The organism is Streptomyces monomycini (assembly GCF_022271435.1).
GTDB classification, from domain to species: domain Bacteria; phylum Actinomycetota; class Actinomycetes; order Streptomycetales; family Streptomycetaceae; genus Streptomyces; species Streptomyces monomycini.
The window spans coordinates 1-111,924 of record NZ_JAFIQY010000009.1; the positions used below are offsets into that span (position 1 = coordinate 1).

Genomic DNA, 111,924 nt, shown 5'->3' on the forward strand with positions numbered 1-111,924 from the left:
CAGGACCTCGCCAACCCGACCGAGAGGCCGGCCCTTCACGCATCCTTCGACGCCTACTCGGCCCACCAGGCCGACCGGTGGGTAGCGGTCGCCCTCCGCACCATCACACCGGCCCTCTCACCGGACGCCTCACGCGAAGCCTGGACATGGCTCTGCGAAGGACGCATGAAGGCCAGGTCAGCCCTGCTCCGCCGACAGCCCTACACAGTGACCGTCACCCAGGCCACCACCCGCATCACCTGGACGATCCGCCCCGTGATCTACCTGCCCCTCGCCCACCGCCAGGGCACCGTACTCCCCGCCTGCACAGAGGACTTCAAGCCCCTCCCGCCAGCCTGAGTTACAACTTTCTCTACTGGTTCAAGGCGGCTCGCTCCGCTCCCCGCGCGCGGCCCGGCCCCCGGCCGGCCGGGCCTGCGCTCCTGTCTCCGCCCCGCTCCAGCCCGGCCGGCGCCCGTGCCACGCCACAGCAATCAGTGCCTGATGCCAGACAAGGACTGGTGCTGCGACGACTCATCCATCCACATCCCGGAACGCCCGGAGGCTGGGCTTCGCAGATACGGCGAAGCTTCTGCACCGCGGCGTGCGCCGATGCTACCTTCGGCAGAATAGTGCCTTTGATGGCGGGAGTCCTCCAATGCCGAAAATGCCCAGCAACGCGCAGACCTTGATCCTGCGGATCTTTGACGCATGGAAAGAGGAGAACCTACCTACCGTTGACGGAGGGACCGCTTTTGAAATCTTTTCTTCAGAGTTGGCATTGCGGTCGTTTGGGCTAGGGATTGAGGAAATCGAGGCAGGTGTCGTAGGAGGGGGGGCAGGATGGTGCGATCGACTCAGTCTATGTCTTTTTCGATGACGCACTGCTAGATGAGGACTCAGACGTAGTATCAGAAACGAGCCGTCCGTCCGATTTTGGGCAAGACAGAAACTTGGAGCTCTGGGTAGTCCAAGCGAAAAGAACACCCAGCTTTGCCGAGGACGTGGCAGAGAAGCTTGAGAGCACAATGCGTAGAATGTTGGACCTCTCGCTGTCGATCGAGTCCTTGTCCGTCCTGTATAACCCAACCCTTCTCACGCGCTTCGGCGTCTTTCGTGACGCTTGGGAGAAACTAATCACCCGCCGTCCCCGGATTAGCGTGAACGTCATCTACGCAACTCCGGGAGACTCCAGTAATATCACGCCGCAATTTGAAGCAAAGTTGAACGCCCTGAGGCAAGTGATCATTTCTTCGGTTCCGGACGCGCGCACAGCATCTGTGGAGCTTCTCGGCGACAAGGAATTGCTGGCAAGATACAACGAACGACCGCCATACACTCTGGCAATGAACTATCAGGAAAGCGCTACGAGTGGGGAGTCGCACGTAGCTATCGTAAAGCTGAGGGACTATTATGATCTTATTGTCGATGAAAACGGTCGCCTTCGTCGTCACCTCTTCGAGTGGAACGTAAGGGATTACCAAGGTAACGTCTCGGTAAATCAAGAAATTCGCCAGTCTCTTACGTCACCCGATAGCCCCGAGTTCTGGTGGCTAAATAACGGCGTTACCATCATTTGCAGCGAGGCGACCAGTACGGCCAAGACATACTCACTCTCGAACATTCAGATTGTAAACGGCTTGCAGACGAGCCATGAAATCTTTGAGTCGATCAGGAGTGGCGATTCAGCAAAGGCCGGAAATCGTATGCTGTTGGTGCGGATTATTGTCACTGACGATGCCGCAACAAGGGACCTGGTAATCAGGGCCACGAACCGGCAGACTGCAATTACTGACGCCTCTCTGCGTGCAACCGACGAAGTTCAACGCAATATTGAAAATTACTTCTTGACTCAAGGTTGGTACTACGACAGGAGGAAGGGTTATTATAAGAACGATGGAAAAGATCCCGCGAAGATTGTAAGTATTCAGTTCCTCGGGGCATCTGTCACCGCCATGGGGCTGGCGCGACCCGACAAATCGCGTGGCAAGCCGTCCTCGTTGCTGAAGAATGACGAGGACTATCGGCTCGTGTTCGATGCATCAATCGACCTTCAAGTGTACCTCTGGGCTGCCAGGCTTCAGCGTCAAGTGGACGGTTTTATCTTGTCTGAAGCCGCCGAAGCGAACGTTTCGCAGAAGAGCAACCTCAAGTTCCATCTATCGATGCTTATCGTGGAGCTACTGAATGGTGAACCCATTCGGCGGCCGCAGCAACTTCGTGCACTATCCTCAGTGAACGCCGCGGTGGACGACGCCGTACTTAAGGATCTTTTCGAGAAGCTCAAAGAGTGGTCTGCCGTTTACCTTCGGCGAGAAGGTGTCATTCTGGAGAGGGCAACGAAAGCTCAGCGGTTCAGTGAATACCTGCTGGACCGAGCACGGAATCTCCGGGAAAGCACCGCCTAGCCTTTGGTCGCATGGCCGTGCGCTGGCCTAGCAACATCAGGAGTCAAGGCTTTACCACCACGCTTCCGCCGACGAGGCTTGCTCCGGTAGACGGCACTGGCAGCGTGGCTGCGGCTGGTGGGGGTGCAGCGATACACGCGCGCGTCGTCGTTCGGCGCCCCCGCCATCGTGGCTGGCTGTCGTCGGCTGAGGTAGAGATGGGCCACATCGAGGATGCCCGCCGTCGTCGAGCGCACCGAAGCTGGGCCGCCTCTGGGCCCTCCGAAGCCGCTCAAAGTTGGCCAATGTCGACCAACGACAACCACCAGGCGCACGAGCCCACAGCCCCTGAGCAGCAAAAAACGCACGTCGCCAAAATTCCCGGCAACACCCAGGGCAAGAAGAAGTAAGCCCCCCGCTTTCGGGCCCCTGCCTGCGGTTTCTCCGCGCGTAGGGGGCTTGTCGCTGTCCTGCGTCCAGGAGTACCGAGGCGTAGAAGTGGTGCGGTGTGTGCGTCCCCGTTCTCGGTTCTCGCGGGGTCCGGTGTTCAGGCGCCGGAACGGGGGCGATCGCAGCGGGCGCGGGTTTCCTCGCCTGCCTGCTTTCGGCGGTGGTCGGCGCGCGTACGAAAGAAGCTCCGCTCGGCATCATGCCGAGCGGAGTTCATGCCTGCCGTCGCGGGTGCGGTCCGAGCGGCCGCCGGAACGTTTGATCGCGAGCGCTGTCGGTTGGCCGGCTGCGGTCGGGAGTCAGCCGCAGCCGCCCCCGCACTGGCAGGGGCCGCCGGACTGGCAGCCGCAGGAGCAGCTGGGGCCGCAGGCGCAGTTGCCGGGGGCCGGGTTGGGAGCAGGGGAACGCGTCATGACTTGCCTCCTCGGGGAGAGGTCGTCCATCCGGTGTCCATTGGATGCCCGTTCGGCGAGGCGCATCAACGGCGCGTGGTGGCACGGCTCGTCGCCGTACGGCTCTGGGGCGGGGCGTGCGTGCCGTGCCGTGCGCGGTCGGGTGCTGTTACGCGCCCTCCACCGGGGCCGGCGGGGCGATCTCGTCCGCGTGTTCGCCGGTGACCAGGTAGACGACGCGCTTGGCGACCGATACGGCGTGGTCGGCGAAGCGCTCGTAGTAGCGGCCCAGCAGTGTCACGTCCACGGCCGTCTCGATGCCGTGCTTCCAGCGGTCGTCCATCAGGTGCTGGAAGAGGGTGCGGTGGAGGAGGTCCATCGCGTCGTCGTCCTGTTCCAGCTGGAGCGCGAGGTCGACGTCCTTGGTGATGATGACCTCGGCGGCCTTGGCCATCAGGCGCTGGGCGAGCTGGCCCATTTCGAGGATCGTGGCGTGCAGGTCCCGCGGTACGGCCGTCTCCGGGAAGCGCAGCCGGGCCAGTTTGGCCACGTGCTGGGCCAGGTCGCCGGAGCGTTCCAGGTCGGCGCTCATGCGCAGGGAGGTGACGACGATCCGCAGGTCGGTGGCGACCGGCTGCTGGCGGGCGAGGAGGGCTATCGCCCGGGCCTCCAGGTCACGCTGGAGATCGTCGACCTTCTCGTCGGCGGCGATGACGGCCTCGGCCAGCTTCAGGTCCGCGTCGAGTATCGCCGTGGTGGCGCGCCCGATGGCGGAGCCGACGAGCCTGGCCATCTCGACGAGGCTCTCGCTGATCGAATCCAGCTCCTCGTGGTACGCGTCCCGCATCAGTGACCTTCTCTCGGTTCGGGTGGTGACGTGTCGCTCGGGGTGGTGAAGTGCCATTCGGCTTGACGGAGTGGGGGCCGGAATCCCCACGCTCCCACGTTCCGGCCGGAACGCGACCGGTTCTGACCTCCGGAATGAACCAGCGCCGACACCAAGGTGAACTCTGGGCGACGTGTGTTCGAGCAGCCCCTCGAACGGCTGGGGAGATGTCACAGGTGACGCATAACCTGGAGTCATGAACGTGGATGCGGCCGTCGCCGCAGTGGCAGCGATCGCCGGACTGTGCACCGGCGTCTTCGCCATGCTGGCGTTCCGCTGGAGCGAGCGGGACCAGGCCAAACCCACGCGTACCTCCCTGCACACCGACGCCGTCCTGCCCCCCGGCGTGGACACCGTCCTGTCGGTGCTGCGTTCCTCGGCCGTCGTCCTGGACGAGGCCGACGCCGTGGTCAAGGCCAGCTCGGCCGCGTACGCGCTGGGACTGGTACGTGGCGGGAAGCTGGCCGTCGAGCCGATGCTCCAGATGGCCCGCGACACCCGCCGCGACGGCGAGATACGCCAGGTCGAGCTGGACCTGCCGCGCCGGGGCACGGGCCGGGGCGGCGACGCCCTGGCGGTCTCCGCGCGGGTCGCGCCGCTCGGGTCGCGGCTGGTCCTGCTGCTGGTCGAGGACCTGACCGAGGCCCGGCGCATAGAGGCGGTACGGCGCGACTTCGTCGCCAACGTCAGCCATGAGCTCAAGACCCCGGTCGGCGCCCTGTCCCTGCTGTCCGAGGCCGTCATGGACGCGAGTGACGACCCGGAGGCCGTCGAGCGTTTCGCGGGACGGATGCAGAACGAGGCCACCCGGCTGACCAACCTCGTCCAGGAACTGATCGACCTCTCCCGGGTGCAGAACGACGACCCGCTGGAGGACGCCGAGCCGGTCCGGGTGGACGAGCTGGTCGCCGAGGCGATCGACCGCTGCCGCCAGCAGGCGGGCAGCAAACAGATCACCATGGCCGCCGCCGGCACCGCCGACCTGCACGTCTGGGGCAACCGCGGCCAGCTCGCCGCCGCCCTCGGCAACCTCGTCGAGAACGCCGTCAACTACTCACCGGCCCGTACCCGGGTCGGTATCGCGGGCCGCCGTGTCCAGGCACACGGCGGCGACCTTGTCGAGATCGCGGTGACCGACCAGGGCATCGGGATATCGGAGAAGGACCGGGACCGCGTCTTCGAGCGGTTCTACCGCGTGGACCCGGCGCGCTCGCGCGCCACCGGCGGGACCGGCCTCGGCCTCGCCATCGTCAAGCACGTGGCCGCCTCGCACGGCGGGGAGGTCACGGTGTGGAGCGCTGAGGGACAGGGCTCCACCTTCACCCTGCGTCTCCCGGAGGCCGGTGCCGTGCGCGATCGCGCACGCGGCGCCTCCGACCCGTCGGCGGAGGGCCTCGACGACGAGGACCGCCCGTACGAGACCTTCAACGATCCGCTCCCTGCTCATCCTGCCCCGGAGGTCCTTCCGTGACCCGAGTGCTCGTCGTCGAGGACGAGGAATCGTTCAGTGACGCCCTGTCGTACATGCTTCGCAAGGAGGGCTTCGAGGTCGCCGTCGCGGCGACCGGCCCCGACGGCCTGGACGAGTTCGAGCGCAACGGCGCCGACCTGGTCCTGCTGGACCTGATGCTGCCGGGCCTGCCCGGCACCGAGGTCTGCCGTCAGCTGCGGGGCCGCTCCAATGTCCCGGTCATCATGGTGACCGCCAAGGACAGTGAGATCGACAAGGTGGTCGGCCTGGAGATAGGAGCCGACGACTACGTCACCAAGCCCTTCTCCTCCCGTGAGCTGGTCGCCCGGATCCGCGCGGTGCTGCGCCGCCGCGGGGAGCCCGAGGAGGTCACGCCGCAGGCCCTGGAGGCCGGGCCGGTCCGGATGGACGTGGACCGGCACGTCGTCACGGTCTCCGGCGGAAAGGTCGACCTGCCGCTGAAGGAGTTCGACCTCCTGGAGATGCTGCTGCGCAACGCGGGCCGGGTGCTGACCCGTATGCAGCTGATCGACCGCGTCTGGGGCGCCGACTACGTGGGGGACACCAAGACGCTGGACGTCCACGTGAAGCGCCTGCGCGCCAAGATCGAACCGGACCCGGGCGCGCCGCGGTACCTGGTCACGGTCCGGGGGCTGGGTTACAAGTTCGAGCCGTAAGAGGCGTCGGGCGTCAGAGGCCAGAGGCCAGAGGCCAGAGGCCAGAGGTCGGAGGCTCAGAGGCTTTGGGCGTCTGAGGTCTGAGGTCAGCGGCTCCGGGCGTCTGAGGTCGGCGGCTTCGGGTGTCTGAGGTCGGAGGCTTTGGGCGTCTGAGGTGCCGGGTGGTTGAGGGGCCGGGCGTCAGAAGGTGCCGGGCTTCTGAGGCGCCTATGCGCGGTACGGCATACGTGAGCGCCGTGCGGGCCGGAGTGATCCGGTCCGCACGGCGCTCGTGCTCGTACGGGCGGCATCGCCGCTACGGGTACCGGCGGTACCCGTAGCAGCGGTGCGGCGCTGTCCCGTGCGTCAGCGGCCCGCCTCGGGCGACTGCGGCGTGCCGCTGTTCGGCGACGCGTTGTCCCCGGTTCCGGCGTCACCGTTGGCGCCGGCCGTGCCGCTCGGCGTGGCCTTCCCCGACGGGCTGCCGGACGCGGAGGGGCTGCCGGACGGGCGGGCCGAGCCGGACGGCGACGGGACCTCGCTCGGGCCGAAGTCCTTGAAGTAGCTCTTGGCCGGGACGACGAACGCGCGCAGGGTGACCTTCCCCGCGGCGCTGAAGTCGAAGGTCACGGACTGCGCGTCGCCGTTCTTGACGGACGTGCGGCCGCTGTCCAGCACGGCGGAGGCGTTGTCCTTGCCGCCGATCACGATCGAGCCGCCGGCCGGGACCACGATCGGCCCGGAGCCCTTGGCGGGCGCCAGCTTCGCTTCCTTGTTCGTACCGTTGACCTTGATGGACTCCAGCGTCTGGTCCTTGCTGCCGTTGTTGAACACGGTCGCGGTCACCACGGCCGGGCCCTCGGCGTCCGGCTCGGGCTGGGTGACGACGGAAGCGTTCTGGATCTTGAGGTCGCCGACGCTGGTCGCGGCGTTGTCCGGCTTGACCTGGAGCGTCTGGGCGTCGTTCCCGGCTCCGCACGCGGAGAGCGTGGCGATCGAGAGCGTGAGAACGGTGGCGGCGAGGACGCCGCGTCGAAGGCTGCGGCTCACGGCGGCGGCATCTCCTTGGACGAACTACGGCGGCCGAACTTCGAGCCCGGTCGCGGATGGGCGGCTGGGCGGCCGTGCGCGGTCGCCGTACCGGCATCCGCGTAAAGCCGCCCTAAGGGTGTGTCAGCGCCGCTAGGTTACCGAGCCGCCCCCGGGCCGCCGCACCCGACCCGCCCCCAGGACGATCACACCCTCCCCACATCCTGCTCCGGCCCGTCCTCGCACGGGCTCGGTGGCCCTCCGCCGTACGTCCGTTTGCCGCACATCGTCCGCGGTCGCGGACGTTTTCCTGCCTGCCGGACGGAATGATCGCGAGCCGGGACGAAGCGGGGACGAAGCCGGGGCCGAAGCAGGATCCGGAGCCGGGTCGGGAAGAAACCCGAATATCCGGCAAGCGGTCGTTCGGATGAAGCTCGGCGGGTTTCTCCGCAGGTAAATCGGCATTCGCAGGGAATGCGCCGGGTTCCGGAATTGATCACGTACGGCGACCACGTACGGCGGCCGGCCGGTGTTCGCGAGGTGGACATCCGGTGATCAATTCGCGAAACGGCGGACACCCGTCCTCCGGAACCGAACGGAGTAGCGGAACTGCGACATCCGGATCCCGGCAAAACGGGACGTACGGGTGCCGTCGCGGGCCCTTCCGGGGGTGTGACGCAGGCGTTTCAGGCTGCGCGCGAAGCGCCTCCGACCTGCGAATTCCTGCACCCGGAGGGCTGCCGAAGCACGTTCCGGTCGTTGTTGTCAAGCCCCGAGATATGCCCTGACCTGCGAAAACGCCATTCAGAACGGCCCGTTCCCGTGTTAGCATGGATAGCCACGGAAGGGGTACCTGTCACATGACGTTCAAGGTTGGCGACACCGTGGTCTATCCCCATCACGGGGCCGCGCTGATCGAGGCCATCGAAACTCGCCAGATCAAAGGCGTGGACAAGACCTACTTGGTGCTGAAGGTCGCCCAGGGCGACTTGACTGTTCGTGTGCCAGCGGACAATGCGGAGTTCGTCGGCGTACGCGATGTGGTCGGCCAGGACGGGCTGGACCGGGTCTTCGAGGTGCTGCGCGCACCGTATGCCGAAGAGCCGACGAACTGGTCCCGTCGTTACAAGGCAAATCTGGAGAAGCTCGCCTCGGGTGACGTGATCAAGGTCGCCGAAGTGGTGCGTGACCTGTGGCGCCGTGAGCGAGAGCGCGGTCTTTCCGCCGGTGAGAAGCGCATGCTCGCCAAGGCGCGCCAGATCCTGGTGAGCGAACTCGCCCTCGCGGAGAACACCAACGAGGACAAGGCCGAGGCTCTGCTGGACGAGGTCCTCGCGTCCTGACGACGCACGAATGCCGCGGCGCCCGAGTGGCGGCCGACTCCGGCCAGGAGCGGTCAGTTGCCGGGCGCTGCGGCATATCTGCGGCGGCATACCCGTACTCGTACCCGCGTACTCGTATCCGCACTGGCGGACCCGTATCCGCATCCGTGCACGGCGCCTGCTTCCCTGGGCCCGCACGCGCGGAAGCGCATCTGCGGAAGCCGTGCACCACTACCGAACCGTGTGATCGTTCTCCGTGGTGACCGCCCCCGTGCTCGTCCCCGAAAAGATCCGCCGTCGCGCCCGCTTGTGGCGTGCCGGGCTCGGGCAGCTGTCCCGACCGGTGTCACGGAAGGGTCCGGATCGGGGCGTCGCGCCCGGCACACTGCGGCCATACCCATGTCGGCTCGGGAAACAAACCTGTCTGCGCTAATTCCGGGGTCTCCCCGGGTTTCGGAGCAACCGATGTCAGACGTATCCCCAGATTCCGCCAACCCCTCCGGTACGCCCCGGCTCCGTACCGCGGCCGTGATCCCGGCCGCCGGACGCGGCGTACGGCTGGGACCGGGCGCCCCCAAGGCGCTCCGTGCGCTCGGCGGTACGCCCATGCTCGTCCACGCCGTACGCGCGATGGCCGCCTCCCGTGCCGTCTCCGTCGTCGTGGTCGTCGCCCCGCCGGACGGCGCCACCGAGGTCCGCAACCTGCTGGACCAGTACCCGCTGTCCGAACGCACCGACCTGCTGGTCGTCCCCGGCGGCGAGACCCGGCAGGAGTCCGTCCGGCGCGGCCTGGACGCCCTGCCCGAGGCCATCGACGTGGTGCTGGTGCACGACGCCGCCCGGCCCCTGGTCCCCGCCGAAACGGTCGACTCGGTGGTCGCCGCCGTGCGGGACGGCGCCCCGGCCGTGGTGCCGGCGCTGCCGCTCGCGGACACTGTCAAGCAGGTCGAACCGCGCACCGGCGGGCAGGCCGGCGAGCCGGAGCCCGTGGTGGGCACGCCGGAGCGGGCCCTGCTGCGCGCCGTGCAGACCCCGCAGGGCTTCGACCGGGCGACCCTCGTCAAGGCGCACGAGACCGTCGCCCTCCAGGGGGACGGCGCGACCGACGACGCGGGAATGGTCGAGCAGCTCGGCGCCCCCGTCGTGGTGGTGCCGGGCCACGAGGAAGCGTTCAAGGTGACCCGGCCGCTGGATCTGATCCTCGCCGAGGCCGTACTCGCCCGCAGGAGGGCCACCGATGGTTATGTATGACGCACAGCCGCAGATGATGCCGCTGGTGGGCATCGGCACCGACGTGCACGCCTTCGAGAAGGGGCGCGAACTGTGGGTGGCCGGCCTGCTCTGGGACGACGCGGCGAGCGACGGGTACGGACTCGCCGGGCACAGTGACGGCGACGTCGCCGCGCACGCCGCCTGCGACGCTCTCTTCTCGGCCGCCGGGCTCGGCGACCTCGGAGCGCACTTCGGCACGAGCCGCCCGGAGTACTCCGGCGCGTCCGGCGTGACCCTGCTGTCCGAGGCGGCCGGCATCGTACGGGCCGAAGGCTTCCTGGTCGGCAACATCGCGGTGCAGGTCATCGGCGTACGCCCGAAGGTCGGCAAGCGGCGCGCCGAGGCGCAGAAGGTCCTCTCGGAGGCGGCCGGCGCCCCCGTCTCGGTGTCCGGCACGACCTCGGACGGTCTGGGCCTGACGGGCCGGGCGGAGGGGCTGGCGGCGGTGGCCACGGCTCTGGTGTTGCCGATGGGGTAGGGGAGCCGGCGGGATGGCCGACGGCTCGGCGCGGGTGCCGTGCGGTGCGGGAACTCCGTGGCGTGTACGCGAGTTGTACGGGTGACAGGGACGTCCGCAGCAGCTGGTTCCGTGGCAACTGGAGGGGGCATGGCCGGAACATCCATACCGCGCCGCGGCCGCGCGGGGTGAATTGTCACGCTTCTGTGTCCATGGCCCCGGCGGTCGCAGGGCACTGTCCGGTTCGGACTACCCTTGATGCGTGACTATTCGGCTGTACGACACCAGCGCCCGGCAGACTCGCGATTTCACCCCGCTCACGCCGGGCTGTGTCTCGATCTACCTGTGCGGTGCGACCGTACAGGCCGCCCCGCACATCGGGCACATCCGGTCGGGACTGAACTTCGACATCATGCGCCGCTGGTTCCTGCACCGCGGCTACGACGTCACGTTCATCCGGAACGTGACGGACATCGACGACAAGATCATCGCAAAGGCCGCCGGTCAGGGGCGCCCGTGGTGGGCCATCGGCTATGAGAACGAGGTCGCGTTCAACACGGCCTACGACACGCTCGGCTGCCTGCGTCCCACCTACGAGCCGCGCGCCACCGGTCACATCCCCGAGATGATCGAAATGATGCGGGGCCTGATCGACCGTGGCCACGCCTATGCCGCGGACGGCAACGTCTACTTCGACGTGCGTTCCTTCCCGGGCTACCTGGAGCTGTCCAAGCACGAGCTGGACAACCTGCTCCAGCCCGCCGCCGAGGGGGAGACCGGGAAGCGCGACGCGCGCGATTTCGCCATGTGGAAGGCGGCCAAGCCGGGTGAGCCGAGCTGGGAGACGCCGTGGGGCCGGGGCCGTCCCGGCTGGCACCTGGAGTGCTCGGCGATGGCGCACAAGTACCTGGGCAGCGCCTTCGATATCCACGGCGGCGGCATCGACCTGATCTTCCCGCACCACGACAACGAGATCGCGCAGGCCAAGGCGTACGGCGACGACTTCGCCGCGTACTGGTGCCACAACGCCTGGGTGACCATGAGCGGCGAGAAGATGTCCAAGTCGCTGGACAACTCGGTGCTGGTCTCGGACATGGTCAAGCGCTGGCGCCCGATCGTGCTGCGCTACTACCTGGGCACCCCGCACTACCGTTCGATGATCGAGTACAGCGAGGAAGCGCTGCGCGAGGCCGAGTCCGCGTTCGCGCGGATCGAGGGCTTCGTCCAGCGCGTGGTCGAGAAGGCCGGGACCGTCGAGCCCGCCGCCGAGGTGCCGCCGGCCTTCGCCGACGCGATGGACGACGACCTCGGCGTACCGCAGGCGCTCGCCGTCGTGCACACCACCGTGCGCCAGGGCAACTCCGCGCTGACGGCCGACGACAAGGAATCGGCCGTCGCCCGCCTGGCCGAGGTCCGCGCCATGCTCGGCGTGCTGGGCCTGGACCCGCTGGACGAGCAGTGGTCGGGCGGCGGCACGGGCCGCGGCGAGGACCTGCACGGCGTCGTGGACTCGCTGGTCCGGCTGGTCCTGGAGCAGCGCCAGGCGGCCCGTACACGCAAGGACTACGCGACCGCCGACGCCATCCGCGACGAGCTCCAGCAGTCCGGTCTGGCCATCGAGGACACACCGTCGGGACCGCGGTGGTCGCTGTCCTGAGCGGCAGCGGCGCGCCGGGGCCGGCGGGGTCGGGCGGGTCGGCGGGACCGGGCGGGCCGGCAGGGCCGGCGGGGCCTCGGCCTGCCGGATCTTGTCCGGCCGGCTGGTTCTCGACCGGCCGGAGCCCGGCCACCGGAACCCGGCCCGCGGGCTCTCGCGCCGCCGGGTACCGGTCTCAGTGAGCCCCCGTCCCGCCGGGCGTCGGCATCAGCGGATACCCGCCCCGCCGGGTCCCGGCATCAGCGGGTACCCGCTCCGGCGGGTGCCGGTTGGCCGTACCGGTCGTCTCCGGGCGACACTTCTTGCAGACACACAGCAGACACACATCCGTACGTACGAATCCACTCCACGTCGCGAGACGTCGAGAGCAGTGAAGAGACAGGTGACCCATGGCCGGCAACAGCCAGCGCAGGAACCGCCGCACGTCCAACAAGAAGGGTATGCAGGTCGGCAGCGGTGGCCAGCGGCGCCGGGGCCTGGAAGGCAAGGGCCCGACCCCGCCCGCGTCCGCGCGCAAGGGGCATGTGAAGAACCGCATCGCCAACGCCCAGGCCAAGCAGGCGGCCAACCGGCGCCCGGCCCCGCGGCGCGGCGGCGCCAAGGGCACCTCGGAGCTGGTCGTCGGCCGTAACCCGGTCTTCGAGGCGCTGCGCGACGGCGTGCCCGCGACGACGCTGTACGTGCAGCAGTTCATCGAGAACGACGAGCGGGTGCGCGAGGCGCTGCAGCTCGCCGCCGACCGCGGCAACATCAACCTGATGGAAGCGCCGCGCCCCGAGCTCGACCGTATGACCAACGGGCTCAACCACCAGGGCATGGTGCTCCAGGTGCCGCCGTACGAGTACGCGCACCCCGAGGACCTCGCGGCCGCCGCCTTCGACGACGGCGAGGACCCGCTGATCGTCGCGCTCGACGGCGTCACCGACCCGCGCAACCTCGGCGCCGTGGTGCGCTCCGTGGCCGCGTTCGGCGGGCACGGCGTGGTCGTACCGGAGCGGCGCGCCGCCGGTATGACGGCCGGCGCGTGGAAGACCTCGGCGGGCACGGCGGCCCGTACGCCGGTCGCCCGTGCCACAAACCTGACGCGCGCCCTGGAGGGCTACCAGAAGGCGGGCATGACCGTCGTGGGCCTGGCGGCGGACGGTGAGATGGAGCTCCAGGACCTGGAGGTGCTGGACGGCCCGGTCGTCATCGTCGTCGGCAGCGAGGGCAAGGGCCTGTCGCGGCTGGTCGGCGAGACCTGCGACGTGCGCGTACGCATTCCGATGCCGGGCGGTGCGGAGTCGCTGAACGCGGGCGTCGCGGCGGGCGTGGTGCTGTGGGAGGCGGCGCGGCGGCGCGGGTGAGCCCCGCTCCGTCGGCGCAGGGGGCCGGACGGCAAGGTGGTGAAGGCGCGCGGGCGGGATCTCCGGACCGCGCGTGCGCCCCTGCGCCGTCCGCCGTCCTGGCCCCCGGAGCCACGCGCCCGTAGGCGCAATACGTCCGTACGGATGTACGAAGCGTCATCCGGAAGGCTGTGCGGCGCCCCGCAGAAGGGCGGCACCGCCAGTGTGCCGAGGCGGCCCGGTGGAGGTCACCCGCCGGGGCGGCGGTGATCGCGCGTCTCCTTGACGGGTCTCGGACAGTTCGGGGCGGTCAAGGCAGTGTCTTAAACGCGGGTCACTCGGTTAGATGAGCGTGGACACCAGAACACCCCGCACGCCTACGGGGGGACGCTCGCCGGGCTTCGATGACGAGCCGGTGCTGAGCTCGGTCAAGGTGCCGTGCGATCCCGCGCAGGTCATTGTCAATCACGCCAGCTTCCGCGTGCAGCTCGCCGCGCCCGCCGCGAGCAGCAGCGCCATGGCCGACACCGCGCGCATCCCCGTGGTCCGGGAGCCGGCGGGCGGCAGACGCCGCGCACCCGTGGTGTGGAGCGGCCGCACCGAACCGGGCGGCACCACCGCCGCCACCAGCCAACTTCTTCATGCCGTACGGATGTCGGGCCGCACCACGGTCACCGCCGACCGGAGCGACGACATCGGCACCACGACCCAGGTCCTGCCCAGGGTCCGGCTCGACGAGGAGCAGCCCGGTACGAGCACGGGCCTGGGGACCGGTACGGGCGCGGGCACGGGTACGGTCACCGGCTCCGGCGGCCCGGCCCCGGCCATGGTCGGCCAGCAGCGCGGCCCCGTGGATGCCGACACCACCCTGCTCAAGGGCGTGCGCCCGACCACCGGCGCCTACGACCACTACGACGAGGAACCGCCGTACTCGGACGAGGAGACGGCGGCGTACGAGCGGTACGGCGACGCGGCCGGGCGGCGCGCCGGCGACCCGACGATCCGGCACGCGTACTACCCCGGCCGCCGGATGAACCTCGGCGTCGTGCTGCTGCCGCTGCGCGTCTTCCTCGGCTTCATCAGCGTGTACGCGGGCATGGGCAAGCTCTGCGACCCCGTCTACTTCGACGGCGGCGAGCGCGGTTCGATGGTCAAGTGGCTCCAGTCGCTGCACCCTTGGTCGCTGGTCGCCCCGCTGCGCGACTTCGCGCTCTCGCACCCCGTGGGAGCCGGCCTGACCGTGGCCTTCCTCCAGGTCGTGGTCGGCGTGCTGACCATGTGCGGACTGTGGCAGCGGGTCGCCGCCTCGTTCGGCGCCCTGCTCTCCGCGGCCCTCCTGATGACCGTCAGCTGGCGCACCGTGCCCGTGTACGACGCGCCCGACATCATCTACCTCGCCGCCTGGAGCCCGCTGCTCATCGCGGGCGCGCCGGTCTACTCGATGGACGCCCGGCTCGCCGGCGAGGCGTGGCGGCGGCTGGGCCCGCGCGTCGAGCTGTGGGACCTGCGCCGCCGCGTCCTGCGCCGCGGCGCCGTCCTGACGGCCGTGGTCGCCGGGCTGACGCTGCTGGTCGGGTCGCTGCTGGGCGGAGCCGTACGGTCCGCCTCGGTGCCGTCCGTACCGGAGCCCGGCGAGCCCGCGACGAACAATCTCCCCGGCTCGCCGCTGCCGCAGCAGTCACAGCCCGGCGGCCCGAAGGCGCAGCACGGCCCCGGCCACCCCGGCAAGGCGCCGAAGCACTCCGGAAAGCCGTCGGCGGGCGCCTCGCGCAAGGCGGGCACCCCGAAGTCGAAGACCCCCTCCGCCTCGGCTCCCGGCACGGCCCGGGCCACCGGCAGCGTGAGCGGATCGGCACCGGACACCGGCCGCTCCTCCAGCGGCACCCCGTCGCGGCAGACCGCACCGACGCGGGCCCCCGCGACGACCCCCCAGGCACCGTCCGTGGGCGGCACCGCCGGTGGCACCAACGGCGGGACGAGCGACAGCGGTTCGAGCAGCTCCAGCAACGGCAGGGGGCGCGGAGGCACGCTGGGCGGCCTCTTGGGGTAGGGGAGGGGCTCCTGGGGCGCAGCAAGGCCCCTTGAGCCCCGTGAGACCCTCACAGGCGAACGGACCGCCCCCATGGCATCGGCCATGGGGGCGGTTCCTTGCGTCGGCTGCTGACCGGATGCGGCATTCCTCCGATGCGCCCCTCATGAGCGCTGCCCGAACGCGTCACCCGAACACGTCACCCGAACACGTTGTCCGTATGCGTAGCTCCAACGCGTCACCCGTGGAGACAGCTCATCCGGTACCGCTCACACTCGCTGAGACCCCAGCTCCTTGGCAGCCTCGGTGAGGTCCTTGGCCGTGTCGATGGCGCGCCAGTACGCGCCGTGCGGCAGGGGGAAGCCGGCCAGGCGCCGTTCCCGGGCCAGACGGGGGAACGTCGTGCGCTCGTGGTCCCCGCGCGCGGGCAGCAGCCCGGTGAAGGCGGCGGAGAAGACGTACACGCCGGCGTTGATCAGATAAGGGGAGGGCGGCGACTCGATGAAGTCGAGGACGTGGCCGAACTCGTCGGTCTCCACGGCGCCCCACGGGATGCGCGGCCGGGCCAGCGCGAGCGTGGCGTCGGCGCCGCGCTCATGGTGGAAGTCCGCCATCTCGCGCAGCGAGAAGCGGGTCCAGATGTCACCGTTGGTCGCGTACCAGGGCTCGTCGGGCCGGGGCAGCGAGGCGGCGGCGTACTTGAGACCGCCACCGCGACCGAGGGGTTCGGTCTCGACAACGGTGGTGACACGCAGGGGAAGTTGTGCCTGGGACAGCCAGTCCTGGAGCACCTCGGCGAGGTGACCGCAGGAGACGACCGCGTCCGTGACGCCCTCGGCGGCCAGCCATGCGAGCTGGTGGCCGATGATCGGGGTTCCGGTTCCGGGAATCTCGACCATCGGCTTGGGACGGTCGTCGGTGTACGGGCGAAGTCGCGAACCCTGGCCTCCGGCCAGGATCACGGCCTGCGTGGGGTGCGGGCACGGGGCTGTCATGGTTCGCACCCTATGCGGTGCGAGCCGGGCTCACTGGACAGAGGCGACGCCGGTGGCGAACGAGGTGTCACAGACCGGCCGGGACCAGGCCTGCGCACGGTGCGCGGCACCGCCGTACTTGGCGACCGCGGCACGGCCGAGGGCGCGCGCGATGGCCACGCAGTGCTTGGCCAGGGAGGGGCGCTTGGTGGTCTCCTCCTGGAGGTGGGTCAGGGCGACACCGGGATTCTTCTCCTGGAGTTCCACCAGGAGCCGGTCGCGGAGCACGTCCTGCGGCGCCCGGGAGCCCGCCTTGGTGGAGGCGTTCTCGGAGGAGGCGGTCAGCATCTTCGAGTCCGTACCCGGCGATGCCCACGGGACGCGGGTGACCGCGAGCGTCCCGGACAGGACGAGCACGACGGGGAGGACAAGGGCGAGGGTTCGGCCGATACGGCGGGCTGCGGAGTTCACGGGGCGATGGTAGCGAGTAGTGATGATTTGGCGACATTTAGTCACCGAATCGAGGGATCTTTTCCTCCGAAGTGCGTGCGCGATGTTGACGTACACGCTCGAAATGACGGCTCTGCCGGGGTATTTGTCGACACAGCGCGTACGGTGACCCGCGCAGAAAACGGCGGCACCGGCCCCGAAGGACCGGCGCCGCCGCACCCGCTCAGTCGCTCAAGCTCAGTCGCTCAACCGCTCAACCGCTCAGTCGCTCAGCCGCTCACCCGTCGACGTCGAGAAGACGTGCGTCTCGCCCGGCCGCGGTACGACGTGCAGCTCGGTGCCCTTCTCCGGCACCTGCCGCCCATTGACACGTACGACCAGGTCCTTGTGCTCGTCACCGACGACCGCGGACCCGTACACGTACCCGTCGGCACCCAGCTCCTCGACGACGTTCACGGTGACGGCCAGGCCCGCCGGGGCGTCCGCGGTCTCCTTGGAGAGCGATTTCGCGGCGCCGCCGTTCTGCTCGACGATGTCGAAGTGCTCGGGCCGGACGCCGACGGTGACCGTACGGTCGCCCTTGTCGGCAGCGGCCGCCAGCGCCTCCCGGCTGACCGGCACCACGCTGTTGCCGAACTTCACACCGCCGTCCGTGATCGGCACCTCGACCAGGTTCATCGCCGGCGAGCCGATGAAGCCCGCGACGAAGAGGTTGCTGGGCCGGTCGTACATGTTGCGCGGCGAGTCGACCTGCTGGAGCAGCCCGTCCTTGAGGACGGCGACGCGGTCGCCCATCGTCATGGCCTCGACCTGGTCGTGGGTGACGTAGACCGTCGTGATCCCGAGACGGCGCTGCAGGCCGGCGATCTGCGTACGGGTCTGCACGCGCAGCTTGGCGTCCAGGTTGGACAGCGGCTCGTCCATGAGGAACACCTGCGGCTCCCGGACGATCGCCCGGCCCATCGCGACACGCTGCCGCTGGCCACCGGAGAGCGCCTTCGGCTTGCGCCCCAGGTACTCGGTCAGGTCCAGGATCTTCGCCGCGTCCTCGACCTTCTGCCGGATCTCCGTCTTGTTCACGCCGGCGATCTTGAGCGCGAAGCCCATGTTGTCGGCGACGGTCATGTGCGGGTACAGCGCGTAGTTCTGGAACACCATGGCGATGTCCCGGTCCTTGGGCGGCAGGTGGGTGACGTCCCGCTCCCCGATCCGGATCGCGCCGTCGTTGACGTCCTCCAGGCCCGCCAGCATCCGCAGTGACGTGGACTTGCCGCACCCGGAGGGGCCGACCAGGACGAGGAACTCGCCGTCCTCGATCTCGATGTTGAGCTTGTCGACGGCGGGCTTGTCGGAACCCGGGTAGATCCGGGTCGCCTGGTCGTACGTGACCGTGGCCATGATGTGTCCCTTCACCGGCAGGAACGTGCCGGACGATCCGAGTAAAAGGAGTGGTGTAGTCCACTGCTGTGGACTGTCCGTGACGGTACCCGGGCCGACGCCCGGTGTCAGTAGCCCGCGGGCCACGAAACAGCGGCGCCAGGTAGGCTGCGAGCCTGGGTACACTGCATCAGGCGCGCCTCCTTAGCTCAGCTGGTCAGAGCAACGCTCTTGTAAAGCGTAGGTCGTCGGTTCGAATCCGACAGGGGGCTCAGGGAGTGAGAAGCCCCAGGTCACCGGTGGTGGCCTGGGGCTTTCTGCTGTCACTTGGCCGGCGGTGGCGCCGGGCGCGTGCCTGGCCGAGGGCGGGGAGGCCGGCCGTGAGATGGCCCCTGATCGCCAAGCGGTTGACGCGATCTTCGCCGGTACGACCCGACGGGCCGGTTCCCGGGCTTCGGCCCAGCCGGGACCGGCTGTCAGAGCTTCCCTGCTCCACCGCTCCGAGTCCTTCCGGCCACTCTTCGGCGGCGGCCCAACTCAACTTCCCACCGGTCGCCGGTGGTTCGGTGTGCGGGGCGGTAGAGCTGGTCCACGTGCTCGGGGCGGTGGCGGCCTCCGCGGTGCTTTCCGATGAGCGGGGTGATGGCGTTCCGCGGATCTCTGCCCGCTCCCGGCCCAATATCGGCGCTGGACGGCGAACGTGGTGACGTTGACGCAGGTGAAGACGTAAACGGGCCATGAAGGCGGCCTTTCCTCTACTCCTCTTGAGAAGTCATCCCTACAGCCCAGTCCTCACGTCGTCTACTCCTCTTCAGGACTTACTCTGAAACCGTCCGACGATCAGGGACGGTGAGCACCCCGTGGCCAAGAAGTACGAGCGGATCGCTGACGCACTTCGTCAGCGCATCCGTGCAGGTCGGATGAGGCCGGGAGAGCGTCTGCCGGCGGAGACCGCACTGGCGAAGCAGTACAAGACCAGCGTTCCGACGATGCGCGACGCGCTGGGGGAGCTGCTGGCCGAGGGGCTGATCGACAAACGGCACGGCGTCGGCAACTTCGTCCGCAAGCCTCCGCAGCGGGCGGAACGTACCAACGAACGTCACCAGTGGGAGAAGGACCGGGCGCGCGCGACACAGGACGAGCGTCGGCAGACCGGCGCCACCGAGCACGACACCGGACTCACCGTCTCCGATCTCGTCTTCAAGGCCCGGTACCGCGAAACGAAGGCCGACGAGGACCTGGCGGCAACCTTCGCCGTACCCGTAGGCACCCGGTTGCTCGAACGCAGCTACCGCACCTACCCGCGCGACGGGGACGGGGCTCTCAGCCTCGTGTGCTCACGCCTCGTCCACGACGTGGTGGCGGCCAACCCGGACCTTCTCGACGAGTCCAACGAGCCGTGGCCGGGTGGCACGCAGAGCCAGCTGCACACCATCGGCATCGAGCTCGACCACATCGTCGAGCGGGTGACGGCCCGGCCTCCGACAACAGAGGAGGCCGAGGAGCTCGGCCTCCAGAAGGGCGTCTCCGTGATCGTGCTCCGCAAGATCTCCATCGACACCGGGGGGCGGGTGGTGGACGTCTCGGACGTGACCATGCCCGGCGACCGCATCGAGCTGGTCTTCACAACCCGTCTGGACCGGTGGTGACGATGACGAACCTCATCACGGTGATCACGGCCGTCCACCCGCCGGCCGCGAAGTTCCTGGCCGACGCGTACAAGTCGCTGACCGAGCAGCGACTGCCCGATGGCTGGGACTGGCAGTGGGTGATCCAGGAGGACGGCGAGACCGACGCCGTGACGCCCCACCTGCCCGACGACCCGCGGATATCCTTCGGCCAGGGCCGGCAGGGGCGCGCGGCGATCGCTCGCATGCTGGGCCTGTCCCGCGCCGAGGGCGAGTACGTCAAGGTTCTGGACGCCGACGACATGCTGACCCCGGGCGCCCTGGCCCGCGACCTTCAGGCCCTCACCGCCGACTCCTCGCTCGGCTGGGCCACCTCCCGCGCCGTGGACCTCCTCCCCGACGGCTCCACCGTCGGCTTTGAACAGGACCCGCCCGAGGGCCCGATCGAACGCGGCGCCGTCCTCCAACACTGGAAGACCCACGACTACCGCGCCCAGGTCCACCCGGCGACCCTCTTCATACGCCGCGACCTGCTCCTGGCCCTGGGCGGCTGGATGGCCCTGCCGGCGAGCGAGGACACGGGCCTGCTGATGGCCCTGAGCGCGGTCAGCCGCGGCCACTTCTCCGCCGAGACGGGGCTGCTGTACCGCAAGTGGCCGGGGCAGGCGACGAGCCAGGCGGCTCACGTTCATGAAGGCGAGCGGGAGGCACGGTTCGCGGTTGTGGAGGCGCGCGCTCGGGTTCTGGCGGCGATGACTGATTGGCGGTACGGGGCCGCGTAGTCACGACTTGAGAGCGGCTGTGGGGGTGCCGGAGTGCCCCCGCAGCCGCTCTTCGCTATCCAGCCCGCCGTGTCCAGAACCCGACACGACAATGCCATGTCTCGGTGGCGTTTTGACGTTCTTCGGGACCAGGCTGGATTGCTGCACCACGGCCCCAGCCACGCTACTACCTCCGTTAAGGCGTGGTATTGGTTGGTCCTCCCCGCCGCGCCGGGATCTTGTCGCTGTTAGGCTGCTCTGCCTGTACGGCGGACAGGCGCAGGAGTAAGGGGGAGAGCTCTCTTGCCGGGGACTTTCAAAGTCGATGTGCACGAACTCGGCTCCATCTCGCGAAAGCTCGACGAGAGCGTCACCGGTATGCGGACCGTGACGCGCAAGATGGACCAAGCCACCGCAGGGCAGCTGGGACACGACTCCCTGGATTCCGCCTGCTCGGACTTTCAGTCGAAGTGGAAGTACGGAATCGGGCAGATCGCCGGACTGGCGAACTCCATACGCGGCTCGGTGGATGCCACTGCGGAATCGTACCGAGCCTGCGAGACGGGAATTCAGCAAGCGTTCGCCAAGGGCCTTGAGGGGGCTTCCCCCGGTTCCTCGTCGCCGCAATCGACATCCGGTGCCACGTCCCGAGTCTTCGGGTAGGCGGGTAGGGAGGGCTCATGAGTGGCGGCGGGAAGATACCTTCCGAGGCTGCGGGGTACCCGGGCATCGGCTTCGATCCGACCCCTGGCAGTCTCTCGGCGGTACGTGCACTCACGGATCAGTCGTTCGAGGCGCACCGAAACCTGAGTTCGGTGTGGCAGACCCTGAACTCCATAACCCGCGGCGGAGATGCGTGGAAGGGCGTTGCCGCAGACGCGTTCTCCGCCCAGGTGAAGGAACTGCCGAAGCTGGTCGACTCCGCGACGCAGAGCTTCTACGACTGCGGTTTCCAGCTGAATGAGTGGTCCGCGAAGCTGAGTAGCATGAAGTCTCGGTCGGCAGACCTGGAGGCCCGCGCGGTAACCGCCCGTTCTCGTGTGCGGGACGCGGAGGGGAACCCGAATCTGGGGCTGGCGGGGCAGACATTCGACACCGATGAAGAGCTGCACAACGCCGAGCAGCGTTTGAACCGGGCAGTGAAAGAGCTTGATGCTGCCAGGAACGCTCTCGACACACTCATCGAGGACGCCAAACGCCTCAAACATCAGCATGACGATGCAGCGGAGAAGATCGCTGAGGCCGTACGCAAAGCCTCGGAAGAAGCTCCCGACGAACCTGGATTGCTGGATCGCATCGGCGACGCCATCAAGTCACTGGCCGAGGCCAACTCCCTCCTGGCGCAGCAAGCCTGGGACTGGGTGAAGAATCACGCCAACGCCATCGCTGCTGTCGGCGATGTCCTGTCGACGGTCAGCGCCATACTCGGCGCTGCCGGAGTGGGCATCGCTGCTCTCGGCCTCGTCTTCCCTCCCTCGGAGATCGTCCTAGGGCCGCTTGCCGCTGGCTTGGAGGTCACATCGTCCGGATTCGCTGCAGGGGCGCTCGTGCTTCACGGCACCGCTCGTATGGCGGGCGGCGAAGACGTCGTGTCGAACCGGACGCTGGCGCAGGACGCGCTGGGCACGATCCCGTTCGGTGGCGCCGTCCGCGTCGGAGGAAAGCTGGGCACCGCGATCTTCAAGAGCCGTGCGGCGGACGCGGCCTCCAACTTCGGACTGGTCGACTCCTGGGCCGGGCTGTTCGGTGATCCGTCCGTATTCGAGAACTTCAAGCCGACGAACCGCCGTCAGGCCGTGGAGATGGGAATTCCCGGCGGCGGCCCTCTTCTGGTCGCTGTGGAGAACGCGTGGAAGAAGGGCAGCGCGAAAGACCAGGAAACCACTGACGGCGGGTGAGAGAAGAGCATGAAGGATGAGGCGGCGGTAGCAGCACGATTCGACGGACGCCCGACTGTCGAAGTCGTCTTCACCGGGTTCGGGGCGATGCGTGCTGACCGGGTTACCTGGATCGGCGCGGAGTTGGGCTATGTGCTCAGCGCGGATGAGCCTTACGGACGAGGGCAGCGTCGTTTGCTCTTCACTCGCGACGACAGTCCGGCGGCCCGGCAGCGTGCCCAGGCGACCCTGGCGCGCGTGCAGGCGGTCGGCTCGTGGAGCGCCGTCGCTCAGCCTTGGCCAGGAGCTGTACCCCACGGTCCGTCCGCGGCCACCGACCCGCCGCCGATCCCCCCGGAGCGGGCTGCACGTGCGCAGAGGCAGGGCAAAGCCTATGAGGGGTGGCGCCCGGCTCAGCTGATCAGCGTGTGCTGCGTCTTCGCCGCAGGATTCTTCGCGCTGGCGTGGGCCGTGCGCGAGACGGTGCCGGCCACGGTGGGCTCCTGCCTCGTCGGCCTTCTGTGCCTGGCCGCAGCCGCCCTCGGCCCGCGGTACACGAGGCGCTGGCATCAAGAGAACCTGCGTCTGCTTGAGCGTTACCGCCGCCAGCAGGCAGCCCAGTTCCCTGTCTCGCCCCCTTCCCCTCCTCCCCCTCACGCAGGGCCGCACAACGACCGGATGGGAAGCTAGAGTTGGAATTCATCGCGCCTGCGGGCTTCACGGAAATTCCCATAGGGATGACTGTCGAAGAAGCGCGACAGGAACTGTTCATGCGCGTGTCACGGGAAGCTCTCGAAGCGAGGCCCGCGGCCTACGAGAACCTTGTGAGCAACCTGCAGAAAGTGTCGCAGGCACTCGAAGAGTCCGGGACGCTGTACGCCGGAACCTGCCTGCGCGCCTACGAAGGTGAACTGTCCCTCGGCACCTTGCTTGTCACGGTGACGCCCTTCGCCTTCGGGGATGCAGCAATCGCGGCGGACGGCATGGTGCGCGCTCTCGTCGCCGCGCGGGGAGATTCCTGGGCCGGAACGGTATTCGACACCCCGGTCGGTCCTGCCGCGGTGCTGACGGGCGTGAACGGCTTCCACATCCCGGCTGAGACCTCCGCATTGGGGGAAGAGCTGGACCTGCCGATGGCAGAAATGCAGGTGTACCTGCCGGTGCCAGAGGGAGTGGAGGGCCAGGAGCAGTGTCTCGTTTCCTTCAACCTCACGACGCCCTGTGAGGGCCATTGGGACGCGTACTGCTCCGACATCGTGGCGCTGCTGAACAGCGTGACGTTCGACGAGCCAGACCACACGTCACCTCAGGGAGGCTCTCAGCCCACCTCACCGAGGACACCTTTGGACTCCCCAGCGAGGCCTTCGCCCGGCCAACCCCACGCTGATGGCAAGGCGCCCGCGACGCCCTTCGGCTGAGCCCTTGGCGGAGTCGAGCGGAAGACGTGTTGGTGTACCCGCGCGATCACTGCCCCGCCTCCGGGGGCCTACGGCAAGTATTCGGCGTCAACGCGGGAGAAGAGCAGTTCGCTCTCCTCGGTGACCGGCTCCCGCCACCGGATCGGCACCTCTGCTTCGCGTCGCAAGGCTGCCGGGTAACGGCTGGCGGTGTAGTCGTTCGGAAGGCGATACATGTGGAACCCGTTCGTCCGCAGAGCGCCCAGCAATTCCTCGGCCGACTCGCCCAGTTCGAGCATCCGCTGCGGCGTTACCTCGATGGCCAGCTCCGCGTCGGGCCGAAGCTGGTCGAGCAACGGGATCAGCCCCCGTACGACGGAGCCCTCAGCCCCCTCCACATCGATCTTGATCACTCGCGCTCGCGCGAGCTCATCAGGGCTGAGGACATCCGACAGCGGCTGAGCTGCTACTTCGAAGGTGGACTCGGCCTCGCCGGCGTACGGCACGATGCTGTTGGCCCCCATGTTGTGCGAGCTGGCGAGGATGAAGGTGAGCATCTCCTCGCGGTCCGAGATCGCGGCGTTCACCGCACGAACGTTTCCGTACCCGTTGATCGCCACTTGCTTGCGCAGCACGCGGTGGAAGTCGGGGGACGCCTCCAGAGCGACCACAGCGCCCTCCGTACCGACCAACCGTGAGGCGAGCAGGCTGTAGTAGCCGATGTTCGCGCCCACGTCCACGAAGACGTCGCCAGGCCGGAGCCGATGCTCCAGCCACCGCGTCAGGTGTGGCTCCCACACCCCGAAGAGGTAGATGTACCGCTGGATCAGGTCCCGGGTGTCGGTGACGAACGTGGCGCCGAAGCGCGTGCGGGCCCGGCGGATGCGTGGGTGGTCGCGCAGTCCGGCGTTCAGATAGGACTCCACGATGCCGGCCTTGCCGAGCGTGCCGGGGGCGTAGCGCACGTACCAGCGGGAGAGGTCGAGCTTGAACTGCGTGAGGAGAGATGTCACCTGAGTCCCCGAAGACGTCGTGCCGGCCGTGCGGATCCGGATCACTCTACGTACGGCGTTCGATGGGGACCTCGTAAACGATTTCGCGGTACGCGTGCGGCACGATGATGTCCGCCGCCTCGACCGGCCGGCCAGGTCGGCGCGGAACGGTGGCCCGTCGAGCTGCTCCCGCGACCAGGGCCGGGCCATCCGCAGTCGCTGAGGCGGCTCCGCGACGTAGGTGCCGGAACCAGCCGGCCCTCAGCCCTCCGGGACGGCCGCCCTTACGGGCAACGGTCCTCGTCTCGGTGCTCGGTCGACCTGGCGGCCGTCGACCTGAACCGCAGCCTCCGAAATCGAGCCGGAGCCGCAGCCACCGGCCAGGTGCCTGTAGCGGCACCGCCAGGGCGAAGCGAATCGTGCCCGTCCGCTATCACCGCGTCTTGTCGAAATCCAGGTCGAGCATGCGGATCGCGTTCCCGCGGAGGACCTTGTAAGCCACGTCCGGCGGCATTCCGGCGACGTGCTCCGCGGCCACCTTCTTGGTGTGCGGCCACGTCGAGTCGACATGCGGGTAGTCGGTCTCGAAGGTGGCATTGTCGACGCCAACCGTTTCGATCGACGCGACGCCGTGCTTGTCGCGGAAGAAGCAGCAGAAGATCTGGCGGTAGTAGTACGTGGAGGGCGGCTCGGGAATCAGGTCGCGTACGCCGCCCCAGGCGCGGTGCTCCTCCCACACGTCGTCCGCTCGTTCCAGCGCGTACGGAATCCAGCCCATCTGCCCTTCCGCGTACGCCAGCTTCAGCCGGGGGAATTTCACCAGGACGCCACTGAAGAGGAAGTCCATCATCGACGCCATGGCGTTGTTGAAGGACAGCGACGCTTGCACGGCCGGCGGAGCGTCCGGCGAGGCGGCAGGCATCTGTGACGACGAGCCGATGTGCATACACACGACCGTCCCCGTCGCCTCGCACTCCGCGAAGAATGGATCCCAATAGCCCGAGTGAATGCTCGGCAGCCCCAGGTAGGTGGGGATCTCGCTGAAGGTCACGGCGCGCACCCCTCGGGCGGCATTACGCCGAATCTCCCGCACGGCGAGATCCACGTCCCACAACGGGATCAGGCACAGCGGAATCAGCCGACCACCGCTGTCCCCGCACCATTCCTCCACCATCCAGTCGTTGTACGCACGGACGCACGCCAGGCCGACTTCCTTGTCCTGGGCCTCGGCGAAGGTCTGCCCGCAGAATCGTGGAAAGGTCGGGAAGCACAGCGACGCTTCGACATGATTGAGGTCCATGTCCGCGAGGCGCGCCTTCGGGTCCCAGCAGCCGCGCCGCATCTGTTCGCGGGTGATGCCGTCGAGCGTCATCTCGTCCCGGGAGAACCCGACGGCCGCGATGATCCGCTTGTACGGGAAGAGATCTCCCTCGTACCGCCACCAGTCCGTCAGCTGGCCGGCCGGATCGGTCGTGAACTTGTACTTGCCGCCGACGTACGCCAGCTCGCCGATGCCGGCGGTGAACGGCTTCGGCCCGAGTTCGCGGTACTTGGCGGGCAGCCAGGTCTCGAAGAGGTGCGCCGGTTCGATCACGTGGTCGTCGACGCTGATCACGCGGGGGATGTCGGTGGTGCCGTGCGTACCGTTCGTCTGGCCAGTCATGAGGCCCCTCTCAGCGGTCGCCGCGCCGGCGACGTACCTGACGACCCGTCAGGTCGAGGGTATAGACGGCGCGCGCGAGCAACAAGGCGCAGTCGGTGTCGCCTTCTTGGTGACGTCTCGCCGCTGAGCGCCACCGGGTCGGGGTGACTCGCCCTGGGTACGCCCGTATCTCCTACAGGAGGAGGCGGGTAGGGGTGGTGCTGGAGGGCGGAAGCGGCGGGGCGGGGGTGCCACGGATACGGATCTTGCCCTGCACAGGACGCACGGGACGCACGCGGCCCACAGAACTGGACAGGCCGGGCTCTGTCGGGTCGCTCGGGTGGGGCGCGTTCGCTCGCGTGTGCACCTGCGAGGGGAGGAGCTGAGGCGGTGTGCGGGATATGAATGCGGGAGATGTGAGTGTGAGGTGCGGGGTCGTGGGGCGTGGTGTGCATGACGTCGCGGCAGTGCCGGCGAGGTCACCGCTTCCGTTCTGGCCACGAGCGTGAGTGGCGGCGGCCCCACTCCCTGGCGTGCTTATTCATGCGGGTGCGCAGCCAGGCCATCCAGAAGGCGAGTGGCGTGGCCAGGGCTCCCCACAGGGCGGAGCGGAGCCAGGACCCTTCTGTCTCGTACTGCAGAATCAGGGTGATGGCGATCCAGGTTGCGACCGCGAAGGCGCCGGTCTTGGCCTTTCGTGTCGTCATCTGTGACGAGTACCCGGCAGCGACGAACATTCCCTGCCGGGGGTGAGTCGGGATACGTACCGCGAGAGCCCACTAGTGCTTGATCGGCGGGCAGTAGCCGGTCTTGTCGCCGATGGTGTTGATTTCGGCGTTGGGCCGGGAGTCGCCTGCGTAGTTGATCTGGTTGGTGCAGCTGACGCCGGGCTTCTTGGGAGTGCCGGGCGGTGTGGCGTTCTTCTTCTTGGGGGCCGGGCAGTGGCCGGTTTCTGCGCCGATGCTGTTGATCTCGGCGTTGGACCTCGGGTCGTCCGCGTAGTTGAACTTGTTCGTGCAGCGCTCCCCCGTCTCCTTGGAGGCGCTCGACGACGCGCCGTGGGAGGCCTTCGGAGAGGTCTTCTGGGAAGTCTTCTGAGTGGTCCTGGTCGAGGCGGCGGGTGCCTGCCGGTCGCCATCGGAGGCGGACGACGAGGCTGCGGACGACGAGGCTGCGGACGAGGCCGCCGACGGTGAAGAAGCGGCCTTGCTGTCGCCGCCCTGGCCACAGGCGGTGAGCCCGAATGCGGCGGCGGCGATGACCACGGCGGCGGCAGCCTTGCGGACGTGACCAAGAGTGGTGAGGTGCGACATTTTTCTCTCCCCGTTCGGCGTCGGTTGGTGAGAACAAGACTGTCGGCCACCGCTGTTTTTTCGCCGTCGCCCGGCTAACGCTGCGCTAACGCATGACGGGCACGGCCCTTGGACAACGGCAACGGGGTGGCAGCCGTCTCCATGGGCCGACCGCGTGAGCAGTACAACGCCGAATGGGGTCGCCTCAGCATCGGCCGGGCCACCGACATCAGTAAGTGGCTCACCGGCGACGGCATAGCCCATCTGCCGTCGCCGATGCCGTCCCGGGAGGCCGAGGCCGTCTTGCTGGACAAACGGGAGCCCCCCATAGGGCCGCTCATCAGGGCCACCCGGCTGGAACCATCTTTTGCCGAGAAACCAGTGGCTGCGGCTTACTTCCTCTCGGCGGTGCACAGCTCCCAGGCCACCCCGGGCCCCGGTACCGGCCCCATCGCCGCCGACGCATAGGACGATGAGGCCGTACGGGCCGCGTCAGTCGGAAATCGCCACCCGTTCCACCGGAATCCACAGTTCCGCGTCTGCCTCGTTTCCGTTTTCCGAGAGGCGGGTGCGGAGGATTTCAGGGCCCGGCCTGCTCCGGTACGGGTTGGACGGGAACCACTGGGTGAACACGTCGCGCCACAGAATCTGCAGTGTTTCCGGGAACGGCCCGGAATGCTCGAAAACGGCCCAGGTGCCCGGCGGGACGACCAGCGTGTCCAGGGCGTCCGGCGCGTCCGCCTGGGGCACCACACCGTGGTAGTAATCGAGGTCGGTGCCCTCCGCGCGGCTGGGGTCGAGGTCGTCGCACACGGCCACGATGCCTTCCGGCTGCTGGTCGGAGAGGGCGGCGATCCGCCGTATCGTCTCCTGGCCGATACCCCGGACGAACTCCGCGATCGCCGGGTTCGCCCCTTCATGGACGAGCGGGACCCGCGCCTTCTTCCCCACGACGTGAAACTGTTCCTTCTCCACGATCCGGTATCGCATACTGCTGCTCCCTTCGACAATGAGACGGAAGGACATCCGGGGCTGGGCGTGCAGCGGAGCTCCGTCCCGCCGGGCTTCTCCCGGTCCCACACCGTGTACGGACCGGAAAGCCCGCGCGAACGCTTCACCCGAGCCGTATCCGTACCGCACCGCGATGTCCAGCAGCGTCCGGTCTCCGGCGAGGACTTTGGCTCCCGCGACCGTGAGCCGCCGGCGGCGGATGTATTCCGACAACGGCATTCCGGCGAGCGCGGAGAACATACGACGGAAGTGGTAGTCCGACGTCATGGCGATTCTCGCCAGTTCGGTCACCTCGATCCGGCGGTGAATGTGCGCCTCGATGTGTTCCAGGGCCTCGTTCAGCCGTTCCAGCACTCCGGTCTCCTTCCCTTACGTCTATGACGTTAGGAGGACCGCATGGTCCCGTACCCGATATCTTGTGCCCGGTTCGGTCGGGTGTGGCGGAGGGGAGCCACGGTTGCCGGTACCGGCGGACGAGCGGCCCGTCGCGGAGCAGGCCGCAGGGGTGGGGGCGCTGTCGGTGGCCGCCTGGGCGGAGGGGGCGGGTCCGTATGCCCGCCTTGCGAAGTGGCTGTTTCCGAACGGGGGTTACGGGGCCCCGGACATGACGTGGGCCCGTGACCTGCTGGCGTTGCAGCGCGCCGCGCCGGGGACCTCGTATCTCGCGATGACGGAGGCGCTGCCGATGCTGCGTGCCGTCATGGACACCTTCGAGGTGGAACGGCCGGCAGCCGCGGTGGCGGCATCGGACGCCGCGTACGAGGCGGCCCTCGGGTTGTGCTTCGCCGGGCGGCGGGAAAGTGAAGTCGCGCCCGATGTCGCGCGGCTGCTGGCTGAAAATGGTCATCAGGTGGTCGCCTTTGCGGTCGTCGGGGCGGGGCCCGACGGGGCCGACCCGCGGCACGGGGCGGGCGAACGGGTCATCGCCGACGGCGACATGGTCGTGCTCGATCTCGTCGGCCTGCGGGACGGTTACGGCTCGAACTCCGGGCGGACCGTGCACGTGGGGCCGCCGTCGGCCGAGGAACGCAAGGTGCACGGCGGCGTACGGGAGGCGCAGCAGGCCGCCTCCGAGGCGGTCCGCCCGGGGGCGGTGAGTGAGGCGTAGCCAGAATGGCTACGGGCACCGGCTAAGGGCTAGGGACTGCGGGCGTCACGGGTTACGGGATCAGGACGACCTTGCCCATCGTGCCGCGGCTCTCCAGGGCGCGATGGGCGGCCGCTGCCTCGGCCAGGGGGAAACGTTGCACGTCCGGTACGAGACGGCCGGCCGCCGCCTCGGCGAGGGACGCGGTCTCCAGGGAGCGCATCGGGTGGTCGCCGCCCGCCTTGGCCATCATCACAGGGCCCAGTACGTGCTCCGAGGTGATGCCACGTTCGGCGAGCTCACCCTCGGCGAACTCCAGCGGCCCGCCGGTCAGCAGGCCGCCCGAGGACCAGCCGAAGACGAGGTGACGTCCGCCGCGGGCGAGCAGGTCCACGGCGGCGCGGCCCGGTGCGCCGCCCACGGAGTCGAAGACGAGGGTGGCGCCGGGGGCGTCACGCCCGTCCAGGAAGGCGCGTACCTCGGTGGGCCAGTCGGCCTCCTTGTAGTCCACGGCGAGGTCGGCCCCCAGCTTCCGTACGCGTTCGGTCTTGGCCGGGCCGCCGGCGAGGCCGATGACGGTCGCGCCGGCGTTCTTCACGTACTGGACGAGCAGGGAGCCGATGCCGCCGGCCGCCGCCGGGACGATCGCGATGTCGTCGGCGGTGAGGTCGGCGAAGAGCAGGATGCCCATGGTGGTGCGGCCGGTGCCGATCATGGCTACGGCCTGGCCCTCGTCCAGGTTTCCGGGGATGTCGTGCAGCTTTTCCGCGTCGACGACGGCCTTCTCGGCGTAGCCGCCCGGGTTCATGCCCAGGTGGGCGACGACCCGGCGGCCCAGCCATTCGGGATCCGTGCCCTCGCCGAGGGCGTCCACCGTGCCCGCGACCTCGCAGCCGGGGACGGTCGGCAGGTCGGGGAGCGGGGCGGGGCCGCCGGTGAGGCCCTCGCGCAGGGCTGTGTCGAGCAGGTGGACGCCGGCCGCCGCCACGGCGATCCGCACCTGGCCGGGGCCCGGGCGGGGGTCTTCGACCTGCTCGTACGTGAGGTTCTCGGCGGGGCCGAAGGCGTGCAGCCGGACTGCGTGCATGGCGTTCTCCTGGTGCGGGTGGTGGCCGTACGCCGGGTGAACCGGCGGAGCGGGTGGATGTGCCGTTGGCCCTCACTCTGTTTCCTCAACTTTGGTTGAGGTCAAGGTTGGATCTTCGGGTTCGTAGAGGTGGGCCGTCGTGAGCTGGCGTGAGCTGATGCGGGTTGATGCGGGCTGATGCGGGCTGACGTCCGACGACGTGTGGCGAGGGGTGGTCGGTTCGTGTGGTCCGAGGGGTGTTTGCCCTGGTCAGCTGGCTGGTCCGGGGAATTGTCAGTGGGGTGGTTCACGATGGGGTCAGTTGGTCGTGCGGATGGGTTCGGGACGGAAGGACAGGAAGGCGGTGGGCGGGCGTGAGGGAGCGTGACGGCGGGACGGGGCGGCCGGTGCGGCAGGGCGGAGCGGGGCGTTCGGTGCGGGAGGTGCGGCGGCCGACGGTGCGGCTGCCGGAGCTCCAGGCGTATGCGGGCGTCGAGTTGGAGACCGAAGGGGATTACGACGGGTTGGAGTTCGCGGACGCCGACCTGACGGGGCAGCCGGGGCGTGGGGCCCGGTTCATGGACTGCGCTCTACGGCGGTGCGCGCTGGATGAAACGGTCCTGAGCCGGGCGCGGTTCATCGACAGCGTGCTGGACGGAGTGCGCGGGGTGGGGACGGACCTGTCGCAGGCGTCGCTGAGGGACGTCGAGGTCCTGGACGCGCGGCTCGGTGGCGTCCAGATGCACGCGGCGGTGCTGGAGCGGGTGGTGGTGCGCGGCGGGAAGATCGACTTCCTGAATCTGCGCAAGGCGAAGCTGAAGGACGTCGCCTTCGAGGGGTGCGTACTGGTGGAGGCGGACTTCGCCGGCGCGGAGCTGGAACGGGTGAGCTTCGACGACTGCACGCTGTCCCGGGTGGACTTCAGCGGCGTACGGATGCGCGATGTGGACCTGCGCGGGGTGGCCCGGCTGGACATCGCCCGGGGGATCGACCGGCTGGCGGGCGCGGTGATCAGTTCGGCGCAGCTGATGGACCTGGCGCCGGCGTTCGCGGCGGAGATAGGGGTGCGGGTGGAGTGAGCGGGGGGTGCGGCGGGGAGTAAGTCATGGGGAGTGGTTTACGGGGCGTGGTCCACGGCGGGCCGGCCGGGGAGGGGAGTGGCGGGGTGGGAAGGACGAGTGGAGCGCGCGAGCGGGGTGGCCGGCGCGCGCGGGGGCGAAGGTTCAGAGGCGGGGGAAGCGGGCCTGGAGGTCCCATACGGCCGGGTTGTCACCGAGCCCGTCGTGCAGGTCGGTGAGGTCGGCGATCAGGTCGTGCAGGAAGTCACGGGCCTCGCGGCGCAGGGCGGAGTGCTGGAAGGTGAGCGGGGCTTCGTCGGCCGGCATCCAGTCGGCGTCGACGTCCACCCACCCGAAGCGGCGTTCGAAGTACATCCGGTCCGCCGACTCGGTGAAATCCAGCTCCGCGAACTGGGGCTGAGCGGCGCGGTTGCCGAGGGGGTCGCGGTCGATCCGTTCGACGATGTCGCACAGGGCCCAGGCGAAGTCCAGCACCGGCACCCAGCCCCAGGAGGTCTGGACCTCGCGGTCCTCCTTGGTGTCGGCCAGGTAGACGTCGCCGCAGAAGAGGTCGTGGCGCAGGGCCCGTACGTCCGCGGTGCGGTAGTCCGTCTGCGGCGGGTCCGGAAAACGGCGGGAAAGGGAATAGCCGAGGTCGATCACGTTCTTGATGGTGTCACGCTCGTACGTTCGTCCGCGCCGTCGCGGTCGTCGTAGCGGGCGGAGGCGGGGCGCGGACGGGCCCACGGACAGGCTCACGGGCAGACCAGCGGTCTGGCCTACGGGCGGGACCACTGACAGATCAGCGGACAGACGAGGCAACAAAGCAGAGGGTGGGGACGGATCATGACAGGTTCCATGACCAGACGCTCGGGCGTCGCACTCTTCGCCGCCGCGGTACTGGCGGCACTTCCCGTGCTCGGTACGGAGCGGGAGGCGGCCGCGGTGGCCGCGGCGGCGCCCGTGGCGGGGGCCGCGGGGGTATCGGGGACTGCGGCGGGGCCGGGTGAGGGGAACACCGGGCGCTTCGCGGAAGCTCGGGACGGTGACCACGGCGGTGGGCAGCGATGGCGGGGCGCCTGGGCGACCTCCGCGCAGGCGCCGCACGCGCTGAGCCCGAACTGGTCGACGCAGGGCTTCACCGACCAGACGGTCCGGCAGGTGGTCCGGGTCAGTACGGGAGGTGACCAGGCCCGTTTCGAGCTGTCCAACCGTTACGGCCGGACGCCGCTGACGGTGACCGGTGCGACTGTCGCCCGTACGGGCAAGGGGGCGACGGTGCAGGACGGGACCGTACGGCAGCTGCTCTTCGGGCGGCAGCAGTCGGTGACCGTGCCCGCGGGCGGCGAGGTGCGCAGCGACAGGCTGCCGATGAAGGTCAAGGCCCTGGAGTCCCTGACCGTGACGCTGTACCTGGCCGGGCCCACCGGGCCGGCCACCTTCCACCAGTCGGCCCAGGCCACGACCTACCGCGCGGCGGGTGACCACCGTGCGGACACCGGGGGTGCGGCCTTCACCGAGCAGTCCCAGTCCTGGTACTACCTGTCGGGGGTGGAGGTCGCCGGGGGCAAGGACGACACCCGTCGGAGAGCGGTGGTGACCTTCGGTGACTCCATCACCGACGGCTACGGCGCGACCGTGGACGCGAACCGCCGCTATCCGGACGTGCTGGCGGAGCGCTTCGCGGCCACCGGTCACCCGCGCAGCGTGCTCAACCAGGGCATCAGCGGAAACCGGATCACCGCGGACTCGACGTGGGCCGGGGAGAAGGGCGTGGCCCGGTTCCGGCACGACGTGCTCGGTGAGCCGAACGTGGGCACGGTCATCGTGCTGGAGGGGATCAACGACATCGGCGCCAGCGCCTCGCCGGACTGGCCCGGTGGCCAGGCTCCGGACGTGTCGCTCGCCCAGCTCATCCAGGGGCACCGCTCGCTGATCCGCCAGGCACACGCGGCGGGGGTGAAGGTGATCGGTGCGACGGTGACGCCGTTCAAGGGCGCCGGGTACTACTCCGAGCGGGGGGAGGCCAAGCGGGACGCGCTCAACGAGTGGATACGCACCTCCGGCGAGTACGACGAGGTCGTTGACCTGGACCGGGCCCTGGCCGACCCGGCCGACCGGGACCGCCTGGCCCCGGCCTATGACGTCGGCGACCACCTGCACCCGAGCGACGCGGGATACCGCGCCATGGCTGAGGCGGTCGACCTGGACGAGCTGTAAAGGGGAGGGGCGGAGGGCCGGCCGGGCCGGTTGGCGGCTGGTGGGTTGGCGCCTTGCCTGCTTGGTGACTTGGTGACTTGGTGACCGGGTGACTTGGTGGCTGGGCCGGGAAGGGGACTGACCTGGAAGGGCGGGAGGTCTGAACGGCCGGATCGGCGCGGCGAGGACTCGCGGACGATGGACGCGGCCTCGCCGGGCCGGGCCGAGCCGGTCGAGCCGTTCCATTCCGTGCCGTGCCGTTCCACTCCATTCCGTGCCGTGCCGTGCCGGAGCGGGATGGAGCGGAGTGGGGTGGGCGTCATGGCTTCGGCAGGGTGGCTTCGTGGATGGCGTGGAGGTGGATGAGGACGTCGAAGGAATGGGCGATGGCGACGTGGGCGTCCGGGTGGGGGTGCTGCGTGCCGATGTTGCGGGTGGGGCGGGTGGCGTTCAGCCAGGTGCGAGCGGTGGGTGAGGTGCGGCGGACGTCGAAGTAGAAGTTCCGGTAGCGGACTCTGTCGAGGGTGTGCTCGTTCATGGCGGCATCGGGGGCGCCCACGGTGAACTTTTTCCAGTCGCCGGTGAGGGCAGCGTCCTTCGAGAGGAAGGAACGTGGTGGAAGGTGAAGCCGATGGGGGTGTAGTTCGTGCCCAGCGCGTCGCGTAGGAACGAGCCCTGCGTCTTCGGGTAGGTGACGGGGTCGCCGGCGACGTAACCGACATGGTCGTTCTGTGCGGAGAGCAGGATCTTGTGGCCGGTGCGCCGCTGCCACCAGGTGATGTTCTGGGCCATCACTTCGTCGCGGTAGCGCTGGGAGGCGGAGACCGAGGCGGGGTCGGTGACGTCCATGGTCAGAAACTTGGCGGTCTGGGCGATGGATCGGGCGTTCTGCTCGGTCCGGTCGAAGGCGTCCCCACCGGGCCCCTTCAGGCCGGTGATCAGGTCCAGGGCTTGCCGAGCCTTGAGGGCGAGCCACTGGCGTTCCGCCAGTGGTTTGCGCAGGTAGGCGAAGACGTCGTCGATCGGGCGCAGCCCGGTGTACAGCTCGTCGAGCTTCGGCAGCGACTCCGGATGGTTCCGTCGTACGTAGTTGGTGACGCGGCCGAAGAACCCGTCGTTGATGCTGGGGGCGCCGATGTCGTCGCCCATGAAGTGGACGGTACGGCCGGGGTGGCGGCGATTGTAGTCGCGCATCCAGGTGATGAGGCTGACGAATTCCTCGCGGTCCCAGGGAGAGTTGGCCAGGGCCTGCTTGGCGACCTGGCGGGCGTCGCCTTTGCCGGTCTGGAGGTACTCGTCGATCTGGAGCCCCGCGGACCAGCTCAGCTCCAGGGCGAAGGTGGTGAAACCTTTCTTCTCGACGAGGTGACGGAAGAGGCGGTGCTTCATGGTGAAGAACTCGTGGGAGCCGTGGGTGGTCTCGCCGAGACCGACGACCTTGGCGCTGCCGATCATGGCGGACAGCGCGCGCAGGTCGGTCGTGTTTCCGCCGGGTTCGGTCGAGCGCAACGGATGGGCCGCTCGTTCCAGTGCGGGGACGGGGGTGCGTGCCGGGTGTTCTGTGCGTGCCGGGTGTTCTGTGCGTGCTGGGGCGGCGGAACCGGCCGAGGTGGCAGAGGGGGTTGGGGCGGCGGAACCGGCCGAGGTGGCAGAGGGGGTTGGGGCGGTGGAGAGGGGTGCGGCAGAGGCAGGAGCTGCCGGGGCTTGGGCGGCTTCGGCTGTTACGGGGGCGAGGAGTGCTCCCGTCGCGATCATGGCCGTAGCCAGTAGCGCCCGTCGGTCGATGCGGCCTCGGAGTCGTTCTCGTTGGCCTTGGCCTTGGCCTCGGCCTCGGCCTCGGGCTCCGGCTCGGGCTCGGCCTTGGACTCGTTCCCGGTGTCGGCGTCGGTGTGCAGCCATGTTTTTCGCCCCTCAATTCGCCGCGGCAACTTGAGAAGGATCATGGCTCGTAGCCCCATGACCACGCGCTACGGACAACCGCCCGGTTTTTACGGGGGGTAGAACGCGCCCGGTGGTGGCCCTGGCAACACCTCATCGCCACAGCCACGCGCGAGCCATCCGCCCATGGTCCCGAAGGCCAGGCGGACGAGGGGCAGCCAGGTAAGGGGGCCGAGGGAGGAAGGGGAGAGAAGAGGAAGGGGAGAGAAGGGGGAGGGGAGAGAAGCGGGGAGGGGGCGGCGTCGCAGGGCAAGCTGTTCGCCGTGCGGGCAGCAGGGCTGTGCCCCGTGGGCGCATGGGCTCGCCCCGAACGTGCGGGGGCCACTGCGAACGCAACGACAAGTCGTTGTGGGTGTGCGACGGGCCTGCCCTCGCCGTGCGGCACTTACTCACTGGGGGTCCTGCGAGGGCCGGGGCACACCCTCAGAGCTTGGGGCGTCCCCGCCCCGCCAAGGCTGGCATGGCCTGGGGCATCCACACCCCGCCAAGGCCGAACATCACGGCAATCTGCGTCCCCAGGCCCTTTCGGTCCCAAGCGCCCTGCCTATCCCGCAGCAAGCCCCGTTCACCATCTCAAGCGACGCACCAACCCCAGGCGCTACGTTCTGCAGCAAGCCTCACGCCCTCCCACCCCGAGACCCTTGGCCCCAAGCGCCCCGGCCCCAAGCACTCCTGGCCTCGAGCGTCGCGTCCTCCGCACAACAAGCCCCGCCCCCTTCTGCCCCGAGCGCCCCGCCCGCGCCATAGCAAGCCTCGCCCCGTACCCCAAGCGCCTCCGGCCTCAAGCGCCTCGAAGTAGGCCTCGTCCCCTCCATTTCCAAGGCTCCTGGCCCCAAATGACCTGCCTACGCCATAGCGAGCCTCGCCCCACAGCCTCGCCCCACAACCCAAGCGCCCTTGGCCTCAAGCGCTGGCCCGGCCTCAAACGCTGCCCCGGCCTCAAGCGCTGCGCCCACCCCAAGCCCGCCCCCCTCTAACCCCAAGCCCCGCCCCCTCACCCCAAGACCTCTCCGGCCTCAAGCGACGCGCCCACGCCAGGCCCTGTCCCTCCCAGTCCGGGTGACGCTCCCGGCCCCGGGCCCTGTCCCTCCCAGTCCGGGTGACTCTTCCGGCCCCGGGTCCTGTCCCTCCCGGTCCGGGTGACTCTTCCGGCTCCGAGCCCCGCCCTCCCAGTTCGAGTGACGCTTCCGGCCCCGAGCCCTGTCCCTCCCGGTCCGGGTGACTCTTCCGGCCCCGAGCCCAGCCCTCCCAGTCCGGGTGACTCTTCCGGCCCCGGGCCCTGTCCCTCCCAGTCCGAGCGACGCTTCCGGCCCCGAGCTCCGGTCCCTCCGCAAGCACCGCGCCTCACACCAACCCACCCCCCCCATGCACCGCACCCCGCCAAGACCTTGGTCTTGGCGGGGTGCGGGGTGTGGCTTTCCGAGGCGCAGACCGGTCTGGGGCGGGGGGCTCCGGAGGGGGCTGCGTCGGGGGAGGAGGTCCGGGGTCAGACGTTGACGCCGAAGTCCTTCGCGATGCCGACCAGGCCGGAGGCGTAGCCCTGGCCGACGGCGCGGAACTTCCACTCGGCGCCGTTGCGGTAGAGCTCGCCGAAGACCATGGCGGTCTCGGTGGCCGCGTCCTCGCTCAGGTCGTAGCGGGCGATCTCGGCGCCGCCGGCCTGGTTGACGATGCGGATGAAGGCGTTCCGGACCTGGCCGAAGTTCTGGCTGCGGTTCTCGGCGTCGTAGATCGAGACCGGGAAGACGATCTTGTCGATGTCGGCCGGGAGGGCCGCCAGGTTGACCTTGATCTGCTCGTCGTCGCCCTCGCCCTCACCGGTGACGTTGTCACCGGTGTGCTCGATGGACTGGTCCGGCGTGACCTTGTTGTTGAAGAAGACGAAGTGCTGGTCCGAGTAGACCTTGCCGCTCGTGTTGACCGCGATGGCGCTCGCGTCGAGGTCGAAGTCCGTGCCGGTGGTGGTGCGGACGTCCCAGCCGAGGCCGACCGTGACGGCGGTCAGGCCCGGTGCCTCCTTGGTGAGCGAGACGTTGCCGCCCTTGGACAGGCTTACAGCCATGGGGATGTCCCTTTCCTCGTCGAATCGTCGGGCTCCGTACTGCGGACGAAGCTACCGTCACCCTGCACAACGCGACGAAGGGACCGTCGGGTTCCAGCTCCCTTTACTTTCTTTGCCAATTCCTGATGCCGGGGGGCGGGAAGGGGCCCCGTGCGAAGGCGGGCGGCCGGGGGATGCGGCAAAAGAAGGTGACGGGAGCGGGTGGACGCGGGATCATGGGGGCATGTCAGGGCCCTATGTCATCCGCGGTTCGGTCGCTCTTCCGGAGGCCGAGCTGGTATGGCGTTTCACGCGTTCCTCGGGGCCCGGCGGGCAGCACGTCAACACGTCGGACAGCCAGGTGGAGTTGCGTTTCGACGTCGCGGCCACCGATGCGCTGCCCGAGGTGTGGAAGGAACGGGCGCTCCAGCGGCTGGCCGAACGCGGCCGGCTGCTGAACGGCGGAGTGGTGTCCGTACGGGCCTCCGAGCACCGTTCCCAGTGGCGCAACCGGGAGACCGCCGCCGTACGGCTCGCCTCGCTCCTCGCCGAGGTCACCGCGCCGCCGCCCAAGCCCCGGCGCAAGAGCCGGATACCGCGCGGGATCAACGAACGCCGGTTGCGGGAGAAGAAACAGCGCGGCGACGTCAAGCGCGGCCGCTCCGGCCGCGACTGGAGTTGAAGCCACAAGCCTCCGAGTCTCCAAGCTTCCGAGTCTCCGAGTCTCCAAGCTTCCGAGTCTCCGAGTCTCCGAGCCGCCTCCTCGGCAGTGGCCTATGGCCCGCGTAGCCCCGGGGCGCCCGTAGAGCCCCGTGGCGGCCGTAGCCTCGTAGCTCCCGGAGCCCCTGCCCTCCGGCCCGGCGTTTGGTCGCGTAGCTCCTGCCCCCGACCCGACCCGGCCTGCCCCGTCCCGGACTGCCCCGGTCCAGGCCGAGCCACCCCCTCACCACCCCAGCCACCCCCTCACCACCCCAACCGCCCCCTCACCCCAAATGCCGATACTTCCCCCGGAAGTACGTCAGCGGCCCCTTGTCGTCCCCCGCCACGTCCGCCGCCAGGACGCGCCCGATCACCAGCGTGTGATCGCCGGCCACGACCCGCTGTTCCGTGCGGCATTCCAGGTGGGCCAGGGCGTTGCCGATCAGGGGGGCTCCGGCCTGTTCGCCCCGTTCCGTAGGAATGTCCTCGAAGAGCAGTCGGTCGCTGATGCGGTTCTTCATGGCGAACCGGCCCGCAATGTGCCGCTGCCCCTGCGACAGCACCGAAACCGCCCAGAGGGGCTGATGCTCCAGAAGGTCGTCCATACGGGAGTCGTTGCGAACGCTCACCATCACCAAGGGCGGTTCCAGCGACACCGACATGAAGGCCGTGGCGGTCATGCCCACATCCTCGCCGCGCGGCCCGTCCTCCGGATCGTGCGCGGTGATCAGTACGACCCCGGCGGCGAGCCGGGACAGGGCGGCGCGGAACTCGTCGTCACTCACCCCTCCAGGATGGGGGATCGACCCTCCACCGGGCGCGGAGAGTGGCATGGCGGGCGCCGCGGGGCGATCGCCGGGCGTGGCGGCGGAGGTTTTCGTGAACACGCCATGAACGCTAACGGGGGCCGTAGGCTGCTCGCATCGGGCCCGGGGACCAGGCGTGGCCTAGGTCCGGCGGACGAGTGCGTCGTGCGTCCGGATTTGCGTTCAGGAATTGTAGAAGTGCCTCCGACGGCGCCTATTTGAAGATCATCAAATGGCCGCCACGCTCTGTGACTTGAGTCACAGCAGCCGGTAATTGTTGACCCTGTGTACCGAGTGAACAGCTCACTGTGATTCAGTGGCCGTGGCAATCGGACGACACAGAATCCTGGAGTTGCTGTCGAGGTCTCGGGGAGAGCGAGCGATGGAGACCGAGTCGGAGCCATACGTCCGTCTTGCGACCCTGAGGCAGCTGCACCAAGTGGTCGCCGAGCTGAACACCGCACGCAGCCTTGCAGACACCCTGCAGACCGTCGCCGACGGAGTGATCACGGGGCTCGGGTACGAGCTGGCCGCGGTCAACCTCGTACGGCCGGACGGTGACCTCGTGGTGGCCGCGGTCGCCGGCAGCGCCGGTGCCGAGGCCCTCATGGCGGGCCGGGTCGGCTCCCGCGGCTCGTGGGACCGCCGGCTGAACATGGCCGAGCGCTGGGGCGGCCTGTGCTTCATCCCGCACACCGAGGGCTGGGTGCTGGACGACGACGACGTGCCCCAGTGGCACGCCGCCGGGCCCGAGCCGCGCTTCCCCGACGAGTGGCACCCGATGGACCGCCTCTTCGCACCCATGTACACGGCCGCGAACGGCGGGGGCGAGCTGCTCGGCGTGCTCTCCGTCGACAAGCCGCGCAACGGCCGCCGCCCCGGCGCGTGGGGGCAGGAGGCGTTGCAGATGTACGCGTTCCAGTCCGCCATCGCGATCAGCAACGCCCGGCTGCGTGCCAACATGCAGCGCGCGCTGGTCCGCCTGGAGCGCGAGCAGCAGGCCCTGCGCGCCAGTGAGGAAAGCTTCCGGCAGGCGTTCGAGTACGCGCCCAGTGGCATGGCCATCGCCGAGATGGGCGGCGACCAGCACGGCCGGCTGCACCGTACGAACGACGCGCTGTGCCGCCTGCTGGGCCGCCCGGCCTCCGCGATGCGCCGCTACTCCTTCTCCGACCTCGTGCACCCCGAGGACATCGGCACCCTGCTGCGCACCTCCGCCGAGGGGGGCCGCGCCGAGCTGCGGCTCGCCCGCCGCGACGGCACGTACGTGTGGGTCTCGCTGCGCAACTCCGTCGTCGCCGACACCGCCGACGGCCCGCGTTTCCTGCTCACCCACGTCGAGGACATCGAGGAGCGCAAGCGCCACGAACTCCAGCTCGCGCACCGCGCCAGCCACGACGCGCTGACCGGCCTGCCCAACAGCGCCGAGCTGCGGGCGCGGCTCGGCGCCCGGCTGTGTTCGCGCCCGCCCGGCTCGGACGCGGACGCGTACGCCTCGGCCGCCTCCGCCGCGTCGGTCGCCGCCTTCCAGGAGGCGCACGGGTTCGGCTCGGACGGTCCCGAGGTCTTCGACGGGTACGACGCCGCCGACGGCCCGGAGCGGGGGCCGGCCGGACCGTACGACCACCATGTCCACGTCATCGCGCCGTCGGACGGACCGGAGGACGACGGCGCCAAGGGCCTCGCGGTCCTCTTCTGCGACCTGGACGGCTTCAAGTCGATCAACGACCGGTTCGGGCACCACACGGGCGACGCGGTGCTCATCGAGGTGGCCCGGCGGCTGACCAACGGGGTACGGGACGGCGACACGGTCGCCCGGCTCGGCGGCGACGAGTTCGTGGTGCTCGCGGACGGCCTGGGCAAGGCCGACGCGCAGGACCTCGCGGTCCGGCTGCGCAACGGCATCATCCCGCCCATCCGGGTGGACGGGCGCGGCGTACGGGTCGGCGCGAGCTTCGGGATCGGATGGGCGGCCTGCGGGATGTCCGCCGAGGAGGTCCTGCAATCCGCCGACCAGCGGATGTACGTCGAGAAGCGGTCCCGTTCGAAGGCGAGCCGGCGCGCGGGGTGAGCGGGGGCGCGGGCCGACCGGTTGTGCGCTGACCGAACGCGCGGTCCGGTGCCCCGGTGCGCCCCGGACTGCCGTGTCACGCCTCCTGCCCGGGGCGCGCAGGGCCTCCGCCGCGCGTTTCCGTAGCGGTCCTGTGGCCGTTCCGGCTCGGCGTGGCATCGCTCGAAAGGGGTAGGCTGCGCCGATGCGGCGGGGCGCCGCCGGGGGCCCGAAGATCAGCACAGCCATCTCGCACAGACCGCTGGGGAGTGACACGGAATGACGGCCGGCAACAACGGTGCGGGCACGCCCGAGGACGACGACCCGTTCGCCCACCTCTACCGCTCCGAGGGCGGCGAGGGCGGCGCGCAGGGCGCGGCGGGCGGCGGCTCGGCAGCGCGTCGGCCGGGCGTACCGCGTGCGTCGTACAACCAGGTGCGTGCGGTCGGCGAGCGCCAGTACGGACAGCGCCAGTACGGCCAGCAGCAGGTCCCCGCGCAGCAGCCGCCGTACGGTCAGCAGAACCAGCCGCCGTACGGGCAGCAGAACGCCCACTACGCGGCCCCCGAGACGCTCCCGGGCGGCGACAACGCCCGCCAGGGCCCGCCCCCGGGCCACGGCACCGGCGGCGCGCCCCGGCGCAACCACAAGGGGCTGCTGATCGGCGCGGTCTCGGTCGTCGCGGTGGTCTGCATCGGCATCGGCGTGGCCATGATCACCAACAGCAACGGTGACAAGAAGGACGAAGCGGGCGGCGCCGACCCGACCCCGACGGCCGGCGAGTCCGTCAAGCCCAGCGAGAAGCCGTCCGGCAAGCCGTCCCAGGGGCCGCTGCCGAAGGAGGCCGCGGCCTCGCTCTCGCTCAGCCCGGAGGCGAGCACCGACAAGTCGGTACCGGGCGCCAAGGCGGCGAACGGCGCTTACGTGTCGCTGAACAAGGTCGGCGCCTCCGCCACCTGGTCGGTCGACGTCCCCAAGAGCGGTGAGTACACCCTGCTCGTCGACTACGGCGTGCCGGGCAAGGACATGAAGACGTCCCTCGGGGTGAACGGCGGCAAGCCCGACCAGATCAACATGTCGAACTTCGCGCACGGCCCCGAGGGCGCCTGGGACAAGGGCTGGACGACCACTTATCGGTGGATCAGCCTCAACCAGGGCACCAACACGATCAAGATCTCCTGTGAGCAGGGCGACCAGTGCGAGGTCAATCTCGACCGGGTCTACCTCAAGGCGGGGCACGTGAAGCGCTGAGGCGCGGCCCGCAGCAGTACTCGGGAGCACTCGGCCTCACCCGGAAGGGCCGGGCCGCCACGGCGTACGCCCCCTACGCCGCCACCGGATGCTCCGTCACCGTCACGCGCCCCAGCAGTTCTTCGTACGTGTCCCGGTCGAACTCCCCCGCCGCCGGAGCCCGTACCGTCGCCGCCGACAGGGCCACCGCGCGCGCCAGGCGGGCCGGCCAGGGCAGGTCCTCGACCAGTCCGGAAAGCAGCCCGGCCACCGCGGAGTCGCCGGCGCCGGTCGGGTTCCCGGCGATGCGGCGGGGCGGGGCGGCCTGCCAGGCGCCGTCCGCGGTGACCACGAGCATGCCGTCGGCGCCCAGGGAGGCGGCCACCGTGTGGGCGCCGCGGCGGCGGGCGTCGCGGGCGGCACGCAACGGTTCGGTGGAGCCGGTGAGGGCGGCCAGTTCGTCGGCGTTGGGCTTGGCGAGGTCGGGGCGGGCGGCCAGGCCGCGGCGCAGCGGCTCGCCGCTGGTGTCCAGGAGGACGGGCACGCCCGCCGTACGGGCGGCGCGGGTCAGCCGCGCGTAGACGTCGACGGGGACGCCCGGCGGGAGGCTGCCGCACAGGGCCACCGCCCGCGCGTCGGCGAGCAGTTCGCGGTAGGTGGACATGAACGCGTCCCACTCGGCGGGCGTGACGGCCGGGCCCGGCTCGTTGAGCTGGGTGGTGTCGCCGGTGGACTCGTCCACGACGGCGACGGTGCGCCGGGTCGCGCCGCCGACCGGGACCAGCGCGTCGGTCACCGAGGTCTCCTGGGCGAGCAGCGAGCGCAGCGCGTCGCCGGTGCCGCCGCCCGCGAAGCCGGTGGCGACCGCCCGGTGGCCGAGCGCGGTCAGCACCCGGGCGACGTTCAGGCCCTTGCCGCCCGGGCGCTCGGAGACCTCGGTGACGCGGTTCGTGGAGTGCGGCTGGAGCCGGGGCACGCGGTAGGTGATGTCGAGGGCTGCGTTCAGCGTGACCGTGAGGATCATGGTTCCCCCTCCCCGGAACGTACGTGGACAGACGGCGGCACACCGGGCCGGCGGCCGGTGGGTCCGTACGGGACGGACCGGTGCGCTGGTGCGCGAGTGCGCAGCGATCATGCCATCGCGAGCGGTGGTTGGCCCAGCCCTTGGGCCGACCGCCACATGGTCTGCACCGGTCCGGGCACCCCGAACCGGCCACGTGGCACGTGCCGGAGCCCGTTCGGCCCTACCGCGCGTCACTCAGGTCACGCAGGCGCAGGCGCTCCGTCCCGCTGTCCCGTACGCCGCCTCGTACCGCGTCGCCCCGCCGTCCCGTACGCCATCCGTACGCCCCTCAAACCTCCGCCCCGCAGTCCCGTACGCCCCTCACACCCCCGCCGGCCGCACCACCCATTCCCCGCGCCGCACCACGCCCACCAGGTCGTACGCGGCGTCCAGGACGACCAGGTCCGCGTCCTTGCCCGCCTCGATCGAGCCGGTGCGGTCGGCGACGCCGAGCAGCCGGGCCGGGTTGCCGGACAGGGCCTGTACGGCTTGCGCGACGGTCAGTCCGTCGATGGTGAGCGCGCGCTTGAAGGCGCGGTCGAGGGTGAGGGTGGAGCCCGCGATGGAACCGGCGGTGGGGCCGTCGGCGATACGGGCGACACCGTCCTTGACCTCGACGGTCATCGGGCCGAGCGGGTACATGCCGTCGTTCATGCCGGCCGCGCCCATCGCGTCGGTGATGAAGGCGACCCGGTCCGCGCCCGCGTCCCGGAAGGCCATCTCCAGGACCGCGGGGTGCAGGTGCGTACCGTCGTTGATCAGCTCGACGGTGATCCGCTCGTCCTCCAGGAGCGCGGCGATCGGCCCCGGCGCGCGGTGCCCGAGCGGCGGCATCGCGTTGAACAGGTGGGTGGCCACGGTGGCGCCCGCGTCGATGGCCTCGCGGGTCGCGTCGTACGAGGAGTCGGTGTGGCCGATGGCGGCGATCACGCCCGCGTCGGCGAGCAGCCGTACGGAGTCCAGGCCGCCGGGCAGCTCGGGCGCCAGCGTCATCATCTTCGCGGTGCCGCGCGCGGCGTCGACGAGCTTGCGCACGTCCGCCGGGTCGGGGTCGCGCAGCAGGCCCGGCTGGTGGGCGCCGCAGCGGTGCGGGGAGATGAACGGGCCCTCGAAGTGGATGCCGGCCAGCTCGCCCTGTTCGGTCAGCTCGGACAGGACGGCGGCCTGCCGGGACAGGTCGTCCAGGTCGCCGGTGACGGTCGAGGCGAGCAGGGTGGTGGTGCCGCGCCGCCGGTGGGTGCGGATCGCCGTCAGGCACTCCTCGGGGTCGGCGGACGAGAAGGAGCCGCCGCCACCGCCGTGCACGTGGATGTCGACGAAGCCCGGGACGACGAGGTGGCCGGTCAGGTCGATCACCTGGTCGCCGGGGGCCGCGGCGGTCGCCCCGGCGGCGTCCGCCGCGTCGGTGATGCGGGTGCCCTCGAAGGCCACCAGGCCCGCGTCGGCCACACCGGACGGCAGGGCGACCCGGGCGCCGGTCAGGACGGTGCGCCGGGGGTTCGGGGCGCTGTCCCCGGACTGTTGCAGCGGCATCAGGCAGTTACCTCCGTGGAGAGAAGATCCCAGGCGAGCAGACCTGCGCCCAGGCAGCCGGCGGCGTCCCCGAGCGCAGCCGGAACGATCAGGGGGAGCCGCTGGAAGGTCACCCGGGAGCGGACCGCCGCACGCAGCGGCTCGAACAGCGTGTCGCCCGCCTCGGCCAGTCCGCCGCCGATGATCAGCGTGTGCGGGTCGAGCAGGGTGAGCGAGGTGACCAGGCCGGCGGCGAGGGCGTCCACCGCGTCCTGCCAGACGGCCCGCGCGCGGGGATCGCCGGACTCGACGGCCTTGGCGGCGTCGGCGGCGGTGGCCCGCGGGTCGCCGCAGGCCTCGGCCCAGGCGCGGCCGACGGCGGCGGCCGAGGCCAGTGTCTCCAGGCAGCCGTGCTGGCCGCAGCCGCACGCGGGGCCGTCGGGCCGTACGACGATGTGGCCGATCTCGCCCGCGCTGCCGTGCGCGCCCGCCTCGATGCGGCCCTCGATGCCGATGGCGCCGGCGATGCCGGTGCCCAGCGGTACGAACAGGAAGCGGTCGGCGCCGCGGCCCGCGCCGATCCGGCCCTCGGCGAGGCCGCCGGTGCGGACGTCGTGGCCGAGGGCGACCGGGACGCCGCCCAGGCGCTCGGAGAGCAGGGCGCGCAGGGGGACGTCGCGCCAGCCCAGGTTGGCGGAGTACGCGGCGATGCCGCGCGCGTCGTCGACGATGCCGGGGACGGCGACGCCGGCCGCCGCGGCGGTGCCGCCGAACCGCTGCCGTCCGGTTTCGCGCAGTTCCTCGGCGAAGTCCAGGATCGAGGCGACGACCGCTTCCGGGCCGCGTTCGCGGCCGGTGGGGCGCCGTGCCTCGTGGAGCAGCGTGCCGTCCGCGCCTGCCAGGGCGGCCTTCATTCCGGTGCCGCCCACATCAAGGGCGATGACGTGTCTCACGGGGACAGTTTCGCGCGATCGGCCATGAAAGGTCTAGTCCACTCGCGGGGATGGCGTGGTTCCGCTCGTGCGGCCGGCGTACCGGCACCCGATGGGGGGAGCGCTTCTGCCTGCCGGGAGACGATGTGGTTCCGTCCCGGACGGCCGCTGCCGTACCACCGTGACCTGCGCGTGTGACAGGCGATACGCAAGCGAAATGAGGGGTGGTGTAGACCTTGTGTGGGTAAACGGGGGAGACTCGTTGTTCATGCCGGTTGAGGGTGGACCTCTGAAGCCACCGGGCATTCCCCGGCAAGCACGGAACATTCGGGACAAAAGGCGGTAATGGCAGTGCAGCGGCGGTACTTGAGCCTGGCGGCAGCGGGACTCACCACGGCCATGACGCTCACCTTGTCCTCCTGCGGCAGCGGTACGGGCGACGGTGGCGACGTCACGCTCAAGCTCATCGCGGCGGACTACGGCGACAACGAGGCGAACTCCTCCCAGCACTACTGGGACAAGCTGGTCAAGGACTTCGAGAAGAAGAACCCGGGCATCAAGGTGGACGTCTCGGTCTACAGCTGGAAGGACGTCGACAAAAAGGTCGAGGACCTGGTCAAGTCCGGTAAGGCGCCCGACATGGCGCAGATCGGCGCGTACGCCGACTACGCGGCCGAGGGCAAGCTCTACGGCGCCGACCAGCTGCTCAGCATCCCCGTCCAGGCCGACTTCGTCCCCGCCCTCGCCCAGGCGGGGGAGTACCAGCGCCGCCAGTACGGGATGCCCTTCGGCGCCAGCACCCGCCGCCTGTTCTACAACAAGAAGCTCTTCACCGAGGCGGGCATCACCGACCCGCCCGAGACCTGGGCGCAGGTCGCGGCCGACGCGGCCAAGCTCAAGGCCAAGGGCGTGAAGATGCCGTACGCGCTGCCGCTCGGCCCGGAGGAGACGCAGGCCGAGACGCTGATGTGGATGCTCAGTGGCGGCGGCGGCTACACCGACAACATCGGCAAGTACACGATCGACTCGCGTGAGAACGTCAAGACCTTCGAATGGCTGAAGAAGGACCTGGTCGGCCCGGGCCTGACCGGCGTCGACCCGGCCAAGCTCAACCGCCAGGACGCGTTCGACGCCTTCGCGGCCGGTGACGTGGGGATGCTCAACGGCCACCCCACCCTGATGAAGCAGGCCGAGGCCAAGGGCGTCGAGTACGGCACCGTCGAGCTGCCGGGCCCCGCCGGCAAGGCCAAGGCCACCATGGGCGTCGCCGACTGGATGACGGCGTTCAAGCAGAACGGACACCGCAGCCAGGTCGGCAAGTTCCTGGACTTCGTCTACAGCGAGAAGAACGTCATGGACTTCTCCGGCGGCTACGGGCTGCTGCCCGTGACCACCTCCGGGTCCCAGGCGATGCTCGCCGACTCCAAGTACGCCAAGCTGCACAGCTTCCTGAGCCAGCTGGCCACCGCCGAGTTCTACCCCGCGGACAAGACCTCGTGGCCGCTGGTCAGCAAGACCGTCAAGGCCAAGATGGGCAAGGCGGTGGGCGCCAACGGCAACCCGGCCGGCGTGCTCAGCGACATCCAGAACACGGCCAACGAGGCGGACAACACCGCCAAGTGACCCGCCGCGCGCCCCGGCACCCCCGGGGCCCCTGGCTCCCCCGCCACCGGCCCCGGGCCGTCGGCGGGGGATTGTCGTACCGCGGCCTTATCGTGGACGGGTGATGACGAGCGACGGCACCGACGGCGGCACCGGAGGCGGTGGCATAGGAGCACTGTCCCCGCAGGACGAGGCGGTGCTCGGCGTCGAGCGCCGCTCCTGGCCCCGGCCGGGCGCCAAGGAGCGGGTCATCCGCGAGCGGCTCGGCATCTCGCCGACCCGCTACTACCAGCTGCTGAACGCGCTGCTGGACGACCCGCGGGCGCTCGCCCACGACCCGGTCACGGTCAACCGGCTGCGCCGCGTCCGCGAGGCCCGGCGCGGCCGCCGCTGAGCGTCAGCCGCGGGCGCGGCCGCACGGGCCGCCGGTGACGCCGTTCCGCCGCCGATGCACCCGTACCCGGCACCCGCCCGCACGCGACCGGTAATGTCGTCGTCATGGGCAGCCCCCCGAACTCCTTGCCGACACCGGTCACCGAAGCGGGCCGGGACGGTCTCGCCGCGCTGCTGGACAGCCCCGGCCGAGCCGTGCTCGCTCTCGACTTCGACGGCACGCTCGCCGACATCGTGCCCGACCCCGAGAAGGCCCGCGCCCACCCCGGCGCCGTGGCCGCGCTGGCCCGCCTCGCGCCGCGGCTGTGCTCCCTGGTGGTCATCACCGGCCGCCCGGCCGGCGTCGCGGTCCGCCTCGGCGGCTTCACGGACGCGCCGGGCCTGGAGCGGCTGGTGGTCCTCGGCGGCTACGGCGCCGAGCGCTGGGACGCGGCCACCGGCACGGTACGGGCGCCGGCGCCGCCGCCCGGCGTCGCCGCCGTACAGGCCGAGCTCCCCGGCGTCCTGGACAAGCTGGGCGCCTGGCACGCCTCCTGGGTGGAGGACAAGGGCCGCGCCATCGCCGTGCACACCCGCCGCGCCGAGGACCCGCAGGCCGCCTTCGAGCTGCTGCGCGAGCCCCTGTACGCGCTCGCCGAACGGCACGGCCTGATCGTCGAGCCCGGCCGGTACGTCCTCGAACTGCGGCCGCCCGGCATGGACAAGGGCGTCGCGCTCGCCGAGTACGTACGGGAGACCGGCGCCACCACCGTGCTGTACGGGGGCGACGACCTCGGCGACCTCGCCGCCTACTCCGCCGTGGACAAGCTGCGGTCGGACGGCCTGGCCGGGGTGCTGGTGTGCAGCGGCAGCGCGGAGGTCGCCGAGCTGGCGGGCCGGGCGGACCTGGTCGTGGACGGCCCGACGGGTGTCGTCGCGCTGCTGCACGCCCTCGCGGACCGGCTGGGGGCGCCCGCCTGACGGACGCGGCCGGGGCCCTCCCGGGCCCCGGCGCCGCTACTGCTCCAGCGCCCGCAGCTGCTGGAGGAACCACCGGTCCGGCGGCAGCGCGGTGGCCGCGGCGGCCAGCCGCTTCGTGCGCTCGGCCCGCTCGCCGTCCTCCATGGACAGCGCCTCGTGCAGCGCGCGGGCGGTGGCGGAGATGTCGTACGGATTGACGCACACCGCGTCCTCGCCCAGCTCCGCGTAGGCCCCGGCCTCCCGGGACAGCACCAGCGCGCAGCCCGCCTCGGAGATCACCGGGACCTCCTTGGCGACCAGGTTCATCCCGTCCCTGATCGGGTTGACCAGTGCCACGTCGGCGATCCGGTAGGCGGCCAGCGACCGCGCGAAGTCGTCCTTCACGTGCAGGACGACCGGCTGCCAGCCCGGGGTGCCGTACTCCTCGTTGATCTCCTCGGCCAGCCGCCCGACCTCGTCGGTGTAGGCGCGGTAGACCTCCAGGTCCTGGCGGGAGGGGTAGGCGAACGCGATGTGCACGACCCGTTCGCGCCACTCGGGGCGGCCGGCCAGCAGCGCCCGGTAGGCGCGCAGCCCGCGCACGATGTTCTTGGACAGCTCCGTACGGTCCACCCGGACGATCGTCTTCCGGTCCGGCCCGCCGATCTGCTCGCGCAGCGCCGCCAGCCGCTCGTCCACGTCGGGACGGTGCGCCCGCTCCCGCAGGAATTCCGCGTCCGCGCCCAGGCCGTGCACGCCGAGCCGCGTCGTCCGGCCCTCATGGACGATGCTCAGCCCGCCGTCCCCGTCGCGCGCCACCTCGGCGCCCAGCACCGCCGCGCAGCACTCCGCGAACGCCTCGGCCCAGCGCCGCGTCAGGAACGCGGCGCGGTCACCGCCCAGCATGCCGCGCAGCACCGCCTCGGCCACGTCGTCCGGCAGCATCCGGAAGTAGTCGGCGGGCGCCCACGGCGTGTGCGAGAAGTGGCCGATGCGCAGGTCGGGGCGGCGGGCGCGGAGCAGCCCCGGCACCAGCGTGAGGTGGTAGTCCTGCACGAGCACCACGGCGCCGGGCGCGGCCTCGTCGGCGAGCGCGTCCGCGAAGGCCGCGTTGTACGCCTCGTACGACGCCCACTGCGCGCGGAATCCGTCGTCGAAGGAGGGCTCCAGCGGCGTCTGGTAGAGCAGGTGGTGGACGAACCACAGCACCGAGTTCGCGATGCCGTTGTAGGCGTCGGTGAAGACGTCGGCGGGGATGTCCAGCATGCGTACGTGCTGGCCGCCCGTGTCGGCGGTGTCCAGGTGGCCGCCGCTGCGGCGGGCGGCCTCGCGGTCGCCGTCGCCGAGGGCGGCGCACACCCACACCGCGCCGGCGTCCGGACCGATCGCGGAGAGACCGGAGACCAGCCCGCCACCACCGCGTTTCGCGGTCAGCGTGCCGTCGTCCCCCTTCGTGTACGAGACCGGACCGCGGTTGGACGCGACGAGAACCTTGGCACCAGAACGCTCGGAGACCATGTTGCGAGACTAGCCCGCCACCCATCCGCTCAAACGTGCGGAGCGGAGGCGGAACGTCACGGTTTACGCCGCGCCGGAACCGGGCTTTGGACCGGCGGCGTCACGCCGCCCGGCGCTCCGCGTACTCCGGTATCTCCGCCATCGGGGGCCGCTCCTCGGTGTCCACGTCCCAGGTGCGCGGCACGAAACCGGTCTCACCGCGCTCGAACTGGGTCAGCCGCGGGCGCACGAGATGGCCGCGGGCCAGCCGCAGCTGTGCGGTGCGGTAGATGGCCGCCGCCATCCTGCCGAGCGCCTGGCCGCTCTGATGGCGGTGCTTGCGCACGCCGATGTCCACCTGCGCCAGCGCGTCCAGCCCCACCGTGTGCAGCGCGTCGACCAGCAGGCCCAGCTCCACGCCGTAGCCCACCGGGAACGGCAGCCGCTCCAGCAGCGACCGGCGGGCCGCGTACTCCCCGCCGAGCGGCTGCACGAACCCGGCGAGCCGCGGCCAGTGCAGGTTCAGCAGCGGCCGGGCGACCAGCTCGGTGACCCGGCCGCCCTGGCCCGCCGCCTCGCCCAGCGGACGGTCGTACATGCCCTTGACGAACTGCACGTCCGGGTCGGTCAGCAGCGGGCCGACGATCCCGGAGACGAAGCCCGGGTCGAACTCGCGCAGGTCGGCGTCGACGAAGCAGACGATGTCGCCGCCGGTCGCCAGCAGGGAGCGCCACAGCACCTCGCCCTTGCCGGGCAGCGCGGGCAGCCGCGGCAGCACCTCGTCCCGGTGGACGACCCGCGCGCCCGCCTCGGCCGCGATCTTCGCCGTACCGTCCGTGGACCCGGAGTCCAGCACCACCAGCTCGTCGACGAGCGGCGCCGACGGGGTCATCAGCTCCGTACGGATCGCCTCGACGATCGCGCCGACCGTCGCCTCCTCGTCGAGCGCCGGCAGCACGACGGAGACCGTCTGTCCTGTCTCGCGCTTCGCGGCCAGCAGCCGGTCGAGCGGGCGGTCCACGGCCGACCAGGACCGGCCGGCCAGCCAGCGCTCCACCTCTTCCAGCACGTGCGGGTCTCCTTCGTTCCCGGACCAGCGATGTGATCCATCTCGCGGTGCGGACGGCTGTCTCGACCGCCCGGCCCTTCGGTTACAGTCTTGAACAACGCGAACGCCCCGGACATGCCGGGGTCGGCGCGACAAACGCCTGGGCCCCGGCCCAGCGCCATACCGCTCATCCAGAGGGGCAGAGGGACACGGCCCGTTGAAGCCCCGGCAACCCTCCAGCCGGTCTCCGTCGCCGCACAGTGTGTGCGGCCCGCGAGGCTCCCGGCTCGGGAAGGTGCCAATTCCGTCTCGCGGCGAGATGCGTCGCGAGGAAGATGAGGAGAAAGGGCCTCGCCTCCATGGCTGTGCAGTCCGTCGAAAGCACCCCGTCCGCCAGCGTCTCCCTCGGCCCCGCCGTCGCGTTGTCCTGCCGCGAGTGCGGCGAGCGCTTCGATCTCGGTCCGATCTTCGCCTGCGTGTCCTGCTTCGGGCCGCTGGAAGTGGCGTACGACCTGCCGGCCGGTGACCCCGAGGGTCTGCGCGAGCGGATCGAGGCGGGCCCCAACAGCATCTGGCGGTACGCGCCGCTGCTGCCCGTCCCGGCCGACGTCGCGGACAAGCCCAACCTCAACCCCGGCCTGACCAAGCTGGTCAAGGCCGACAACCTGGCCCGTGAGCTGGGTGTCACCGGCGGCCTGTACGTCAAGGACGACTCCGGCAACCCGACGCACTCCTTCAAGGACCGCGTCGTCGCCATCGCCGTCGAGGCCGCCCGCGCCTTCGGCTTCACCACCCTGTCCTGCTCCTCCACCGGCAACCTCGCCGGCGCGGTCGGCGCGGCGGCGGCCCGGGCCGGCTTCCGCTCCTGCGTGTTCATCCCGCACGACCTGGAGGCGGGCAAGGTCGTCATGGCCGCGGTCTACGGCGGCGAGCTGGTCGGCATCGAGGGCACCTACGACGACGTCAACCGCTTCTGCTCGGAACTGATCGGCGACCCGCTCGGCGAGGGCTGGGGCTTCGTCAACGTCAACCTGCGCCCGTACTACGGCGAGGGTTCCAAGACCCTCGCGTACGAGATCTGCGAGCAGCTCGGCTGGCGGCTGCCGGACCAGATCGTCATCCCGATCGCGTCCGGCTCCCAGCTCACGAAGATCGACAAGGGGCTGAAGGAGCTGATCGCGCTCGGCCTGGTCGAGGACAGGCCGTACAAGATCTTCGGTGCCCAGGCGGAGGGCTGCTCCCCGGTCTCCACCGCCTTCAAGGCGGGCCACGACGTCGTACGGCCGCAGAAGCCGGACACCATCGCCAAGTCGCTGGCCATCGGCAACCCGGCCGACGGCCCGTACGTGCTGGACATCGCCCGGCGCACCGGCGGCGCGGTCGAGGACGTCGACGACGCGCAGGTGGTCGATGCGATCAAGCTGCTGGCCCGTACGGAGGGCATTTTCGCCGAGACCGCCGGCGGCGTGACCGTGGGCGTCACGAAGAAGCTGATCGAGAACGGGCTGCTCGACCCGGCGCTGACCACCGTCGTGCTCAACACCGGCGACGGGCTCAAGACGCTGGACGCCGTGGCGCCCACGACCGGGCCCTCGGCCACCATCCGCCCGAGCCTGGAAGCGTTCCGCGCCGCCGGCCTGGCGGGCTGACCGCCGCGCGCGGCCGTACACACCCGTGCGCGGTCGCGCGCGCCCGTGCGCGTTGGTGCACACCGGCACGCGTCGGCTCACACCGATGCGCGTCGGTACGCAACCGCACCCGTCGGCGCGCATCCGCACCCATCAGCGCGCGTCGGCGTACCTCCGTCCGCCCCCCCCCCGCGGCCGCCGGTACGCCCGCGCCCGCCGCCCCACCGCACCCTCCCGCGATCTGGAAGGCAGAACATCATGAGCGTCAACGTCCGCATCCCGACCATCCTGCGCACCTACACCGGCGGCCAGGCCGAGGTCGCCGCCGAGGGCGCGACCCTCTCCGAGGTCATCGAGAACCTGGAGCAGAACCACGCCGGTATCGCGGCCCGTGTCCTGGACGACACCGGCAAGCTGCGCCGCTTCGTGAACGTCTACGTCAACGACGACGACGTGCGCTTCGAGCAGGGCCTGGCGACGCCGACGCCGGACGGCGCGGGCGTCTCGATCATCCCGGCGGTGGCCGGCGGCTGCTGAGCCGGCCGCCCGGGACGCCGTAACGATCTCTTTCGGCCCTTCCTGGAGCCAACGGCTGGAATCGCCCCCTCCGCCACGAAGCGGACGGGGCGATTCCGTGTTGTTAAAGGCGATACAGTTGAGGTGATTCCTCGTCCAGCGCACGCCGAACGCCGATGAAGGCTCGGCAAGTTGTGCGCGAAGTGTGGACATGATTTGTCGTGTTGGTGAGCTTTGCCCGGCCCGACTTGCCCTGACGTATGGGCTTTTCTCCGCATATTTGCGATTGTTCGCGAGAAGAATTCTCGTCCGACTGACCTGTTGCGCTGGGCAGTTGGACAGATACATTCAGCGGCGGTCGACGCGTTCCGGCGCACACCCCCTCCTGTCGGGGGGTGAGGTCTGACCCGGGTCCGCGGAGTGCGGTCCTGTGCAAGGGCCAGTAATAGGGGAGTTAGGCATGGCTCAGGGCACCGTCAAGTGGTTCAACGCGGAGAAGGGGTACGGCTTCATCGCGGTCGACGGTGGTGCGGATGTATTCGTCCACTACAGCGCGATCCAGATGGACGGTTACCGCACCCTTGAGGAGGGTCAGCGGGTCGAGTTCGAGATCTCGCAGGGCCAGAAAGGGCCGCAGGCGGACATGGTCCGCGTGGCCGGCTGAAGCGCCGACCGACTGCTGCGTACGAAGGTCCGCGTCCCCTGTGGGGGGCGCGGGCCTTCTGTGTTTGGGTGGGGCGGTGGGGTGATGCGGGGAGTGCCAGGTCATCGGGGTGGCTCTGGTTTGCCACCCGAACGAGTTGGGGATGGCTCCCGCCAACGCGCTTGCACTCTCATGGGTCGAGTGCTAATCATTGCGTTAGCACTCTACGAGTGAGAGTGACAGCTAAGGACCGACTCGGTGAGGTCCGCGGGCAGGTGGGGCAAGGAACCACCGGCTCGTGAACCGTCCGTCGCGGGCGCCAGCGCGGTCCGGAGTATCCACCCTCCCCCAGACGCAGTCCGGGGGGACCCCCAGTCCGGGAGGACCACTTCACATGGCCAAGATCATCGCGTTCGACGAGGAGGCACGGCGCGGTCTCGAGCGCGGGATGAACCAGCTCGCCGACGCCGTCAAGGTCACCCTTGGCCCCAAGGGCCGCAACGTCGTCCTCGAGAAGAAGTGGGGCGCCCCCACGATCACCAACGATGGTGTCTCCATCGCCAAGGAGATCGAGCTCGAGGACCCGTACGAGAAGATCGGCGCCGAGCTGGTCAAGGAGGTCGCGAAGAAGACGGACGACGTCGCCGGTGACGGCACGACGACCGCGACCGTCCTGGCCCAGGCCCTGGTCCGCGAGGGCCTGCGCAACGTGGCCGCCGGCGCCAACCCGATGGCCCTCAAGCGCGGCATCGAGCGTGCCGTCGAGGCCGTCTCCGCCGCCCTGCTGGAGCAGGCCAAGGACGTGGAGACCAAGGAGCAGATCGCTTCGACCGCCTCCATCTCCGCCGCCGACACCCAGATCGGCGAGCTGATCGCCGAGGCCATGGACAAGGTCGGCAAGGAAGGCGTCATCACCGTCGAGGAGTCCCAGACCTTCGGTCTGGAGCTGGAGCTCACCGAGGGTATGCGCTTCGACAAGGGCTACATCTCGGCGTACTTCGCCACCGACATGGAGCGTATGGAGGCGTCGCTCGACGACCCGTACATCCTCATCGTCAACTCGAAGATCTCCAACGTGAAGGACCTCCTTCCGCTGCTGGAGAAGGTCATGCAGTCGGGCAAGCCGCTGCTGATCATCGCCGAGGACGTCGAGGGCGAGGCCCTGTCGACCCTGGTCGTCAACAAGATCCGCGGCACCTTCAAGTCCGTCGCCGTCAAGGCTCCGGGCTTCGGCGACCGCCGCAAGGCCATGCTCGGCGACATCGCCATCCTCACCGGTGGCACGGTCATCTCCGAGGAGGTCGGCCTCAAGCTGGAGAACGCCGGTCTCGACCTGCTGGGCCGCGCCCGCAAGGTCGTCATCACCAAGGACGAGACCACCATCGTCGACGGTGCCGGTGACAGCGAGCAGGTCCAGGGCCGCGTCAACCAGATCCGCGCCGAGATCGAGAACAGCGACTCGGACTACGACCGCGAGAAGCTCCAGGAGCGTCTGGCGAAGCTGGCCGGCGGCGTGGCCGTCATCAAGGCCGGTGCCGCCACCGAGGTCGAGCTCAAGGAGCGCAAGCACCGCATCGAGGACGCCGTGCGCAACGCGAAGGCGGCCGTCGAGGAGGGCATCGTCGCCGGCGGTGGCGTCGCCCTGCTGCAGGCCTCCTCGGTCTTCGAGAAGCTGGAGCTGGAGGGCGACGAGGCCACCGGTGCCGCCGCTGTGAAGCTGGCGCTGGAGGCCCCGCTGAAGCAGATCTCCGTCAACGGCGGCCTTGAGGGCGGCGTTGTCGTGGAGAAGGTGCGCAACCTGGCCGTCGGCCACGGTCTGAACGCCGCGACCGGCGAGTACGTCGACATGATCGCCGAGGGCATCATCGACCCCGCCAAGGTCACGCGCTCCGCGCTGCAGAACGCCGCGTCGATCGCCGCGCTGTTCCTGACCACCGAGGCCGTCATCGCCGACAAGCCGGAGAAGGCCGCCGCGGCCGCTCCGGGCGGCATGCCGGGCGGTGACATGGACTTCTGATCCTCCCGGATCATCTGTCCTCAGGTCGCTGGGGCGGCACTCCTCCTCCCAGGGGGGTGCCGCCCCAGCGGCGTTCGCGGTGCGGTCTCCGGTACGTCCTTCCGTACGGCGGTCCTTGCGTTGCCCCCGGCCCGACGGGGCACGATCGCCCCATGACGACTCGAAACGGGCAGACCGCCCGACCGGACCGGTTCACCGCGGACACGGTCGCCCTGGTCACCGGCGGAAGCAGTGGAGTGGGCCTGGCAGCCGCGCGGCGGCTGCTCGCGGACGGCGCGCGGGTGGTGGTGTGCGGCCGCGACGAGCGCCGCCTCGACACCGCCGTGGCGCACCTGAGGGAGCAGGCGCGGGAGGCGGTGACGGGCGGCGAAGCAACCGTTGCGGATGCGACGGGGGCGGGGCAGCGGGCGGCCGGTGACGCGGCGGACCGGGTGTTCGGCGTACGGGCCGACACGGCCTCCGTCGCCGACCTGGACGCCGCGGTCCAGGCGGTGCGCGACCGCTTCGGGCACCTCGACATCATCTTCGCCAACGCAGGCCGGTACGCCGCCGCGCCCTTCGAGGAGATCACCGAGGCCGACTTCGACCAGGCGGTCGGCGTGAACTTCAAGGGCGTGTTCTTCACCGTCCAGCGGGCGCTCCCGCTGCTGCGGGACGGTGGCGCGGTGGTCATCAACGCCTCGTCGCTGGTGCAACGCGGGCAGGCGGACGCCACCCTGCACTCCGCGACCAAGGCCGCCGCGCTCAACCTCGCCAGGACGCTCGCGGCGGCGCTCGCCGGGCGCCGGATCCGCGTCAACTCGGTCAGCCCCGGCTACGTCGAGACGCCGATGTTCGCGGGCTCGGACATCGGCGTGGCGGAGGCGGAGAAGCTGCGGGCGCAGACGGCGGCGGGCCGGTTCGCGCGGCCCGAGGAGATCGCCGACGCGGTGGCCTTCCTGGCGTCCGGCGAGGCGTCGTACGTCAACGGGCAGGACCTGGTGGTGGACGGCGGGCTGCACGGCTGCGCCATGTGAGGGCCGGGCGGGGCGGCCGCCCGGACACACCGTCGCCGCCGTTATGTCACTTTCTGTGAGATTCGGCATGTAAGGCGGCGCTGGTACTGGTATGGGCATGGCGGCCATACTTTTCGGAGCCTCACCGGAAGGTGATCTTCCGCGATGGCCGTCCCCGTACCCCGGACGCCCCGCAAGGACGCCCCATGAGCACGCTCGATTCCCTGATCGTCGCCGTCAACGACGGTCTCTGGACCTACCTGCTGATACCGCTGGTGGTCTGCGCCGGCCTGTACTTCACGGTCCGCTCCCGGGCCGTGCAGCTGCGGCTCTTCCCGGAGATGCTGCGCGTGCTCAAGGACAAGTCGCAGCCCAGGGCGGACGGCACCAAACCGGTCTCGTCCTTCGGCGCCTTCACCATCTCGGCGGCCGCGCGGGTCGGTACGGGCAACATCGCGGGCGTCGCCACCGCCATCACCCTGGGCGGCGCCGGAGCGGTGTTCTGGATGTGGGTGATGGCCCTCGTCGGCGGCGCCTCGGCGTTCGTCGAGTCGGCGCTGGCCCAGCTCTACAAGGTCCGTGACGACAAGGACGGGGACGGCAAGGACGGGGACGGCACCCCCTCCGGTACGTACCGGGGCGGCCCCGCCTACTACATGCAGCGCGGGCTCGGGAAACGCTGGCCCGGCGTGCTGTTCGCGGTCGCCATCACCGTGACCTTCGGGTTCGTCTTCAACGCCGTGCAGTCCAACACGATCACCTCGGTCGCCTCCGGGTCCGTCTCCGGCAGCGGTTCGTCGTGGTTCGCCCCGGCGGTCGGCCTGCTGCTGGCCGTCCTGCTGGGCGTCGCGATCTGCGGCGGCGTCCGCCGCATCACCTCCGTCACGACCGTCCTCGTACCGGTCATGGCCGTCGTCTACCTGCTGCTGGGCACCGCCGTCGTCCTCCTCAACCTCGGCGACCTGCCGCGGGTCCTCGGCGACATCGTCGGCGGCGCGTTCGGCTTCAAGGAGCTGGCGGCCGGTGGGATCGGCGCGGCGATCCAGCAGGGTGTCCGGCGCGGCATGTTCTCCAACGAGGCGGGCCTGGGCTCGGCGCCGAACGCGGGCGCCGCCGCCGAGGTCACCCACCCGGTCAAGCAGGGGCTCGTCCAGTCCCTCGGCGTCTTCTTCGACACCCTGCTGATCTGCTCGATGACCGCCTTCATCATCCTGACGACCACCCCGGAACTGGGCGGCCGGCAGGGCGCCGACCTCACCCAGTCCGCGCTGACCGACACGCTCGGCGGCTGGGCCGGTCACGTGCTGACGGCCGTCGTCTTCCTGCTCGCCTTCAGCTCCATGATCGGGAACTACTACTACGGCGAGTCCAACATCGGCTTCATGACGCGGCGCGCCTGGGTCCTGCCCGTCTACCGCGCCCTCGTCCTCGCGGTCGTCTTCCTCGGCGCGCTGGGCTCGGTCGGCGTCATCTGGAACCTCGCCGACGTCTTCATGGGCCTCATGGCCCTCATCAACCTCCTGGCCATCATCCCCCTCTCGGCCATCGCCTTCCGCCTCCTGGACGACTACACGGCCCAGCGCCGGTCCGGCCTCGACCCGGTGTTCACCCGGTCCCGGATGCCGGATCTGACGGGGGTGGAGTGCTGGCCGGACACGCCGACGGCGCCCGGGCGCCGGGAGACGGCGGGGGCGGGGACGGCCTAGCCTCTCGCGCCGTCCGCCCCCAGCCGCTGGGCGCCGTCCACCGGCGCCCCCGTGGCGGCGTTCAGGTCCGCCAGTGCCTGCTTGCCGAAGCCGAAGAAGTACGTCGCCAGAAAGCCGGCCGCGTAGCCGATCAGCAGGCCGAGGGCGTAGACGACGAGGGTGGCGCCGAGGGACTGGTCGCCCTTGAGCAGGGGGAACAGGGCCCAGCCCGACGGGCCGATGGCGGTGGAGCCGGCCGTCGTGCCGAGCTGGTTGAACAGGCCCACGAAGCCGCCGCCGAACGCGCCGCCCACGCAGGCGGTGACGAACGGGCGGCCCAGCGGCAGCGAGACGCCGTAGATGAGGGGTTCGCCGACACCGAGGAACCCGGCGGGCAGCGCGGACCTGACGGTCCTGCGGATCGAGCGGTTGCCGGGCAGGCGGAAGTAGACCGCGAGGGCGGCGCCCACCTGGCCGGCGCCGGCCATCGCGAGGATGGGCAGCAGGACCGTGTAGCCCTGCTGCTCGATCAGCGTGGTGTGGATGGGGATCAGGGCCTGGTGCAGACCGAGCATGACGAGCGGCAGGAAGAGGCCGCCGAGCAGGAACCCGGCCGCAGCGCCGCCGTGGGCGAGCAGCCAGTTCGCGCACGTACCGATCGCGGTGGCGACCTCGCCGGCCAGGAACATCAGGCCGAAGAGCGTGACCAGGCCGGAGACCAGTACGGTCACGGTGGGCGTGACCAGGACGTCGAGCGCCTCGGGGACGTACCGGCGGCACGCCTTCTCGACCTGGACGGCGAGCAGCGCCGCGCCCAGGGCGCCGAGCACCCCGCCCTGGCCCGGTGAGAGCTGCTGGCCGAAGGCGCTCACCTGGGCGACACCCGCGTACACGATGATCGCGGCGACCGCGCCGCCCAGGACGGGCGTACCGCCGAACTCCTTCGCGGTGTTGTGGCCCACGAAGACCGCGATCAGGGACATGAAGCCGGAGGCGATGGCGGCCAGTGCCGGGACGAGGGCGGGCAGTACGCCGAAGTTGGTCAGCAGGCCGTTCAGTCCGGCGATGATGCCGCAGCCGATGAGGGCGGGGATCAGCGGGACGAAGACGTCGGCGATCCGGCGGAGGAAGAGTTTGACCGGGGTCGCGTTCCTGGCCTTCCGGCGGGCTTTGAGGGCGGCGCCCTGGGCGGCCAGGTCTTCGGCGGTGGAGGGGATGGGAGTGGGGGTGGGATCGGTGCTGTCAGGGGTTGTCGGTGAGGTTGCCGGTGAGGGCTGCGGTGAGGTGTCGGGGGCGGGGGACGCGTCGCGGCCGGCGTCGACCAGGGCGGCGAACTCCGGGGTGACGCGGGCGACCGTCCCCGGACCCAGCACGATCTGGTACGTGTCGTCCTCCACCACGCCCAGGACGGCGGGCAGCGCCTTCAGGGCGTCGTCCCGGACCAGCGAGCGGTCCGCGACGCCGAGGCGCAGCCGCGTCATGCAGTGGGCGACGGACGTGACGTTGGCGGCGCCGCCGACCAGAGGGAGGAGCGCGGCGGCGGTGGCGCGGTTCTTCTCATCGGACATGTGATGTGGTGCCTTGCTGTGCGTACGTGCCGGGACGGGCTGGCGGCGGCGGGAACGCCTGGCCGGTCAGCCGTCCTGAAGGGGCGGGGTGTGCAGGGCGGTGTGCAGCGCGGCCCTGAGGTGGCCGCGGGAGTCGGCCAGCAGCCGGGCCGCCGTCGGCCCGTCGACCCCGGCCAGGACGACCAGGATGGCGTTCTTGACCTCCCCGTCGGTGGCGGCGAGCGCGGCCTCGATCTCCGGGTCCCCGGCGCCGGTGGCCAGCGCCACGATGCGGCGCGAGCGGGCCCGCAGCTTCTCGTTGGAGGCGCGGACGTCCACCATCAGGTTCCCGTAGGTCTTGCCCAGCCGGATCATGGTGATGGTCGAGAGCATGTTGAGGACCAGCTTCTGCGCCGTGCCGGCCTTCAGCCGGGTGGAGCCGGTGAGGAGTTCGGGCCCGACGACGACTTCGATGCCGTGGTCGGCGGCCGCGGCCAGCGCCGAGCCCGCGTTGCAGGACAGGCCGACGGTCAGCGCACCGCGGGCCGCGCGGGCGTGTTCGACGGCGCCGATCGCGTACGGGGTGCGGCCGGAGGCGGAGACGCCGACCACCGTGTCGTCGGCGGTCAGACCCAGCGCGTCCAGGTCGGCGGCGGCCAGCTCCTTGCTGTCCTCGGCGCCCTCGACGGCGGCGACCAGGGCGGTGGGGCCGCCCGCGATCAGGCCCACGACCTGCGACGGGTCGGTGTTGAAGGTGGGCGGGCACTCGCTCGCGTCCAGCACGCCGAGGCGGCCGGCCGTGCCCGCGCCCGCGTAGACCAGCCGGCCGCCGCGCGCCATCCGCTCGGCGGTGGCGTCGATGGCGGCGGCGATCTCCGGGAGCCGGTCGGCGACGGCGGCGGGGACGGTGGTGTCCTCGCCGTTCATCGTGCGGGCGATCTCCAGGGTGGACAGCCGGTCGATCTCGGCGAGTTCGGGCCGGAAGGCTTCGGTGGTGAGCGTGTCGAGCTGGGCGCGCAGCTGGGCGTACTCGGCGGGGGAGGTCATGGCGGTGGCGGCTCTTTCCGGGCGCGTACGGCTCGGCGGGGGCGCGTACGGCTCTCGACGGGGGCGCGGAGGCGGCGGGCGGGACACCGGGCGGGGCCGGGGGCCCCGGCGCGGCCGGCGGGCGGGCCGGGGGTCAGCGGTGGGGCGTACGGGGCGAGTGGCGGTGGGCGAGCGCTTCGTAGGAAGCGGACAGGGCGGGCGCCGCGGTCTCGTACGTACGCTGTGCGACGCCCACGAACAGGCAGTCCACGACCAGCAGTTGGCTGGTGCGCGAGGACATGGCGGCGGGGCGCAGCTCGCTCTCCCGGGCCGTGGACGTGGTCAGGACGTGATCGGCGTACGAGGCGATGCCGCCGTCCGGGCGGCCGGTGATCGCGATGGTCGTCGCGCCCCGGTCGAAGGCGACCCGCAGCGGCTCTATGACGTCGGTGGTACGCCCCGAATGGGTGATCGCGATGGCCACGTCACCGGCGCGCATCTGGACCGCGTTGGTCACCGCGAGGTGCGGGTCGGAGTGGGCGTGCGCGATCAGGCCGATCCGCAGCAGCTTCTGGACCAGGTCCTGGCCGACGAGGTTGGAGGCCCCTATGCCGTACACGTCGATGCGCCGGGCCGCGGCCAGCGCGCCGACCGCCGCCTCCAGCTGCGTCAGGTCCAGACCGGCCGCGGTGTCGGCCAGGCACTGCTGTTCCTCCTGGGCCAGCTTCGCGACCACGTCGGGGAGCGCGTCGTCGACCGCTATGTCGGCGGTGACGGCGGGTGCGCGGCCGGTGGCCTGCTGGGTGGCGAGGGCGGCCAGCGCGATGCGCAGGTCGCGGTAGCCCGGGTAGCCGAGCAGGCGCGAGGTCCGTACGACGGTGGCCTCGCTCGTGCCCGTACGTTCCGCGAGGCCGGTGACGGTGAGCGCGGCGCAGCCGGCCGGGTCGCTCGCGACAGCCTCCGCGACCCGCTGCATGGAACGGGTCATGGACGGCGCCAGCGTGCGCACCTTGGCGGCCAGGGCCGCGGGGGCGGGCGGGCTCGGGGCGGCCCGTGCGGCGGCGCCGGAGTCCTTGAAAGTTTCCTTCAGGTCGGGGCTCACAGCTGAAAAGTAATTTCAGCGGCGGTCCGCGTCAATACCCGTCGGGTGCCGTCCGGGCGTCGACCGGTCAGTGTGCGGCCGGTGTGCGGCAGGAGTGCGGCCGGTGGCGCGGGCAGCCGGAGCGGTTGTCAGTGGTGCGGGAGAGAATGGGGGGCATGGAGCTCGAACAGGCACTGCACGCGGCCCGCGCGCTGGTCCTCGCGGACCTGGTGGCGGGCGAAGTCGCCGACGCGGAGATCGTCTCGATGGTCGAGGATTCCGTGACGCACCGCCGATGGTGGGTGGAGCAGTGGCCCGAGGGCGCCGAGTTCGTGGCCGGGCTGATAGCGCAGGACGTCCAGGACGCGCTCCTGGAGCGGTACGGCCGCTGGCCGCTGTGCCCCGTGTGCCTGCACGGCGGCGATCCGCACGCCCTCGACGTCGAGCCCGAATTGGGCCCCGACCCGCACTGGGTCTGCCCCAAGACGGCGGTCTCGGTGGCCAGGGTCGGCTCGCTGGGCGCCACCGCAGGAGGCTGACATGGCGCTCTACATCGACCCGCCGACCTGGCCCGGGCACGGCCGGATGTGGTCCCACCTCGTCAGCGACGCCTCGTTCGAGGAACTGCACGCCTTCGCCGCGCGCATCGGCTGCCCCCGCAAGGCGTTCGACCGCGATCACTACGACATACCGGCGGAGCGGCACGCGGACGCGGTGCGCGCGGGCGCGCTGGAGGCCGGCAGCAGGGAGCTGGTCCGCCTCCTGCGCGAGGCGGGCCTGCGCCGTCCGAAGAGCCGGGAGGGCGGAGCGGTGGGGCAGTAGGGGAGGGGGAGAGCGGCGGCAGGGAGTAGCGGGCGGGTGGGGTGCCGCGTCGGTATCGCATCGGGATCGGTACCGCATCGGGATCGGGGCCGGGTCGGTCCGGGTCGGTCCGGGTCCGGGGCGGGCCGGGATCCGGAAACGGCGAAGGCCCGCCCGGGGTGCCGGGCGGACCTGTAGGGGGTGGGGCGGGCGCGGCGTGCCCTCAGCTCCGGTCCGCCGCCTCCACCGTCCCCGCCGCTTGCGCCGTCCTGGCGGTCTCGGCCGCGTGCCCGGCCTCCACCGTCCCGGCGGTCCCGCCCGTGCGCGCCGCCGTGTGCTGCGCCGCACCCGCCGAGGAGGCGACGAGGCGGGAGGTGCTCTTCGTACGGTGCAGCCGCAGGGCGACGAGGGTGGTGGCAACGCCCAGCGCCGCGAGCGCCGCGGCCGTCCACGCGACGGCCGGGTAGCCCCAGCCCGCGCTGATGACGAGCCCGCCGAGCCACGGCCCGAGGGTGTTGCCCATGTTGAAGGCGGAGGTGGTGGTCGCGCCGGCCAGCGTCGGCGCGGCGGTCGCCACGTTGAACATCCGGGCGTTCAGGGCCGGTGCGGTGGCGAACGCGGTGACGCCGAGCAGCAGCGAGAGGGTGACGGCGGCGACGGAGTTCTGTGCGGTCAGGGCCAGCAGCGTCAGCACGGTGGCCGAGGCGCCGATGCCCCCGATGATCGTTCCGAACGGGTGCGCGTCCGCTGTGCGTCCGCCGACGAACGTACCGATCAGCGCGCCGACACCGAACAGCGCCAGTACGGTCGGCACGCTGCTCTCGGACAGCCCGGCCGTGTCGGTCAGCAGCGGCGCCAGGTAGGAGAACAGCGCGAAGACCGCCGCGCCGTTCAGCGCGGTGCCGATCAGTGCCAGCCAGACCTGCTTGTCGCGGTAGATGCTCAGTTCGCGGCGGAGCACGGGGCGCTCGTCACCGGTCGGCACGGCCGTCCGCGGCACCAGCGCGACCACGCCGACCAGGCCGATCGCCGAGAGGACCGCCACCGCCCAGAAGGCGGACCGCCAGCCCGCGTGCTGCCCGAGCAGCGCGCCGGCCGGCACCCCCGCGATGTTGGCGATGCTCAGCCCGCCGACCATGACGGCCATCGCCTTGGCGCGTGCCGTGACCGGCACCAGCGACACCGCGACCGCCGCGCCGACCGCCCAGAACCCGGCACAGGCCAGCGCGCTGACCACGCGGGAGACGAACAGCACGCCGTACGACGGTGCCACCGCGCCCGCGACCTGCCCGAGCCCGAAGACGGTGAGCAGGGCTATCAGCGTGGTGCGGCGGGGCAGTTGCAGGGTGGCGCCGGCGAGCACCGGCGCGCCGACCACCATGCCGATCGCGAAGGCGGAGACCAGGAGACCGGCCTGGGGAATGGTCACCCCCATGTCCCGGGCCAGGGGCTGGAGGATGCCCGACAGCATGAATTCGCTGGTGCCGAGGGCGAAGACGGAGAGTCCGAGGACGTAGACGGCTAGAGGCATGCGGGTGCGATCGGGATGGTCTTGCATGTCACGCACGAACAGTGCTGATGCGCATGACATTCCCGGCCACGGCGCCGATCCCGGAACGGTACCGGGCGGTTCCGGGCGGATGGCCGGGTCGCGCCCCCGCGGCGTTTCGCCCCCTCGGCCCGGGGTACCCCGGCGGCTCCGCCCGGTTCGCGACGGCGAGGAGTCCGGACGGGGTGTACGGCAAGGAGGTGCGTATGAGGCGTACGAGGACGGTGGTCAGCGGTGTGCTGACGGGCATCGGCACCGCGGCGTTCATCGACGAGACGGTGTTCCACCAGCTGCTGCACTGGCACCACTTCTACGACAAGTCGACCACGGACGTCGGCCTGGTCTCCGACGGGCTGTTCCACGCGGGCAGCTGGCTCGCGATGGTGGCGGGCCTGGTCCTGTACGCGGACGTCCGGCGCCGCGGGACGCTGGTGCCCCGGGCGTGGTGGGGCGGACTGTGCCTGGGGCTGGGCGGGTTCCAGCTCTACGACGGAACGTTCCAGCACAAGGGGCTGGGCATCCACCAGATCCGGTACGGCGTGGACCTGGCGCCGTACGACTGGACGTGGAACGGGATCGCCGTACTCCTCCTGGTGGCCGGCGCACTCCTGCTGGTGCGCGCCTCCCGTACGCCTCCACGCACCACGTCGTCGCACACCGCCCCGACCGCCACCTCCCGCAACCGATGACGCCTGCCACGACCGTCCCGTCCGCCATGCCCGCCCTGTCCGGCGCGTCCGGCGGCACCCTGCCCCCGCTCTTCACCACGGCCGTCACCGCCACCGCCGTCCTCGGCTGCCTCGCCTACCTGGCCGCCGCGGCCCGGCTGCGCGCCCGCGGTGACGCCTGGCCGTACGGGCGCGACGCGCTGTTCTGCGCGGGCGGCGTGGTCCTGGTGGCGGGCGTCGCCGAGCCCTGGGGCGCCGCGCCGCCGTTCACCGCGCACATGCTCACGCACCTGTGCGTGGGCATGGTGGCGCCGCTGCTCCTGGTGCTCGGCCGCCCCCTGACGCTGACCCTGCGCACCGCGCCCGTCCCCGTACGCCGCGTCCTGGTGGCCCTGACCCGCTCGCGCTGGGCGGCGCTCCCGGTGCTGCCGCCGGTGGCGGCCCTGCTCGACTTCGGCGGGCTGTGGCTGCTGTACCGCACGCCGCTGCTGTCGGTCAGCCACCACAACCCCTGGCTGAACACGGCCGTGCACGTCCACATCCTGCTAGCCGGCCTCGCGTTCTCCTTCGGACTGCTCGCCCTGGACCCCGTACGCCACCGCCCCGGCTTCGGCCTGCGGGCCGCTGTGCTGCTGGCGGCGGGCACGGCACACGCCGTCCTCGCCAAGTCCCTGTACGCGGCGGGCCCGCCCGGCACCTCCTTCGGTGCCGCCGACCTGCACCTGGCCTCGCAGGTCATGTACTACGGCGGCGACGCCGTCGAGCTCGCGCTGGCGGCCGTCGTGGCGTGCCGCTGGTACCGGGCCGAGGGCCGTGCCCTGCGGCGCGCGCGGCGCGCGGGCCGGCCGGCGCCGTGCGGTACGACGACGGCCGCCGTCACCCGGTCGTGAGCAGCTCCAGCTCGGTGGTCAGGTTGCGGCGGGCCACCCGCTCCCACTGCTGCTTGCCGTACGGCGTCCGGAACAGGCTCGTCATGTCCAGGAGGTGCCGCAGCACCTCCGCGCGCCCGGCGCGGAACTCGCGGTCCGGCACGAACCCGTACTCCTCGCGGACGGCGGCGGCGTAGGCCGCGTACTGCTCGGGCGCCCCGGCCAGGACCGCCAGGTCCGCGTCGCACAGGGCCGCGCCGTTGTGGTCGTCGGGGGCCGGGTCGTGGCCCGCGGTGAGGCGTACGAGGCGGGCGACCTCGGCCGTACATGCGTCGTCGATGCCCAGCTCGGGCAGCGCGCGCTCGGCGAGGGCGGCGCTGCGCTCCTCGTTCTCGGAGCGTTCGGGCCGGTAGACCGCGTCGTGGAACCAGGCGGCGAGGCGGACGGCGTCCCAGTCCACGGGGACACCGGCGTCCAGGTCCGTCGCGTGCACGGCCAGCTCGTCGATGCGGTCCAGTACGGCGATGAGGTGGCCGGTGGTGTGGTACCGGCGCTGCGGCTCGGACCAGCGGCCGAGGAGGTTGTCCGCGTACGGGGCCGGGTCGGGGCCGGCGGGGCCGCTGCCGCCCCGGGCGCCGGCGACGGCGGTGGCCCAGCGGTGGTGCAGGTCCGGGAACGGGTCGGCGCCGCCACCGAAGTGGGTGTGGGCCGTACCGGACGGAGGTGTCGTGCGAGCCATACGGCCCATTGTGCCCGGGAGGAGGTCAAGAGGGGGTTTCCGGTCGAGTACCGGGGCGTTGTGGTCCCGGCGGGCGGGTCGGCCCGTACCCTGGATATTGGACTAGACCTGTCGTCCTCTCGCTGTCCGTGTCGGCATCCCGTCCAGTCCTGCTGAAGTCGTCACGTCGAAGGAATGGGGACCCATGACCAAGCGCGCACTCCTGGAGGTGATCGCGCTCGATGCCGCCGACGCGGTGGCCGCCCAGGCCGGCGGGGCGGACCGCCTCGAACTCGTCAGCGACATGGCCGCCGACGGTCTCACCCCGTCGCCGCGGACCGTCGCGGCGGTCCGGGCGGCCGTCGACATCCCCGTACGGGTGATGCTGCGGGCGGCCGACGGCTTCGCGGCAGGCGATGTCGACGTCCTGTGCGCGTCGGCCGCCGCCCTGCGGGCCGAAGGGGCGGAGGAGTTCGTCTTCGGCTTCCTGGACGCGGACGGCCGGCCGGACCTGGCCGCCGTCCAGGCGCTGGCCGCCGCGGTCGACGGCTGCCGGTGGACGTTCCACCGGGCCATCGACCGGGCCGCCGACCGCGACGCGCTGCGCAAGGAGCTGGCCGGGCTGCCCGGCCTCGACACGTACCTGACGGCGGGGTCGCCGGCCGGCGTCGAGGACGGGCTGCCGACGCTGCTGGCCGAGCGGGCCCGTACGGCGGAGGGCGAGCCCGGCTACGGGCCGCGGCTCCTGATCGGCGGCGGGCTGGTGCTCGCGCACCTGCCGGAGCTGCTGGCGGCCGGGATGGACGCCTTCCACATCGGCGGCGCCGCCCGTCCCTCCGGATGGGAAGCACCGGTGGACGCGGGGGCCGTGGCCGCGTGGCGGGAGGCGCTGGAGGGGGTGCCGGTCTAGGCCCTGTCGGACATTCCCGCCTGCCGCGCGCCGCCTGGTGCGCGCGGCCTGCCCTTCGGGCGAACGACGGGAATGTGACGACAGGACCTAGAGCCGGGCGGGGGACTGGTGCTGCGGTTCCGTACGGGGCCGCAGCGCCGATGCTCCATCCGAGGCCCCCTCCGGGACCGCTGTGGCCACCGCAGCCGTCGCCCGCCGTCGCGTCGTCACCACCGCCGAGGCCAGGGCCAGGAGGGCGATCACCGCCGACGCCAGCGGGAACCAACGTGGCCCCAGCAGCCCGACGGCGACGCTGCCCGCGCCGCCGCCCGCGGCCATGCCCAGGTACAGGGCGCTGCTGTTGAGCGACAGCAGCAGGGGCGCGTCGGCCGGGGCGAGGGAGGCCATCCGGTGGGACAGCGAGACGGCCACCGCCCAGGCGAAGAGCTGGACGACCAGGACGTACACGAGGGCGCCCGCCAGGGTGAGCGACAGCCAGGGCAGGGCGAGGAAGCCGGCCGTCGTCATGGCCGCACCGGTGACCATGACGGTCCGTACGCCCAGCCGGTCCACCGCCCGGCCGCCCAGCCAGCTGCCCGCGACCGAGGCCAGACCCGCGACGAACATGACCAGGGTCAGCCGGCTCGCGTCGCCGCCGGTGGCCGGGCGTACCGCCGTCGCCAGGAAGATGTAGACGCTCTGCACGGCGAGGAAGAAGAGGAACGTGGTGCCGATGCCGCTCAGGACGCGGCGGTCGCGCAGCGGCACCAGGCGTTCGCGCAGGCCGGGTGCGGCCGCCGGGGCGGGAATGCCGCGCAGCAGTACGGCGAGGCCCGCGAGTGCCACGGCGCCGAGCACGACGACGAGCCACATCGTCAGCCGCCAGTCGGCGTCGCCGATGTACGTGCCGAGGGGGACGCCGAGCGCGGTCGCGACCGTCATCCCGCCCATCACCGTGGCCAGCGCGCGCCCGCGGCGCTCGGGCGGCGCGATCGAGGCGGCGGCCGCGCTGGCGGCCGGGGTGTAGAGCGCGGCGCCGGCCGCGGCGAGTACCCGGGTGGCGAGCAGCAGCGGGTACGTGGGGGCGAGGGCGCTCAGCGCGTTGCCCAGGGTGAAGACGGTGAGGGCGGTGAGCAGCAGCCGCCGCCGCGGCCAGCGGGCCGTGAGGGCGGCGAGCGGCGGGGCGAGCACCGCGTACCCGAGGGCGAAGACGGTGACCAGCTGTCCCGCGGCCGGTACGGAGATGTCCAGGTCGGCGGCGATGTCGCCGAGGAGGCCGGCCATCACCATGGTGTCGGTCCCGACGGCGAACGCGCCGAGGGCGAGCAGAAGCAGACGAAGACGCACGGGTGTCCTTCCCGGTACGGCGCGTGCGACGGGTGGGGCAGCCGCGACGCCGGGTAAAGTTTGATGTGCGTCAAACGATATGGATTGTTGGACGGTTGTCAAACAATCCGACCCCGCGCCGGGAGAGGAGCACGCCGTGGCGGACGACGAGGAACAGCTGCTGCCGCAGCCGGAGACCGCCGACATCGAGCTGGTCAAGGTGCTGCACGCACTGGGCGACCCGACCCGGATGCACCTCTTCCGGGTCTACGCGACGGGCGAGCAGTACGACTGCTCCTCCGAACGGCTGGGTCTGAACCACTTGCACAAGTCGACGGTCTCCCACCACATGCGGATCATGCGCGAGGCCGGCCTCGCCTCGACCCGGGCCGTCGGGCGCAACCGCTACGTACGGCTGCGCCGCGCCGACCTCGACGCGCGGTTCCCCGGGCTGGTGGAGTCGCTGCTGGCGTCCTTGCCGGCCTCGGAGGAGTGAGGGGACGGTCTCGGACGCCCGTGGAGTCGCTGCCGGCGTCCTTGCCCCCCGCGGAGAAGTGCGGGGACCGGCTCAGACGTTCCCGGAGCGGTGACGGAACCGGCTCACCCGGCGGACGTGCCCAGCTGCTCCGGCAGGGGGGCCGCGTGGACCACCGCCAGCCCGGAGACCGCGCGGGTCAGGCACACGTACAGGCGGCGCAGGCCGGTGCGTTCGTCCGGTTCGCCGTCGACGATCGCGGCGGGCTCGTCGACCACCACGTAGTCGTACTCCAGACCCTTGGCGAGCGTGGCCGGGACCAGGGTCAGACGGGACTCGGCCGAGGTCTCCTCGCCGGGCGCCAGGACGGCCGTTCCCGCCGCTTCCAGCGCCGCGCGCAGGGCGGGCAGCCGGGCCTCGGCCGCGATCAGGCCGATCGATCCTTCCTTGGCCAGCGCCTCGTTGCAGGCAGCGACGACCGCGCCGTCCAGCTCCGCCGACGGCACCGGCCGGATCGCGAAGTCCCCCGCGGACTCACGGATCGAGGTGGCCTCGGTCAGCTCGGGCGCGATCGCGGGCAGCAGCCGCGAGGCGTAAGCGATCACCTCGCGCGGCACGCGGAAACCGAGCGTCAGCTCCTCGATCTGCGCGCCCGGCTTGCCCAGGTGGACCAGCGCCTCCTCCCACGTGTTCGTGGACCACGGCGTGGTGCCCTGGGCGATGTCGCCCAGGATCGTCGCCGAGCCGGTCGTACAGCGCCGCCCCACCGCCCGGTACTGCATCGGCGACAGGTCCTGCGCCTCGTCCAGCACCACGTGGCCCAGGGAGTGCGTACGGGAGACCAGGTCCGCCGCCTCGTCGATCAGCACCGCGTCCGCCGCCGACCACTTGGCGCTCTTCACACTGCGGGCCGGCTTCGCCCACAGGACCGTCTTCTGCTCCTCCGGCGTCAGGATGCCCTCCGCCTGCGCGGCCAGGAACTCCGCGTCGGACAGCAGCCGCAGCACCAGCTTCGCCGGATCGACCGGCGGCCACACCTCCTTGACCACGGCCTTGACCGCCGCGTTGCGCGCCACCGCGTCCTGCACCCGGTCGTCCGGCGCCTCGCCCGCCTGCTCCATCCGTACGAGCACCGCGTGCGCGATGCGCTGCGGCAGGGCCTCCCGGGCCGCCCCGTAACGGATGTCGCGGCGCCGCAGTTCCTCGACGATGTCCTCGATCTCGTACGCAGGCACCCGCCAGCGCCGCGAACCGCGCACCACCACACATGCCTCGGACGGCGCCCGCACCTGCGACCACACCGCCCGCCGCAGCACCTCCGCCAGCCGCGCGTCCCCCTTGACCGTCGCCGCCGCCGCGTCGTCCGTGCCCCGCACCTCGACGTGCGCCACCAGGTCGTCGACGGTGGCCTGCTTGACCTCCAACTCGCCCAGCGCGGGCAGCACCTGCTCGATGTAGTGCAGGAACGAGCGGTTCGGGCCGATGACGAGCGTGCCGGAACGGGCCAGCCGCTCGCGGTGCGCGTACAGCAGGTACGCGACCCGGTGCAGGCCCACCGCGGTCTTGCCGGTGCCCGGCGCCCCCTGGACACAGACCGTGCCGCCGATGCCGGCGCGCACGATCTCGTCCTGCTCCGGCTGGATCGTCGCCACGATGTCGCGCATCGGCCCCACGCGCGGCCGTTCGATCTCGGTCTGGAGCAGCTTGCTGTGCTGTTCCGCCTCGGCCGGGTCGGTCAGGTGCTCGTCCTCGTACGCGGTCAGCTGCCCGCCGGTGTAGCCGAAGCGGCGGCGCAGGTCGAGGTCCATCGGGTCCTTCTTCGAGGCCCGGTAGAACGGCTGCGAGACCGGCGCGCGCCAGTCGATGACCATCGGGTCGCCGTCGGCGTCGTGGACGTGCCGGCGGCCGATGTAGAAGTTCTCGCCCGCCGCGCCCTCGGCCGCGTCCACGCCCGGGGCGTGCAGGTAGTCCAGGCGGCCGAAGAACAGCGGGGTGTGGGCCAGGTCGGCGAGCGCCTTGATACGGGCGTCGACCTCGCCCTGGAGCACTTCGGCGTTGACCCAGTTCGCGGTGACGTCCGCGATGTTGAGCGCCTCGGCGTCCGCGCGCATGGCGCGCAGCGCCGCCCGGGAGGCGGCGAGGTGGGCGCGTTCGCGCTCCAGCGGGCCGGGCCGGTCGTGGGTCTGGTCGTGGGCGTGCGAGGGCACGGTGTTGCCTCCGGCGGATCCGGCTACGGATGTACGTGACGGCGTACTCGTAGGCGCCTGCAGATGCGTGAAGCGGGAAGCCGGCCGGTTTCCGTGCGGCCGGCGGCACTCCGCTCAGGCTCTGAGGGAGGCGGGCAGACCGGCGATTGTAGCCAGCAGGTATCCGGGGGCGCCAACGGATTTCCGCGGCGGGGCCGGGTGGCGGTGCCGGGGACCGCCACCGCGCTTCCGCACCGGACCCTGGCCTTCCACTCGGCGGGCCCCTGGCCTTCCACTCGGCGGGCCCCTGGCCTTCCACTCGGCGGGCCCTGACCTTCCATCCGGCAGACCCCTGACCTTCCGCCCGGTCCCGTCCATCTCCCGTAGGGGGCGGGATAGGCCCTGGGACTGACCAAAGACCGGTCAGGGATGGACCCGTGGGCCGATGTGCGGGCCCCGCGGGAAAACCATCATGGAGGTATGAGCAGCGCAACCATCACCCCAGGCACCCTGCACCCTACCCACGGCGCCACCGCCCTCGGCGCGGACGCCGCCCACGCGCCGCACACCCACGGGCAGCGGCACATGGCCGGCAACGTCTTCCGCGCGGTCAAGGTCTTCGCCGCCGCCGCGGTCAGCGTCGTCCTCCTCGGGGAGTACGCGGAAGACTGAGCCCGTCCCCGAGTACGCCGGATTTCCGCATCTGAGCCCTCTCCCGCCCCGGACCGATACCCAACCAGCATCCGGATGACCGGAAACCGTTACAAACAGTCGGTCTCGATCGACTAGCGTCGCCGCAGACAGCGTGCGTCCGGCGACGAGGAGGGGCCAAACAAGTGTCTGCCGCCGAGGGGACGCGGTCGCTACCGCACAGACGGCCGTGGACGCGGCATCTCACGCGCCCGGACAAGAAGACGATCGCCGCAGCGGTACTGCTCCTGCTGTCCCTGGCCGGGCTGGCCGCCGTGTTCCGGCTGGTGAGCCTGTCCATGTCGGACATAGCGGTCTACCGTGCCGAAGGCGAGGCCGCGGCGACCGGCGGTGACCTGTACGGCTTCACCGTCACCGAGTGGAACCTCCCCGCGACGTACCCGCCCTTCGCGGCCCTGCTGTTCATCCCGACGACCTGGCTCCCGCTCGGTGCTCTCAAGGTCGCCTCCGTCCTCGTCAACGTGGCCCTCGTCCCGGTCCTGCTGCACCTCTCGTACCAGGCCGCGTACACCCCCGGCACCGGCGGCTCCGCGGGCGCGTCCCGGCTGCGGCGCGCGCGGACCCTGCCCGTCGTGCTGGCCGCCACCGCGGTCGCCATCTGGCTCGAACCGTTCTTCCAGACGCTGGTCTTCGGGCAGATCAACATCGCGCTGACCTGCCTCGTCCTGTGGGACCTGGCCCGCCCGGACGGCGCCCGCCTGAAGGGCTTCGCGGTCGGCATCGCCACGGGCGTCAAGCTCACCCCGGCGGTGTTCGCCGTCTATCTGCTGATCACCGGCCGGGTACGGGCCGCCTGCACCGCCCTGGCCGGTTTCGTCTGCTCCGTGCTGCTCGGCGTGCTCGTCCTGCCGGACGCCAGTGTGGAGTTCTGGACCCGGCGGATGTTCGAGACCGGCCGGGTCGGCAAGGCGTGGATCGTCGACAACCAGTCCTTGCAGGGCCTGCTGGCCCGCTGCCTGCACACCGCCGAACCGGGCCTGCTGTGGGCGGGCGCGGCGCTGCTGACCGGCATGGCCGGACTCCTCGTCGCCCGCCAGGTCCACATGCGGCGCGGCCTGGACTCCTGGGGCGTGCTGTGCACCGCGGTCACGGCCCTGCTCGTCTCACCGATCAGCTGGTCGCACCACTGGGTGTGGTGCGTACCGCTGCTGGTCACCCTCGGGGCGCACGTCCGCGGCGTACGGTGGCGCCGCGTGCTGCTGGTGGCCGTGGCGGTCCTCTTCACGGCCCGCACGATGTGGATCCTCCCGCACCAGGGCGACCTCGACCTGCAGCTCTCCTGGTGGCAGCAGCCGCTGGCGGCCCCGTACCCGGTCCTGGGGCTGGCGATGCTGGCGGCGGTGGCCTGGTGGAGCCGCCGGGCCCCGGCCGTGCCGCTGTCCACCCTGGTCCGCCGCCCCTTCCCGCTGCCACGCGCCGCCCGCCCGTCCCGCGAACTGAGCACCCGCGTCCCGGAACGCTGAGGCGGGGCCGGGCGGGCGCCGGGACAGAGGCGAACGCTGAATCGTCCTCCCCGGCTCAGTCCTCCGCCAGCAGCTCCGTCGCGTCCACGATCCGGTACGCGTACCCCTGCTCCGCCAGGAAGCGCTGCCGGTGGGCCGCGAAGTCCTGGTCCACGGTGTCGCGGGCGACGACCGAGTAGAACCGCGCCTCGTGCCCGTCCGCCTTGGGCCGCAGCACCCGCCCCAGCCGCTGCGCCTCCTCCTGCCGGGACCCGAACGTGCCCGACACCTGGATCGCGACCGTCGCCTCCGGCAGGTCGATCGAGAAGTTCGCGACCTTGGAGACGACCAGCACGGAGATCTCGCCCTCCCGGAACGCGTCGAAGAGCTTCTCGCGCTGCGCGTTGGTCGTCTCACCCTTGATGACCGGCGCGTCCAGATGCTCGCCCAGCTCGTCGAGCTGGTCGATGTACTGCCCGATCACCAGCGTCTGCTCGCCCTGGTGCCGCCGGACCAGCGCCTCGGTCACACTCTGCTTGCTGGCCGTCGTCGCGCAGTACCGGTACTTCTCCTCCGGCTCGGCCGTCGCGTACGCCAGCCGCTCCGACTCGGTCAGGCTGACCCGCACCTCGACACAGTCCGCCGGCGCGATGTACCCCTGCGCCTCGATCTCCTTCCACGGCGCGTCGAAACGCTTCGGGCCGATCAGCGAGAACACGTCCGACTCGCGCCCGTCCTCCCGCACGAGCGTCGCGGTCAGCCCCAGCCGCCGCCGTGCCTGGAGGTCGGCGGTGAACTTGAAGACCGGCGCGGGCAGCAGGTGCACCTCGTCGTAGACGATCAGCCCCCAGTCGCGGGAGTCGAACAGCTCCAGGTGCGGGTAGACGCCCTTCCGCTTGGTCGTCAGCACCTGGTACGTGGCGATGGTGACCGGCCGGATCTCCTTCTTCGTACCGCTGTACTCGCCGACCTCCTCCTCGGTCAGCGAAGTCCGCTTCACCAGCTCGTGCTTCCACTGCCGCGCCGAGACGGTATTGGTGACCAGGATCAGCGTGGTCGCCTTGGCCCGCGCCATCGCACCGGCTCCTACCAGCGTCTTTCCGGCACCGCACGGCAGGACGACGACACCCGACCCGCCGTGCCAGAAGCCTTCCACGGCCTGCTCCTGGTAGGGCCGCAGCGACCAGCCGGCCTCGTCCAGTTCGATCGGATGCGCCTCGCCGTCCACGTACCCGGCCAGGTCCTCGGCCGGCCAGCCCAGCTTGAGCAGTGTCTGCTTGATCTGCCCGCGCTCCGACGGATGCACCACCACCGTGTCCGGGTCCAGCCGCGCCCCCACCAGCGGCTGCACCTTCTTCGACCGCAGCACCTCCTCCAGCACCGGCCGGTCGGTGGTGGTGAGCACCAGCCCGTGCGCCGGGTGCTTGCTCAGCGTCAGCCGCCCGTACCGCGACATCGTCTCGGCGATGTCCACCAGCAGCGCGTGCGGCACCGGGTAGCGCGAGAACCCGACCAGCGCGTCCACGACCTGCTCGGCGTCGTGCCCGGCCGCCCGCGCGTTCCACAGCCCGAGCGGCGTCACCCGGTACGTGTGCATGTGCTCCGGCGCCCGCTCCAGCTCGGCGAACGGCGCGATGGCCCGCCGGCACGCCTCCGCCTGCTCGTGGTCGACTTCCAGCAGCAGCGTCTTGTCGCTCTGGACGATGAGAGGTCCGTTCACGCGCCTCGCCTTTCGCGTCACCTGCACCCGGCCGTTCCCCAGCCCCGACCGCGGCACCCGGCCGTCCGTACGGCCAAACGTCCAGTGTGCCTCATGCGCGGGCGGTCACATCGGGGTCGCTGCGAGGCGGTGGTCACCGCCGGGGGGACGGAACGAGCGGGGCGTATGTCAAGCCGACGGCGCGATGTCAGTGGCCGGTGTCACACTGATGTCGATGGTTCCGGCTGAGGAGGTGGCGTGATGAGCGTGGCTCATGAAGATCACTACGGTCCCTGGACGATAGAGGAGGTCCTGGCTTTGGGGGAGGACCGTGGGCAGCGTCGCGAATTGATGGGGGAAGCGCTCTTGATGTCACCAGCTCCGGGATCCAAGCACCAGCGGGCCTCGTTCCGCCTGGCCTCTTTGTTGGATGCCGCCATTGTGTCAACAGGTGCTCCGGCCGAGGTGCTGGAGGCGGTCAACGTGATCCTGCCCGACGGCCTCTTCATCCCGGACGTCGCTGTGGTGGATGCCGCCGCTGCCGCTCAGGACCCGACGAATTTCGACGCCGAGGCCGTGCTGCTCGTGGTCGAGATCGTTTCGCCGTCGTCGTCCGGGCGCCGTACCGACCGGCTGCTCAAGCCGCCGTACTACGCGGAGGGCGGGATCGAGCACCTGTGGCGGCTGGAGCTGGAGCCCGTGCCGACCCTGGTCGTCTGCGAGCTGGAGAACGGCCGGTATGTGGAGCGGGCCGTGGCCGAGGCCGGGCGGACGACGCTGATCGAGAAGCCGCTTCCGGTCGAGGTGGACCCGGGAGCTCTGGTGCGGCAGCGGCGCTGACGGCTCAGGGGGCGGGCGCTTCGTGGAGCCGCGGCCGTCCCCTCACGAAGCCGTCTCGTCCGCCAGTTCCGCCACGCCCGTGATGCGGTGGAGGGGGAAGGTGCGGACCTCGTCGGCGGTGTGGTCGTAGGCGGTGACGAAGCCGCCTTCGACGCGGACGGGGGCGATGACGCGCTGGCTGGCGGCGCCGTCGGCGTTGACGTAGCCGATCCAGAGGGTGGCGTTGGTCAGGACGGCGGCCTGCATGGTGGCGAGGGTTTCGGCGGAGGTGGTGCGCGGGAGGGCGCCGGGGGCCGGGGTGGGGGTGGTCGTGGGTTTGCGTTCGGCGGTGGCGGCCAGGTCGCCGGCGCGGATGGCGCGGACCGCCGCTTCGAGGAGGGTGGTGTCGGGGGCGGGCGGGCCCTCGGGGACCGGGGTGGGCGCGGTGCGGGGCGGGGTGCGGTAGGCGTCCGGGCGGGCGATCAGGACGTCGCCCTCGGCGGATTCGGCGGCGGGGGCGTAGCCCATCGCGCGCAGGCCCTCCAGGAGTTGTTCGGGCGGGGCGGCCGAGGCCAGCACGGTCGGGGCGAGCCGGCGCAGACGCAGGGCGACGGCGCGGCGGTCGGCGAGGATCTCGGTCAGGAGCGCGTCGTCGTCGCAGCGTACGTAGGCGGAGGCCGCGCCGACGCGGAGCCGGCCGTGGCGCCGGGCCACGTCGTCGATGAGGTAGGCGAGTGGCTGCGGCACGGGGGTGCGGGAGTGCGCGGTGAGGAAGGACTGCAGTTCGGCGGCGGAGCGGCCGGCGTCCAGGGCGCGGCGTACGGAGGCCGGGGTGAAGCGGTAGACCGTGGCGCCGCCCTTGGACTCGATGTCGGCGAGCACACCGAGCGCGTCGGCGAGGGGGCGTTCGAGGGGGCCGGGGGCGACGGCGGTCAGGTCGGCCTGGAGGAGGACGTGGTCGAGGGGTTCGGGGAGGAGCGGGGCGAGGAGGGCGGCGGCGCGGGTGGCGGCGTCCTCCGTGCTGGTGTGCGTGGCCTCGGTGCCCGCTTCCAGGAGGACGCGGGTGTGGGTGGCGAGGGCGCCGCGGCCGGTGATGCCGAGGAGTTCGGCTTCGGCCAGCGTCCACCGGGCGATGCGGGAGCGCAGGTCGTCGGTGGCGGCCGGGGCGGAGGGCCCGCCCGCGTTCCGGGCCGCGTCGGAAGCGGAAGCGGAAGCAGAGGCGGAAGCGGAAGGGGTGGGGGCCGCGGAGGCCGGGTCGGGGCGGCGGGTGGCTGCCTTGGTGCCGCTGTTGGCGTTGGGGGGCGCTGCCTGGGCCGCGCCGCGCAGCGGGCGTTCCCAGCGCAGGCGGTCCAGTACGGCTCCGGCCGGTACGGACGCGCCGGGGGCCAGGGACGCGAGCAGGGTGAGCGTCCGGCGGCGTACCTCGGGGGCCGCGGAACGGTCGAGGTTCGGGCCGAGCGCGGCCAGGGTGCGGCCCTTCGGGTCGGGGGTGCCGACCAGCCCGGCCGTACGGGTCGCCGCGAGCCAGGCGGTGGCCAGCCGCGCCCAGCGCTCTTCGGCCGGGAGATGGCGCCAGTCCTCGGCGGCGGGGGTGGGCGCGTACCGTTCGTCGGCCTCGCCGTCGGAGGCCAGCAGCCCGGCCGCGTAGGCGAGTTCCAGCCAGAACGCGGCGGTCTGTTCGGCGACGTCCAGGGCGGCGGCGGTCCGCTTGAGGTCGCGGACCGACAGGCCGCCGGCGCGCAGGACGCCGGGGCCGCCGAGGTCCCACTCCTTGAGCAGCTCCTCGACGGTGGCCAGCGCGGTGAACGCCTGGCCGGCGGCGGCACTGTCCACAAGCTGTGGATCACGCTCGGTGGTGGGCGCGAGGGCGGGCGGCAGTGGCTCGGGAACGCGGTGCGCGCGCCCCGCGCGCAGGTGGAGCGCGGCCTCGCGGGGCAGGACGACGTTGCGCGGCCCGACGGGCAGCAGCAGGCCACGGTCCAGCAGCCACTGGAGGTGCGCGGCGGGCCGGTCGGTGACGGCACCGTACGGCGGGCCCCAGACCAGCCGGTCCAGTACGGCGTGTGCCTCGCCGGGCGCGCCGCCGAGCAGCGCGGCCATCCGCGTACGGTCCTCGAACAGCCCGGTCAGGGCGGCGACGGCGGTCACCGGGTCGTGGGTCGCGGCCAGCCCGGCGGCGGCCAGGATCTCCTGGAGGCGGCCGGGCGACATGCCGGACGTGGCTTCGGCGACGGTCGGGCCCAGGCCGGTGGGGGAGGGGTGCGCGGGTCCGGGCGCGAGCAGTTCGCGGGCCGTACGGACGAGGCGCAGCCGGTCGTCGCCGCCCCAGACCAGCGCCTGGTCGCGCAGGGTGCGCAGGGCGCGGGGCAGTTCGGTGGTGATGGCGGTGGTGGTGCCGGGCGTGAGGTCTGCCGGTTCCGCGTCTGCCGCGTCTCCCGCCATCAGCCTCAGCAGCGTCCCGGACGGGCAGGGGTCCGGTGCCACCGCCAGCGCCTCGGCGGTCTGCAGCGCGAAGCGGTCCAGGCGCTCCACGGCCCGGACGACCGAGGCGCGGGTGCCGGCCCGGGTGGCGAGCTGGGTCAGGTCGCCGGGGACCGGATTGAGCAGATCGGGGCGGGCCCGCAGCAGGTCGGCGAGCCCGCTGTCGGGGCGGGTGCGGAGCTCTTCGGCGAGCGTGCGGGGTGTTTCACTCATCCGCTACACGGTAGCGGGGGCGTGTGACGTTGTCGGGTGCAGCGCCGCGCCGGACGGCTCCCGGTAGCCGGGGCGGACGCCTCCCGGCCGCCGGGGCGGGTGCGGGGCCGGCGACGGCGGACGGGCGGGTACGCCCACGACGGCGGCGGATACGGACGGCGGCCGTCCGGTCCGTACACCGCACGGACCGGACGGCGCCGCCACCCCCGTAGGAGGGGCGATCGGGGGTACGGTCTCGGGAGGAACCGGGCTGTGCCACAGGGGATTTCGTGGGGATCGAGAGCGACCAGCTGGTCTTTGACTATCTGAGCCGGGTCGGTGATCTGGCCCAGCAGCGCGGGCTGTCCTCCGGGGCGCGGATGCGCCTGGTGGCCGAGCTGCGGGCCCAGGTGGACGCGGCGAAGCAGGACACGGTGCCCGGGGTGAGACGCGTGCTGTCCCGGCTCGGTACGCCCGAGGCGGTGGTGACGGCGGCGGGTGGCGGCGGCGCGCCCGCTCCGGGGACGCCGCAGGCCGCGGCGGAACCGCCGGCGCGGCCGGGCCTGCGCGACAAGCTGGGCGGGGCCGCTCGCCGCTTCGGCACGGGCGGCACTACGGGCGACGGTACGGGCGTACCCGGTGGGACGAGCGGGGCGGCCCCCGTGCCCCAGGACACCGGCCCGGCCAAGGGCACCGGCCCCGCCAAGGGCACCGGCCTGCCGGGCCTGTCCGGCCTCGGCGAAGGGCTGCGCGGCCTGGCCGGAAAGGTCCCCGCGCCGCGCGACGGCAAGCGCCGCTCCCCCCGCACCCGGGAACCGGAACCGCCGCCGACCGCCTCCCCGCCGCACCTCGCCGGCTTCGACGAGCTGGGCGACAGCACCGTCGCCTTCGGTGAGGGCGCCGACGAGCCCGACTGGTGGCGCGTGGAGGAGGACGGCCCGTTCGGTCCGTACGGGGGGCCGTACGAGCCCAGCGAGACGGTGCCCGGCTTCGTCGGCGGCATCGAGATCCCCGAGATCCGCGAGCGCCCGCCGGGCGAGCGGAAGGACGGCCCGCTGTCCCTGGAGAAGGACGGTCGGGACGGCGACGAGGACGGGGAAGCGGGCGACGCCGACGACGAGGACAGGGGCGGGGAGCACGGTGAGGAGGCGGCCGAGGCGCCGCGTACCGGCGTGCTGCCCCGGGTGCTGCCGCGCGTCCTCGCGTGGCGCCGTCGGTCGGCCGCGCCGGAGCCGTACGCCGAGGAGCCCGAGCCGGTGGAGTACGTCCAGGCCGCGCGGCCGCCGCTCAGCCCGGTCCTGCTGCTGGCCGTGCTGTTGCTGGTGGCGGGCGCGGTGCTGGGGTCCTGGCTGGCGCTCGCGGGCGGCTGGGGTCTCGCGTACACCTCCCGGCGGCTGCCGCGCGGCGAGGCGAAGTTCGCGGCGCTCGGGGTGCCGGGGGTGGTCGTCGGCGGGCTGGTGCTGTGGCTGTGGGGCCGCGTGGACCGGTGGTGGGGTGAGTCGATCCCCGACGGGCAGTTGGGGCACGAGCTGACCGGGATGCTGCCGGTGATGGTCCGGATCGCGGCCGTCGCCTCCGCCCTGTTCCTGGTGTGGCGGATGAGGCGACAGCCGCGCTGAGGGGCTACGGGGGCGGGCGGGCCGTACGAGATCCGGCCCGCCCGCCTGCCCGACCACCGCCTGCCTCGCCGCCTACTTCTTCGCCAGCCTCGCCTGAAGCTGAGACAGGATCTTGTCGGCCGCCGTGTAACCGATGCCCTGGATCCACAGCTCGTCGTCTACACGGAAGATCCGGCCGTTCTTGGCGGCCTTCATGTTCTTCCACAGCGCGCCGCCGGTGACCTGCGTCTCCTTGGACTTCTCCGGGCTGCCGTACGCCGAGTAGAAGACCGCGTCCGCGTCGGCCCGGTTGATCTGCTCCGCGCCGACCTCGGTCATCATGCCGTCCGGTGCGTCCTGCACCACGCTGGTCGGGCCGGTGCCGACGTCGTTCAGGATCGTGCCGATGTAGCTGCGGCAGCCGTATATGCGGGTGTCGGCGCCCTCGACGAAACGGACGACGTTGGTGGTGGTGCGCTTCGCGGCCGCGGACCCGCCGAGCGCCGCGGTGACCCGCCGGGCGTGTGCCTCGTACGCGGCGACCGCCCGTTTCGCCTCGGGGATCTTGCCCAGCGCGTCGGCGTGGGTGGCGAAGTTCTGCTTCCACGGGTAGCCGGTGGTCTCCGTCATGACCGTGGGCGCGATGGCCTTCAGCTGCGCGTACCGCCCGCCGTCGCGGACCTTGCTGGTGAGGATCAGGTCGGGTTCGAGGGCGGCGACCGCCTCCAGGTTGGGCGCGCCGATCTTGCCGACGTCCTTGATGCCCGCGAGCTTGTCCTTCGGCAGGTAGCCCAGGAAGCCGCCGGCCACGTCGGTACGGGTGGCGCCGACCGGCCGGACCCCGAGCGTGATCGCGGAGTCCAGCTCCGCGGTGTCCAGCACCACCACCCGCTGCGGTGCGTCGGGCACCTCCACCTCGCCCTGCGCCGTACGCACCGTGTGCCGCCCCGTGCCGGACGCGGGCCGCGCCCAGGTGGTGGCGGGCTGGGCCGGGCAGTCGGCCGCCTCGGCCGAAGAGCCGGAGCCGCCGGAACCACCCGTACCGGATGATCCGGACGATCCCCCCGAACCGCAGGCAGTCAGCACCAGGGAAGCGGCCACGGAAGCGGCCAGGGCGGAGGTCACGGCGAGCGCGGTACGGCGACACCCGGCCCGCGGGACCGGACGGGGGACTGCGGGAAGCGGCATGACAGGCCCTTTCGGCTGGGCCGGCCGTCCGGCCGGCGAGCGGCTACGGCGGGGTTACCCGCGCCCGGGCCCGGCAACCGCCCCGCCCGGAGCCTGCCAAGGCCGCCCCGGCACCACCAGGGGTGAGCCCGTCACCGGGTCCGGTACCACCACCGACTCCAGCCCGAACACCTCGCGCACCAAGTGCGCCGTGACGACCGCCGCCGGGCGCCCCTGCGCCACGATGCGCCCTTGCTTCATCGCCACCAGGTGGTCGGCGTAGCGCGCGGCCTGGTTGAGGTCGTGCAGGACGGCGACGACGGTGCGCCCCCGGTCGTGGTTGAGCTGCCGGATCAGGTCCAGCACCTCGACCTGGTGCGCGATGTCGAGGTAGGTCGTCGGCTCGTCCAGGAGCAGCAGCCCGGTCTCCTGCGCGAGCGCCATCGCGATCCACACGCGCTGCCGCTGCCCGCCGGACAGCTCGTCCACCGCCCGCCCGGCCAGCTCCGTCACGTCCGTACGGTACATGGCCTCCGCGACGGCCCGCTCGTCGGCCTCGGACCACTGCCGCCACCAGTGCTGGTGCGGCTGGCGGCCACGGGAGACCAGGTCGGCGACGGTGATCGCCTCGGGCGCGACCGGGGACTGCGGCAGCAACCCCACCGACCGGGCGATCTTCCTGGTGGGGAGGCGGGCCAGGTCCGTACCGTCCAGCAGGACCGCACCGCGCCGCGGCCTGAGCAGCCGGCCCAGCGCCCGCAGCAGCGTGGACTTGCCGCACGCGTTGGGGCCGACGACGACGGTGACCGCGCCGTGCGGGATGTCGAGGTCGAGTCCGTCGACGACGGTGCGGTCCTCGTAGGCGAGCGTCAGATCCCGCGCCGTGAGACGGCTGACGGCGGAAACCGTTTCCCCAGCTCCCTCGCCACTCCCACTGCCTCCGCCCTCACTCACGCGCGTCCTCCCACGGCCCGGCTGCGGATGATCAGTCGGATCAGGTACGGGGCGCCGACAGCCGCGGTCAGCACCCCCACCGGCAGTTCGGTCGGCGCGAAGAGCGTGCGGGCCAGCAGGTCGCCGAGAACGACGACGACCGCGCCGAGCAGCGCCGAGCACAGCAGCGGGATCTGTGCCGTACGGGTCAGGCGGCGGGCGCTCTGCGGGGCGAGCAGTGCCACGAAGTCGACCGGCCCGGCTGCGCCGGTCGCCATCGCCGCCGGCACCACGCCGAGCGCGGCCAGGCCGAGACGGGTGCGGTTCAGCCGTACGCCGAGGGCGGTCGCGGTGTCGTCGTCCATCGTGACGCTGCGCTGGGCGCGGGCCGCCCACAGGACGGCGGGCAGCAGCGCCGCCAGCGCCCAGCCGAGCGGCGCGGCCTCGGCCCAGCCGCGCCCGTTGAGCGAGCCGGTCAGCCACACCTGCGCCTGCTGGGCCGTGGTGTAGTCGCCCTTGGTGAGGAACAGCTGGGTGACCGAGCGCAGCGCCACGGCGAAACCGATGCCGATCAGGACGAAGCGAGTGGCGTGCAGGCCGCCGCGCCAGGCGAAGACGTACACGAGGGCGGCGGCGAGGACGCCGCCGGCGACCGACAGGTAGGGCAGGACGGCGTACGAGGTGATGCCGTACGTCATGGCGCCCACAGTCAGCGCGCTCGCGCCCTGGGTGATGCCGATGACGTCGGGGCTGGCGAGCGGGTTGCGGGCCACGGTCTGGATCAGCGCGCCCGCCACCCCGAAGGCGGCGCCGGTCAGCAGCCCGACCACCATCCGGGGCAGCCGCAGCGTCCCGACGACCAGCCTGGCGGACGACGGCTGCCCGAAGGCGGCCTTCAGGGCCTCCCCGGGGGCCACGAAGGACGCGCCGACGCACAGGTACGCCAGGCAGACGGCGGCGAGGAGGACGGCGAGCACCCTGGCGACGGCCGCCGCCCGCCGGTGCACGAGGAAGGAGCCGCGCCCGGCCCGCACCAGGCCGTACCCGGCGGGCCGCGTACGGCCGTGCCGTACCGCGGTGCCGGGGCCGGTGGCCGGTGCCGTCATGCGGGCACCGCCTTCCGCCGTACGAGGACGACCAGGAACGGGACGCCGATCAGCGCCGTCATGACGCCCGCCGGCACCTCGGACGGCGGGAACAGCACGCGTCCGACGGTGTCCGAGACCAGCACGACGACCGGGCCGAGCAGCGCGGCCATCGGCAGCAGCCGGCGGTGGCCGCCGCCCACCAGAGCGCGGGCGAGGTGCGGTACGGCCAGGCCGACGAAGGCGATCGGCCCGGCGGCCGCGACGCCCGCGCCGGTCAGTACGGTCGCGCCGAGCCCGGCCACGACACGTACCGCGGCGACGTTCTGCCCGAGCCCTTCGGCCACGTCGTCACCGAGCGCCAGGGCGTCCAGGCCGCGTGCGGCGGACAGCACGAGCACCGCGCCCACCAGCAGGAACGGCCAGATCCGCGCGGCGACCTCGCTGTCCCGGCCGGTCAGCGAGCCGACCTGCCAGAACCGGAACTCGTCCAGCGCCGCGGCCTTCGTCGTCAGCACCGCCATCGTCACCGCGACGAGCAGCGCGTTGACCGCCGCCCCGGACAGCGCGAGCTTCACCGGCGTCGCGCCGCCCCGCCCGGCGGCCGCGATCGCGTACCCGGCGACCGCGGCGGCCCCGGCGCCCGCGAAGGCGAACCAGACGTACCCGCCGAGGGTGTGCACCCCCAGGAAGGACAGCGCGAGGACCACGCCCACCGAGGCACCCTGGCTGATGCCGAGGACACCCGGGTCGGCGATGGGGTTACGGGTGACGCCCTGCATGGCCGTGCCCGCCAGGGCGAGCGCGGCGCCCACCAGCAGGCCGATCAGCGTGCGGGGCAGCCGCAGGAAGCGCACCACCTGCGCGGCGTCGCCGTCCCCGCCGTGCAGCAGCGCGTCGAACACCTCGGAGGGGGGCAGCTGGCGGCTGCCGACCGCGAGCGAGAGGAACACCGCCAGCAGCAGGGCGAGCACCGCCGCCGTCCAGCCGACGCGGCGTCTCGTCAGAAGGGCTCTGGGCCTGCGGGAATGGACAGCCGGCATCGGTTCCCTTCGCGGAAGCGTCGAGGGGTGCGCGCGGGCGGGGCGGAGCCAGGAGGGGCCAGTGTAGGCCCGGTCTGTCACGGTCATCGGCCACAATGGCCACCATGGCTTCGCACACCCCGGTACCCGATCCCACGGTCGCCACGGCCTCGCGGCAGCTCACGGTGGGTTTCGACCTGGACATGACGCTGATCGACTCCCGCCCCGGCATCAAGGCGGCCTACCAGGCGCTGTCCGCCGCGACGGGCACGTACGTCGACGCGGACGCGGCGATCACCCGGCTCGGGCCGCCGCTGGAGCAGGAGATCCGCCGGTGGTTCCCCGAGGAGCGGGTCGCGGAGGTCAGCGACCTGTACCGCGACCTGTACCCGGCCCACGCGATCACCGGGACGCTCGCGATGCCGGGCGCCCGTGAGGCGGTGGCCGCCGTCCAGCGCCACGGTGGGCGGGCGATCGTGGTCACCGCGAAGTACGAGCCCAACGCCAAGCTGCACCTGGACCACCTGGACATCGGCGCGGACGCCGTCATCGGCTCGCTGTGGGCCGAGGCCAAGGCCGAGGCGCTGCGCGCGCACGGCGCGTCCGTCTACGTCGGTGACCACACCGGCGACGTACGCGGTGCGCAGACCGCCGACGCGCTGTCCGTCGCCGTGGCCACCGGGCCGTGCGACGCGGACGAACTGCGCGCGGCCGGCGCCAACGTCCTCCTCGACGACCTGACCGGCTTCCCGGCCTGGCTGGAGGAGTACGTGGCGGAGCGGACGCGGCGCAGCGTGTGACCCGGTGAGGCGCCGGTGCCTACGCCGTGGAGGACTTCGCCTGCCGGCGCTGCGCCGCGACGGAACGCAGCACTCCGGCTCCGGCGATGAGGAACCCGGCCCCCATCAGCATGCAGACCCAGTAGAAGACGGACGGCAGCGGATCGGCCCCCACGAACAACGGGGTCACGGTGGCGAGAGTGGCCACCGCGCCAATCAGGAAAACAATCGCGCCGATCCGGACCAGCAGATCCCCGGCCTGGGGAGTTTCGTCAGACACACGACCAGGGTAAGTCCGGGCCAGAAGCGCGGAGGAACCACCCGGCGACGTCTTGTCACCGGGCACCGGACCATTAGCCTTGGGGGGTGGCGGGTCCGGTGGCCCGCTGCACTGCTATCCAGAGCTGTTTTTCCCGCAGACAACGCGCAGAACGCAGTAACCAGACCCCAGTGGTTTTCCGACGAGTACGAGGACGAGGACAGACGTGCCTACCGGCAAGGTCAAGTGGTTCAACAGCGAGAAGGGCTTCGGCTTTCTCTCCCGCGACGACGGCGGTGACGTCTTCGTGCACTCGTCGGTGCTGCCCGACGGCGTGGACGCACTCAAGCCGGGCCAGCGCGTCGAGTTCGGCGTAGTGGCCGGCCAGCGCGGTGACCAGGCGCTTTCGGTGACGATCCTCGACCCCGCGCCGTCGGTGGCGGCGGCCCAGCGCCGCAAGCCGGACGAGCTGGCGTCGATCGTGCAGGACCTCACCACGCTGCTGGAGAGCGTCACCCAGCAGCTGGAGCGCGGCCGCTACCCCGACAAGGCGCACGGCGGGAAGATCGCGAACATGCTCCGGGCGGTCGCCGACCAGCTGGACGTCTGACGCCCGGCCGGCCGGGCACGGCCCGGTCAGCCGAAGTGGAGCGCATCACGGCCGAGGGGCGGTACGAGCCCCTCGGCCGCGGCGCGCGTGAGCAGCCCGCGCACGGCCGCGTAGCCGTCCTCGCCCAGGTCGGCGGTGAACTCGTTCACGTACAGGCCGATGTGCTGGTCGGCGACGGCCGGATCCATCTCCTGCGCGTGCTCCAGCACGTACGCGCGGGACGCCTCGGTGTCGTCCCAGGCCATCCGTACCGACTCGCGGGCCGCCGCGGCCAGCTCGCGCAGCCGCCCGGCGCCCAGCGAGCGCTTGGCGATGATCGCGCCCAGCGGGATCGGCAGGCCGGTCGTGCGCTCCCAGTGCTCGCCCATGTCGGCGAGGCAGTCGAGGCCGTAGTTCTGGTAGGTGAAGCGGGCCTCGTGGATGACCAGCCCGGCGTCCACCCGGCCGTCCCGTACGGCCGGCATGATCTCGTCGAACGGCAGCACCTTCACCTCGCCGACGCCGCCCGGCACCTCTTCCGCCGCCCACAGCCGGAACAGCAGGTACGCCGTCGACCGCTCGCTGGGCACCGCCACCGTCCTGCCGGCCAGGTCCTTGGCCTCGCCCGGCTCCCTGGTGAGCACCAGCGGCCCGCAGCCGCGCCCCAGCGCGCCGCCGCACGGCAGCAGCGCGTACTCCTCCAGCACCCACGGCAGCACCGCGTACGACACCTTCAGGATGTCCAGCTCGCCGCGCTCGGCCATGCCGTTGGTGATGTCGATGTCGGCGAAGGTGACGTCCAGCGCGGGGGCGCCCGGGACCTTGCCGTGCGCCCAGGCGTGGAAGACGAAGGTGTCGTTCGGGCACGGCGAGTAGGCGATCTTGAGCGGGTCGCTCATGGCGTCCTCCAGGAGGTCGGGGTCCCGGCCGCCGACAGGACGCGGGGGAGCGCGGCGCAGGCGGCGGAGAGCGCGCCGAGCGCGTCCCCGATGCGCCACGCGGCGCGGTCGCGCGGGCCGACGGGGTTGGAGACGGTACGGATTTCGAGCACCGGCAGGCCCTGCGCGGCGGCGGCCTCGGCGACCCCGAAGCCCTCCATCGCCTCGACGAGGGCGCGCGGGTGGCGCGCGGCGAGGCGCGCGGCGTGCTCCGCGCTGCCGGTCACGGTCGATGCGGTGAGCACCGTGCCGCGGGCGGCGCCGGTGGCCGCGGCGAGGGCCCGTACGAGGGCCGGCGGCGGGAGGTGGACGACGGTGCCGAAGCCGAGCTCGGTCACCGGAAGGAAGCCGTCCGGGGTCTCGGCGCCCAGGTCGGCGGCGACGATCGCGTCCGCGACGACCGCGGAACCCACCGGGGCACCGGGGCTGCCCGCGTCCGGACCGGGGGCGAAACCGCCACCGATTCCGGCGGAGATGACGAGGTCGTAACCGGCTCCGGCACAGATTCCGGCGGTCAGCGCGGTGGCCGTACCGGCGGCAGCGGCGGCCGGGCCGACCCCGGCGGCGAGCACGTCGAGCACCGCGCCGGCCTGCGCGTGCGGGGGCGGCGCGGACGTCCGTACCCGGTGCAGCGCGTAGCCGCCCGCGGGCAGCGCGACGATCTCCGCGCCGCCGTCGCAGGCTGCGGCGCCGTCACCGGTCACGCCGCCGTCACCGGCCACGCCCGCGACCACCGCGTCGCGCTCGGCCGCGACGGCGGTGACGACCAGGACACGCGTCACGGTCACCTCACCACCACCAGCCTCACGCGTACCTCAGCGGACTCAGGATTCCGCGCGTTCGAGCTTGACGTTCCACACGCCCGTGTACTTGCCGCCCTTGGTGGCCACGACGGACACCACGGTGGAATCGGCCAGGCTGCGGGTCTGCTGGTTGACGAAGAGCTGGTCCGCGCTGCCGACCACCTGGTACGTCTGCTTGCTGACGTTGGTGATCGGGCTGTTGTTGGACAGCGCGATCCAGCCGTCCTCCGCCACGTCCGGCTCGACACCGAGGCGCAGCTTCTCGCCCGGGTGCACGGTGAGCGTCTTCTTGGGCTCGGTGGTCAGGCACTTGGTGAACTCGGCCTGTGCCTTCTTGTCGCTGGCGGCCAGATCGCCGAGCACCTTGCCGTCGTCGTAGCAGGCGGCCTCGGCGGTCACGGTGTCCTTGCCGGCGGTCACCGTGGCGAGCGGAGTCGGCTTCTCACAGGCGGAGAGGGTGACGAGCCCCAGGGACACGGCACCGAGGGCGGCAGCGGCGCGGCGGCCAGTACCCCAAGAAGAGAACGCGGTCATGCGGGCAGGCTATCGGTCGGCCCCGGTCACGCCACACGAGGGTGGGGCGCGCCGTGCCGCGCCGCGCCCAGCAGGCCGCGTACGGCCAGCACCACGCCGGTCGCGACGAGCGCCGCGGCGACCGCCAGGCCCACCGTACCGTTCAGCGGCAGTCCGATCCCGACCGCGCCGCCGACCACCCAGGACAGCTGGAGCGCGGTCTCGGAACGGGCGAACGCCGAGGTACGGACCGACTCCGGCACGTCCCGCTGGATCACCGCGTCCAGCGACAGCTTCGCCAGCGCCTGGCACAGCCCCGCCGTCGCCGCCGCGGCCGTCACCACCACGATCGCCAGCACCGCGTAGAAGACCGCCGCGGTCACCGCCACGGCCAGCGCCAGCCCCAGCACCACTGCGATGATCAGCTCCGGCGCTCTGGCCCGCAGCCACGCGCCGAACGCCGTCCCCAGCGCGTTCCCCGCCCCCGCCGCCACCGCCACCAGACCCAGCGAGACCTGCGGCCCCAGCCCGCCCAGCGGATGCTCGCGCAGCAGGAACGCCAGGAAGAATGTCAGCAGGCCGGACAGGGACCGCAGCGCACAGTTCGCCTGGAGGCCGTGCAGCACGGACGGCCCGACCGTACGGAGCCCCGGCCGCCGCCCGCCCGCCAGCGCCTTCCCCGGCCGCTCGCCCGCCGCCTTCCCGAGCCCCGCACCGTCCTCGCCGGAGGCCAGCCGGGCCCGCCCCTCGCCCTTCGCCGAGTCCACCTTGTGCGGCAGCGAGAACGACAGGAACGTGCCCGCCACGAACACCGTGAACGCCCCGTAGAGCGGCCAGCTCGGCCCGATCAGATGCAGCGCGCCCCCCAGCGGCGCCGCCGCGCCCGTCGCCAGCAGCCCCGCGAGCGTCACCCGCGAATTGGCCTTCACCAACGAGATGCGGGGCGGCAGCAGGCGCGGCACGACGGCGCTCCGCACCACCCCGTACGCCTTCGAAGACACCAATACGCCCAACGCCGCCGGATACAGCTCCAGGCCCCCGCCCGCCACCGCGCCCGACATGGTCAGCGCCAGCAGCGCACGGGCCAGCATCGCCCCGGCCATCGCCGCCCGGCGGCCGTGCGGCACCCGGTCCAGCAGCGGCCCGATCACCGGCGCGAGCAGCGCGAACGGCGCCATCGTCACCGCCAGGTACAGCGCCACCCGGCCGCGCGCCTGGTCCGTCGGCACCGAGAAGAACACCGTCGAGGCCAGCGCCACCGTGATCAGCATGTCACCGGCCGAATTCACCGCGTGCAACTCGATCAGCTTGCCGAGACCCGACTCGCCCGCGCCGTGCGCGTGGGTGGCGCGCCGTATGCCACGCCCGGCCGCCGTGAACGGGCGGCGCAGCGCCCGCCCGGCGGCACGGCACACCCGGCCCGCTCCGCCGCCCTTCCGTTCCGGCCGCGTGGACGCCGTCGAGACCCGCGCGCCCTTGGGGACACGCGGGCCGGTGGAGATCCGCGAAGCCGTGGCGATCCGCGGGGTCCGGGCCGCCCTCGCCGTCCCCGACCTGGAGATCCGCGACGCCCGCGACATCCGCGGCAGCCTCGACTTCCTCGACGCCCGTCCGGCAGCCACGCAGCAATACTGCCCCAACTCGCCCGGGACATGGCTCTTTCCGGGCCCTGCCGCGCCGAGCCGCCCGGCCGCCGGACGCTGCCGATGACATTTGCCGCTCCCGGCGAGGGGTCGTACACCTTTGAAGGGGTAGCGTGTGTAGCGCGCCACCGGCGGTCGTTCTTGGCCGCGCGCCTTGCCGCGATCCCGCAGAATGGGTCGTAAGAGGTGCGCTCGACCGAGATGACCGGGCGCGGACGTCGACGCGGTCCCCAGGTCCGCTCCGCCCGCCCCGGCACGCCGGTCGTCCGGACAAGGACAGGACAGCTCCGGCTGGCGCACTCGTGAGACGGCGTGGAAGAGAGAATCGATTCTTGTGAGTGCTGCGATGCGAAGCCGTACCCCTGACCGCCTGTGCGCCGAGGCGGTCGACCTTGCCCGCGTGGCGGCCGAGGAGGCCGCGGCGCCCGGCACGGTCGGCGAGCACGTCGACGCCGTCGCGGACGGAGACCGCGTCGTCACGCACCTGTTCGAATGCAAGGAGCCCGGCTACCGGGGCTGGCGCTGGGCCGTCACGGTCGCCCGCGCGTCCCGGGCCAAACACGTCACCCTCGACGAGAGCGTCCTGCTGCCCGGCCCCGACGCGCTGCTGGCCCCCGAATGGGTGCCCTGGAGCGAGCGGCTGCGCCCCGGCGACATGGGCCCCGGCGACCTGCTCCCCACCGAGGCCGAGGATCTCCGGCTGGAGCCCGGCGCTGCTCCCCTGGGGGGAGCGGAGGACACGGGGACGGGTGGCGCGCAGGTCTCGCCCGGCGTCACCGAGCTGGCGGACGCGGAGGACGCCGACGTCGAGCCGGGGTCGCCTGCGGCTGCGCCCGCGACGACCTCCCGCGGCAGCATTGCGGCGGTCGCCGATGAGCTGGGCATGGGGCGCCCCCGGGTCCTGTCCCGCTACGGCCTGCACGCGGCGGCCGACCGCTGGGAAGAGGAGTACGGCCCCAAGACCGCCATGGCCCAGGCCGCCCCTGCCAACTGTGTCTCCTGCGGCTTCCTGGTGCCCCTGGCCGGGTCGCTCCGCCAGGCGTTCGGGATCTGCGGCAACGAGTTCGGGCCTGCGGACGGGCATGTCGTGTCGCTCGGGTACGGGTGTGGGGGGCATTCGGAGGCCGCCGTCATGCCGAGGCCTATGCGGCCGGCGGCTCCCGTTATTGACGAGAACGTTGTGGATCCGTTCACGTTGCGTCCTGACCGGACTGGGGGGTCTGTGGAGGACTCCGGACCGGCCGAAGAGTTTGGTCATAGCTGACCTGGTATCGGCGCTTTGCGCTGCGCGCTGCGCGCGCGGGTTTGTGGTTGACGTTTGGCTCGCATTGCTTGCGTTGGGGGGCGGGGGCGCGCAGGGGGCCAACTCCTCTGCACCGTGTACGTCACCCAGGGTGTGTTGGTGAACGAAGGCTCCCGGCTGCCTGCGGGGATGGCCCCCTACACGCCCCCTCCGGCCGGATTGGCGAGGCTGGGTCGGTGGGGGGAGTTTTTCGATCACCCGGGTGCCCGCCCTCCTGGGGGTGAGGCGCACGGGGTGGATGGCGGTAAGGCGGCTGTGCTGGCCTGGCCGTACGCCATGGGCTCGGGCATGGCTTGGCTTGGCTTGTGAAAAGCCCAGCCCGATCGCTCCGATAGTCGCCGGACGGCCAGGGCTCGGGGGTACGCAGGGGTCTCCCCGCAGGCAGTCCGCACGCTGACCGACGGGCCAATTCACTGAAGCTAAAGGATGCTGAGGAGTGACCCCGGAGTGCCCCCGAGCCCCCACCCACCGGGCCTATTGCGCAGGACGCGCGTACCGTACCGAGTGCGCTGAGGTGCGTGAAAAGCCCAGCCCGGTCGCTCGGAAAGCTCCTCGCCCACCGAACCCCTCCCGCAAGACGCGCGCCCAAAGGGCGCATCGCACCCCCATGCCCCACCTCCGCCCCCCACCGGGTAGAAAGTGGAGTTCGGCATCGCGAGGAACGGGAGAGAACGTGAGCGAAGCGGCAGAGGCAGATCCGTTCGGGACGGCTCGGCTGCGGCGGGGGGTGCTCGATGCCTGGGCGGCCTCGCCTGCCCGGTTCCGGGAGGATGCGAACGCCGAGGAGGATCTCGCGCTCGGCGGATATCGGGACCGGCTCGCCGTGGAGCTGGCGCAGAACGCTTCGGACGCCGCGGGCCGCGCCGGGGTGACCGGGCGGCTGCGCCTGACCCTGCACCCGGCCCGGGGCGGTGAGCCCGCCGTGCTGGTCGCCTCCAACACCGGTGCCCCCATCGACGCCACCGGCGTCGAATCGCTGGCCACGCTGCGCGCGTCCGCGAAGCGGGAGACCGAGGCGGCGGTTTCCGTCGGCCGGTTCGGTGTGGGGTTCTCGGCGGTGCTCGCGGTCAGTGACGAGCCCGCGCTGGTCGGCCGTACGGGCGGTGTCCGCTGGTCGCTGGCGGAGGCGCGGGAGCTGGCGAGTCAGGTGGCGGCGCACAGTCCCGGCCTGGGGGGTGAGCTGCGGCGCCGTGATGGCCACGTACCGCTGTTGCGGCTGCCGCTGCCCGCGGAGGGCTCCGCGCCGCAGGGGTACGACACGTCCGTCGTGCTGCCGCTGCGCGACGGTGCCGCGCACGAGCTGACGGTGCGCCTGCTGGCCGGGATCGATGCCGCGTTGCTGCTGACGCTGCCGGGGCTGGCCGAGGTCGTCGTGGAGACTCCGGACGGTGTGCGGGAGATGACGCGGCGCCAGGAGGGCGCGTACGTCGTCATCGAGGACAGTGAGCGGGGCGTCTCGCGCTGGCGGGTCGTGAGCGAGAGCGGCGCGCTGGAGCCGGAGCTGCTGGCGGACCGTCCGGTGGAGGAGCGGCTGCGTCCGCACTGGGCGGTGACGTGGGCGGTCCCGGTGGACGAGGAGGGCGCGCCGGTGCGCCCGGCGACCGCGCCGGTCGTGCACGCGCCGACGCCGACCGAGGAGCCGCAGGGGCTGCCGGGGCTGTTGATCGCTTCGTTCCCGTTGGAGCCGACGCGGCGGCATGTGGCGCCCGGGGCGCTGACCGGCTATCTCGTGCGGCGCGCCGCGGAGGCGTACGCGTCGCTGCTGGCCGGCTGGCAGCCGGTGTCGGCGGGGACGATCGATCTCGTACCGGGGCCGCTGGGCAAGGGGGAGCTGGACAACGAGCTGCGGCGGCAGGTGCTGGAGCTGTTGCCGCGGGTGCGGTTCCTGCCGAGTGCGGCGGCGCCTGCCACGGGCGTGGAGCTGTCGCTGGAGGCGGTGCCGAAGTCGGCGGGGCCTGACGAGCTGGCTCCGGGTGAGGGCGGCGGCTGGGGTGGTGCGCGGGGCGAGGAGGACGCGTACGTGCTGCGGCCGGTGGACGCCGAGCTGGTCGAAGGGGCCGGGGCGGACACCGTTCGGGTGCTGGCGGAGCTGTTTCCGAGCCTGCTGCCCGCCGGGCTGGAGCGGAGGTCCGAGCTGCGGGCGCTGGGGGTGGCCCGGGTGCCGCTGGGTGAGGTCGTGGACCGGCTGGCGGGCGTGGAGCGGTCGCCGGCGTGGTGGTGGCGGCTGTACGACTCACTGGCCGGTACGGATCCGGAGCGGCTGAGCGGGCTGCCGGTGCCGCTGGCCGGGTCCGCCGGTGAGGACGGGCGGACGGCGCGGACCACGATCGGGCCGCGGCAGGTGCTGTTGCCGTTGCCGGACGGTGACGGCGGCGGCGCCGCCGAGCGGCATGCGACGCTGGCCCGGCTGGGGCTGAAGGTCGCGCATCCGGAGGCCGTGCATCCGCTGCTGGAGAAGCTGGGCGCCACCCCGGCCGCGCCGCGCGCCGTGCTGACGACGCCGCAGGTGCGGGCGGCCGTCGCGGGCTCCCTGGACGCGGCGGAGGACGACTACGCCTTCGGATTCGACGGCGAGCCGGCCGGGCTCGGCGGTGAGGAGCTGGCGGAGGCCGTGCTCGGTCTCGTGCGGGACGCGCACCTGGCGCCCGGTGACGAGCCGTGGCTGGCCGCGCTCGCGCTGCCGGACGAGGACGGTGAGTCGGCACCGGCGGGTGAACTGGTACTGCCCGGGAGCGATTTCGAGCGGGTCATCCGGGAGGGTGAACTCGCGGCGGTCGACGCCGGGTTCGCGGAGCGTTGGGGGGAGCAGCCGCTGACCGCCGTGGGCGTGCTGGCGGGCTTCGCCCTCGTGCGGGCGCAGGACGTGGTGCTGGACCCGGACGAGCTGGAGCCGCGCGACGGCGACTTCACCGAGCCGGACGACGCCGGTGTGCTGGACGCCGTGGACGTGTGGTGCGAGGACATCCTGGACGGGCTGCCGGAGACCCCGGTGCCGCCGGTCGCGACGGAGCTGGTGGCCGTACGGGACCTGGACCTGGTGGACGACGACGCGTGGCCGCAGGCGCTGGCGATGCTGTCGCGGCCGCCGCTGCGGGACGCGCTGACCGCGCCCGTACGGGTGCTGCTGCCGGACGGCACGACCGAGTCGGTGCGCCCGTACACGGCGTGGTGGCTGCGCGGGCACCCGGTGCTGGACGGCCGCCGGCCGGCCGGTCTGCGGGCCGCGGGCGGCGATCCGCTGCTGGCGGGGCTGTACGAGTCGGCGGACGCGGGCGAGGTGGACGCGCAGGTGCTGCGCGCCCTCGGGGTGCGGACCACCGCGGCGGCGCTCCTGGAGGAGCCGGGCGGCGCCGCCGAGCTGCTGGCCCGCCTCGCGGACCCGGAGCACGAGGTGGGCTCCGCGCAGCTGCACGCGCTGTACGGGGTGCTGGCGGACCTGGACCCCGAGCAGGTGACGATCCCGGACGAGCTGCGGGTCGTGGTGGACGGCGAGGTACGGGTCGTGGACGCGGCGGAGGCGGTGGTCGCGGACGCGCCGGACCTGATGCCGCTGGCCGCCGGGCTGCCCCTGCTGCCGGTCCGTCCCGCGCGCGCCGCCGAGCTGGCGGAACTGTTCCAGGTGCGGCGGCTGAGCGAGGTCTTCGCGGCGCCGGTGTCCTCGGAGGGCGGCCGGCACGAGGTTCCGGAGCCGGTCCGTACGCTGCTGGGCCCGGACACGCCGCGCTCGTACGTCGAGCACGAGGAGCTGACCGTCGAGGACGGCACCGAACTCGACTGGCGCTGGACGCCGGACGGCACGCTGCACGCGGCGACCCTGGAGGGCGTCGCGGCGGGGCTCGCCTGGGCCGCCGGCCAGTGGCCCCGCCGCTTCGAGGCGGCGGCGCTCCTGGAGGACCTGGACCGTGCGGAGGAGCTGGCGGAGGCCCGCTGGTTCGACTGAGGCCGTCCCGGGGCGGGGCGGGCGGGCTGCGGTGACGCGGTCGGCCCGCCCCGTTCCGCGTGTCCGGAAAAGCCAGAAAAAGCGTCGGCGGAGCCGGCTACGCCGGGAAGCGTCGGCCGATGATCCGCCACGCGACTTCGAGCAGGATCGCGGCCGCTGCGGCGATGCCCACGGCGGCCCACGGCATCGTCGTGCCGACGAGTTTGAGGTCGAAGAAGTTCTGGAGCCAGGGGACGACGAGCACGATCAGGAAGCCCAGGCCCATCGCCAGGACGAGGCCGACGCGCCACCAGGTGTACGGGCGGGCGATGATCGCCAGGACCCACATGGCGCTGAGGAAGAGGGTCAGGGTGGCGGCGCTGGTCTCGGCGGGGAGGGCGTCCGGGCCGCTGTAGTGGCTGCGGGCCAGGAGGTAGGTGGCGAAGGCGGCGAGGCCGACGATCAGGCCGGAGGGGACCGCGTAGCGCATGACCCGCCGGACGAAGTGCGGTTTCGCGCGCTCCTTGTTGGGGGCGAGGGCGAGGAAGAAGGCGGGGACGCCGATGGTGAGGGTGGACAGCAGGGTGAGGTGCCGCGGCAGGTAGGGGTACGGGATCTGGCAGCAGGCGACGAGGATCGCGAGCAGGACCGAGTAGACGGTCTTGGTGAGGAAGAGGGTGGCTACGCGGGTGATGTTGCCGATCACCCGGCGGCCCTCGGCGACGACGGACGGCAGTGTCGCGAAGCTGTTGTTGAGCAGCACGATCTGCGCGACGGCCTTGGTGGCCTCGCTGCCCGCGCCCATCGAGACGCCGATGTCCGCGTCCTTCAGGGCGAGGACGTCGTTGACGCCGTCGCCGGTCATGGCGACGATGCGGCCGCGCTTCTGGAGCGCTCCGACCATGTCCCGTTTCTGCTGCGGCGTGACGCGGCCGAACACCGCGCCCTCCTCCAGGACCTTGCCCATTTCGTCCGGGTCGCCGGGGAGTTTGCGGGCGTCGACGGGTGAGTCGGCGCCCGGCATGCCCAGTTTTCCGGCCACCGCGCCGACCGAGACGGCGTTGTCGCCGGAGATGACCTTCGCCTGGACGCCCTGTTCCTCGAAGTACCGCAGGGTGTCCATCGCGTCGGGGCGCAGCCGCTGTTCGAGGACGACGAGGGCGGTGGGGCGTACGTGGTCGGCGACGTCGGAGTCGTGCAGCTCGCGTTCGGCGCGGGCCAGCAGGAGGACGCGCAGGCCCTGGGCGTTGAGGTCGTCGACTTCCGAGAGCGCGTCGTCGCCGGAGGGCAGGAGGACGTCGGGGGCGCCGAGCAGCCAGGTGGTGCTGTCGCCGTCCGGGTTCTGAAGGGCCGCGCCGCTGTACTTGCGGGCGGAGGAGAAGGGCAGCGCGTCGGTGGAGCGCCAGCCGTCGCCGGCCGGGTAGGCGTCGATGATCGCCTGGAGGGAGGCGTTGGGGCGGGGGTCGGACGCGCCGAGGGCGCCGAGGACCTGCGCGATGTGGTCCTCGTCCGTACCGCCGAGCGGGCGCAGGTCGCTGACGTCCATGCCGCCTTCGGTCAGCGTGCCGGTCTTGTCCAGGCAGACGACGTCGACGCGGGCCAGGCCCTCGATCGCGGGCAGCTCCTGGACCAGGCACTTCTTGCGGCCGAGCCGGACGACGCCGATCGCGAAGGCCACGGAGGTGAGCAGGACCAGGCCCTCGGGGATCATCGGGACGATGCCGGCGACCATCCGGCGTACGGCCTCGTCGCCCGCCATGTTCAGCGTGAACAGGTGGCTGAGGATCAGGCCGGCGGCGGTCGGCACCATCATCCACGTCACGTACTTGAGGATCTGGCTGATGCCGGTGCGCAGCTCGGAGTGGACGAGGGTGAAGCGGGACGCCTCTTCGGCGAGCTGAGCGGCGTACGCCTCGCGCCCGACCTTCGTGGCGGTGAACGCGCCGCCGCCGGCGACCACGAAGCTGCCGGACATCACCTTCTCGCCGGGCTGCTTGACCACCGGGTCGGCCTCGCCGGTCAGCAGCGACTCGTCGATCTCCAGGCCGTCGCTCTCCAGCACCTCGCCGTCGACGATGACCTTGTCACCGGGGCCGAGTTCGATGACGTCGCCGAGGACGACCTCGGAGGTGGGGACCTCGGCGGCTTCGCCGTCGCGCCGTACGGTCGGCCTGGACTCGCCCATGACGGCGAGGCTGTCCAGGGTCTTCTTGGCGCGCAGCTCCTGGATGATGCCGATGCCGGTGTTGGCGACGATCACGAAGCCGAACAGGCCGTCCTGGATCGGGCCGACGATCAGGATGATCACGAACAGCACGCCGATGATGGCGTTGAAGCGGGTGAAGACGTTCGAGCGGACGATGTCGGCGGTGGAGCGCGAGGACCGTACGGGGACGTCGTTGACCTCGCCTCTGGCCACCCGCTCGGCGACCTCGGCGGCGCTCAGGCCGCGGTGGGCCGGTTCGGCGGCCTGCTCGCGGCCTCCGGCTTCGGTCTTCGCCCGCTGAGTCATGCCTTCGACGTTACGGGCGGAACGGGCGATTCACCCGCTGGATACGCACAGGAAGGTGGTGGGAGTTGTTGGAGGGGCGCGCGTCAACCGTAGGGGGTCGGGATGCGTCCACTATGGGGTGAAAATGTCCGCGGGGTGGGACGGCCGTCCGCGGCGCCGGAACGATGACCCGGCGTGCGTCGGCGGTTCAGCGCGCGTCCGCCGCCGCCCGCTCGGAGTCCGGGCCCGCTGCGGCCGCCGCGCGCTTGATGGCGGCGTCGCGCTTGCGGACGTACCAGATGCCGAGGATGCCGAGGCTGCCGCCGGCCAGGCAGGTCCACACCCACCAGGTGCGGTCGTGGTCGGCGAACCAGCCGTAGAAGGGGAGCTGGGCCAGGAAGAGCACGAACCAGATGACGGTGCCGCCGGTGATCGTGCCGACGACGGGGCCCTCAAGAGGCTCCGGGGCCTCGCGCAGTTCGGACTTCTTCCACATGGGGCCAGCTTACGGGCAGCCACCGACAGAGCCGGTGCAAGGCCGGTGCAAGGCCGGTCACGGCAGGACGGCCGGCGGGTGGCGCACCGGTCCGGTCGGCGGGAGGTGTCCGGCCTTGTCCCACCGGGGTCTACGCGCGGAGATAGCGATCACCGGCTTGTTTATTCATACTGAACCTATCCGGTTCTGACTGGTGTGATTCGTTGAATCCTCCAATCTGATCCGGCTTGTTCGTGTTCTGGGCCCGATCCGGGGCCCCCACGCCCTCCCAGGCCCGTACGACTGAGGTCCGCGCATGTCCCCCTCGGCCACCACGCCGGTCGACGCCGTCCAGAGCCCGGCCCCGCAGCAGCCCAAGAACGGTCTCGACCGGTTCTTCAAGATCTCCCAGCGGGGGTCCACGGTCTCCCGTGAGCTGCGCGGCGGTCTCGCCACCTTCTTCGCCATGGCGTACATCGTCGTGCTGAACCCGATCATCCTCGGCGCCGGCCAGGACAAGTTCGGGCACCAGCTGGACAACGGCCAGCTGGTCACCGCCACCGCGCTGATGGCCGGCCTGTCCACGCTCCTGATGGGCGTCATCGGCAACGTCCCGATCGCCGTCGCCGCCGGCCTCGGTATCAACGCCGTCGTCTCGCTCCAGCTCGCTCCCAGGATGAGCTGGCCGGACGCGATGGGCATGGTCGTGCTCGCCGGTCTGGTGCTGATGATCCTGGTCGCCTCCGGCCTGCGGCAACGCGTCATGGACGCGATCCCGAACGGGCTGCGGCGCGCCATCGCGATCGGCATCGGCCTGTTCATCTCGCTGGTCGGCCTGGTCGACGCGGGCTTCGTCAGCCGTAACCCGGACGCCGCGCACACCACCGTGCCGCTGGCACTGGGCCAGGGCGGTCAGCTCCAGGGCTGGCCGGTGCTGGTCTTCGTGGTCGGCCTGGCGCTGATGTTCCTGCTGACCGTGCGGAAGACCAAGGGCGCGATCCTGATCGGCATGGTCGTGATGGCGGTCGTCGCGATCATCATCAACGCGGTCGCGGAGATCCCGGACGCGAGCTGGGGCCTGGCGGTCCCGAACGTGCCGGACGGCATCGTCGGCACGCCGGACTTCGGCCTGGTCGGGCAGATCAGCCTGTTCGGCGGCTTCAAGGAGGTCGGCCTGCTGACCGGGTGCCTCTTCGTCTTCACCGTGCTGCTGTCCGGTTTCTTCGACGCGATGGGCACGATCATCGGCGTCGGCGAGGAGGCCGGACTGACCGACAAGGACGGCAACCTGCCCGGCATGGGCCGCATCCTGATGGTGGACGGCATCGCGGTCGCCGCGGGCGGCGTCGGTTCGGCGTCCGCCAACACCTGCTTCGTGGAGTCCACGGCGGGCGTCGGCGAGGGGGCCCGTACGGGGCTGGCGAACGTGGTGACCGGCGGGCTCTTCCTGCTGGCGCTGGTCTTCACGCCGCTGGCGACGGTCGTCCCGTCGCAGGCTGCGACGCCCGCGCTGCTGGTCGTCGGCTTCCTGATCATGTCGGCCAACGTCCGGGACATCGACTGGAGCGACTTCACGATCGCCGTTCCGGCGTTCCTGACGATCGTCTCGATGCCGTTCACGTACAGCATCACCAACGGCATCGGCATGGGCGTGCTGGCCTTCATCCTGCTGCGGACGGCGACCGGCCGCTTCAAGGAGATCCCGTGGCTGCTGAACGCCGTGGGGGCGGCCTTCCTCGTCTATTTCCTGCTCAACCCGATCGAGCAGGTGCTGGGCGCCCACTAGCGGGCGCCCCGCCGGCGGCGCGGTTCACAGCGGCGGTGCCGCGTAGAACCGCTCCGTCCGGTCCACCGACATCTTGAAACGTTCGTCGAAGTCTTCACGGATGAGCGTCCGGGTCACATAGTCCTGGACGCTCATTCCGCGTTTCGAGGCGTGCTGCCGAAGGCGCTCCAGCAGTTCCCCGTCCATACGCAGGCTGAGCACTCCCGATCCCATACCGCCACGGTCCTCTCACGCCCTGGTCAGGCGGGTCACTTTCCGCTGCGTCCTCACTCGGAAGGGTGAGGCGGATGGTCACAGGTGTACGGGCTTTCATTAGAGAGGGTAATGAGTTATGCTAACGAACATGCCGGAACTGTCCCTGGGCGACGACGCTGCCGCCGACGCCGACGCCGTGAACGCGCTGCGGTCCGCCGTGATGCGGCTGTCCCGCCGACTCAAGCACCAGCGGGTCGACGAGTCGCTCAGCCCCACCGAGATGTCGGTGCTCGGCACCCTTGCCCGGTGCGGTCACGCCACCCCCGGCGAGCTGGCGCGCAAGGAGCATGTCCAGCCGCCGTCGATGACCCGCATCGTCGCGATGCTGGAGGCCAAGGGCCTGGTCCGGCTCGAACCGCACCCGGACGACCGCCGTCAGAAGGTCGTCACCCAGACCGAACAGGCCGAGGCGATGCTCGAAGAGAGCCGCCGCAAACGCAACGCGTGGCTGAGTGAGCTGGCCTCCGGGCTGGACGAGGACGAGTGGGCCGCACTGCGGACCGCCGCACCCGTGCTGGAGAAGCTCGCCCAGCTGTAGAGACCGAGCGCCGAGGAGGCGAACCCACTTTGAGTACGGGATCCGGAGCAGACTCCGCCCCCGCACCGATACCCGACGACTCCACCGTCACCGACGCCGCGACCGCGCCCCCCACAGGTACCAAGGGCACCGCCGCCGAATCGCGCGGGGGGATGTTCCGTTCGCTGCGCGTCCGAAACTACCGACTGTTCGCCACCGGCCAGGTCGTCTCCAACACCGGCACCTGGATGCAGCGCATCGCCCAGGACTGGCTGGTCGTCAGCATCACCGGCTCGTCCGCCGCCGTCGGCATCACCACCGCCCTCCAGTTCCTGCCCATGCTGCTCTTCGGGCTGTACGGGGGCGTGATCGCCGACCGGGTCTCCAAGCGCAAGCTGCTGCTGGTCACCCAGGCGTCGATGGGCCTGACCGGCCTGGTGCTGGCCGTACTGACCCTCAGCGGGAACGTCGCGGTCTGGCACGTCTACCTGATGGCCTTCGTGCTCGGCCTGATCACTGTCGTCGACAACCCGGCGCGGCAGGCGTTCGTGGCCGAGATGGTCGGCCCGGACGACCTGCGCAACGCCGTCAGCCTGAACTCCGCCAACTTCCAGTCCGCCCGGCTCATCGGCCCCGCCGTGGCCGGTGCGCTGATCACCTCCCTCGGCAGCGGCTGGGCCTTCCTCCTGAACGGCCTGTCCTTCCTCGCGCCGCTCGCCGGACTGCTGCTGATGCGCAGCGGTGAGCTGCACACGGTCGACCGCGCGCCACGCGGCAAGGGCCAGCTGCGGGAAGGCGTGCGCTATGTCGCGGGCCGCCCCGAGCTGATCTGGCCGATCGTCCTGATCGGTTTCATCGGCACCTTCGGCTTCAACTTCCCGATCTGGCTGACCGCCTTCGCCGACAAGATCTTCCACGGCGGCGCCGGCATGTACGCCTGGTTCAACGGCCTGATGGCGGTCGGCTCGCTGGCGGGCGCCCTGCTCGCGGCCCGGCGCAGCACCTCGCGGCTGCGGCTGCTGGTGGGCGCGGCGCTGCTGTTCGGCGTCCTGGAGATGGCCGCGGCCCTCTCACCGACCGCCTGGGTCTTCGGGGCGCTGCTGATCGTCGTCGGCGTCGTCGGCCTGACGATCAACGTCACGGCCAACTCCAGCGTGCAGATGGCGACCGATCCGCTGATGCGCGGGCGGGTGATGAGCCTGTTCATGATGGTCTTCATGGGCGGTACGCCGCTGGGCGCGCCCCTGGTCGGCTGGGTCACCGACGCGTACGGCGCCCGGATCGGCTTCCTCGCGGGCGGCCTGGTCTCCGCCCTGGCGGCGGCCGGCGTGGGCCTGGTGCTGACCCGTGCGGGCGGCCTGCGGGTCCGGATCGACCTGCGGCGCGGCCACCAGCACGTACGGTTCGTACCGCGCGAGCGGGACGGCGAACCGGAGCGGCTGGCCGCGGCGGCCTGAGGCAGGCGTACGGCGGCCGGGGCCGGGAACGCGGGCGCACCGCGGTCCCGGCCCCGCCGCCCGCCCCGTGCGCGACACTGACCGCATGAGACTCTTCGCCGCCGTACTGCCGCCCGAGGCCGCCGTCGACGAACTCGACGTCCGGGTACGCCGGTTGCGTACCCTCCCGGACGCGGACCGGCTGCGCTGGACCGGGCGGTCCGGCTGGCACTTCACCCTCGCCTTCTACGGCGAGGTGCCCGACACCACCCTGCCCGACCTGCACGAACGGCTGGCCCGGGCCGCGCGGCGGTACGAGCCCTTCCCGCTCGGCCTCAAGGGCGGCGGGCGCTTCGCGGACCGGGTGGTGTGGGCCGGGGCGGACGGCGGCCTGCCCGCCCTGCGCAAGCTGGCGGACTCGGCCACGGCAGCGGCCCGCCGGGCCGGGCTGGAGATGTCCGGCCACCGCGCGTACACCCCGCACCTGACCGTCGCGCGCAATCGCGCGGAAGCCCTCGACCTCGAACCGTTCGTCGACGGCCTGGCGGACTTCGAGGGCAGCGCGTGGACGGTACGGGAACTGGCGCTCGTCCGCAGCCGCCTGCCGGTCTCCGGGGTGGCGGGCGAGCAGCCCCGGTACGAGACGGTGGCGGCCTGGCCGCTGGGTAGGCGAGCGGGCCGGTTACGCTCGAAGGGTGGACCCCAAAACCCGTAACCGGATCATGTCCGGCCTGTTCGCCGTGCTGCTCGTCGTCGTGATCGTGGCGGCCGCCCTGCGCTGACCCGCCGGACGGCCCCGACGACACCCTTCGCGGACTCGTCCCACCAGGCGAATCACCCGGCAGGCCGCCCCGTGGAGCACCACCGGCTCACCAGGCGAACGCCTCCGGCGACGCCCCGGTGCCGGGGAAGATCTCGTCCAGCGAGTCCAGCAGCTCGGCCGAGAGCTCCAGCTCCACGGCGCGCAGCGCGCTGTCGAGCTGTTCGGTGGTCCGCGGCCCGACGATGGGCCCCGTCACACCGGGCCGGGTGAGCAGCCAGGCCAGCGCGACCTCGCCGGGGTGCAGTCCGTGCTTGTCGAGCAGGGCCTCGTAGGACTCGATCTGCGCGCGGACCGCGGAGTTCGCCAGTGCCCCGGCCGAGCGGCCCCCGTTCGTACGGGCGCCGCCGCCCTCGCGTTCCTTGCGCACGGCGCCGCCGAGCAGGCCGCCGTGCAGCGGCGACCACGGGATGACGCCGAGGCCGTAGGACTGCGCGGCCGGGATCACCTCCATCTCGGCGCGGCGCTCGGCGAGGTTGTACAGGCACTGCTCGCTGACCAGGCCGAGCGAGCCACGGCGCGCGGCGGTCTCGTTGGCCTGCGCGATGTGCCAGCCCGCGTGGTTGGAGGACCCGGCGTACAGGATCTTGCCCTGCTGCACCAGGACGTCGACGGCCTGCCATATCTCGTCCCACGGCGTGTGCCGGTCCACGTGGTGGAACTGGTACAGGTCGATGTAGTCGGTGTTCAGCCGCTTGAGGCTGGCGTCCACCGCCCGCCGGATGTTCAGCGCGGAGAGGCGGTCGTGGTTGGGCCAGACCCGCTCGCCGTCGCCGCCCATGTTGCCGTAGACCTTGGTGGCGAGCACGGTCTTGTCGCGGCGGCCGCCGCCCTGGGCGAACCAGGAGCCGACGATCTCCTCGGTGCGGCCCTTGCTGTCGCCCCATCCGTAGACGTTGGCGGTGTCGAGGAAGTTGACGCCCGCGGCGAGCGCGGCGTCCATGATGGCGTGGCTGTCGGCTTCGTCCGTCTGGGGGCCGAAGTTCATGGTGCCGAGGACGAGTCGGCTGACCTTGAGTCCGGTGCGTCCGAGCTGCGTGTACTCCATGGGGCCCTAGCCAACGCCTTGGAGTGCGCTCGAATCAAGGAGTGTGCCGCACCCCGTGGCCCTCAGTTCCCTGCCGCCGCGTACGGGGCGCCCACGTCCCACGCCTGGTGCAGGGCGTCGGCGAAGGCCGCCGCGAGCAGGTGCTCGCCCGAGGCGGAGGGGTGCGTGCCGTCGTAGGTGTCCCGGTCCAGGTCGTATCCGTCCGGGTGGGAGGCCAGCAGCAGCGGTGAGGCAGGGGTGGACAGGTCCGCGACGGCCTTGGCCAGCAGCTCGTTGAAGCGCTCGCACTCGGTGGCGAAGGGGGTGTCGGACAGGGCGCGGGTGTTCGGGATGACGGGCAGCAGCACGGCCCGTACGCCCGCGTGGGCGGCCCGCGCCTCCGCGACGAAGCGGTGCACGTTCGCGGCGGTCTGCTCCGCGTCCGTGTAGAAGCCGAGGTCTATCAGCCCGAGCGAGACCAGCAGCGTGTCGGCCTTGTGCTTGCGCACCGCGTCGCCGATCAGCGGCGCCATGTGGCACCAGCCCTCGCCCCAGCCGGCGAGGTGGCGCCGGGCGCGCTCGGGGAAGTCCGGGTCGCGGTAGGCGTGCGAGACCGCCGCGTCGGCGGACACGTCGTACAGCTCGGTACGCGGTCCGACGATGCGGTAGGGGCCGCCGAAGGTCCGGTTGAGGTGCTGCCACATCCGGTAGCGCCAGGTGAAGTCGCCGGCGCTGCCGATCGTCATCGAGTCACCGACGAACATCACACGCATACGACCTCCCGGCCGCCCGGCCCGGGCGCGCCGGAGTGCGCTGTCGGGGTGGTCATGCGGAGATCATAAGGAGCCGGGCGCTCCGGGTGGCGGGCGGGGCGAGCCGCGTCCGGTGCCCGGACGGGCGGGTACCGGACGGGTACGGCCCCCGGGACGGGGCCGGACGGCACCGCCGGGCCGCCGAAGTGGGAGGCTGTGCCCATGCGTTCGCTACTGTGCGCGGCCGGGGCCGCGGGAATTGTGCTGTTCGCGGCGGCCGGGCCGGCGGCGGCCGACGACGGGGGAGGGGCCGAGGGGTTCACGATCGAGGACCGGCGGATCACCGAGTCCAGCGGGCTGGCGGCCAGCCGGGCCCACCCCGGCGTGTACTGGACCCACAACGACAGTGACGACGGGCCGTACGTCTACGCCGTGGACGGCCGGACCGGCCGTACGGTCGCGACCGTCACCCTGCGCGGCATCGGCGACCCGCGCGACGTGGAGGCGATCTCGGTCGGCCCGGACGGCAACGTCTACGTCGGTGACATCGGTGACAACCTCGGCGGCACCTGGAAGCACGTCTGGATCTACCGCTTCCCCGAGCCGGAGCAGCTCCGCGACCAGACCGTCACCGCGGCACAGCTCACGGTCAAGTACGACGAGGGCCCGCGGGACGCCGAGGCGATGATGGTGCACCCCAGGACGGGGCGGGTCTACATCGCCAGCAAGAAGAAGAGCGGGGGCGCGGCCCTGTACGAGGGCCCCGAGCGGCTGTCGGCGCGCGGCACGAACACCTTCCGCCGGGTCGCGGGCATCGACCAGTGGGTGACGGACGGCGCGTTCTCGCCGGACGGCACGCGGCTGCTGCTGCGCGGCTATTTCGGCGCGGAGATGTACCGCTGGGAAGGCGGCCGGCCCAAGGACATCGGCAGCGTGGGCGTGCCCCTGCAGATGCAGGGCGAGTCGGTGACCTTCACTCCCGACGGGCGGACGCTGCTGTTCGGGTCGGAGGGCAAGGGCAGCCGGGTGCAGCCGGTGGGGCTCAGCGGCGACCAGCTGCCGGAGTCGGCGAAGAAGGGCGACGGTAAGGGCGACGGCGACGGGCCCGGTAAGGGGGACGCGGCCGACGGCAGCCAGGACGAGGCGGGCCAGAACCGCAACGTACTGCTGGCGGCGGCGACGTTCGGGGTGGCGACGGTGGTGGTGCTGGCGCTGCGGCGGATGTTCCGGCGCCGGTGACCGTCCGGCGGCCGCCGGACGCGGGTGGCTGAGCGGCGCGCTCAGCCGCCGCGCTTCTCGATGTACGCCGCGCAGCCGTCCAGCAGCCGCCCGAGGCCCAGTTCGAACAGCCCGTCGCCGTCGTAGTCCTCGTCGAACGCGAAGGTGTCCTCGGAGAGCCCGGCGAGGTGCGGGTAGCGGCCGCTCTCCATCGCCCGGACGAGGAACGGGCCCTGGATCTTCCACCACTCGTCCTCGGTGATGCCGGTGCGCTTCTCCGCCGTCGCCGAGCTCAGCCGGGTGCGGGCCGCGCCCGCGACATAGCCCTCCACGATCATCAGCAGCCGGATCTTCTCCGGGTCGGGCAGGGTGAGGCCGGACATCCCGCGGATCGTGTGCTCCAGCACCTCCACCGAATTGGGGCCCAGCAGCGGGCGGGTCTGGTCGACCTGGAGCAGCCAGGGGTGGCGGTGGTGGAGCTGCCAGGCGCGGCGTGCGACGTTCTCCAGGACGGCCCGCCAGCCGGCCTCGGGGCCGGGGAACGCGTCGGCGCCGAACTCCGCGATCTTGTCGAGCATCAGGTCCAGCAGCTCGCCCTTGCCCGGTACGTAGCGGTAGAGCGACATGGTGCCGACGCCCAGTTCGGTGGCGACCCGGCGCATCGAGACGGCGCCGATCCCCTCGGCGTCGGCGACCGCGACCGCGGCGGTGACGATCCGGTCGAGGGTCAGGCCGGGTTTGGGGCCGCGGCTGGGCCGCTCGCCGGTGCCCCAGAGCAGCTCCATGCTGCGTGCCGCGTCGCCGCTGCCGCTGTGTTCTGTCGTCATGGTGCGCTCAGTGTAAGCCGCCGGGAAAAAACCGAGTACGTCGTACGCGGTCTCAGGTACGGTGTACGCGTAACTGGGTACGCCGTACTCGGAACGGGGGTGTGCGGCGTACCCGTCCGGACACAGAGGAAGGACGGGGGAACGCATGCGGACGACCGGAACGGCGGTCCTGGCGGAGGGACTGGCCAAGCGGTACGGGGCCGAGCGGGCGCTCGACGGCTTCGACCTCGCCGTGCGGCGCGGCACCGTACAGGGCCTGCTCGGCCCCAACGGCGCGGGCAAGACCACCGCCGTACGCATCCTGGCGACGCTGCTGCGCCTGGACGGCGGGCGGGCGGTGGTCGCCGGGCACGACGTGGCGCGCGAGCCGCACGCCGTACGCAAGCGGATCGGTCTGGCCGGGCAGTACGCCGCCGTCGACGAGATCCTGACCGGGCGGCAGAACCTGGAGATGTTCGGGCGGCTCTTCCACCTCGACGGGCGGCGGGCCCGGGCCCGCGCGGACGAGCTGCTGGAGCGCTTCGGCCTGTCCGACGCGGCCGGCATGCAGGTCAAGGCCTACAGCGGTGGCATGCGGCGGCGCCTGGACCTGGCGTCCAGCGTGCTGCTCGCACCCGAGGTGCTGTTTCTGGACGAGCCGACCACCGGACTCGACCCGCGCAGCCGCAACGAGGTCTGGGAGACCGTCCGTGACCTGGTCGCGGGCGGCACGACGGTCCTGCTGACCACCCAATACCTCGACGAGGCCGACCAGCTGGCCGACCGGATCGCCGTCATCGACCACGGCCGGACCGTCGCGGAGGACACCCCGGACGGGCTCAAGCACGGCATCGGCGGCGACCGCGTCCAGGTGGTGCTCCGCGACGCCGCCGAGCTGCCGCGGGCGGCGGGGATCGTGGCGCGGGTGGCCGCGGACGGCGCCGCGCCGGACACGGACGTGGCGGAACGGCGGGTCGGCGCGCCGGTGACGGACGGCGTGGCGGCGCTCACCGCGGTGGCGCGGGCGCTCCAGGACGCGGGGCTGGACGTGGCGGACATCGGGCTGCGGCGGCCGACGCTGGACGAGGTCTTCCTGCGGCTGACGGGACACCGTACGGAGGCCGCCGCGGACGCGACCGCCCCCGCGCGCCGGACGGAGACCGCCGCATGAGCGCCCCCACCGGAGCCCCCGCGCTCGCCCCCGCCCCCGAACGGCGCCTGTACTGGGCCTTCGCCGACTGCTGGACCATCGTCCGCCGCGACCTGACCCACCTCGTCAAGCAACCCGTCAACATCGCCTGGCAGCTCGGCTTCCCGATCGTCTCCGTCCTGCTCTTCGTCTACGTCTTCGGCAGCGCGATGGACGTCGGCGGCGAGGGCTCCTACCGGGACTACGCCATGCCCGGCATGTTCGCCATGACCATGGCCTTCGGCTTCATGAACACCGCGATGCTGGTCGCGGTCGAGAAGGACCGGGGCGTGACCGACCGTTTCCGTTCGATGCCGATGGCGCGTTCGGCGGTGGTCAGCGGGCGGGGCGTGGCGGACGTGTGCGGCGCCGCGCTGGATCTCGCGGTGCTGGCGGCGATCGCCGTCGTCGTCGGCTGGCGCTCGGACGGCGGCGTGCTCGCCACCCTGGCCGCCTTCGCCCTGCTGCTGCACCTGCGCTTCGCGCTCATCTGGGTCGGTGTGCTGCTGGGCCTGCTGGTGCCCAACCAGGAGGCAGCGGGCGGGCTGTTCGCGCTGGCCTTCCCGTTCGGCATGATCTCCAGCGTCTTCACACCGCCGTCGATGATGCCGGACTGGCTGGGCGCCATCGCGATGTGGAACCCGGTCTCCTCCACGGCGAACGCCGTCCGTGAACTCTTCGGCCGTCCCGGCACGTTGGGGGACAGCTGGATCGAACAGCACGCCCTGCTGATGGCCGTGGTCTGGCCGCTCGCTCTCACGGCGGTCTTCCTGCCGCTGGCGGTACGGCGCTTCCAGCGGCTCAGCCGCTGAGGGGCCGCGCCCCTTCCGGGAACGCCGTCCGGGCCTCGGGCGGATGCGCTACCCCGGAACGCCGTCCGGCCCCGGCGGATTCGACCCGCCGGGGCCCGGACGCGTGCCGCGGTACTTCCTACAGCTTGCCGATGACGTGGTCGACGCAGGCGGTCAGCGCCTCGACGTCCGCCGGGTCGACCGCCGGGAACATCGCCACCCGCAGCTGGTTGCGGCCCAGCTTGCGGTACGGCTCGGTGTCGACGATGCCGTTGGCGCGCAGCGCCTTGGCGACGGCGGCCGCGTCGATCTCGTCGTCGAAGTCGATGGTGCCGATGACCTGCGAACGCTTGGCCGGATCGGTGACGAACGGCGTCGCGTACTTGGAGTCCTCGGCCCAGCCGTACAGCGTGCGCGAGGAGGCCGCGGTGCGCCGTACCGCCCAGTCCAGGCCGCCCTGGCCGTTGATCCACTCCAGCTGCTCGTTGAGCAGGAACAGGGTGGCCAGCGACGGGGTGTTGTACGTCTGGTTCTTCAGCGAGTTGTCGATCGCCGTCGGCAGCGAGAAGAACTCCGGGATGTGCCGGCCGGAGGCGTGGACGCTGCGGGCGCGCTCCAGGGCGGCGGGCGAGAAGACGCCGATCCACAGGCCGCCGTCGGAGGCGAAGGACTTCTGCGGCGCGAAGTAGTACACGTCGGTCTGCGCGATGTCCACGGGCAGGCCGCCGGCGCCGGAGGTGGCGTCCACCAGCACCAGCGAGCCGTCGTCCGCGCCCGCGACACGCTGGACGGGGGCGGCGACGCCGGTGGAGGTCTCGTTGTGGGTGAAGGCGTAGACGTCCACGCCCTGCTCCGCCTCGGGCTCCGGGTGGCTGCCCGGGTCGGCGGAGATCGTGGTCGGCCCGGCCAGCCACGGCGCCAGCTTCGCGGCCTTGGCGAACTTCGAGGAGAACTCGCCGAAGGTCAGGTGCTGGGACTTGTTCTCGATCAGGCCGTGGGTCGCGATGTCCCAGAACGCGGTGGAACCGCCGTTGCCGAGGACGACCTCGTACCCCTCGGGCAGCTGGAACAGGTCACGTACGCCGTCGCGGACCCTGCCGACCAGGTTCTTGACCGGTGCCTGGCGGTGGGACGTACCGAGAAGAGAACTTCCGGTGGCGGCGAGGGCGTCGAGCGCCTCCGTACGCACCTTGGAGGGGCCCGCGCCGAAGCGACCGTCGGCGGGCTTGATGTCAGCGGGAATCTGGATATCAGCCACGGGCGAAGCGTAATCCGTCACGGGGTCCGGTCAGGACCAGGGTCCACCGGGTGAGACGGAACGGGTGCCGCCGTCCGGCACGGGTCCGGCTGCCCGACGTCCGCGTACAGGGCGGTGACCGAGGCGGCGGCCCGCGCCAGCTCCGCCCGGGCCTCCGGCGGGCCCAGCACCTCCAGGGACGTGCTGAACTGGAGCAACTGGCGTACCGCACGCAGCTCCTGCAACGCCAGTTCGACCGTCACCCACGTCCCGCCGGTGTCCTGCGGCGGCTCCGCCAGCGCCGTACCGATGATGCGGACGAACAGGTCCAGGCGGGACCGGAGCACCCGGGCCGTCACCCGCAGCCCGGCCTGCCGGGTCTCCACCTGCTGCCGCAGCGCCTCCCACGCGTCGGCCAGCTCCACACCGTCGCGGCGCCGCACGGGCGTGTCGAGCACGGTGGCCGCGACCACCCGGTCGGCCCGGAACAGCCGGCCGCGCCGCCGCCGGTCCGCGACGAGGTACCAGGTCCCGGCCTTGGAGACCAGCCCGTACGGATCGACGGTGTACGTACGCGGGTCGGTCTCGCCGCTGTGCCGGTACCGCAGCCGCAGCCGCCGGTCGGCGAAGACCGCGGTGTGCAGGGCGTCCAGCTCCACGGCCGGCTGCGGCCCCGAGAGCCAGCGCCCGGGATCGACCAGGATGCGGCGGCTGGTCAGCTCGGCGGCCGGCCGGTG

102 protein-coding genes, 1 tRNA gene and 1 riboswitch (1 of these 104 only partly in view) are annotated in these 111,924 nt (G+C 71.6%); of the genes, 55 read left to right on the forward strand and 48 right to left on the reverse strand.

The features are described from left to right. Window positions 1-339 (forward strand): hypothetical protein (locus tag JXZ78_RS13430; protein WP_238783087.1); only part of this gene is annotated, 339 nt, incomplete at its 5' end. 677 nt (window positions 340-1,016) lie between these two features. Then, window positions 1,017-2,387, forward strand: coding sequence for an AIPR family protein (locus JXZ78_RS13435; protein WP_157851675.1), 1,371 nt, complete (start codon window positions 1,017-1,019; stop codon window positions 2,385-2,387). 990 nt (window positions 2,388-3,377) lie between these two features. Here JXZ78_RS13435 and phoU read toward each other — a convergent pair. Beyond that, entirely contained in the window at window positions 3,378-4,055 is a 678-nt protein-coding gene (gene phoU / locus JXZ78_RS13440; RefSeq protein ID WP_030022532.1) for a phosphate signaling complex protein PhoU, read from the reverse strand. Between the two features lie 235 nt (window positions 4,056-4,290). Between phoU and phoR the strand changes: the two genes are divergently transcribed. Both phoR and phoP read left to right on the forward strand, forming a co-directional pair. After that, window positions 4,291-5,565, forward strand: coding sequence for a two-component system sensor histidine kinase PhoR (gene phoR / locus JXZ78_RS13445; RefSeq protein ID WP_030022531.1), 1,275 nt, complete (start codon window positions 4,291-4,293; stop codon window positions 5,563-5,565). 5 nt (window positions 5,566-5,570) lie between these two features. Beyond that, on the forward strand, window positions 5,571-6,242 hold the full coding sequence (phoP, locus tag JXZ78_RS13450; protein ID WP_468489259.1) for a two-component system response regulator PhoP: 672 nt from the start codon (window positions 5,571-5,573) through the stop codon (window positions 6,240-6,242). Window positions 6,243-6,587: 345 nt separating this feature from the next. Here phoP and JXZ78_RS13455 read toward each other — a convergent pair whose 3' ends face one another. Continuing rightward, entirely contained in the window at window positions 6,588-7,271 is a 684-nt protein-coding gene (locus JXZ78_RS13455) for a copper chaperone PCu(A)C domain-containing protein (protein WP_030022530.1), read from the reverse strand. An 839-nt stretch (window positions 7,272-8,110) separates the two neighbouring features. On the opposite strand from JXZ78_RS13455, the gene JXZ78_RS13460 reads away from it, so the two are divergent. The 6 genes from JXZ78_RS13460 to JXZ78_RS13485 all read left to right on the forward strand — a co-directional run bounded on the left by JXZ78_RS13460 (window position 8,111) and on the right by JXZ78_RS13485 (window position 15,333). Further along, window positions 8,111-8,593 (forward strand): CarD family transcriptional regulator, encoded by a 483-nt coding sequence (locus tag JXZ78_RS13460; RefSeq protein WP_003953493.1) that lies wholly within the window; start codon window positions 8,111-8,113, stop codon window positions 8,591-8,593. A 444-nt stretch (window positions 8,594-9,037) separates the two neighbouring features. After that, window positions 9,038-9,823, forward strand: a complete 786-nt coding sequence (ispD, locus tag JXZ78_RS13465) for a 2-C-methyl-D-erythritol 4-phosphate cytidylyltransferase (RefSeq protein ID WP_030022529.1) — start codon at window positions 9,038-9,040, stop codon at window positions 9,821-9,823. Next, entirely contained in the window at window positions 9,810-10,322 is a 513-nt protein-coding gene (ispF, locus tag JXZ78_RS13470; RefSeq protein ID WP_372498419.1) for a 2-C-methyl-D-erythritol 2,4-cyclodiphosphate synthase, read from the forward strand. The genes ispD and ispF overlap by 14 nt, the downstream gene beginning before the upstream one ends. Window positions 10,323-10,563: 241 nt before the next feature. After that, window positions 10,564-11,958 carry a cysteine--tRNA ligase gene (gene cysS / locus JXZ78_RS13475; protein ID WP_030022526.1) on the forward strand — a complete coding sequence of 465 codons (1,395 nt, stop codon included), beginning with the start codon at window positions 10,564-10,566 and terminating at the stop codon, window positions 11,956-11,958. Window positions 11,959-12,347: 389 nt separating this feature from the next. After that, on the forward strand, window positions 12,348-13,304 hold the full coding sequence (gene rlmB / locus JXZ78_RS13480) for a 23S rRNA (guanosine(2251)-2'-O)-methyltransferase RlmB (protein WP_030022525.1): 957 nt from the start codon (window positions 12,348-12,350) through the stop codon (window positions 13,302-13,304). Window positions 13,305-13,629: 325 nt separating this feature from the next. After that, window positions 13,630-15,333, forward strand: coding sequence for a DoxX family protein (locus JXZ78_RS13485; protein ID WP_030022524.1), 1,704 nt, complete (start codon window positions 13,630-13,632; stop codon window positions 15,331-15,333). A 248-nt stretch (window positions 15,334-15,581) separates the two neighbouring features. On the opposite strand, the gene JXZ78_RS13490 is transcribed toward JXZ78_RS13485, so the two are convergent. The 3 genes from JXZ78_RS13490 to JXZ78_RS13500 form a co-directional block, all read right to left on the reverse strand. Then, window positions 15,582-16,307 carry a nucleotidyltransferase family protein gene (locus tag JXZ78_RS13490; RefSeq protein ID WP_030022523.1) on the reverse strand — a complete coding sequence of 242 codons (726 nt, stop codon included), beginning with the start codon at window positions 16,305-16,307 and terminating at the stop codon, window positions 15,582-15,584. A 30-nt stretch (window positions 16,308-16,337) separates the two neighbouring features. Beyond that, entirely contained in the window at window positions 16,338-16,757 is a 420-nt protein-coding gene (locus JXZ78_RS13495; RefSeq protein WP_030022522.1) for a hypothetical protein, read from the reverse strand. A gap of 240 nt (window positions 16,758-16,997) precedes the next feature. Then, a complete protein-coding gene (locus JXZ78_RS13500; protein WP_030022521.1) occupies window positions 16,998-18,134 on the reverse strand; it encodes an ABC transporter ATP-binding protein in 1,137 nt (378 codons plus the stop codon). A gap of 177 nt (window positions 18,135-18,311) precedes the next feature. Between JXZ78_RS13500 and JXZ78_RS13505 the strand changes: the two genes are divergently transcribed. From JXZ78_RS13505 to JXZ78_RS13530, 7 genes are all read left to right on the forward strand, one after another. Next, window positions 18,312-18,385, forward strand: a tRNA-Thr gene (locus JXZ78_RS13505). A 108-nt stretch (window positions 18,386-18,493) separates the two neighbouring features. Then, the gene (locus JXZ78_RS41305) at window positions 18,494-18,820 is read left to right on the forward strand and encodes a hypothetical protein (protein ID WP_505016624.1); all 327 of its coding nucleotides are present in this window, start codon (window positions 18,494-18,496) and stop codon (window positions 18,818-18,820) included. A gap of 153 nt (window positions 18,821-18,973) precedes the next feature. Then, the gene (locus JXZ78_RS13510; protein ID WP_030022520.1) at window positions 18,974-19,762 is read left to right on the forward strand and encodes a GntR family transcriptional regulator; all 789 of its coding nucleotides are present in this window, start codon (window positions 18,974-18,976) and stop codon (window positions 19,760-19,762) included. Between the two features lie 2 nt (window positions 19,763-19,764). Next, window positions 19,765-20,523, forward strand: coding sequence for a glycosyltransferase family 2 protein (locus JXZ78_RS13515; RefSeq protein WP_030022519.1), 759 nt, complete (start codon window positions 19,765-19,767; stop codon window positions 20,521-20,523). Between the two features lie 282 nt (window positions 20,524-20,805). After that, window positions 20,806-21,165 carry a DUF6317 family protein gene (locus tag JXZ78_RS13520; protein WP_050502787.1) on the forward strand — a complete coding sequence of 120 codons (360 nt, stop codon included), beginning with the start codon at window positions 20,806-20,808 and terminating at the stop codon, window positions 21,163-21,165. Window positions 21,166-21,182: 17 nt separating this feature from the next. Next, on the forward strand, window positions 21,183-22,400 hold the full coding sequence (locus JXZ78_RS13525; protein WP_030022517.1) for a putative T7SS-secreted protein: 1,218 nt from the start codon (window positions 21,183-21,185) through the stop codon (window positions 22,398-22,400). Window positions 22,401-23,071: 671 nt separating this feature from the next. Continuing rightward, window positions 23,072-23,797 (forward strand): hypothetical protein, encoded by a 726-nt coding sequence (locus JXZ78_RS13530; RefSeq protein WP_157851674.1) that lies wholly within the window; start codon window positions 23,072-23,074, stop codon window positions 23,795-23,797. A gap of 68 nt (window positions 23,798-23,865) precedes the next feature. Here JXZ78_RS13530 and JXZ78_RS13535 read toward each other — a convergent pair whose 3' ends face one another. The 4 genes from JXZ78_RS13535 to JXZ78_RS13550 form a co-directional block, all read right to left on the reverse strand. Continuing rightward, window positions 23,866-24,789 (reverse strand): FkbM family methyltransferase, encoded by a 924-nt coding sequence (locus JXZ78_RS13535; protein ID WP_030022515.1) that lies wholly within the window; start codon window positions 24,787-24,789, stop codon window positions 23,866-23,868. Between the two features lie 412 nt (window positions 24,790-25,201). Then, entirely contained in the window at window positions 25,202-26,431 is a 1,230-nt protein-coding gene (locus JXZ78_RS13540) for an amidohydrolase family protein (protein ID WP_030022514.1), read from the reverse strand. Between the two features lie 458 nt (window positions 26,432-26,889). Beyond that, on the reverse strand, window positions 26,890-27,117 hold the full coding sequence (locus tag JXZ78_RS13545) for a hypothetical protein (protein WP_157851673.1): 228 nt from the start codon (window positions 27,115-27,117) through the stop codon (window positions 26,890-26,892). A gap of 72 nt (window positions 27,118-27,189) precedes the next feature. Then, the gene (locus JXZ78_RS13550; RefSeq protein ID WP_030022511.1) at window positions 27,190-27,723 is read right to left on the reverse strand and encodes a hypothetical protein; all 534 of its coding nucleotides are present in this window, start codon (window positions 27,721-27,723) and stop codon (window positions 27,190-27,192) included. Window positions 27,724-27,864: 141 nt separating this feature from the next. Here JXZ78_RS13550 and JXZ78_RS13555 point away from each other — a divergent pair, with 141 nt between their 5' ends. Continuing rightward, complete coding sequence (locus JXZ78_RS13555) at window positions 27,865-28,170, forward strand: hypothetical protein (RefSeq protein WP_157851672.1); 306 nt, start codon at window positions 27,865-27,867, stop codon at window positions 28,168-28,170. Window positions 28,171-28,194: 24 nt separating this feature from the next. On the opposite strand, the gene JXZ78_RS13560 is transcribed toward JXZ78_RS13555, so the two are convergent. Then, entirely contained in the window at window positions 28,195-29,067 is an 873-nt protein-coding gene (locus tag JXZ78_RS13560; RefSeq protein WP_030022508.1) for an AraC family transcriptional regulator, read from the reverse strand. A gap of 103 nt (window positions 29,068-29,170) precedes the next feature. Between JXZ78_RS13560 and JXZ78_RS13565 the strand changes: the two genes are divergently transcribed. Then, complete coding sequence (locus JXZ78_RS13565) at window positions 29,171-29,821, forward strand: M24 family metallopeptidase (protein ID WP_308281019.1); 651 nt, start codon at window positions 29,171-29,173, stop codon at window positions 29,819-29,821. A gap of 52 nt (window positions 29,822-29,873) precedes the next feature. Here the strand turns inward: JXZ78_RS13565 and JXZ78_RS13570 are convergent, their stop codons facing one another. Further along, on the reverse strand, window positions 29,874-30,887 hold the full coding sequence (locus JXZ78_RS13570; RefSeq protein WP_030022504.1) for a zinc-binding dehydrogenase: 1,014 nt from the start codon (window positions 30,885-30,887) through the stop codon (window positions 29,874-29,876). A gap of 413 nt (window positions 30,888-31,300) precedes the next feature. On the opposite strand from JXZ78_RS13570, the gene JXZ78_RS13575 reads away from it, so the two are divergent. Then, window positions 31,301-31,945 carry a pentapeptide repeat-containing protein gene (locus JXZ78_RS13575; RefSeq protein ID WP_030022502.1) on the forward strand — a complete coding sequence of 215 codons (645 nt, stop codon included), beginning with the start codon at window positions 31,301-31,303 and terminating at the stop codon, window positions 31,943-31,945. Window positions 31,946-32,089: 144 nt separating this feature from the next. On the opposite strand, the gene JXZ78_RS13580 is transcribed toward JXZ78_RS13575, so the two are convergent. Beyond that, window positions 32,090-32,587, reverse strand: a complete 498-nt coding sequence (locus JXZ78_RS13580; protein ID WP_030022501.1) for a hypothetical protein — start codon at window positions 32,585-32,587, stop codon at window positions 32,090-32,092. 195 nt (window positions 32,588-32,782) lie between these two features. Between JXZ78_RS13580 and JXZ78_RS13585 the strand changes: the two genes are divergently transcribed. After that, window positions 32,783-34,144, forward strand: coding sequence for an SGNH/GDSL hydrolase family protein (locus JXZ78_RS13585; protein WP_238783089.1), 1,362 nt, complete (start codon window positions 32,783-32,785; stop codon window positions 34,142-34,144). Between the two features lie 298 nt (window positions 34,145-34,442). On the opposite strand, the gene JXZ78_RS40250 is transcribed toward JXZ78_RS13585, so the two are convergent. From JXZ78_RS40250 to JXZ78_RS13600, 4 genes are all read right to left on the reverse strand, one after another. After that, window positions 34,443-34,661, reverse strand: coding sequence for an erythromycin esterase family protein (locus JXZ78_RS40250; RefSeq protein ID WP_275127758.1), 219 nt, complete (start codon window positions 34,659-34,661; stop codon window positions 34,443-34,445). Further along, a complete protein-coding gene (locus JXZ78_RS13590; RefSeq protein WP_275127759.1) occupies window positions 34,658-35,632 on the reverse strand; it encodes an erythromycin esterase family protein in 975 nt (324 codons plus the stop codon). Before JXZ78_RS13590 ends, JXZ78_RS40250 begins: the two co-directional genes overlap by 4 nt. Window positions 35,633-35,874: 242 nt before the next feature. Then, window positions 35,875-36,066, reverse strand: coding sequence for a hypothetical protein (locus tag JXZ78_RS13595; protein ID WP_030022499.1), 192 nt, complete (start codon window positions 36,064-36,066; stop codon window positions 35,875-35,877). A 1,481-nt stretch (window positions 36,067-37,547) separates the two neighbouring features. Beyond that, entirely contained in the window at window positions 37,548-38,123 is a 576-nt protein-coding gene (locus tag JXZ78_RS13600) for a TerD family protein (RefSeq protein ID WP_030022317.1), read from the reverse strand. Window positions 38,124-38,346: 223 nt separating this feature from the next. Here JXZ78_RS13600 and arfB point away from each other — a divergent pair, with 223 nt between their 5' ends. After that, a complete protein-coding gene (gene arfB / locus JXZ78_RS13605; RefSeq protein WP_030022316.1) occupies window positions 38,347-38,784 on the forward strand; it encodes an alternative ribosome rescue aminoacyl-tRNA hydrolase ArfB in 438 nt (145 codons plus the stop codon). Window positions 38,785-39,085: 301 nt separating this feature from the next. Here the strand turns inward: arfB and JXZ78_RS13610 are convergent, their stop codons facing one another. Then, window positions 39,086-39,634: a flavin reductase family protein gene (locus tag JXZ78_RS13610; RefSeq protein ID WP_078624481.1), complete on the reverse strand. Its 549-nt coding sequence runs from the start codon at window positions 39,632-39,634 to the stop codon at window positions 39,086-39,088. Window positions 39,635-39,989: 355 nt separating this feature from the next. Between JXZ78_RS13610 and cdgB the strand changes: the two genes are divergently transcribed. Together cdgB and JXZ78_RS13620 are read left to right on the forward strand one after the other, a co-directional pair. Further along, window positions 39,990-41,678 carry a diguanylate cyclase CdgB gene (gene cdgB / locus JXZ78_RS13615; RefSeq protein ID WP_030022314.1) on the forward strand — a complete coding sequence of 563 codons (1,689 nt, stop codon included), beginning with the start codon at window positions 39,990-39,992 and terminating at the stop codon, window positions 41,676-41,678. Window positions 41,679-41,936: 258 nt separating this feature from the next. After that, window positions 41,937-42,908: a carbohydrate-binding protein gene (locus tag JXZ78_RS13620; RefSeq protein ID WP_030022313.1), complete on the forward strand. Its 972-nt coding sequence runs from the start codon at window positions 41,937-41,939 to the stop codon at window positions 42,906-42,908. Between the two features lie 73 nt (window positions 42,909-42,981). On the opposite strand, the gene JXZ78_RS13625 is transcribed toward JXZ78_RS13620, so the two are convergent. The 3 genes from JXZ78_RS13625 to JXZ78_RS13635 all read right to left on the reverse strand — a co-directional run bounded on the left by JXZ78_RS13625 (window position 42,982) and on the right by JXZ78_RS13635 (window position 46,415). After that, complete coding sequence (locus tag JXZ78_RS13625) at window positions 42,982-43,911, reverse strand: 1-phosphofructokinase family hexose kinase (RefSeq protein ID WP_030022311.1); 930 nt, start codon at window positions 43,909-43,911, stop codon at window positions 42,982-42,984. Window positions 43,912-44,271: 360 nt separating this feature from the next. Further along, window positions 44,272-45,483 carry an N-acetylglucosamine-6-phosphate deacetylase gene (gene nagA, locus JXZ78_RS13630; protein WP_030022310.1) on the reverse strand — a complete coding sequence of 404 codons (1,212 nt, stop codon included), beginning with the start codon at window positions 45,481-45,483 and terminating at the stop codon, window positions 44,272-44,274. Next, window positions 45,483-46,415 (reverse strand): ROK family protein, encoded by a 933-nt coding sequence (locus JXZ78_RS13635; protein WP_030022309.1) that lies wholly within the window; start codon window positions 46,413-46,415, stop codon window positions 45,483-45,485. Before JXZ78_RS13635 ends, nagA begins: the two co-directional genes overlap by 1 nt. A gap of 330 nt (window positions 46,416-46,745) precedes the next feature. Between JXZ78_RS13635 and JXZ78_RS13640 the strand changes: the two genes are divergently transcribed. The 3 genes from JXZ78_RS13640 (at window position 46,746) to otsB (ending at window position 49,349) form a co-directional block, all read left to right on the forward strand. Further along, window positions 46,746-48,017 carry an extracellular solute-binding protein gene (locus tag JXZ78_RS13640; protein WP_030022307.1) on the forward strand — a complete coding sequence of 424 codons (1,272 nt, stop codon included), beginning with the start codon at window positions 46,746-46,748 and terminating at the stop codon, window positions 48,015-48,017. A gap of 103 nt (window positions 48,018-48,120) precedes the next feature. Beyond that, entirely contained in the window at window positions 48,121-48,390 is a 270-nt protein-coding gene (locus JXZ78_RS13645) for a DUF3263 domain-containing protein (protein ID WP_030022305.1), read from the forward strand. Between the two features lie 104 nt (window positions 48,391-48,494). Continuing rightward, window positions 48,495-49,349, forward strand: coding sequence for a trehalose-phosphatase (gene otsB / locus JXZ78_RS13650; RefSeq protein WP_030022302.1), 855 nt, complete (start codon window positions 48,495-48,497; stop codon window positions 49,347-49,349). A gap of 36 nt (window positions 49,350-49,385) precedes the next feature. Here otsB and JXZ78_RS13655 read toward each other — a convergent pair whose 3' ends face one another. Beyond that, the gene (locus JXZ78_RS13655; protein WP_030022301.1) at window positions 49,386-50,846 is read right to left on the reverse strand and encodes an alpha,alpha-trehalose-phosphate synthase (UDP-forming); all 1,461 of its coding nucleotides are present in this window, start codon (window positions 50,844-50,846) and stop codon (window positions 49,386-49,388) included. Between the two features lie 100 nt (window positions 50,847-50,946). Then, window positions 50,947-51,894 (reverse strand): glucosyl-3-phosphoglycerate synthase, encoded by a 948-nt coding sequence (locus JXZ78_RS13660; protein ID WP_030022300.1) that lies wholly within the window; start codon window positions 51,892-51,894, stop codon window positions 50,947-50,949. A gap of 163 nt (window positions 51,895-52,057) precedes the next feature. Then, window positions 52,058-52,215: riboswitch (SAM riboswitch) on the forward strand. A 17-nt stretch (window positions 52,216-52,232) separates the two neighbouring features. On the opposite strand from JXZ78_RS13660, the gene thrC reads away from it, so the two are divergent. The 6 genes from thrC to JXZ78_RS13690 all read left to right on the forward strand — a co-directional run bounded on the left by thrC (window position 52,233) and on the right by JXZ78_RS13690 (window position 59,378). Further along, window positions 52,233-53,522, forward strand: a complete 1,290-nt coding sequence (gene thrC, locus JXZ78_RS13665; protein WP_030022299.1) for a threonine synthase — start codon at window positions 52,233-52,235, stop codon at window positions 53,520-53,522. A gap of 237 nt (window positions 53,523-53,759) precedes the next feature. Further along, the gene (locus JXZ78_RS13670; protein WP_030022298.1) at window positions 53,760-54,038 is read left to right on the forward strand and encodes a MoaD/ThiS family protein; all 279 of its coding nucleotides are present in this window, start codon (window positions 53,760-53,762) and stop codon (window positions 54,036-54,038) included. A 439-nt stretch (window positions 54,039-54,477) separates the two neighbouring features. After that, window positions 54,478-54,681 (forward strand): cold-shock protein, encoded by a 204-nt coding sequence (locus JXZ78_RS13675; RefSeq protein WP_003986833.1) that lies wholly within the window; start codon window positions 54,478-54,480, stop codon window positions 54,679-54,681. Between the two features lie 373 nt (window positions 54,682-55,054). Further along, window positions 55,055-56,677, forward strand: coding sequence for a chaperonin GroEL (groL, locus tag JXZ78_RS13680; protein WP_030022296.1), 1,623 nt, complete (start codon window positions 55,055-55,057; stop codon window positions 56,675-56,677). A gap of 152 nt (window positions 56,678-56,829) precedes the next feature. After that, window positions 56,830-57,693, forward strand: a complete 864-nt coding sequence (locus tag JXZ78_RS13685) for an SDR family NAD(P)-dependent oxidoreductase (protein WP_030022295.1) — start codon at window positions 56,830-56,832, stop codon at window positions 57,691-57,693. Window positions 57,694-57,878: 185 nt separating this feature from the next. Next, complete coding sequence (locus tag JXZ78_RS13690) at window positions 57,879-59,378, forward strand: alanine/glycine:cation symporter family protein (protein WP_030022294.1); 1,500 nt, start codon at window positions 57,879-57,881, stop codon at window positions 59,376-59,378. On the opposite strand, the gene JXZ78_RS13695 is transcribed toward JXZ78_RS13690, so the two are convergent. The 3 genes from JXZ78_RS13695 to JXZ78_RS13705 form a co-directional block, all read right to left on the reverse strand. After that, the gene (locus JXZ78_RS13695; protein WP_050502753.1) at window positions 59,375-60,925 is read right to left on the reverse strand and encodes a PTS transporter subunit EIIC; all 1,551 of its coding nucleotides are present in this window, start codon (window positions 60,923-60,925) and stop codon (window positions 59,375-59,377) included. The genes JXZ78_RS13690 and JXZ78_RS13695 overlap by 4 nt on opposite strands. Window positions 60,926-60,991: 66 nt before the next feature. After that, window positions 60,992-61,951: an N-acetylmuramic acid 6-phosphate etherase gene (murQ, locus tag JXZ78_RS13700; protein ID WP_033038774.1), complete on the reverse strand. Its 960-nt coding sequence runs from the start codon at window positions 61,949-61,951 to the stop codon at window positions 60,992-60,994. Window positions 61,952-62,084: 133 nt separating this feature from the next. Continuing rightward, the gene (locus tag JXZ78_RS13705; protein WP_030022291.1) at window positions 62,085-63,032 is read right to left on the reverse strand and encodes a MurR/RpiR family transcriptional regulator; all 948 of its coding nucleotides are present in this window, start codon (window positions 63,030-63,032) and stop codon (window positions 62,085-62,087) included. A 155-nt stretch (window positions 63,033-63,187) separates the two neighbouring features. Here JXZ78_RS13705 and JXZ78_RS13710 point away from each other — a divergent pair, with 155 nt between their 5' ends. Together JXZ78_RS13710 and JXZ78_RS13715 are read left to right on the forward strand one after the other, a co-directional pair. Continuing rightward, window positions 63,188-63,550 carry a DUF8819 family protein gene (locus tag JXZ78_RS13710; protein ID WP_167745453.1) on the forward strand — a complete coding sequence of 121 codons (363 nt, stop codon included), beginning with the start codon at window positions 63,188-63,190 and terminating at the stop codon, window positions 63,548-63,550. Between the two features lies 1 nt (window position 63,551). After that, window positions 63,552-63,833: a DUF4031 domain-containing protein gene (locus JXZ78_RS13715; protein ID WP_030022288.1), complete on the forward strand. Its 282-nt coding sequence runs from the start codon at window positions 63,552-63,554 to the stop codon at window positions 63,831-63,833. A gap of 202 nt (window positions 63,834-64,035) precedes the next feature. On the opposite strand, the gene JXZ78_RS13720 is transcribed toward JXZ78_RS13715, so the two are convergent. Continuing rightward, on the reverse strand, window positions 64,036-65,343 hold the full coding sequence (locus JXZ78_RS13720) for a Cmx/CmrA family chloramphenicol efflux MFS transporter (RefSeq protein WP_078624480.1): 1,308 nt from the start codon (window positions 65,341-65,343) through the stop codon (window positions 64,036-64,038). Between the two features lie 224 nt (window positions 65,344-65,567). On the opposite strand from JXZ78_RS13720, the gene JXZ78_RS13725 reads away from it, so the two are divergent. Together JXZ78_RS13725 and JXZ78_RS13730 are read left to right on the forward strand one after the other, a co-directional pair. After that, window positions 65,568-66,050, forward strand: a complete 483-nt coding sequence (locus JXZ78_RS13725) for a DUF2243 domain-containing protein (protein WP_030022284.1) — start codon at window positions 65,568-65,570, stop codon at window positions 66,048-66,050. Then, complete coding sequence (locus JXZ78_RS13730; protein WP_238783090.1) at window positions 66,047-66,919, forward strand: cytochrome c oxidase assembly protein; 873 nt, start codon at window positions 66,047-66,049, stop codon at window positions 66,917-66,919. Before JXZ78_RS13725 ends, JXZ78_RS13730 begins: the two co-directional genes overlap by 4 nt. Here JXZ78_RS13730 and JXZ78_RS13735 read toward each other — a convergent pair. Continuing rightward, entirely contained in the window at window positions 66,906-67,637 is a 732-nt protein-coding gene (locus JXZ78_RS13735; RefSeq protein ID WP_208870197.1) for an HD domain-containing protein, read from the reverse strand. The genes JXZ78_RS13730 and JXZ78_RS13735 overlap by 14 nt on opposite strands. Before the next feature lie 184 nt (window positions 67,638-67,821). Between JXZ78_RS13735 and JXZ78_RS13740 the strand changes: the two genes are divergently transcribed. After that, complete coding sequence (locus tag JXZ78_RS13740) at window positions 67,822-68,526, forward strand: copper homeostasis protein CutC (protein WP_030022280.1); 705 nt, start codon at window positions 67,822-67,824, stop codon at window positions 68,524-68,526. Between the two features lie 87 nt (window positions 68,527-68,613). Here the strand turns inward: JXZ78_RS13740 and JXZ78_RS13745 are convergent, their stop codons facing one another. Next, on the reverse strand, window positions 68,614-69,852 hold the full coding sequence (locus tag JXZ78_RS13745; protein WP_063726134.1) for an MFS transporter: 1,239 nt from the start codon (window positions 69,850-69,852) through the stop codon (window positions 68,614-68,616). A 136-nt stretch (window positions 69,853-69,988) separates the two neighbouring features. On the opposite strand from JXZ78_RS13745, the gene JXZ78_RS13750 reads away from it, so the two are divergent. Continuing rightward, entirely contained in the window at window positions 69,989-70,327 is a 339-nt protein-coding gene (locus tag JXZ78_RS13750; RefSeq protein WP_030022276.1) for an ArsR/SmtB family transcription factor, read from the forward strand. Window positions 70,328-70,431: 104 nt separating this feature from the next. On the opposite strand, the gene JXZ78_RS13755 is transcribed toward JXZ78_RS13750, so the two are convergent. Then, window positions 70,432-72,513 carry a HelD family protein gene (locus JXZ78_RS13755; protein ID WP_030022274.1) on the reverse strand — a complete coding sequence of 694 codons (2,082 nt, stop codon included), beginning with the start codon at window positions 72,511-72,513 and terminating at the stop codon, window positions 70,432-70,434. 459 nt (window positions 72,514-72,972) lie between these two features. On the opposite strand from JXZ78_RS13755, the gene JXZ78_RS13760 reads away from it, so the two are divergent. Continuing rightward, entirely contained in the window at window positions 72,973-73,164 is a 192-nt protein-coding gene (locus JXZ78_RS13760) for a hypothetical protein (protein ID WP_030022272.1), read from the forward strand. Window positions 73,165-73,328: 164 nt separating this feature from the next. Continuing rightward, window positions 73,329-74,666, forward strand: a complete 1,338-nt coding sequence (locus JXZ78_RS13765) for a glycosyltransferase 87 family protein (protein WP_050502752.1) — start codon at window positions 73,329-73,331, stop codon at window positions 74,664-74,666. A 55-nt stretch (window positions 74,667-74,721) separates the two neighbouring features. On the opposite strand, the gene JXZ78_RS13770 is transcribed toward JXZ78_RS13765, so the two are convergent. Then, window positions 74,722-76,365 carry a DNA repair helicase XPB gene (locus JXZ78_RS13770; protein WP_030022270.1) on the reverse strand — a complete coding sequence of 548 codons (1,644 nt, stop codon included), beginning with the start codon at window positions 76,363-76,365 and terminating at the stop codon, window positions 74,722-74,724. 240 nt (window positions 76,366-76,605) lie between these two features. Here JXZ78_RS13770 and JXZ78_RS13775 point away from each other — a divergent pair, with 240 nt between their 5' ends. After that, window positions 76,606-77,184: a Uma2 family endonuclease gene (locus JXZ78_RS13775; protein ID WP_030022268.1), complete on the forward strand. Its 579-nt coding sequence runs from the start codon at window positions 76,606-76,608 to the stop codon at window positions 77,182-77,184. Window positions 77,185-77,226: 42 nt separating this feature from the next. On the opposite strand, the gene JXZ78_RS13780 is transcribed toward JXZ78_RS13775, so the two are convergent. After that, a complete protein-coding gene (locus JXZ78_RS13780) occupies window positions 77,227-79,857 on the reverse strand; it encodes a helicase C-terminal domain-containing protein (RefSeq protein ID WP_030022266.1) in 2,631 nt (876 codons plus the stop codon). A gap of 269 nt (window positions 79,858-80,126) precedes the next feature. Here JXZ78_RS13780 and JXZ78_RS13785 point away from each other — a divergent pair, with 269 nt between their 5' ends. Then, complete coding sequence (locus JXZ78_RS13785; protein WP_030022265.1) at window positions 80,127-81,455, forward strand: hypothetical protein; 1,329 nt, start codon at window positions 80,127-80,129, stop codon at window positions 81,453-81,455. Window positions 81,456-81,527: 72 nt separating this feature from the next. Here the strand turns inward: JXZ78_RS13785 and JXZ78_RS13790 are convergent, their stop codons facing one another. The 4 genes from JXZ78_RS13790 to JXZ78_RS13805 are packed head-to-tail and all read right to left on the reverse strand — an operon-like array spanning window position 81,528 to window position 85,662. Further along, a complete protein-coding gene (locus tag JXZ78_RS13790) occupies window positions 81,528-82,622 on the reverse strand; it encodes an ABC transporter substrate-binding protein (protein ID WP_050502751.1) in 1,095 nt (364 codons plus the stop codon). Between the two features lie 54 nt (window positions 82,623-82,676). Then, the gene (locus tag JXZ78_RS13795; RefSeq protein WP_030022262.1) at window positions 82,677-83,555 is read right to left on the reverse strand and encodes an ABC transporter ATP-binding protein; all 879 of its coding nucleotides are present in this window, start codon (window positions 83,553-83,555) and stop codon (window positions 82,677-82,679) included. Then, entirely contained in the window at window positions 83,552-84,640 is a 1,089-nt protein-coding gene (locus JXZ78_RS13800; RefSeq protein ID WP_030022257.1) for a FecCD family ABC transporter permease, read from the reverse strand. Before JXZ78_RS13800 ends, JXZ78_RS13795 begins: the two co-directional genes overlap by 4 nt. Continuing rightward, window positions 84,637-85,662, reverse strand: a complete 1,026-nt coding sequence (locus JXZ78_RS13805; RefSeq protein ID WP_030022256.1) for a FecCD family ABC transporter permease — start codon at window positions 85,660-85,662, stop codon at window positions 84,637-84,639. The genes JXZ78_RS13800 and JXZ78_RS13805 overlap by 4 nt, the downstream gene beginning before the upstream one ends. Before the next feature lie 95 nt (window positions 85,663-85,757). Here JXZ78_RS13805 and JXZ78_RS13810 point away from each other — a divergent pair, with 95 nt between their 5' ends. After that, the gene (locus JXZ78_RS13810) at window positions 85,758-86,441 is read left to right on the forward strand and encodes an HAD family hydrolase (protein ID WP_030022255.1); all 684 of its coding nucleotides are present in this window, start codon (window positions 85,758-85,760) and stop codon (window positions 86,439-86,441) included. Between the two features lie 19 nt (window positions 86,442-86,460). Here JXZ78_RS13810 and JXZ78_RS13815 read toward each other — a convergent pair whose 3' ends face one another. After that, the gene (locus tag JXZ78_RS13815; RefSeq protein ID WP_030022254.1) at window positions 86,461-86,700 is read right to left on the reverse strand and encodes a hypothetical protein; all 240 of its coding nucleotides are present in this window, start codon (window positions 86,698-86,700) and stop codon (window positions 86,461-86,463) included. A gap of 205 nt (window positions 86,701-86,905) precedes the next feature. Here JXZ78_RS13815 and JXZ78_RS40255 point away from each other — a divergent pair, with 205 nt between their 5' ends. After that, window positions 86,906-87,289, forward strand: a complete 384-nt coding sequence (locus JXZ78_RS40255) for a cold-shock protein (protein WP_030022252.1) — start codon at window positions 86,906-86,908, stop codon at window positions 87,287-87,289. A gap of 26 nt (window positions 87,290-87,315) precedes the next feature. Here the strand turns inward: JXZ78_RS40255 and JXZ78_RS13825 are convergent, their stop codons facing one another. The 4 genes from JXZ78_RS13825 to JXZ78_RS13840 are packed head-to-tail and all read right to left on the reverse strand — an operon-like array spanning window position 87,316 to window position 90,937. Next, complete coding sequence (locus JXZ78_RS13825) at window positions 87,316-88,167, reverse strand: 1,4-dihydroxy-6-naphtoate synthase (protein WP_030022251.1); 852 nt, start codon at window positions 88,165-88,167, stop codon at window positions 87,316-87,318. Next, the gene (locus JXZ78_RS13830) at window positions 88,164-88,994 is read right to left on the reverse strand and encodes a futalosine hydrolase (RefSeq protein WP_030022250.1); all 831 of its coding nucleotides are present in this window, start codon (window positions 88,992-88,994) and stop codon (window positions 88,164-88,166) included. Before JXZ78_RS13830 ends, JXZ78_RS13825 begins: the two co-directional genes overlap by 4 nt. A gap of 36 nt (window positions 88,995-89,030) precedes the next feature. After that, window positions 89,031-89,543, reverse strand: coding sequence for a hypothetical protein (locus JXZ78_RS13835; protein ID WP_030022249.1), 513 nt, complete (start codon window positions 89,541-89,543; stop codon window positions 89,031-89,033). A 26-nt stretch (window positions 89,544-89,569) separates the two neighbouring features. Further along, complete coding sequence (locus JXZ78_RS13840; RefSeq protein WP_050502750.1) at window positions 89,570-90,937, reverse strand: MFS transporter; 1,368 nt, start codon at window positions 90,935-90,937, stop codon at window positions 89,570-89,572. Window positions 90,938-90,971: 34 nt separating this feature from the next. Here JXZ78_RS13840 and JXZ78_RS40745 point away from each other — a divergent pair, with 34 nt between their 5' ends. From JXZ78_RS40745 to JXZ78_RS13855, 3 genes are all read left to right on the forward strand, one after another. After that, a complete protein-coding gene (locus JXZ78_RS40745; protein WP_238783091.1) occupies window positions 90,972-91,232 on the forward strand; it encodes a hypothetical protein in 261 nt (86 codons plus the stop codon). A gap of 279 nt (window positions 91,233-91,511) precedes the next feature. Continuing rightward, the gene (locus JXZ78_RS13850; RefSeq protein ID WP_030022247.1) at window positions 91,512-92,429 is read left to right on the forward strand and encodes a DUF3027 domain-containing protein; all 918 of its coding nucleotides are present in this window, start codon (window positions 91,512-91,514) and stop codon (window positions 92,427-92,429) included. Window positions 92,430-93,141: 712 nt separating this feature from the next. After that, the gene (locus tag JXZ78_RS13855; RefSeq protein ID WP_372498420.1) at window positions 93,142-96,408 is read left to right on the forward strand and encodes a sacsin N-terminal ATP-binding-like domain-containing protein; all 3,267 of its coding nucleotides are present in this window, start codon (window positions 93,142-93,144) and stop codon (window positions 96,406-96,408) included. A gap of 97 nt (window positions 96,409-96,505) precedes the next feature. Here the strand turns inward: JXZ78_RS13855 and JXZ78_RS13860 are convergent, their stop codons facing one another. Both JXZ78_RS13860 and JXZ78_RS13865 read right to left on the reverse strand, forming a co-directional pair. Beyond that, a complete protein-coding gene (locus tag JXZ78_RS13860; protein WP_030023601.1) occupies window positions 96,506-98,899 on the reverse strand; it encodes an HAD-IC family P-type ATPase in 2,394 nt (797 codons plus the stop codon). Window positions 98,900-99,086: 187 nt separating this feature from the next. Beyond that, a complete protein-coding gene (locus JXZ78_RS13865) occupies window positions 99,087-99,374 on the reverse strand; it encodes a DUF2530 domain-containing protein (protein WP_030023602.1) in 288 nt (95 codons plus the stop codon). A 295-nt stretch (window positions 99,375-99,669) separates the two neighbouring features. Between JXZ78_RS13865 and JXZ78_RS13870 the strand changes: the two genes are divergently transcribed. Then, the gene (locus JXZ78_RS13870; protein ID WP_030023603.1) at window positions 99,670-101,139 is read left to right on the forward strand and encodes an NCS2 family permease; all 1,470 of its coding nucleotides are present in this window, start codon (window positions 99,670-99,672) and stop codon (window positions 101,137-101,139) included. A gap of 24 nt (window positions 101,140-101,163) precedes the next feature. Here the strand turns inward: JXZ78_RS13870 and JXZ78_RS13875 are convergent, their stop codons facing one another. Beyond that, entirely contained in the window at window positions 101,164-101,352 is a 189-nt protein-coding gene (locus tag JXZ78_RS13875; protein WP_078624588.1) for a ribbon-helix-helix protein, CopG family, read from the reverse strand. A gap of 130 nt (window positions 101,353-101,482) precedes the next feature. Between JXZ78_RS13875 and JXZ78_RS13880 the strand changes: the two genes are divergently transcribed. The 3 genes from JXZ78_RS13880 (at window position 101,483) to thpR (ending at window position 104,062) form a co-directional block, all read left to right on the forward strand. Continuing rightward, window positions 101,483-101,932, forward strand: a complete 450-nt coding sequence (locus tag JXZ78_RS13880; protein ID WP_030023605.1) for a MarR family winged helix-turn-helix transcriptional regulator — start codon at window positions 101,483-101,485, stop codon at window positions 101,930-101,932. Window positions 101,933-101,961: 29 nt separating this feature from the next. Beyond that, entirely contained in the window at window positions 101,962-103,368 is a 1,407-nt protein-coding gene (locus JXZ78_RS13885) for an MFS transporter (RefSeq protein ID WP_030023607.1), read from the forward strand. Between the two features lie 85 nt (window positions 103,369-103,453). Further along, complete coding sequence (gene thpR / locus JXZ78_RS13890) at window positions 103,454-104,062, forward strand: RNA 2',3'-cyclic phosphodiesterase (protein ID WP_050502916.1); 609 nt, start codon at window positions 103,454-103,456, stop codon at window positions 104,060-104,062. A gap of 154 nt (window positions 104,063-104,216) precedes the next feature. Here thpR and JXZ78_RS13895 read toward each other — a convergent pair whose 3' ends face one another. Continuing rightward, on the reverse strand, window positions 104,217-105,215 hold the full coding sequence (locus tag JXZ78_RS13895) for an aldo/keto reductase (protein ID WP_030023610.1): 999 nt from the start codon (window positions 105,213-105,215) through the stop codon (window positions 104,217-104,219). 62 nt (window positions 105,216-105,277) lie between these two features. Then, entirely contained in the window at window positions 105,278-105,967 is a 690-nt protein-coding gene (locus JXZ78_RS13900; RefSeq protein ID WP_030023611.1) for a GDSL-type esterase/lipase family protein, read from the reverse strand. Between the two features lie 201 nt (window positions 105,968-106,168). Here JXZ78_RS13900 and JXZ78_RS13905 point away from each other — a divergent pair, with 201 nt between their 5' ends. Further along, window positions 106,169-107,185 carry an esterase-like activity of phytase family protein gene (locus JXZ78_RS13905; protein WP_030023613.1) on the forward strand — a complete coding sequence of 339 codons (1,017 nt, stop codon included), beginning with the start codon at window positions 106,169-106,171 and terminating at the stop codon, window positions 107,183-107,185. Window positions 107,186-107,226: 41 nt separating this feature from the next. Here JXZ78_RS13905 and JXZ78_RS13910 read toward each other — a convergent pair whose 3' ends face one another. Further along, window positions 107,227-107,991 carry a TetR/AcrR family transcriptional regulator gene (locus tag JXZ78_RS13910; protein WP_030023614.1) on the reverse strand — a complete coding sequence of 255 codons (765 nt, stop codon included), beginning with the start codon at window positions 107,989-107,991 and terminating at the stop codon, window positions 107,227-107,229. Between the two features lie 145 nt (window positions 107,992-108,136). On the opposite strand from JXZ78_RS13910, the gene JXZ78_RS13915 reads away from it, so the two are divergent. Next, window positions 108,137-109,141, forward strand: a complete 1,005-nt coding sequence (locus JXZ78_RS13915) for a daunorubicin resistance protein DrrA family ABC transporter ATP-binding protein (protein ID WP_030023615.1) — start codon at window positions 108,137-108,139, stop codon at window positions 109,139-109,141. Next, window positions 109,138-109,971, forward strand: a complete 834-nt coding sequence (locus tag JXZ78_RS13920) for an ABC transporter permease (RefSeq protein WP_030023616.1) — start codon at window positions 109,138-109,140, stop codon at window positions 109,969-109,971. Before JXZ78_RS13915 ends, JXZ78_RS13920 begins: the two co-directional genes overlap by 4 nt. Window positions 109,972-110,089: 118 nt before the next feature. Here JXZ78_RS13920 and serC read toward each other — a convergent pair whose 3' ends face one another. Together serC and JXZ78_RS13930 are read right to left on the reverse strand one after the other, a co-directional pair. Continuing rightward, window positions 110,090-111,208, reverse strand: coding sequence for a phosphoserine transaminase (gene serC / locus JXZ78_RS13925; protein WP_030023617.1), 1,119 nt, complete (start codon window positions 111,206-111,208; stop codon window positions 110,090-110,092). A gap of 17 nt (window positions 111,209-111,225) precedes the next feature. Then, on the reverse strand, window positions 111,226-111,924 hold the 3' portion of the coding sequence (locus tag JXZ78_RS13930; RefSeq protein ID WP_078624589.1) for a helix-turn-helix transcriptional regulator. 336 nt of this gene lie beyond the right edge of the window; the window shows 699 of its 1,035 coding nt (coding positions 337-1,035); its start codon lies beyond the right edge, outside the window; its stop codon occupies window positions 111,226-111,228.

What these genes read in the sequence shown, in the direction of transcription:
- JXZ78_RS13760 (WP_030022272.1), top strand. Translation starts at nt 72,973, where the DNA reads ATGAGCAGCGCAACCATCACCCCAGGCACCCTGCACCCTACCCACGGC.
- JXZ78_RS13550 (WP_030022511.1), bottom strand. Translation starts at nt 27,723, where the DNA reads ATGTCGCACCTCACCACTCTTGGTCACGTCCGCAAGGCTGCCGCCGCC.
- groL (WP_030022296.1), top strand. Translation starts at nt 55,055, where the DNA reads ATGGCCAAGATCATCGCGTTCGACGAGGAGGCACGGCGCGGTCTCGAG.
- JXZ78_RS13620 (WP_030022313.1), top strand. Translation starts at nt 41,937, where the DNA reads ATGACGGCCGGCAACAACGGTGCGGGCACGCCCGAGGACGACGACCCG.
- JXZ78_RS40250 (WP_275127758.1), bottom strand. Translation starts at nt 34,661, where the DNA reads ATGAACGAGCACACCCTCGACAGAGTCCGCTACCGGAACTTCTACTTC.
- JXZ78_RS13865 (WP_030023602.1), bottom strand. Translation starts at nt 99,374, where the DNA reads ATGTGGAAGAAGTCCGAACTGCGCGAGGCCCCGGAGCCTCTTGAGGGC.
- JXZ78_RS13555 (WP_157851672.1), top strand. Translation starts at nt 27,865, where the DNA reads ATGGGCCGACCGCGTGAGCAGTACAACGCCGAATGGGGTCGCCTCAGC.
- JXZ78_RS13915 (WP_030023615.1), top strand. Translation starts at nt 108,137, where the DNA reads ATGCGGACGACCGGAACGGCGGTCCTGGCGGAGGGACTGGCCAAGCGG.
- JXZ78_RS13895 (WP_030023610.1), bottom strand. Translation starts at nt 105,215, where the DNA reads ATGGAGTACACGCAGCTCGGACGCACCGGACTCAAGGTCAGCCGACTC.
- JXZ78_RS13875 (WP_078624588.1), bottom strand. Translation starts at nt 101,352, where the DNA reads ATGGGATCGGGAGTGCTCAGCCTGCGTATGGACGGGGAACTGCTGGAG.
- JXZ78_RS13485 (WP_030022524.1), top strand. Translation starts at nt 13,630, where the DNA reads ATGAGCGTGGACACCAGAACACCCCGCACGCCTACGGGGGGACGCTCG.
- JXZ78_RS13710 (WP_167745453.1), top strand. Translation starts at nt 63,188, where the DNA reads ATGGAGCTCGAACAGGCACTGCACGCGGCCCGCGCGCTGGTCCTCGCG.
- JXZ78_RS13645 (WP_030022305.1), top strand. Translation starts at nt 48,121, where the DNA reads ATGACGAGCGACGGCACCGACGGCGGCACCGGAGGCGGTGGCATAGGA.
- JXZ78_RS13725 (WP_030022284.1), top strand. Translation starts at nt 65,568, where the DNA reads ATGAGGCGTACGAGGACGGTGGTCAGCGGTGTGCTGACGGGCATCGGC.
- JXZ78_RS13835 (WP_030022249.1), bottom strand. Translation starts at nt 89,543, where the DNA reads ATGACCGCGTTCTCTTCTTGGGGTACTGGCCGCCGCGCCGCTGCCGCC.
- JXZ78_RS13730 (WP_238783090.1), top strand. Translation starts at nt 66,047, where the DNA reads ATGACGCCTGCCACGACCGTCCCGTCCGCCATGCCCGCCCTGTCCGGC.
- JXZ78_RS13655 (WP_030022301.1), bottom strand. Translation starts at nt 50,846, where the DNA reads ATGGTCTCCGAGCGTTCTGGTGCCAAGGTTCTCGTCGCGTCCAACCGC.
- JXZ78_RS13715 (WP_030022288.1), top strand. Translation starts at nt 63,552, where the DNA reads ATGGCGCTCTACATCGACCCGCCGACCTGGCCCGGGCACGGCCGGATG.
- nagA (WP_030022310.1), bottom strand. Translation starts at nt 45,483, where the DNA reads ATGCCGCTGCAACAGTCCGGGGACAGCGCCCCGAACCCCCGGCGCACC.
- JXZ78_RS13720 (WP_078624480.1), bottom strand. Translation starts at nt 65,343, where the DNA reads ATGCCTCTAGCCGTCTACGTCCTCGGACTCTCCGTCTTCGCCCTCGGC.
- JXZ78_RS13500 (WP_030022521.1), bottom strand. Translation starts at nt 18,134, where the DNA reads ATGGCCACGGTCACGTACGACCAGGCGACCCGGATCTACCCGGGTTCC.
- otsB (WP_030022302.1), top strand. Translation starts at nt 48,495, where the DNA reads ATGGGCAGCCCCCCGAACTCCTTGCCGACACCGGTCACCGAAGCGGGC.
- JXZ78_RS13525 (WP_030022517.1), top strand. Translation starts at nt 21,183, where the DNA reads ATGAGTGGCGGCGGGAAGATACCTTCCGAGGCTGCGGGGTACCCGGGC.
- JXZ78_RS13740 (WP_030022280.1), top strand. Translation starts at nt 67,822, where the DNA reads ATGACCAAGCGCGCACTCCTGGAGGTGATCGCGCTCGATGCCGCCGAC.
- phoU (WP_030022532.1), bottom strand. Translation starts at nt 4,055, where the DNA reads ATGCGGGACGCGTACCACGAGGAGCTGGATTCGATCAGCGAGAGCCTC.
- JXZ78_RS13545 (WP_157851673.1), bottom strand. Translation starts at nt 27,117, where the DNA reads ATGACGACACGAAAGGCCAAGACCGGCGCCTTCGCGGTCGCAACCTGG.
- ispD (WP_030022529.1), top strand. Translation starts at nt 9,038, where the DNA reads ATGTCAGACGTATCCCCAGATTCCGCCAACCCCTCCGGTACGCCCCGG.
- JXZ78_RS13600 (WP_030022317.1), bottom strand. Translation starts at nt 38,123, where the DNA reads ATGGCTGTAAGCCTGTCCAAGGGCGGCAACGTCTCGCTCACCAAGGAG.
- rlmB (WP_030022525.1), top strand. Translation starts at nt 12,348, where the DNA reads ATGGCCGGCAACAGCCAGCGCAGGAACCGCCGCACGTCCAACAAGAAG.
- ispF (WP_372498419.1), top strand. Translation starts at nt 9,810, where the DNA reads ATGGTTATGTATGACGCACAGCCGCAGATGATGCCGCTGGTGGGCATC.
- JXZ78_RS13625 (WP_030022311.1), bottom strand. Translation starts at nt 43,911, where the DNA reads ATGATCCTCACGGTCACGCTGAACGCAGCCCTCGACATCACCTACCGC.
- JXZ78_RS13570 (WP_030022504.1), bottom strand. Translation starts at nt 30,887, where the DNA reads ATGCACGCAGTCCGGCTGCACGCCTTCGGCCCCGCCGAGAACCTCACG.
- JXZ78_RS13670 (WP_030022298.1), top strand. Translation starts at nt 53,760, where the DNA reads ATGAGCGTCAACGTCCGCATCCCGACCATCCTGCGCACCTACACCGGC.
- JXZ78_RS13585 (WP_238783089.1), top strand. Translation starts at nt 32,783, where the DNA reads ATGACCAGACGCTCGGGCGTCGCACTCTTCGCCGCCGCGGTACTGGCG.
- JXZ78_RS13595 (WP_030022499.1), bottom strand. Translation starts at nt 36,066, where the DNA reads ATGATCCTTCTCAAGTTGCCGCGGCGAATTGAGGGGCGAAAAACATGG.
- thrC (WP_030022299.1), top strand. Translation starts at nt 52,233, where the DNA reads ATGGCTGTGCAGTCCGTCGAAAGCACCCCGTCCGCCAGCGTCTCCCTC.
- thpR (WP_050502916.1), top strand. Translation starts at nt 103,454, where the DNA reads ATGAGACTCTTCGCCGCCGTACTGCCGCCCGAGGCCGCCGTCGACGAA.
- JXZ78_RS13880 (WP_030023605.1), top strand. Translation starts at nt 101,483, where the DNA reads ATGCCGGAACTGTCCCTGGGCGACGACGCTGCCGCCGACGCCGACGCC.
- JXZ78_RS13805 (WP_030022256.1), bottom strand. Translation starts at nt 85,662, where the DNA reads ATGCCGGCTGTCCATTCCCGCAGGCCCAGAGCCCTTCTGACGAGACGC.
- murQ (WP_033038774.1), bottom strand. Translation starts at nt 61,951, where the DNA reads ATGACCTCCCCCGCCGAGTACGCCCAGCTGCGCGCCCAGCTCGACACG.
- JXZ78_RS13810 (WP_030022255.1), top strand. Translation starts at nt 85,758, where the DNA reads ATGGCCACCATGGCTTCGCACACCCCGGTACCCGATCCCACGGTCGCC.
- arfB (WP_030022316.1), top strand. Translation starts at nt 38,347, where the DNA reads ATGTCAGGGCCCTATGTCATCCGCGGTTCGGTCGCTCTTCCGGAGGCC.
- JXZ78_RS13675 (WP_003986833.1), top strand. Translation starts at nt 54,478, where the DNA reads ATGGCTCAGGGCACCGTCAAGTGGTTCAACGCGGAGAAGGGGTACGGC.
- JXZ78_RS13460 (WP_003953493.1), top strand. Translation starts at nt 8,111, where the DNA reads ATGACGTTCAAGGTTGGCGACACCGTGGTCTATCCCCATCACGGGGCC.
- JXZ78_RS13920 (WP_030023616.1), top strand. Translation starts at nt 109,138, where the DNA reads ATGAGCGCCCCCACCGGAGCCCCCGCGCTCGCCCCCGCCCCCGAACGG.
- JXZ78_RS13850 (WP_030022247.1), top strand. Translation starts at nt 91,512, where the DNA reads ATGCGAAGCCGTACCCCTGACCGCCTGTGCGCCGAGGCGGTCGACCTT.
- cdgB (WP_030022314.1), top strand. Translation starts at nt 39,990, where the DNA reads ATGGAGACCGAGTCGGAGCCATACGTCCGTCTTGCGACCCTGAGGCAG.
- JXZ78_RS13825 (WP_030022251.1), bottom strand. Translation starts at nt 88,167, where the DNA reads ATGAGCGACCCGCTCAAGATCGCCTACTCGCCGTGCCCGAACGACACC.
- JXZ78_RS13905 (WP_030023613.1), top strand. Translation starts at nt 106,169, where the DNA reads ATGCGTTCGCTACTGTGCGCGGCCGGGGCCGCGGGAATTGTGCTGTTC.
- JXZ78_RS13790 (WP_050502751.1), bottom strand. Translation starts at nt 82,622, where the DNA reads ATGCCGCTTCCCGCAGTCCCCCGTCCGGTCCCGCGGGCCGGGTGTCGC.
- phoR (WP_030022531.1), top strand. Translation starts at nt 4,291, where the DNA reads ATGAACGTGGATGCGGCCGTCGCCGCAGTGGCAGCGATCGCCGGACTG.
- JXZ78_RS13800 (WP_030022257.1), bottom strand. Translation starts at nt 84,640, where the DNA reads ATGACGGCACCGGCCACCGGCCCCGGCACCGCGGTACGGCACGGCCGT.
- JXZ78_RS13900 (WP_030023611.1), bottom strand. Translation starts at nt 105,967, where the DNA reads ATGCGTGTGATGTTCGTCGGTGACTCGATGACGATCGGCAGCGCCGGC.
- JXZ78_RS13540 (WP_030022514.1), bottom strand. Translation starts at nt 26,431, where the DNA reads ATGACTGGCCAGACGAACGGTACGCACGGCACCACCGACATCCCCCGC.
- JXZ78_RS13690 (WP_030022294.1), top strand. Translation starts at nt 57,879, where the DNA reads ATGAGCACGCTCGATTCCCTGATCGTCGCCGTCAACGACGGTCTCTGG.
- JXZ78_RS13610 (WP_078624481.1), bottom strand. Translation starts at nt 39,634, where the DNA reads ATGCCACTCTCCGCGCCCGGTGGAGGGTCGATCCCCCATCCTGGAGGG.
- JXZ78_RS13490 (WP_030022523.1), bottom strand. Translation starts at nt 16,307, where the DNA reads ATGACAGCCCCGTGCCCGCACCCCACGCAGGCCGTGATCCTGGCCGGA.
- JXZ78_RS13910 (WP_030023614.1), bottom strand. Translation starts at nt 107,991, where the DNA reads ATGACGACAGAACACAGCGGCAGCGGCGACGCGGCACGCAGCATGGAG.
- JXZ78_RS13735 (WP_208870197.1), bottom strand. Translation starts at nt 67,637, where the DNA reads ATGGCTCGCACGACACCTCCGTCCGGTACGGCCCACACCCACTTCGGT.
- JXZ78_RS13435 (WP_157851675.1), top strand. Translation starts at nt 1,017, where the DNA reads ATGTTGGACCTCTCGCTGTCGATCGAGTCCTTGTCCGTCCTGTATAAC.
- JXZ78_RS13685 (WP_030022295.1), top strand. Translation starts at nt 56,830, where the DNA reads ATGACGACTCGAAACGGGCAGACCGCCCGACCGGACCGGTTCACCGCG.
- JXZ78_RS13775 (WP_030022268.1), top strand. Translation starts at nt 76,606, where the DNA reads ATGAGCGTGGCTCATGAAGATCACTACGGTCCCTGGACGATAGAGGAG.
- JXZ78_RS13870 (WP_030023603.1), top strand. Translation starts at nt 99,670, where the DNA reads ATGTCCCCCTCGGCCACCACGCCGGTCGACGCCGTCCAGAGCCCGGCC.
- JXZ78_RS13515 (WP_030022519.1), top strand. Translation starts at nt 19,765, where the DNA reads ATGACGAACCTCATCACGGTGATCACGGCCGTCCACCCGCCGGCCGCG.
- JXZ78_RS13860 (WP_030023601.1), bottom strand. Translation starts at nt 98,899, where the DNA reads ATGACTCAGCGGGCGAAGACCGAAGCCGGAGGCCGCGAGCAGGCCGCC.
- JXZ78_RS13780 (WP_030022266.1), bottom strand. Translation starts at nt 79,857, where the DNA reads ATGAGTGAAACACCCCGCACGCTCGCCGAAGAGCTCCGCACCCGCCCC.
- JXZ78_RS13695 (WP_050502753.1), bottom strand. Translation starts at nt 60,925, where the DNA reads ATGTCCGATGAGAAGAACCGCGCCACCGCCGCCGCGCTCCTCCCTCTG.